Annotated in this window: 116 protein-coding genes, 2 tRNA genes and 1 pseudogene (2 of these 119 only partly in view); 35 read left to right on the forward strand and 84 right to left on the reverse strand. The window is 65.9% G+C overall.

Annotated features, from left to right (window positions below; all coding sequences use genetic code 11):
- The 8 genes from LZ585_RS12915 to LZ585_RS12945 form a co-directional block, all read right to left on the reverse strand.
- Positions 1–274, reverse strand: the 5' portion of a protein-coding gene (locus LZ585_RS12915; RefSeq protein ID WP_234853941.1) for a molybdenum cofactor biosynthesis protein MoaE. Its footprint begins 161 nt before the window's first position; only the first 274 of its 435 coding nucleotides appear in the window; its start codon is at positions 272–274; the stop codon falls past the left edge of the window.
- Between the two features lie 5 nt (positions 275–279).
- Positions 280–531, reverse strand: a complete 252-nt coding sequence (gene moaD / locus LZ585_RS12920; RefSeq protein WP_234853942.1) for a molybdopterin converting factor subunit 1 — start codon at positions 529–531, stop codon at positions 280–282.
- The gene (pgsA, locus tag LZ585_RS12925) at positions 521–1,153 is read right to left on the reverse strand and encodes a CDP-diacylglycerol--glycerol-3-phosphate 3-phosphatidyltransferase (protein ID WP_234853943.1); all 633 of its coding nucleotides are present in this window, start codon (positions 1,151–1,153) and stop codon (positions 521–523) included. The genes moaD and pgsA overlap by 11 nt, the downstream gene beginning before the upstream one ends.
- Before the next feature lie 69 nt (positions 1,154–1,222).
- Entirely contained in the window at positions 1,223–1,591 is a 369-nt protein-coding gene (locus tag LZ585_RS12930; protein ID WP_234853944.1) for a hypothetical protein, read from the reverse strand.
- Positions 1,592–1,836: 245 nt separating this feature from the next.
- Entirely contained in the window at positions 1,837–3,699 is a 1,863-nt protein-coding gene (gene uvrC, locus LZ585_RS12935; protein WP_234853945.1) for an excinuclease ABC subunit UvrC, read from the reverse strand.
- Between the two features lie 287 nt (positions 3,700–3,986).
- Positions 3,987–4,118: a hypothetical protein gene (locus LZ585_RS14870; RefSeq protein ID WP_256445626.1), complete on the reverse strand. Its 132-nt coding sequence runs from the start codon at positions 4,116–4,118 to the stop codon at positions 3,987–3,989.
- Positions 4,115–4,897 (reverse strand): S49 family peptidase, encoded by a 783-nt coding sequence (locus tag LZ585_RS12940; RefSeq protein ID WP_315857609.1) that lies wholly within the window; start codon positions 4,895–4,897, stop codon positions 4,115–4,117. The genes LZ585_RS14870 and LZ585_RS12940 overlap by 4 nt, the downstream gene beginning before the upstream one ends.
- Positions 4,898–4,963: 66 nt before the next feature.
- Positions 4,964–5,983 (reverse strand): LacI family DNA-binding transcriptional regulator, encoded by a 1,020-nt coding sequence (locus LZ585_RS12945; protein ID WP_234853946.1) that lies wholly within the window; start codon positions 5,981–5,983, stop codon positions 4,964–4,966.
- 98 nt (positions 5,984–6,081) lie between these two features.
- Between LZ585_RS12945 and LZ585_RS12950 the strand changes: the two genes are divergently transcribed.
- Positions 6,082–6,158, forward strand: a tRNA-Arg gene (locus tag LZ585_RS12950).
- Positions 6,159–6,162: 4 nt separating this feature from the next.
- On the opposite strand, the gene LZ585_RS12955 is transcribed toward LZ585_RS12950, so the two are convergent.
- The 3 genes from LZ585_RS12955 to LZ585_RS12965 form a co-directional block, all read right to left on the reverse strand.
- Entirely contained in the window at positions 6,163–9,135 is a 2,973-nt protein-coding gene (locus LZ585_RS12955; RefSeq protein WP_234853947.1) for a class I SAM-dependent DNA methyltransferase, read from the reverse strand.
- A gap of 58 nt (positions 9,136–9,193) precedes the next feature.
- Positions 9,194–9,592, reverse strand: coding sequence for a type IIL restriction-modification enzyme MmeI (locus LZ585_RS12960; RefSeq protein WP_234853948.1), 399 nt, complete (start codon positions 9,590–9,592; stop codon positions 9,194–9,196).
- A 63-nt stretch (positions 9,593–9,655) separates the two neighbouring features.
- Positions 9,656–9,739 (reverse strand) — tRNA-Tyr (locus LZ585_RS12965).
- Between the two features lie 123 nt (positions 9,740–9,862).
- Between LZ585_RS12965 and LZ585_RS12970 the strand changes: the two genes are divergently transcribed.
- The 3 genes from LZ585_RS12970 (at position 9,863) to LZ585_RS12980 (ending at position 11,808) form a co-directional block, all read left to right on the forward strand.
- Positions 9,863–10,666 carry a TrmH family RNA methyltransferase gene (locus LZ585_RS12970; protein WP_234853949.1) on the forward strand — a complete coding sequence of 268 codons (804 nt, stop codon included), beginning with the start codon at positions 9,863–9,865 and terminating at the stop codon, positions 10,664–10,666.
- A 94-nt stretch (positions 10,667–10,760) separates the two neighbouring features.
- The gene (locus LZ585_RS12975) at positions 10,761–11,165 is read left to right on the forward strand and encodes a YHS domain-containing (seleno)protein (protein ID WP_234853950.1); all 405 of its coding nucleotides are present in this window, start codon (positions 10,761–10,763) and stop codon (positions 11,163–11,165) included.
- Between the two features lie 211 nt (positions 11,166–11,376).
- On the forward strand, positions 11,377–11,808 hold the full coding sequence (locus LZ585_RS12980; protein WP_234853951.1) for a CoA-binding protein: 432 nt from the start codon (positions 11,377–11,379) through the stop codon (positions 11,806–11,808).
- A 43-nt stretch (positions 11,809–11,851) separates the two neighbouring features.
- Here the strand turns inward: LZ585_RS12980 and LZ585_RS12985 are convergent, their stop codons facing one another.
- The 6 genes from LZ585_RS12985 to LZ585_RS13010 all read right to left on the reverse strand — a co-directional run bounded on the left by LZ585_RS12985 (position 11,852) and on the right by LZ585_RS13010 (position 18,101).
- On the reverse strand, positions 11,852–13,948 hold the full coding sequence (locus LZ585_RS12985; RefSeq protein WP_234853952.1) for an OmpA family protein: 2,097 nt from the start codon (positions 13,946–13,948) through the stop codon (positions 11,852–11,854).
- 162 nt (positions 13,949–14,110) lie between these two features.
- Entirely contained in the window at positions 14,111–14,953 is an 843-nt protein-coding gene (locus LZ585_RS12990) for a ferredoxin--NADP reductase (protein ID WP_234853953.1), read from the reverse strand.
- A 48-nt stretch (positions 14,954–15,001) separates the two neighbouring features.
- Positions 15,002–15,388: a DUF934 domain-containing protein gene (locus LZ585_RS12995; protein ID WP_234853954.1), complete on the reverse strand. Its 387-nt coding sequence runs from the start codon at positions 15,386–15,388 to the stop codon at positions 15,002–15,004.
- Positions 15,385–16,116 (reverse strand): phosphoadenylyl-sulfate reductase, encoded by a 732-nt coding sequence (locus LZ585_RS13000; protein WP_234853955.1) that lies wholly within the window; start codon positions 16,114–16,116, stop codon positions 15,385–15,387. The genes LZ585_RS12995 and LZ585_RS13000 overlap by 4 nt, the downstream gene beginning before the upstream one ends.
- On the reverse strand, positions 16,109–17,767 hold the full coding sequence (locus tag LZ585_RS13005) for a nitrite/sulfite reductase (RefSeq protein WP_234853956.1): 1,659 nt from the start codon (positions 17,765–17,767) through the stop codon (positions 16,109–16,111). The genes LZ585_RS13000 and LZ585_RS13005 overlap by 8 nt, the downstream gene beginning before the upstream one ends.
- Positions 17,760–18,101 carry a DUF2849 domain-containing protein gene (locus tag LZ585_RS13010; RefSeq protein WP_234853957.1) on the reverse strand — a complete coding sequence of 114 codons (342 nt, stop codon included), beginning with the start codon at positions 18,099–18,101 and terminating at the stop codon, positions 17,760–17,762. Before LZ585_RS13010 ends, LZ585_RS13005 begins: the two co-directional genes overlap by 8 nt.
- A gap of 101 nt (positions 18,102–18,202) precedes the next feature.
- Between LZ585_RS13010 and LZ585_RS13015 the strand changes: the two genes are divergently transcribed.
- The 3 genes and pseudogenes from LZ585_RS13015 (at position 18,203) to LZ585_RS13025 (ending at position 20,079) form a co-directional block, all read left to right on the forward strand.
- The gene (locus tag LZ585_RS13015; protein WP_234853958.1) at positions 18,203–18,718 is read left to right on the forward strand and encodes an Lrp/AsnC family transcriptional regulator; all 516 of its coding nucleotides are present in this window, start codon (positions 18,203–18,205) and stop codon (positions 18,716–18,718) included.
- Positions 18,719–18,742: 24 nt separating this feature from the next.
- Complete coding sequence (gene arsC, locus LZ585_RS13020; protein WP_234853959.1) at positions 18,743–19,099, forward strand: arsenate reductase (glutaredoxin); 357 nt, start codon at positions 18,743–18,745, stop codon at positions 19,097–19,099.
- Positions 19,099–20,079: pseudogene (locus LZ585_RS13025) on the forward strand (hypothetical protein). The gene arsC and the pseudogene LZ585_RS13025 overlap by 1 nt, the downstream one beginning before the upstream one ends.
- Here LZ585_RS13025 and LZ585_RS13030 read toward each other — a convergent pair.
- Genes LZ585_RS13030 through ileS form a run of 4 tightly spaced genes read right to left on the reverse strand, consistent with a single transcriptional unit; the run spans position 20,076 to position 24,835 of the window.
- On the reverse strand, positions 20,076–20,489 hold the full coding sequence (locus LZ585_RS13030) for an OsmC family protein (RefSeq protein ID WP_234853960.1): 414 nt from the start codon (positions 20,487–20,489) through the stop codon (positions 20,076–20,078). The pseudogene LZ585_RS13025 and the gene LZ585_RS13030 sit on opposite strands and share 4 nt — an antisense overlap.
- Positions 20,490–20,548: 59 nt before the next feature.
- Positions 20,549–21,586: an L-glyceraldehyde 3-phosphate reductase gene (gene mgrA / locus LZ585_RS13035; protein ID WP_234853961.1), complete on the reverse strand. Its 1,038-nt coding sequence runs from the start codon at positions 21,584–21,586 to the stop codon at positions 20,549–20,551.
- Entirely contained in the window at positions 21,579–21,803 is a 225-nt protein-coding gene (locus LZ585_RS13040; RefSeq protein ID WP_234853962.1) for a DUF3253 domain-containing protein, read from the reverse strand. The genes mgrA and LZ585_RS13040 overlap by 8 nt, the downstream gene beginning before the upstream one ends.
- A gap of 50 nt (positions 21,804–21,853) precedes the next feature.
- Positions 21,854–24,835 (reverse strand): isoleucine--tRNA ligase, encoded by a 2,982-nt coding sequence (gene ileS / locus LZ585_RS13045; protein WP_234853963.1) that lies wholly within the window; start codon positions 24,833–24,835, stop codon positions 21,854–21,856.
- A 131-nt stretch (positions 24,836–24,966) separates the two neighbouring features.
- Here ileS and LZ585_RS13050 point away from each other — a divergent pair, with 131 nt between their 5' ends.
- Positions 24,967–25,791, forward strand: a complete 825-nt coding sequence (locus LZ585_RS13050; protein ID WP_234853964.1) for a DUF6635 family protein — start codon at positions 24,967–24,969, stop codon at positions 25,789–25,791.
- On the opposite strand, the gene queF is transcribed toward LZ585_RS13050, so the two are convergent.
- Positions 25,788–26,249 carry a preQ(1) synthase gene (queF, locus tag LZ585_RS13055; protein WP_234853965.1) on the reverse strand — a complete coding sequence of 154 codons (462 nt, stop codon included), beginning with the start codon at positions 26,247–26,249 and terminating at the stop codon, positions 25,788–25,790. The genes LZ585_RS13050 and queF overlap by 4 nt on opposite strands.
- A gap of 120 nt (positions 26,250–26,369) precedes the next feature.
- Here queF and LZ585_RS13060 point away from each other — a divergent pair, with 120 nt between their 5' ends.
- Entirely contained in the window at positions 26,370–26,771 is a 402-nt protein-coding gene (locus tag LZ585_RS13060; RefSeq protein ID WP_234853966.1) for a group III truncated hemoglobin, read from the forward strand.
- Here the strand turns inward: LZ585_RS13060 and LZ585_RS13065 are convergent.
- The 4 genes from LZ585_RS13065 to ispH form a co-directional block, all read right to left on the reverse strand.
- The gene (locus LZ585_RS13065) at positions 26,768–27,400 is read right to left on the reverse strand and encodes a trimeric intracellular cation channel family protein (protein WP_234853967.1); all 633 of its coding nucleotides are present in this window, start codon (positions 27,398–27,400) and stop codon (positions 26,768–26,770) included. The genes LZ585_RS13060 and LZ585_RS13065 overlap by 4 nt on opposite strands.
- On the reverse strand, positions 27,397–27,864 hold the full coding sequence (rnhA, locus tag LZ585_RS13070; protein ID WP_234853968.1) for a ribonuclease HI: 468 nt from the start codon (positions 27,862–27,864) through the stop codon (positions 27,397–27,399). Before rnhA ends, LZ585_RS13065 begins: the two co-directional genes overlap by 4 nt.
- On the reverse strand, positions 27,857–28,462 hold the full coding sequence (locus LZ585_RS13075; RefSeq protein WP_234853969.1) for a glutathione S-transferase family protein: 606 nt from the start codon (positions 28,460–28,462) through the stop codon (positions 27,857–27,859). The genes rnhA and LZ585_RS13075 overlap by 8 nt, the downstream gene beginning before the upstream one ends.
- A gap of 64 nt (positions 28,463–28,526) precedes the next feature.
- Positions 28,527–29,483 (reverse strand): 4-hydroxy-3-methylbut-2-enyl diphosphate reductase, encoded by a 957-nt coding sequence (gene ispH, locus LZ585_RS13080; RefSeq protein ID WP_234853970.1) that lies wholly within the window; start codon positions 29,481–29,483, stop codon positions 28,527–28,529.
- Between the two features lie 257 nt (positions 29,484–29,740).
- Here ispH and secG point away from each other — a divergent pair, with 257 nt between their 5' ends.
- Complete coding sequence (gene secG / locus LZ585_RS13085) at positions 29,741–30,217, forward strand: preprotein translocase subunit SecG (RefSeq protein WP_234853971.1); 477 nt, start codon at positions 29,741–29,743, stop codon at positions 30,215–30,217.
- Positions 30,218–30,371: 154 nt separating this feature from the next.
- Positions 30,372–32,015: a CTP synthase gene (locus LZ585_RS13090; RefSeq protein ID WP_234853972.1), complete on the forward strand. Its 1,644-nt coding sequence runs from the start codon at positions 30,372–30,374 to the stop codon at positions 32,013–32,015.
- Positions 32,016–32,087: 72 nt separating this feature from the next.
- Here the strand turns inward: LZ585_RS13090 and LZ585_RS13095 are convergent, their stop codons facing one another.
- Positions 32,088–32,639: a LabA-like NYN domain-containing protein gene (locus LZ585_RS13095; protein WP_234853973.1), complete on the reverse strand. Its 552-nt coding sequence runs from the start codon at positions 32,637–32,639 to the stop codon at positions 32,088–32,090.
- A 93-nt stretch (positions 32,640–32,732) separates the two neighbouring features.
- Here LZ585_RS13095 and folK point away from each other — a divergent pair, with 93 nt between their 5' ends.
- From folK to LZ585_RS13115, 4 genes are all read left to right on the forward strand, one after another.
- Positions 32,733–33,332 carry a 2-amino-4-hydroxy-6-hydroxymethyldihydropteridine diphosphokinase gene (gene folK, locus LZ585_RS13100; protein WP_234853974.1) on the forward strand — a complete coding sequence of 200 codons (600 nt, stop codon included), beginning with the start codon at positions 32,733–32,735 and terminating at the stop codon, positions 33,330–33,332.
- A gap of 71 nt (positions 33,333–33,403) precedes the next feature.
- Positions 33,404–33,757, forward strand: a complete 354-nt coding sequence (rpoZ, locus tag LZ585_RS13105; protein ID WP_234853975.1) for a DNA-directed RNA polymerase subunit omega — start codon at positions 33,404–33,406, stop codon at positions 33,755–33,757.
- Between the two features lie 30 nt (positions 33,758–33,787).
- A complete protein-coding gene (locus LZ585_RS13110) occupies positions 33,788–35,902 on the forward strand; it encodes a RelA/SpoT family protein (protein WP_234853976.1) in 2,115 nt (704 codons plus the stop codon).
- Positions 35,903–35,938: 36 nt separating this feature from the next.
- Complete coding sequence (locus LZ585_RS13115) at positions 35,939–36,577, forward strand: DUF2062 domain-containing protein (RefSeq protein WP_234853977.1); 639 nt, start codon at positions 35,939–35,941, stop codon at positions 36,575–36,577.
- 54 nt (positions 36,578–36,631) lie between these two features.
- Here the strand turns inward: LZ585_RS13115 and LZ585_RS13120 are convergent, their stop codons facing one another.
- Positions 36,632–37,987 (reverse strand): alpha,alpha-trehalose-phosphate synthase (UDP-forming), encoded by a 1,356-nt coding sequence (locus LZ585_RS13120; RefSeq protein ID WP_234853978.1) that lies wholly within the window; start codon positions 37,985–37,987, stop codon positions 36,632–36,634.
- Positions 37,987–38,733: a trehalose-phosphatase gene (gene otsB / locus LZ585_RS13125; protein ID WP_234853979.1), complete on the reverse strand. Its 747-nt coding sequence runs from the start codon at positions 38,731–38,733 to the stop codon at positions 37,987–37,989. Before otsB ends, LZ585_RS13120 begins: the two co-directional genes overlap by 1 nt.
- 144 nt (positions 38,734–38,877) lie before the next feature.
- On the opposite strand from otsB, the gene LZ585_RS13130 reads away from it, so the two are divergent.
- From LZ585_RS13130 to msrA, 3 genes are all read left to right on the forward strand, one after another.
- On the forward strand, positions 38,878–39,843 hold the full coding sequence (locus LZ585_RS13130) for an NAD(P)H-dependent flavin oxidoreductase (protein ID WP_234853980.1): 966 nt from the start codon (positions 38,878–38,880) through the stop codon (positions 39,841–39,843).
- Between the two features lie 62 nt (positions 39,844–39,905).
- On the forward strand, positions 39,906–40,352 hold the full coding sequence (msrB, locus tag LZ585_RS13135) for a peptide-methionine (R)-S-oxide reductase MsrB (protein WP_234853981.1): 447 nt from the start codon (positions 39,906–39,908) through the stop codon (positions 40,350–40,352).
- The gene (gene msrA, locus LZ585_RS13140) at positions 40,349–40,855 is read left to right on the forward strand and encodes a peptide-methionine (S)-S-oxide reductase MsrA (protein ID WP_234853982.1); all 507 of its coding nucleotides are present in this window, start codon (positions 40,349–40,351) and stop codon (positions 40,853–40,855) included. Before msrB ends, msrA begins: the two co-directional genes overlap by 4 nt.
- Before the next feature lie 8 nt (positions 40,856–40,863).
- Here the strand turns inward: msrA and LZ585_RS13145 are convergent, their stop codons facing one another.
- Positions 40,864–41,394, reverse strand: a complete 531-nt coding sequence (locus LZ585_RS13145) for a YqgE/AlgH family protein (protein ID WP_234855837.1) — start codon at positions 41,392–41,394, stop codon at positions 40,864–40,866.
- Between the two features lie 196 nt (positions 41,395–41,590).
- Here LZ585_RS13145 and LZ585_RS13150 point away from each other — a divergent pair, with 196 nt between their 5' ends.
- The gene (locus tag LZ585_RS13150; RefSeq protein ID WP_234853983.1) at positions 41,591–42,364 is read left to right on the forward strand and encodes a protein-disulfide reductase DsbD domain-containing protein; all 774 of its coding nucleotides are present in this window, start codon (positions 41,591–41,593) and stop codon (positions 42,362–42,364) included.
- Here LZ585_RS13150 and LZ585_RS13155 read toward each other — a convergent pair.
- The 3 genes from LZ585_RS13155 to LZ585_RS13165 all read right to left on the reverse strand — a co-directional run bounded on the left by LZ585_RS13155 (position 42,361) and on the right by LZ585_RS13165 (position 44,402).
- Positions 42,361–43,101 carry a uracil-DNA glycosylase gene (locus tag LZ585_RS13155; RefSeq protein ID WP_234855838.1) on the reverse strand — a complete coding sequence of 247 codons (741 nt, stop codon included), beginning with the start codon at positions 43,099–43,101 and terminating at the stop codon, positions 42,361–42,363. The two genes, LZ585_RS13150 and LZ585_RS13155, sit on opposite strands and share 4 nt — an antisense overlap.
- Positions 43,102–43,175: 74 nt before the next feature.
- Entirely contained in the window at positions 43,176–43,880 is a 705-nt protein-coding gene (locus LZ585_RS13160) for a response regulator (RefSeq protein WP_234853984.1), read from the reverse strand.
- Between the two features lie 9 nt (positions 43,881–43,889).
- The gene (locus LZ585_RS13165) at positions 43,890–44,402 is read right to left on the reverse strand and encodes a MarR family winged helix-turn-helix transcriptional regulator (protein ID WP_234853985.1); all 513 of its coding nucleotides are present in this window, start codon (positions 44,400–44,402) and stop codon (positions 43,890–43,892) included.
- A 155-nt stretch (positions 44,403–44,557) separates the two neighbouring features.
- On the opposite strand from LZ585_RS13165, the gene LZ585_RS13170 reads away from it, so the two are divergent.
- On the forward strand, positions 44,558–45,427 hold the full coding sequence (locus LZ585_RS13170) for a branched-chain amino acid aminotransferase (RefSeq protein ID WP_234853986.1): 870 nt from the start codon (positions 44,558–44,560) through the stop codon (positions 45,425–45,427).
- Positions 45,428–46,498: 1,071 nt separating this feature from the next.
- Here the strand turns inward: LZ585_RS13170 and LZ585_RS13175 are convergent.
- From LZ585_RS13175 to chvE (LZ585_RS13295), 25 genes are all read right to left on the reverse strand, one after another.
- Positions 46,499–46,687: a hypothetical protein gene (locus tag LZ585_RS13175; protein ID WP_234853987.1), complete on the reverse strand. Its 189-nt coding sequence runs from the start codon at positions 46,685–46,687 to the stop codon at positions 46,499–46,501.
- A 62-nt stretch (positions 46,688–46,749) separates the two neighbouring features.
- The gene (locus LZ585_RS13180) at positions 46,750–47,211 is read right to left on the reverse strand and encodes a PTS sugar transporter subunit IIA (RefSeq protein ID WP_234853988.1); all 462 of its coding nucleotides are present in this window, start codon (positions 47,209–47,211) and stop codon (positions 46,750–46,752) included.
- 76 nt (positions 47,212–47,287) lie between these two features.
- A complete protein-coding gene (hpf, locus tag LZ585_RS13185) occupies positions 47,288–47,863 on the reverse strand; it encodes a ribosome hibernation-promoting factor, HPF/YfiA family (RefSeq protein ID WP_234853989.1) in 576 nt (191 codons plus the stop codon).
- 179 nt (positions 47,864–48,042) lie between these two features.
- Positions 48,043–48,792 carry an LPS export ABC transporter ATP-binding protein gene (gene lptB / locus LZ585_RS13190; RefSeq protein WP_234853990.1) on the reverse strand — a complete coding sequence of 250 codons (750 nt, stop codon included), beginning with the start codon at positions 48,790–48,792 and terminating at the stop codon, positions 48,043–48,045.
- Entirely contained in the window at positions 48,792–49,268 is a 477-nt protein-coding gene (lptA, locus tag LZ585_RS13195) for a lipopolysaccharide transport periplasmic protein LptA (RefSeq protein WP_234853991.1), read from the reverse strand. The genes lptB and lptA overlap by 1 nt, the downstream gene beginning before the upstream one ends.
- 19 nt (positions 49,269–49,287) lie before the next feature.
- Positions 49,288–49,857 (reverse strand): hypothetical protein, encoded by a 570-nt coding sequence (locus tag LZ585_RS13200; RefSeq protein ID WP_234853992.1) that lies wholly within the window; start codon positions 49,855–49,857, stop codon positions 49,288–49,290.
- A gap of 3 nt (positions 49,858–49,860) precedes the next feature.
- Entirely contained in the window at positions 49,861–50,820 is a 960-nt protein-coding gene (locus tag LZ585_RS13205) for a KpsF/GutQ family sugar-phosphate isomerase (RefSeq protein WP_234853993.1), read from the reverse strand.
- A gap of 56 nt (positions 50,821–50,876) precedes the next feature.
- Positions 50,877–51,491 (reverse strand): ribonuclease D, encoded by a 615-nt coding sequence (locus tag LZ585_RS13210; protein ID WP_234853994.1) that lies wholly within the window; start codon positions 51,489–51,491, stop codon positions 50,877–50,879.
- Between the two features lie 135 nt (positions 51,492–51,626).
- Positions 51,627–52,283, reverse strand: a complete 657-nt coding sequence (locus tag LZ585_RS13215) for a hypothetical protein (protein WP_234853995.1) — start codon at positions 52,281–52,283, stop codon at positions 51,627–51,629.
- A gap of 97 nt (positions 52,284–52,380) precedes the next feature.
- On the reverse strand, positions 52,381–53,013 hold the full coding sequence (locus tag LZ585_RS13220; RefSeq protein WP_234853996.1) for a 2-dehydro-3-deoxy-6-phosphogalactonate aldolase: 633 nt from the start codon (positions 53,011–53,013) through the stop codon (positions 52,381–52,383).
- The gene (locus tag LZ585_RS13225; protein WP_234853997.1) at positions 53,010–53,888 is read right to left on the reverse strand and encodes a 2-dehydro-3-deoxygalactonokinase; all 879 of its coding nucleotides are present in this window, start codon (positions 53,886–53,888) and stop codon (positions 53,010–53,012) included. Before LZ585_RS13225 ends, LZ585_RS13220 begins: the two co-directional genes overlap by 4 nt.
- Positions 53,885–54,841, reverse strand: coding sequence for an aldose epimerase family protein (locus tag LZ585_RS13230; protein ID WP_234853998.1), 957 nt, complete (start codon positions 54,839–54,841; stop codon positions 53,885–53,887). The genes LZ585_RS13225 and LZ585_RS13230 overlap by 4 nt, the downstream gene beginning before the upstream one ends.
- Before the next feature lie 11 nt (positions 54,842–54,852).
- Positions 54,853–55,695 (reverse strand): SMP-30/gluconolactonase/LRE family protein, encoded by an 843-nt coding sequence (locus tag LZ585_RS13235; RefSeq protein WP_234853999.1) that lies wholly within the window; start codon positions 55,693–55,695, stop codon positions 54,853–54,855.
- Between the two features lie 9 nt (positions 55,696–55,704).
- Positions 55,705–56,676, reverse strand: coding sequence for a galactofuranose ABC transporter, permease protein YjfF (yjfF, locus tag LZ585_RS13240; protein ID WP_234854000.1), 972 nt, complete (start codon positions 56,674–56,676; stop codon positions 55,705–55,707).
- On the reverse strand, positions 56,673–57,686 hold the full coding sequence (locus tag LZ585_RS13245; RefSeq protein ID WP_234854001.1) for an ABC transporter permease: 1,014 nt from the start codon (positions 57,684–57,686) through the stop codon (positions 56,673–56,675). The genes yjfF and LZ585_RS13245 overlap by 4 nt, the downstream gene beginning before the upstream one ends.
- The gene (locus LZ585_RS13250; RefSeq protein ID WP_234854002.1) at positions 57,686–59,179 is read right to left on the reverse strand and encodes a sugar ABC transporter ATP-binding protein; all 1,494 of its coding nucleotides are present in this window, start codon (positions 59,177–59,179) and stop codon (positions 57,686–57,688) included. The genes LZ585_RS13245 and LZ585_RS13250 overlap by 1 nt, the downstream gene beginning before the upstream one ends.
- 58 nt (positions 59,180–59,237) lie before the next feature.
- Positions 59,238–60,197, reverse strand: a complete 960-nt coding sequence (gene ytfQ, locus LZ585_RS13255; protein WP_234854003.1) for a galactofuranose ABC transporter, galactofuranose-binding protein YtfQ — start codon at positions 60,195–60,197, stop codon at positions 59,238–59,240.
- 58 nt (positions 60,198–60,255) lie between these two features.
- Positions 60,256–61,770 carry an aldehyde dehydrogenase (NADP(+)) gene (locus LZ585_RS13260; RefSeq protein WP_234854004.1) on the reverse strand — a complete coding sequence of 505 codons (1,515 nt, stop codon included), beginning with the start codon at positions 61,768–61,770 and terminating at the stop codon, positions 60,256–60,258.
- A gap of 10 nt (positions 61,771–61,780) precedes the next feature.
- Entirely contained in the window at positions 61,781–62,692 is a 912-nt protein-coding gene (locus LZ585_RS13265) for a Gfo/Idh/MocA family protein (RefSeq protein WP_234854005.1), read from the reverse strand.
- Positions 62,692–64,434, reverse strand: a complete 1,743-nt coding sequence (gene araD / locus LZ585_RS13270) for an L-arabinonate dehydratase (protein WP_234854006.1) — start codon at positions 64,432–64,434, stop codon at positions 62,692–62,694. Before araD ends, LZ585_RS13265 begins: the two co-directional genes overlap by 1 nt.
- 8 nt (positions 64,435–64,442) lie before the next feature.
- A complete protein-coding gene (gene araD1, locus LZ585_RS13275) occupies positions 64,443–65,432 on the reverse strand; it encodes an AraD1 family protein (protein WP_234854007.1) in 990 nt (329 codons plus the stop codon).
- Positions 65,433–65,435: 3 nt separating this feature from the next.
- Positions 65,436–66,647, reverse strand: coding sequence for a multiple monosaccharide ABC transporter permease (mmsB, locus tag LZ585_RS13280; RefSeq protein ID WP_234854008.1), 1,212 nt, complete (start codon positions 66,645–66,647; stop codon positions 65,436–65,438).
- Positions 66,644–68,176 (reverse strand): multiple monosaccharide ABC transporter ATP-binding protein, encoded by a 1,533-nt coding sequence (mmsA, locus tag LZ585_RS13285; RefSeq protein WP_315857653.1) that lies wholly within the window; start codon positions 68,174–68,176, stop codon positions 66,644–66,646. The genes mmsB and mmsA overlap by 4 nt, the downstream gene beginning before the upstream one ends.
- Before the next feature lie 52 nt (positions 68,177–68,228).
- A complete protein-coding gene (gene chvE, locus LZ585_RS13290) occupies positions 68,229–69,290 on the reverse strand; it encodes a multiple monosaccharide ABC transporter substrate-binding protein (protein WP_315857610.1) in 1,062 nt (353 codons plus the stop codon).
- A 67-nt stretch (positions 69,291–69,357) separates the two neighbouring features.
- On the reverse strand, positions 69,358–70,413 hold the full coding sequence (chvE, locus tag LZ585_RS13295; RefSeq protein ID WP_306753929.1) for a multiple monosaccharide ABC transporter substrate-binding protein: 1,056 nt from the start codon (positions 70,411–70,413) through the stop codon (positions 69,358–69,360).
- A gap of 119 nt (positions 70,414–70,532) precedes the next feature.
- Between chvE (LZ585_RS13295) and LZ585_RS13300 the strand changes: the two genes are divergently transcribed.
- On the forward strand, positions 70,533–71,477 hold the full coding sequence (locus LZ585_RS13300; protein WP_234854010.1) for a LysR family transcriptional regulator: 945 nt from the start codon (positions 70,533–70,535) through the stop codon (positions 71,475–71,477).
- On the opposite strand, the gene LZ585_RS13305 is transcribed toward LZ585_RS13300, so the two are convergent.
- From LZ585_RS13305 to fliF, 11 genes are all read right to left on the reverse strand, one after another.
- Entirely contained in the window at positions 71,455–72,258 is an 804-nt protein-coding gene (locus LZ585_RS13305) for an ABC transporter permease (RefSeq protein WP_234854011.1), read from the reverse strand. The genes LZ585_RS13300 and LZ585_RS13305 overlap by 23 nt on opposite strands.
- Positions 72,255–73,136: an ABC transporter permease gene (locus tag LZ585_RS13310; protein ID WP_234854012.1), complete on the reverse strand. Its 882-nt coding sequence runs from the start codon at positions 73,134–73,136 to the stop codon at positions 72,255–72,257. The genes LZ585_RS13305 and LZ585_RS13310 overlap by 4 nt, the downstream gene beginning before the upstream one ends.
- Complete coding sequence (locus tag LZ585_RS13315; protein ID WP_234854013.1) at positions 73,129–74,193, reverse strand: ABC transporter ATP-binding protein; 1,065 nt, start codon at positions 74,191–74,193, stop codon at positions 73,129–73,131. Before LZ585_RS13315 ends, LZ585_RS13310 begins: the two co-directional genes overlap by 8 nt.
- A 55-nt stretch (positions 74,194–74,248) precedes the next feature.
- Entirely contained in the window at positions 74,249–75,373 is a 1,125-nt protein-coding gene (locus LZ585_RS13320; RefSeq protein ID WP_234854014.1) for an extracellular solute-binding protein, read from the reverse strand.
- 117 nt (positions 75,374–75,490) lie between these two features.
- Positions 75,491–76,036, reverse strand: coding sequence for a biotin transporter BioY (locus LZ585_RS13325; protein WP_234854015.1), 546 nt, complete (start codon positions 76,034–76,036; stop codon positions 75,491–75,493).
- 4 nt (positions 76,037–76,040) lie between these two features.
- Positions 76,041–76,661, reverse strand: a complete 621-nt coding sequence (locus LZ585_RS13330) for a CbiQ family ECF transporter T component (RefSeq protein ID WP_234854016.1) — start codon at positions 76,659–76,661, stop codon at positions 76,041–76,043.
- Positions 76,636–77,352: an energy-coupling factor ABC transporter ATP-binding protein gene (locus LZ585_RS13335; RefSeq protein WP_234854017.1), complete on the reverse strand. Its 717-nt coding sequence runs from the start codon at positions 77,350–77,352 to the stop codon at positions 76,636–76,638. Before LZ585_RS13335 ends, LZ585_RS13330 begins: the two co-directional genes overlap by 26 nt.
- A gap of 105 nt (positions 77,353–77,457) precedes the next feature.
- The gene (gene fliP / locus LZ585_RS13340; protein WP_234854018.1) at positions 77,458–78,177 is read right to left on the reverse strand and encodes a flagellar type III secretion system pore protein FliP; all 720 of its coding nucleotides are present in this window, start codon (positions 78,175–78,177) and stop codon (positions 77,458–77,460) included.
- On the reverse strand, positions 78,174–78,431 hold the full coding sequence (locus LZ585_RS13345) for a FliM/FliN family flagellar motor switch protein (RefSeq protein ID WP_234854019.1): 258 nt from the start codon (positions 78,429–78,431) through the stop codon (positions 78,174–78,176). The genes fliP and LZ585_RS13345 overlap by 4 nt, the downstream gene beginning before the upstream one ends.
- A complete protein-coding gene (locus LZ585_RS13350; RefSeq protein WP_234854020.1) occupies positions 78,419–79,009 on the reverse strand; it encodes a hypothetical protein in 591 nt (196 codons plus the stop codon). Before LZ585_RS13350 ends, LZ585_RS13345 begins: the two co-directional genes overlap by 13 nt.
- Positions 79,006–80,625, reverse strand: coding sequence for a flagellar basal-body MS-ring/collar protein FliF (gene fliF / locus LZ585_RS13355; protein ID WP_256445628.1), 1,620 nt, complete (start codon positions 80,623–80,625; stop codon positions 79,006–79,008). Before fliF ends, LZ585_RS13350 begins: the two co-directional genes overlap by 4 nt.
- A 65-nt stretch (positions 80,626–80,690) precedes the next feature.
- Here fliF and LZ585_RS13360 point away from each other — a divergent pair, with 65 nt between their 5' ends.
- Genes LZ585_RS13360 through LZ585_RS13400 form a run of 9 tightly spaced genes read left to right on the forward strand, consistent with a single transcriptional unit; the run spans position 80,691 to position 87,482 of the window.
- Positions 80,691–81,167 (forward strand): flagellar basal body-associated FliL family protein, encoded by a 477-nt coding sequence (locus tag LZ585_RS13360; protein ID WP_234854022.1) that lies wholly within the window; start codon positions 80,691–80,693, stop codon positions 81,165–81,167.
- Entirely contained in the window at positions 81,164–81,523 is a 360-nt protein-coding gene (locus tag LZ585_RS13365) for a hypothetical protein (protein WP_234854023.1), read from the forward strand. The genes LZ585_RS13360 and LZ585_RS13365 overlap by 4 nt, the downstream gene beginning before the upstream one ends.
- Entirely contained in the window at positions 81,516–82,058 is a 543-nt protein-coding gene (locus LZ585_RS13370; RefSeq protein WP_234854024.1) for a MotE family protein, read from the forward strand. Before LZ585_RS13365 ends, LZ585_RS13370 begins: the two co-directional genes overlap by 8 nt.
- Before the next feature lie 11 nt (positions 82,059–82,069).
- Positions 82,070–82,936, forward strand: a complete 867-nt coding sequence (gene motA, locus LZ585_RS13375) for a flagellar motor stator protein MotA (protein WP_234854025.1) — start codon at positions 82,070–82,072, stop codon at positions 82,934–82,936.
- Positions 82,933–83,214, forward strand: a complete 282-nt coding sequence (locus LZ585_RS13380) for a hypothetical protein (protein ID WP_234854026.1) — start codon at positions 82,933–82,935, stop codon at positions 83,212–83,214. The genes motA and LZ585_RS13380 overlap by 4 nt, the downstream gene beginning before the upstream one ends.
- Positions 83,211–85,304: a flagellar biosynthesis protein FlhA gene (locus tag LZ585_RS13385; protein ID WP_234854027.1), complete on the forward strand. Its 2,094-nt coding sequence runs from the start codon at positions 83,211–83,213 to the stop codon at positions 85,302–85,304. The genes LZ585_RS13380 and LZ585_RS13385 overlap by 4 nt, the downstream gene beginning before the upstream one ends.
- Positions 85,301–86,059 carry a flagellar biosynthetic protein FliR gene (locus LZ585_RS13390; RefSeq protein WP_234854028.1) on the forward strand — a complete coding sequence of 253 codons (759 nt, stop codon included), beginning with the start codon at positions 85,301–85,303 and terminating at the stop codon, positions 86,057–86,059. The genes LZ585_RS13385 and LZ585_RS13390 overlap by 4 nt, the downstream gene beginning before the upstream one ends.
- A complete protein-coding gene (flhB, locus tag LZ585_RS13395) occupies positions 86,056–87,117 on the forward strand; it encodes a flagellar type III secretion system protein FlhB (protein WP_234854029.1) in 1,062 nt (353 codons plus the stop codon). Before LZ585_RS13390 ends, flhB begins: the two co-directional genes overlap by 4 nt.
- Positions 87,114–87,482, forward strand: coding sequence for a hypothetical protein (locus LZ585_RS13400; protein ID WP_234854030.1), 369 nt, complete (start codon positions 87,114–87,116; stop codon positions 87,480–87,482). The genes flhB and LZ585_RS13400 overlap by 4 nt, the downstream gene beginning before the upstream one ends.
- Before the next feature lie 153 nt (positions 87,483–87,635).
- Here the strand turns inward: LZ585_RS13400 and LZ585_RS13405 are convergent, their stop codons facing one another.
- Positions 87,636–88,682 (reverse strand): endonuclease/exonuclease/phosphatase family protein, encoded by a 1,047-nt coding sequence (locus LZ585_RS13405; RefSeq protein ID WP_234854031.1) that lies wholly within the window; start codon positions 88,680–88,682, stop codon positions 87,636–87,638.
- Positions 88,683–88,724: 42 nt separating this feature from the next.
- On the reverse strand, positions 88,725–90,002 hold the full coding sequence (locus tag LZ585_RS13410) for a S8 family serine peptidase (protein ID WP_234854032.1): 1,278 nt from the start codon (positions 90,000–90,002) through the stop codon (positions 88,725–88,727).
- Between the two features lie 91 nt (positions 90,003–90,093).
- On the opposite strand from LZ585_RS13410, the gene LZ585_RS13415 reads away from it, so the two are divergent.
- The 4 genes from LZ585_RS13415 (at position 90,094) to LZ585_RS13430 (ending at position 94,036) form a co-directional block, all read left to right on the forward strand.
- The gene (locus LZ585_RS13415; RefSeq protein WP_234854033.1) at positions 90,094–90,585 is read left to right on the forward strand and encodes an RNA polymerase sigma factor; all 492 of its coding nucleotides are present in this window, start codon (positions 90,094–90,096) and stop codon (positions 90,583–90,585) included.
- Positions 90,586–90,630: 45 nt separating this feature from the next.
- Positions 90,631–91,332 (forward strand): anti-sigma factor family protein, encoded by a 702-nt coding sequence (locus tag LZ585_RS13420; protein WP_234854034.1) that lies wholly within the window; start codon positions 90,631–90,633, stop codon positions 91,330–91,332.
- A gap of 219 nt (positions 91,333–91,551) precedes the next feature.
- Positions 91,552–92,289, forward strand: a complete 738-nt coding sequence (locus tag LZ585_RS13425; RefSeq protein WP_234854035.1) for a calcium-binding protein — start codon at positions 91,552–91,554, stop codon at positions 92,287–92,289.
- Positions 92,290–92,452: 163 nt separating this feature from the next.
- On the forward strand, positions 92,453–94,036 hold the full coding sequence (locus LZ585_RS13430) for a glucan biosynthesis protein (RefSeq protein WP_234854036.1): 1,584 nt from the start codon (positions 92,453–92,455) through the stop codon (positions 94,034–94,036).
- Between the two features lie 54 nt (positions 94,037–94,090).
- Here LZ585_RS13430 and LZ585_RS13435 read toward each other — a convergent pair whose 3' ends face one another.
- From LZ585_RS13435 to LZ585_RS13445, 3 genes are all read right to left on the reverse strand, one after another.
- Positions 94,091–95,602 (reverse strand): malonate--CoA ligase, encoded by a 1,512-nt coding sequence (locus tag LZ585_RS13435; RefSeq protein WP_234854037.1) that lies wholly within the window; start codon positions 95,600–95,602, stop codon positions 94,091–94,093.
- A complete protein-coding gene (locus LZ585_RS13440) occupies positions 95,599–96,915 on the reverse strand; it encodes a malonyl-CoA decarboxylase (RefSeq protein ID WP_390625120.1) in 1,317 nt (438 codons plus the stop codon). Before LZ585_RS13440 ends, LZ585_RS13435 begins: the two co-directional genes overlap by 4 nt.
- An 83-nt stretch (positions 96,916–96,998) precedes the next feature.
- Positions 96,999–98,381 carry an SLC13 family permease gene (locus tag LZ585_RS13445; protein ID WP_234854039.1) on the reverse strand — a complete coding sequence of 461 codons (1,383 nt, stop codon included), beginning with the start codon at positions 98,379–98,381 and terminating at the stop codon, positions 96,999–97,001.
- A 139-nt stretch (positions 98,382–98,520) separates the two neighbouring features.
- Between LZ585_RS13445 and LZ585_RS13450 the strand changes: the two genes are divergently transcribed.
- Positions 98,521–99,210: a GntR family transcriptional regulator gene (locus LZ585_RS13450; protein ID WP_390625073.1), complete on the forward strand. Its 690-nt coding sequence runs from the start codon at positions 98,521–98,523 to the stop codon at positions 99,208–99,210.
- Positions 99,211–99,232: 22 nt separating this feature from the next.
- Here the strand turns inward: LZ585_RS13450 and LZ585_RS13455 are convergent, their stop codons facing one another.
- The 10 genes from LZ585_RS13455 to LZ585_RS13500 all read right to left on the reverse strand — a co-directional run.
- Positions 99,233–100,240 carry an AbrB family transcriptional regulator gene (locus LZ585_RS13455; RefSeq protein ID WP_234854040.1) on the reverse strand — a complete coding sequence of 336 codons (1,008 nt, stop codon included), beginning with the start codon at positions 100,238–100,240 and terminating at the stop codon, positions 99,233–99,235.
- A 53-nt stretch (positions 100,241–100,293) separates the two neighbouring features.
- Positions 100,294–101,589: an MFS transporter gene (locus LZ585_RS13460; RefSeq protein WP_234854041.1), complete on the reverse strand. Its 1,296-nt coding sequence runs from the start codon at positions 101,587–101,589 to the stop codon at positions 100,294–100,296.
- Between the two features lie 160 nt (positions 101,590–101,749).
- Positions 101,750–104,308 carry an HWE histidine kinase domain-containing protein gene (locus tag LZ585_RS13465; protein WP_234854042.1) on the reverse strand — a complete coding sequence of 853 codons (2,559 nt, stop codon included), beginning with the start codon at positions 104,306–104,308 and terminating at the stop codon, positions 101,750–101,752.
- Positions 104,305–104,832, reverse strand: coding sequence for a biliverdin-producing heme oxygenase (locus LZ585_RS13470; RefSeq protein WP_234854043.1), 528 nt, complete (start codon positions 104,830–104,832; stop codon positions 104,305–104,307). The genes LZ585_RS13465 and LZ585_RS13470 overlap by 4 nt, the downstream gene beginning before the upstream one ends.
- A gap of 110 nt (positions 104,833–104,942) precedes the next feature.
- Positions 104,943–105,854 carry a 2-hydroxyacid dehydrogenase gene (locus LZ585_RS13475; RefSeq protein ID WP_315857612.1) on the reverse strand — a complete coding sequence of 304 codons (912 nt, stop codon included), beginning with the start codon at positions 105,852–105,854 and terminating at the stop codon, positions 104,943–104,945.
- Positions 105,851–106,990, reverse strand: coding sequence for a rod shape-determining protein RodA (gene rodA, locus LZ585_RS13480; RefSeq protein ID WP_234854044.1), 1,140 nt, complete (start codon positions 106,988–106,990; stop codon positions 105,851–105,853). Before rodA ends, LZ585_RS13475 begins: the two co-directional genes overlap by 4 nt.
- Positions 106,991–106,995: 5 nt before the next feature.
- Complete coding sequence (gene mrdA / locus LZ585_RS13485) at positions 106,996–108,936, reverse strand: penicillin-binding protein 2 (protein WP_234854045.1); 1,941 nt, start codon at positions 108,934–108,936, stop codon at positions 106,996–106,998.
- Positions 108,933–109,463 (reverse strand): rod shape-determining protein MreD, encoded by a 531-nt coding sequence (locus LZ585_RS13490; RefSeq protein WP_234854046.1) that lies wholly within the window; start codon positions 109,461–109,463, stop codon positions 108,933–108,935. The genes mrdA and LZ585_RS13490 overlap by 4 nt, the downstream gene beginning before the upstream one ends.
- A complete protein-coding gene (gene mreC, locus LZ585_RS13495; protein ID WP_234854047.1) occupies positions 109,460–110,395 on the reverse strand; it encodes a rod shape-determining protein MreC in 936 nt (311 codons plus the stop codon). The genes LZ585_RS13490 and mreC overlap by 4 nt, the downstream gene beginning before the upstream one ends.
- A gap of 28 nt (positions 110,396–110,423) precedes the next feature.
- A protein-coding gene (locus LZ585_RS13500) for a rod shape-determining protein (RefSeq protein ID WP_234854048.1) crosses the window boundary here: on the reverse strand, positions 110,424–110,817 show its 3' end. It continues 641 nt past the right edge of the window; 394 of the gene's 1,035 nt are visible here — the last part of the coding sequence; its start codon lies beyond the right edge, outside the window; the stop codon is at positions 110,424–110,426.

Consider the following 110,817-nt stretch of genomic DNA (forward strand, 5'->3'; position numbering starts at 1 on the left):
TGGCGACCATCATGATCGGTTCCCCCACGGCGAGACGTCCATGGCGGTGGATGATGCGCCAGTCGGACAGGGCGAAACGGATGGCGGCTTCGCTGCCGTAATCGGACAGCGCGCGTTCGGTCATGCCGGGATAATGCTCGATCTCCAGCGCGGCCATGTTTCCGGTGTCGTCGCGCACCACCCCCGTGAAGGTGACAATGGCCCCCGCGCCCGCGCCAAAGCCCGCCAGTTCGGCGGCAAGGTCAAAGGGGGCGGTCTGGACGCGGGCCGACATCGGCCTCAGCCTCCGGTCATGGGCGGGAAGAACGCGACCTCTCGGGCACCCGCAAGGGGTGCGTCCAGGTCGGCAAGCTGCTGGTCCACGGCGCAGCGCACGGCGGCAAGATCGGCGAATGCGGCGGCGTGCCAGTCGTCGCGGGCAGCAAGCTCGGCGATCAGGTCGCGGACGGTGGCGGCGTCGGTTTCAATCCGTTCGCGGGGCTGGCCGATGCGTTCACGCAGCCAGGCGAAATACAGGACATCAAGCGTCATGGCCGGGTTCGCGCAGGTAAGGGCGCGCCTTGACGAAATAATCCCAGCCCGTCCAGGCCGTCAGGATCGCGGCGATCCAGATCAGCAGCAGCCCCACCTGCGTCGCCAGATCCGCCCAGGACGACGACCAGGGCAGGTTCGTTTCCCCTACGCGCGGCGGGCGGCCATGTTCGACATAGGCCAGCCCCGTGCCCAGGAACAGGACCGAGATGGCGACCATCTGCGTGGTGGTCTTCCATTTCGCCAGCTTTGTCACCTTCAGCAGGCGCGCGTTCGATCCCAGGAATTCGCGCAAGCCGGACACGAAGACCTCTCGGAACAGGATCAGGGTGGCGGGCAGGATCAGCCAGGGGTTCATGCCGGAATAGCCGGTGATGACCACGATGGCGATCACCACCATGGCCTTGTCGGCGATGGGATCCATGGCCGCGCCGAAGCGGCTTTCCTGCTGCCAGCTTCGCGCCAGATAGCCGTCGATCCAGTCGGTCACCGCCGCGATCATGAACAGCGCCAGGGCTGCCCAGTCGGCAAAGGGCCGGCTGAAATACAGAAACATCAGCGGCACGGCGGGCGCCGCGATCAGCCGAAGAAGGGTCAGGATATTGGGGACGGTCCAGCGCATAACGGGCAAGCTAGTCCGTGGCGCCGGACTTGGAAAGGGGCGGCGCACCGAAATGCGCCGCGCCAAAGGTCAGCCGAGCGCGCCTTCGATCAGCGCAAAGGCGCGGCTGGCAATGGTCAGGTGCACCGCCTTGATGCGCTGTTCGCCAAAACGGCGGGTGCGGTGTCCGATGATCCTGATGGGATCGCCGGGCATCGCGGCGGCGTCCGTCAGGCCGATCTGGGCGTTGCGGGCGCGGCTTGCCAGTTCCACCGTCCAGTTGCGGCCCTCGGCATCGCTGACGCACAGCACCGGATCGCTGCCGCTGCTGTAATTGTCGGTCACCGTGCCTGTCAGTTCCGTCAGATGGGGTTTGTATTCGTCCCCCCGTGCGGCCTTGGGCAGGCCGGCGGGCAGGAACCGGGGGGCAACGATGCCAGATGCGGGCAAATGAGTCATGATAGCCTCTTTCCCAGGTTGAGCGGGGCAACCATAACGTGATCCACGCCCAACCATGCGGTGCCATGATACCGCAAGACATTGCGCTGCAGGAGGCGGGATTCGCGTCGTCCTGAATGCCGCTGCAAGCCGTTGACCTAACGGCACTTTAGTCGCGGGCCTGATTTTTGCGGCGATTGTTGTTCCCTTTGGCTGCGACAATTTGGGACATCATTCCATTGGGACAGGGCGGAAACGGGCCGCTGTCAGCCCCGCGCGTTGAAATGGTCATGGACTTTTTGCGCCATGGCGGCCGAGATTCCCTCGACTGCTTGCAGATCGGCCAGGCCCGCGCGGCTGACCGCCTTGGCGCTGCCGAAATGCTGAAGCAAGGCGCGCTTGCGGGATGCGCCGATGCCTGCGATCTCGTCCAGGGGGTTGGCCATGACCGCCTTGGCGCGCTTGGCGCGATGGGTGCCGATGGCCCAACGATGCGCCTCGTCGCGCAGACGCTGGATGAAATACAGGACCGGGTCGTTCATGCGCAGGGCAAAGGGCGCCCGGCCGGGGCGGTGAAATTCCTCCTTGCCCTGGTCGCGGTCGATGCCCTTGGCGACGCCGACGACCGGAATATCCTCGACCCCCAGTTCGGCCAGGATGCCGTCCACGGCCGACACCTGCCCCGCGCCGCCGTCGATCAGCAGCAGGTCGGGCCAGGATTCGGTCTGGCGGTCGGGGTCTTCCTTCAGCAGGCGGACAAAGCGGCGGCCCAGCATTTCCTTCATCATGCCAAAGTCGTCGCCCGGAGTGATCTCGGTCCCCTTGATGTTGAACTTGCGGTACTGGCTTTTGATATAGCCTTCCGGCCCGGCCACGATCATGCCGCCCACGGCATTGGTGCCCATGATGTGGCTGTTGTCGTAAACCTCGATCCGGCGAGGGGCGGCGGGCAGGTCGAAGGCCTCGCCCACGCCGTCCAGCAGGCGCAGTTGGGTGGCGCTTTCGGACATACGGCGGGCCAGGCTTTCGCGGGCATTGCGCAGGGCGTTTTCCACAAGCTCGAACTTCTCGCCCCGCTGCGGGACGCCCACGACAATGCGGCGGTGGGCGCGTTCGGACAGCACCTGCTGCGTCAGGTCAGGCTCGTCCGGGACGTGCGACAGCAGGATCATCCGGGGCGGTGGCTTGTCGTCATAGAATTGCAGCAGGAAGGCCTGCATGACCTCGGCAGGGGATTCAACGCCGCCCAGCCGGGGATAGAAGTCGCGGTTGCCCCAGCTCTGGTTACCGCGGATGAAGAAGACCTGAACGCAGGCCTGGCCGCTTTCCATATGCAGGGCGACGATGTCGGCCTCGGCCACGCGCTTGGGGTTGATAGCCTGCACGGACTGGACGGCGGTCAGCGCCTTGATCCGGTCGCGCAGGGCAGCGGCCCGTTCGTATTCCATGTTCTCGGCCGCCTCGGCCATGTCGCGGGCCAGGTTCGCCTGGATCACGGTGGTCTTGCCCTGCAGGAAGCGTTCGGCATCCGACACCAGGGCGCCGTAATCATCGGCGCTGATCCGGCCCACGCAGGGCGCGCTGCACCGCTTGATCTGGAACAGCAGGCAGGGGCGGGTGCGCGATTCGAATGTCGCGTCGGTGCAGTTGCGCAGCAGGAAGACGCGCTGCAACTGCGTCAGCGTCCGGTTCACTGCCCCCGCGCTGGCAAAGGGGCCGTAATAGTCGCCCTTTTCCGACTTGGCCCCGCGATGCTTCTTGATCTGGGGATAAGCATGGGATTTCGCGACCAGGATGTTCGGGAAGGACTTGTCATCGCGCAACAGCACGTTGTAGCGCGGCTTGAGCTGCTTGATGAGGTTCTGTTCCAGCAGCAGCGCCTCGGTTTCGGTGCGCGTGGTCAGGAACATCATCGAACAGGTTTCGCGGATCATCCGCGCGATGCGCGCCGAATGGCCCGACGGCCGGGCATAGTTCGACACCCGCGCCCGCAGATCCCGCGCCTTGCCGACATACAGAACGCCGCCCTGGGCATCCAGCATCCGGTAGACGCCGGGGCTGCGGTCCAGTTGCCGCAGATAGTCCTGGATCAGCGCGTGGCCGGTCTTGGGAGTGGTGCCTTGTGTCATATTTGTCAGATAGGTGATTCCCGTCACGGGCTGCAAGTTCCGGGGTGTGATTACAAGGGCAAAGCTGTCCACCGCCATTGTGGATAACTCTGTGAGAGTCCTGTGAGGCAGGGCCGTCCTGACCAGCAATCGTTACAAAACGGTGACTTTGCCTTTATTTTGGGCAGATACTCAGACCATTGTTTTCATGGAGAAACTTAATCCTTCCCCTGCCAGTTGGCGAAACTTGCGCAGTTTCAGACCCTTGCTTAACGAATCTTACCTGCGCGGGGACAACCTGACGCGCCCTAGTCGCGCGGCCTGCGGCGGGACGGCGGGATGCCCAGGATCCGCCGGATGCCACGGCGGAAGGCCGGGCCGCGCAGCAGCGCCAAGGCGACCATCACCAGCAGGAAGATGATGACGATCCGAACGCTCATCCCCCGGCACCAAAGCGGGCGAATGCGGCGCGTTCCTGGGCTGCGTCCAGCACGGTGCCTGCCGACAGGCCCAGCCTGCGGAACAGCGACTGGCGCGGGGCATGGACGACAAAGCGTGTCTTGTCGCCGTAAAGCGCCTTCATCTGCGGCACCAGATGGCCGATGCCGTCCGCCAGCCCCAGATCGACCGATTGCCGGCCGGCCCAGAATTCGCCGGTGAACAGGTCGCGGTCCGTGGCCAGACGCTCGCCACGCCGCGCGGTCACGTGGTCCTTGAAGGCCTGGTGGATCGGCTCCAGCACGTTGTGCAGGCGTTCGACATCCTCGGGGCGTTCGGGGCGGAACGGGTCCAGCGTGGATTTCGACCGGCCAGCGGTATGCACGCGCCGCTCGATCCCCCATCGGGCAATCAGATCCTGGAACCCGAACCCGGCCGAGATCACGCCGATCGACCCCAGGATCGAGCTTTCGTCGGCCCAGATCCGGTCGCCCGCGCAGGCCAGCCAGTATCCGCCGGATGCCGCCACATCCTCGACAAAGGCATGGACGGGGGTCTTCGTCTCGTCCGCCAGTCGCCGGATCCGGGCGGCGATCAGCGACGACTGCACCGGCGATCCGCCGGGCGAGTTGATGGACAGCGCCACGGCCACCGGCTTGCCCTTGCGAAAGGCGCGCTCGATCACCGGGGCAAGGGCCGCGTCCGACAGCGAACCGCCGCGCCCGGCCATGCCGATGGCACCGTGCAGGCGGACCACCGACACCCGGGGGCCCTTGGTCATGAAACAGTCAAGATAGGGAATATGCATGACCGCAGATTTAATCATGCCCCGCGCCTGTCACAAGCGTCACGCATGGCGGATCGTATCGCCCGGCAGAAAGGTCGGCGTCAGCGCGACGATGCGATCCTCGGGGATGGTGTCCTTGCCCGCGACCAGCCGGGCCGCGCGCCGCCCGATATCGACCCGGCGCGCATCGGTCGTGGCCAGCCGCACCGGCAGCCCGTCCAGCAGATCGACGCCGTTGAACCCGGCAAGCCCGATCCGGCCCGGAATGTCATAGCCCTTGTCCAGGCAATGCAGCAGCCCCCCTGCCCCGATCATGTCGTTCGAGAAATACAGGAAATCCAGATCCGGCGCGCGGGTCAGGATGCGTTCGGTCAATTCACGCCCCTTCAGCAGCGACGATCCGCCCTGGTAATATTCGCGCGCTTCCAGCGTCACGCCCGCATCGGTCAGGCCTTCCTCGAATCCCGCCAGGCGTTTGCGGGCGCGGTGATCCTCGGGCATATGGGTGCCGACAAAGCCGATGCGGCGATAACCGGCGGTCAGGATCCGCGCGGCCATTTCCCGGCCCGCCCGGCGGTGGGAAATGCCGACGATGGTGTCGATGCCCTCGCCGTCCACGTCCATGATCTCCACCACGGGTATCCCGGAATTTTCCAGCATGGCGCGCGATGCCTTGCTGTGTTCCAGGCCCGCCAGGATCACGCCGGACGGGCGCCAGGACAGCATGTCATACAGCACCATCTCCTCGCGCGCGGGGGAATAGTTGGTGACGCCGATCACCGGTTGCAGGCCGGTGTCGTCCAGTTCCGCGGAAACCCCGCCCAGCACGTCGGGAAAGACCAGGTTCGACAGCGACGGGATCACCACGGCGACCAGGTTCACCCGCTGGCTGGCCAGGCCGCCCGCGATCTTGTTGGGGACATATCCCAGCGTCTTGGCGGCCGTCAGCACCTTTTCGCGAGTGGCCGCCGACACGTCGCCCCGGTTGCGCAGAACCCGGCTGACGGTCATCTCTGACACGCCCGATGCCTCGGATACATCGCGCAGGGTCAGGGGTCGGCGGGGTCTGGGGACGTTCATCGGGCACCGGAGGATCAGGTCTTTGCCCGATGTTAGCGCCCGTTCGACCCCGCGACAACCTTGCCAAATGCCGCGTCTGCGGTCACAAGGGCAAAGGCGGCCCCGTGGCTCAACTGGATAGAGCAGCCCCCTCCTAAGGGGCAGGTTACAGGTTCAAGTCCTGTCGGGGTCACCAACGCCTATATCGCGTAACGCCCCTGGCCCAGCGTCCTGGCCTGGCCAAGCGCTGCAAGGCTGTCCAGAAGCGGCTGGACGGTGGCGGCGCGGGCGCGCCTGAAGTGGCGGGCGACCTGGTCGGGGGTGGCATCGCCCAGGTCGGACAGGGCGGCACGGACGGCGGCGATCTGTTCGGGCAGGGTCTTGGGCCACAGCGCCTTGTCGGCGGTATCGGCCGCCGCGTCCATGTCCAGTTCGGATTGGCGGCCCTTGGGGGCGGCGGCCTGGCCCGCGGGGTTCTGGTATTCGGGGCGCAGCCAGCGGACATGGCCCGAGGCCTCCTCGGCCGCGCGGGCGCGGTTCAGATCGACCAGACGGTGCAGCACGTCGTCGTCGGACAGGTCCACGGGCCAGCCATAGGCGTCGGCCACGGCGGCGTCGATGCGGTCGTGGATGTCGCGCAGGATGCCCACAAGGCCCGCGTCATAGATCTCTTTGTCGCGGTCTTCGATGCGTTCGCCCGCGCGCAGCTTTTCCAGCACGTTATACATCCCGGTCAGGGTCAGCCGGAGATGCGCGGCCTGCTGCGCCTTCCGATTGGCGTCGAGTTCCTCGCCCAGGGCGCGGAGCCGGGTTTTCTGCGCCTCGGTCGGATCGGGGAAGGGGAAGGGGTCGAAGCAGCGAGACTTGTTATAGCGTGGGTCGTTGCCATACCCGAGCCGCCCTCCTGCGGCCAAGGCCCAGACGACATGGATGCGGCTGGAGAGGACAGAGAGCAGGGCGGCGTCGTCAGTGCCAATAACATTTATCGTTGCGTCAACAAGCGTAGGGCTTGAAACAAAAGAGAATATGCGGTGCTTTGCGGTGTAAACTGTCGCGATATATCGATTTAGCCCATCAACTGCATCTCGGACAGCAACAACGTTTTCGCCAAATTGCCACCAGCGTCTTCTGTAGCTTTCACGATTGTTCTGCTGCCTTTCTGGCTTGACGCGGTCTAGGACAACCTGGAATGCGGCAGGATAGCGTCCTCGCGCTTCTTGTTCTGAAAGATTGAAGAAATCTATCGCCCATAGCTGTCGTGAGTTTGATGTTAGATCGCGTCCATTAAGATAAGGTTTGAGGTGTTTGCGGTTTGCGATCGGGTCGCCGCTTTTCAATGATGCAGCTTCTGCTTTGGTTACTAAAAAGCCCTGCCCCATAAGCTGTGCGCCACGCCCTCCTATCATTCCATTCGCCTTCAGCGCCTTGGCCCCCGCCACATCCGCGCCGATCCGCAGGTTGGAAAAGATCTTCCCCACCTGACCGGACAGGACCACGTCGCGGCCCTCGGCCCGCTCATTGCCCTTCGCCTCGGATGCGACGGTGAACAGGCGGCCCGGCGCCGATCCCGCCTCGGCCACGGTCATGGCGATGCGCACTGCCGCCCCGTCGCCCGCATCGACCCAAGGGTGGTCGGGAATGGCGAAGGCCAGCGACAAGGGTTTCTTGGGGTCGTTCAGATGCGGTTCCAGCACTTGCCGGTTGAAGGTCTGGCGCAGGGAATTGGTGGTGATCAGCCCCAGCCGCCGGGTCTTGCCCCCGCGCAGGGCCAATGCTGCCTTGTCCCACCAGAACATCACGAAATCCGCGCTTTCGGGCATCCGGGGATAAGCGCGGCGCAGCGCCTCGGTATAGCCGTCGCCCAGGGCGTCGCGCATCCGGCTGGCCCCGATGAAGGGCGGGTTGCCGACGATGAAATCCGCCTGCGGCCATGTGGCGGGCCGGGGATTGGTGTAATCCATCACCGCCACCCGCGCCGCCGGATCGGGCACGGCCTCGCCCGTCACCGGATGGGTGATGGTCGTCGCCCCGTCCCACCGCGTCACCGGCGCCCCCGCCGTGTCCAGCCGGGCCTGGGTGCCGTCCCAGTCCAGCACGGCGTCGCGGTTTTCGATGTTGCGAAAGTCCTTGAGGATCGGGTCGGAATGGCTGGCGTTGCCATAGGTGCGGAAATGCCATTGCAGATAGCCGATCCACAGCACCAGCTCGGCCACGGCGGCAGCCCAGGGGTTCACCTCGATCCCCAGGAACTGGTGCGGATCGACGGTGTGGCCGGTCAGGGCCAGGGCACCTTGATCCTCGCCCAGGTCGCGCAGCAGGACGATCACCTCGCCTTCCAGGCGCTTCATCAGTTCCAGCGCGACATACAGGAAATTGCCCGACCCGCAGGCCGGATCCAGCACGGTGACGTTGCACAGCCGCTGGTGGTAATCGCGCACGGTCGCGCGGGCGTCCGCCAGCCTGTCCTGGCCGGCCAGCGTCAAGGCGGCGGCCTGGATGTCGCGCCATTCCGCGCGCAGGGGCTCGATCACCGTGGGATTCACCAGCCGCTCGACATAGGCGCGGGGCGTGTAATGCGCGCCCAGCTTGTGCCGCTGGCGCTTGTCCAGGGCGCGTTCCAGAAGGGTGCCGAAGATGGCGGGTTCGACCTCGCGCCAGTTGTGGGACGCGGCCTGGATCAGCAGGGACAACTGGATCTCGTTCAGGGGAAGCGCGGTCGCGTCCCGGAACAGCCCGCCGTTGAAGCGTTTCAGGTCGCAGGACAGCGCCGGGGAAAACCCGCCCGCATTCATCGTGGCCCACAGGCTTTGCAGCATGGGCGCCGCGTGTTCGGGATTGCCCCGCCGGTCGCCGAGCAGTTTCGAGAAGGCGCCGTCGGGGATCAGCTGCACATCCTCGGCGAACATGGTGAACAGGGCGCGCATCAGGAACCGGGCCACCGTGTCGGGCTGATGGCCCTCGGATTCGAAGGACCGGCCCAGTTCCGCCAGGTGCCCTGCCACCTTGCGCGTCACATCGGCGCTGACCCGCGCGGGATCCAGGCTGGCCGGATCGGTCCAGATCAGCCGCAGCCGGTCACGGGTCTTGTCGCAGCGCAGGTCGTCCAGCGTGATGCGATAACGGTTGCCATCGGGGAACTGGGTATAGCCCTGCCCTTGGCCGAAAATCCGCATGAACCTCGATCACGTGGCCCACGTCCACGATCAGCAGAAAGGGCGGCCAGCCGTCCTCTCACGCCACGGCACGGGCATAGCTGTCGGCCTGTCCACGGGCGCGCAGCATGCTGTCGTCCCAGCGGCGCGTCCCCCGCAGGCCGTGGCCCTGCCTTTGCGTGGGGGCATCGGGCAGCAGGGTCAACTGGTCGGCGGGGCTGGCGCCGGTGCCCTGCTTGCCCTCCATCACGAAAGAATGGCGGCGATACAGGTCGATGACACCCCGCGACTGCGTGCCGGTATGGATGAAGGTCACGGGCCGTTCGAAACGGAAATCGTCGCTTTGCCCGTCCGCCGTGGCGGGCTTGGGCGCATCGACGCCCAGAAGCTGCGTCAGCTCGATGGCGAATTGCTGGAAATTGGCGCGTTCGCTGCCGCCGGATTTTTGCCAGCGATGGATGAAATCGTCGATCTGCAATGCATGGCCCCCGCAATGCGGCCAGACAATCGCATGGGAACAATGGCGTCAAGATGGGGGGAATGGTGGGCGACCCTGGAATCGAACCAGGCGTGGGTCTCCCCGGCGGAGTTACAGTCCGCTGCCGCACCTTGCAGCACGTCGCCCGCCGAGCCAGTCGGCGTGGGGGGTCATTAGCGGGCGGGGCACGGGGCGTCAAGCGGATTTCCGGGCCTTGCGCAAGGGCCGCAGGACGCGCGATGAAGGGGGCCAGCCGAAAGGACCCTGCGCATGAGTGATCGACCGGGAAAGCCCAAGAAACCCACCTGGGTGATCGACAAGGAACGTGCCCGCCGCGCGGGGGCCGCGGAAACCGTGTGGCTGTTCGGCCTGCACGCGGTGCGCGACGCGCTTGCCAATCCCGCGCGCGAAAAGCTGCGGCTGGTGGTGACCCCCAACGCGGTGGACCGCCTGGGCGACCTGCACGGGATGGAACCCGAGATCACCGACCCCCGGGTCTTCGGCAAGGCCGTGCCCCTGGCCCCCGACAGCGTCCACCAGGGCGCCGCGTTGGAGGTGCGTCCGCTGAAATGGGGCGGCCTCAGCGACGTGGTGCTGCGCCAGGCGCCCGGCGAACGGCGGCCGCTGCTGGTGGCCCTGGACCGGGTGACCGATCCCCACAACATCGGCGCCATCCTGCGGTCGGCCGAGGTGTTCGGCGCCCGCGCCGTCATCGCCCCCGCCCGCCATTCCGCCCCCGAAACCGGCGCGCTTGCCAAGACCGCCTCGGGCGCGCTGGAACGCCAGCCTTATCTGCGCGTGCCCAACCTTGCCGAGGCGCTGTCGCAACTGAAGGGCATGGGCTTTATCCTGATCGGGCTGGACGGGACCGGCGATGCCCCCCTGCCCGACCTGCTGGAAGGCCTGCCAAGCCGCGCAATCTGCCTGGTCCTGGGGGCCGAAGGGCCGGGAATGCGCGATCTGACCATGAAAAGCTGCGATCACGTCGCGCGCATTCCCTTTGCGGCCGATTTCGGATCGCTGAACGTGTCGAACGCGGCGGCGGTGGCGCTCTATGCGGCCAGCATGGCCTAGGGATCACATCCCCGCGACAATCCGCGCGCCGGCGTTGAGAATCGCGGCGGGTGCTGCCAATGAGGCATCCTGCCGCCGGGAAATTGCCTGATCCATGAAAACGCTGCTTCTCTCGCTGATGCTGACCTTGGCACCTGCCCTGCCGGTCATGGCCCAGGACTGGGCCATCGACGGATTCGATGCGGTGGGCTTTCTGGAAAGCGGGCGGCCCATTCCGGGAAGGGGCGACATTTCGACGCTGTGGAAGGGCAAGGTCTGGCATTTCGCGACCGAGGAAAACCGCAACCGCTTCGAGGCCGATCCGCGCAGCTTCGCCCCGGCGTTTGGCGGGCTTTGCCCGGTTGCGCTGTCCGAAGGGCGACGGGTGGCCGGTGATCCGCACCACTTCGTCATTATCGAAAACCGCCTATATCTTGTGGGATCGAACAGGGCAGTCCGCAAGCTGCAGCAAGCGCCGCGCGAGGTTCTGTCCCGGGCCCGAGAGCGCTGGAAACCCTGACGCTTTTTTAGCGGATTTTCATCACGAAATTGCGACATCGCTGGAACTTTTGGGGGGTGTTGCCTATTTACACTGTGGAACATGACTTGGAACCGTCATGTTCAGATCACTGTCCCTCGTTCCGCGACTTGCGCCCGGCCAGCAATCTGGACCGGGCGCCTTTTATATGTAATGGTGCCTACAACTTTTGGACGAGGAGGGGAGACCCGTCATGGAAGTCGATTTCAAGGACGACGAAGATATTGCGCGGATTGTCCGCAGCATAAAAGTGATTGCGGTTGTAGGACTGTCGCCCAATGAGGCACGGCCCAGCTGGGGGGTGGCCCGTTTCCTGCAGGCGAACGGGTATCGTGTCATTCCCGTGAATCCCGGTCAGGCTGGCGGTATGATCTTGGGGGAAACGGTCTATGCCGGCCTGTCCGATATCCCGAAGTCGGCCCATGTGCAGATGGTGGACGTTTTCCGCAGATCCGAGGCCGTCGGCCCCATCGTAGACGAGGCCCTGGCCCATCTTCCCGACCTGAAGTCGATCTGGTTGCAACTGGGCATTCGCAACGATGCCGCAGCAGCACGGGCCGAGGCCAGGGGCATCACGGTCATTCAGGACCGATGCCCCAAGATCGAATTTCCCCGCCACCTTTAGGCGTCAGAAAAAAGGCTCCGGCAATGACCGGGGCCTTTCCTTATTATCGTGCCTGCGCCGTTTGCAGCAGATCGGTGATCCGCCGGACCGCAGCGCGGCGGTTTTCACGCACATCGCCTTCCTGGCGAACCTGCAGGAATTGTTCGCCATAGCCTTGCACGACAAGGTTCTCGGGCGGCACCTGGAAATACTCGGACAGTGCCAGGGCCACCGATTCCGCGCGGCGGTCGGACAGCGCCAGATTTGCCGCATCGGCGCCGACTGTATCGGTATGGCCTTCGATCAGGAACATCTCCTGCGGGTTCTGCGCAACAGCGTCCTGGATCACGCTGCCCAATGTCGACAGCTGCTTGGCCTGGTCAGGAGAGATCGCCGCCGATCCGGTGTCAAAGGTGATGGCGTCGATCGTGACCGGCGGGACCAGGGCGCGAACCTGGGGAATGGACCGCACCTGGCCAAGCGTGAAACGGCGGTCGACATTCACTTGCCGTTGCAAGGCTTCGCGCAAGGCCGCCTCGTCCTGGGACACGCCGGTGGCCGTGACCGGCGCGGGGGCCGGCAGGGTGGACAGATCGACGGGTTCGACCTCGGCCGTGTCGTCGATCAGGCGGGTCTGGGTGCCGTCGGGGGAAACTAGCGTGCGGCGCAGCACGCGCAGATCGGCATCGCGGATGGTCACGACGCGGCTGCCATCGGCGCGGGTCACGACGGTGCGCGACGATCCGTCATCGAAGTTCTCGGTCGCCACGGTGGATCCGGGCTGGCGCAGCAGGGCGACCTCGTCCTTGATCACCTCCTGGCTGCCGTCGGCGCGGGTCACCACGACCCGGTCGGGAGCACTCAGCGCGACCTGGCGGTTGTTGTTCAGATAGCTTCCGACCGCAACCGCGCCCAGGCCCAGCAGCAGGGCCTTGGCCAAGTCGTTGTTGTCGTCGTCATCCTCCTCGCGGGCGGCAGGCTGTTCCCCTTGCGGGGCCAGGGCGTCGCGCAGGCTGGTCGCAAAATCCTCGGACGAGGAGCGGCTGTTTTCCTCGGTGATCTCCTGTTCGACGATCTCGCCTTCCTGGTCGTCATCCAGGGCGGCGGCCGTAGAGCCACCGGTTTCCTCGGCGGCCTGCTGGGCGCCTTCAGTCGGGGCCGCATCCACTTCGGGCGCGGCCTCGGGTGCTGCCTTGGCAGGCTGGCCTGCCGCCTGCTCGCTGGGGGGGGATTCAGGTTCCGCCTGTTCGCGGGCCAAGGCGTCACGCAACGTATCCTCGTCGGGCGTGGCGGGTGCCGCATCCATCTCGGTCTCGGCTTGGGCGGGTTCATTCTCGGCCTCAGGCGCCGGCTGTTCGCCCTGCTGTTCAGCCTGGAGCGCCTCACCCAGTGGGTCGCCGCCTTCTGTCTGCGGGGCATCGGCATCTGCCGGGGCCGGTTCGGGACGGTCGGCTTGCTGTTCGCGGGCAGCGGCGGCCTCGGCTGGGCGTTCCTCGTCTTGCTGCCGGGCCGCATCGGCTGCGGCAGGGCGTTCCCCGCTCTGTTCGCGGGCAGCCTCGACCGGGCGTTCGGCCTGGCCCTCGGCCGTTGACTGCTCTTGCTCGGCCTGCCGTTCGGCACGGTCTTGCGCGCGCTGCGACTTGCCTTCCTGATCGGCAGGGCGTTCGGCCTGCACGGGCCGTTCTTCCTGTTGTTCACGTTCGGCCGGGGCCGGGCGTTCGGCGGATTCAGGCTGTTCCTGGGCCTCCTCCGGCTCGGCCTCTTGTGCGGCTTCCTGCGGCTCTGGCGCAGCGGCGGGTTCGGCAGCCTCTGCCGGTTTGGCCTGCGGCTCAGGCGCAGGTTCGGGGGCGTCCTTGACCGGGGCGGGCGCTTCTGGTTCGGCAGGCGCCTCGGTCGGCTCCGGGGCGGGCTGCGGTTCCTCTACCGGAGGTTCGGCTGCTTCGGGGGCAGGTTCCTCGACAGGGGCTTCGGCGGCGTCCGGCGCAGGCTCGGCAGGGGCTTCAGCCGCCGGTTCGGCTTGGGTTTCGGCAGGCTGTTCCTGGGCAGGCGGAACGGGCGGCTGTTCCCCCTCGGCCGGCGCGCCCTGGGCCTGGGCCATTGGCGGCACCAGCAGCGACAGGCAGGCCACGATGGCGGTGGTGTTGTGGATCATGCAGCGCATGGCAATTCCCTTCCCTGGAACGGATTCATCTGTTGAGGATCTAACCGGCGGATGAAGACACGGGTTCCAAACATCAGCGTGACCGCTGGGTGATCGGCGGAAAGAACCCATGAAAAAAGGCGCAGTCGATGCCGCGCCCTTTGTGCTGTTTTGGGATGTGATCTAGACGCCGTCGCCCACGAAGGCCTTTTCGACGACGAATTCCTTGGGATCCGAATTGGCCCCTTCGCGCAGGCCAAAGCCTTCCAGCACCGCCTTTACGTCGACGTTGAAGGCAAGGCTGCCGCAGACCATGGCGCGGTCGGTTTCCAGGCTGATCGGCGGCAGGCCCAGATCCGCGAACACCTTGCCCGAGGTCAGGTTGTCGGTGATCCGGCCCATCCGGGGCGAAGCCTCCCGCGTGGTGGTGGGGTAATAGATCAGCCGGCTGGCGAAATCCTCGCCGTAAATCTCGCCCAGCAGGGGATCGTGCTTCAGGTTTTCCACCAGTTCGCGGCCATAGGACAGTTCCTCCGCCGTGCGGCAGGTGTGCATCATCACGACCTGTTCGTACCGCTCGAAGGTCTCGGGGTCGCGCATCAGGCTGGCGAAAGGCGCGATGCCGGTGCCGGTCGCCAGGAACCACAGCCGCTTGCCGGGCAGCAGCGCGTCCAGCACCAGCGTGCCCACGGGCTTGGGGCGCAGGATGATCTCGTCCCCCGGCTTGATGTGCTGCAGCTTCGAGGTCAGCGGCCCGTCCGGCACCTTGATCGAATAGAATTCCAGTTCCTCGTCCCAGTTGGGGCTGGCGATGGAATAAGCGCGCAGCAACGGCTTGCCGTTGTCGCCCAGCAGCCCGATCATCACGAATTCGCCCGACCGGAATCGCAGGCTGGCGGGCCGCGTCACCCGGAACGAGAACAGGCTGTCCGTCCAATGCCTGACCGCCGTCACCGTCTGGGCGTCGGGAAGCGTCTTGGAAACGGTCTTGGGGGCAGCGTCGGCCACGGGAATGTCCAGGGTCATGGGAAGTCCTGCTTGTTCTAGTCGATGGGGCGGCGGGGCGAAACCCCTTCAGCCCGCCAGATGGGCGCGGTGGTCGAAGGCCTTCCAGTCGGTCCGGGCGATCCACTGGTCCTGCGGCTGGCGGGCGGCGATGTCGGGTGCCACCTCGACCTCGTCAAAGCCCACGCGGCGGGCCATGGCGTATTGATCCGCAATCAAGCGGCCCGAGGCGCGAAGGCGGCCCTTGAAGCCCAGTTCACGCAAACGGCGGGCCAGCGAAAAGCCGCGCCCATCGGTAAAGGACGGGAACTCGATGGCGATCAGGTCGCGGTCCAGATGCTGGGCCAGGTCGGCCAGCGGCGTATCGGGGGCAAGGGTTTCCTCGGCCTCGTCCACCAGGGGGTGAAAGCCGTCGTCGCGCGCGATCACGCGTTCGCTGTTCAACCGTTCGGTCATGCCGGAACCTTTCCGCGGACGATCTTGCCGCCAATGAAGTGGATGCCGCATTCGGACTTGTCGCTGCCCCGCCACCGCCCTGCGCGCGGATCCTCGCCCGGCTTCACGGGGGACGTGCAGGGCGCGCAGCCGATGGACGGATAGCCGCGGGCCACCAGCGGATGACGCGGCAGGTTGTTCTCGATCATGTATTCCTGGACATCTTCGCTGCGCCAATGGGCCAGCGGGTTGATGCGCAGGCGCAAGGGCTGCTCGGGTTCGAAGAATTCGAGTGCCGCGCGGTCGCTGTTCTGGAACCGCTTGCGGCCCGTGATCCAAGCGTCATAGCCCGACAGCGCGCCTTCCAGCGGCACGGTCTTGCGCAGATCGCAGCAAGCATTGGCGTCGAACTGGTGCAGCGTCCCGTCGGGATCCTGTCGCGCGACCTGCGCCGGATCGGCGCGTATCACCTGCACATTGGTCAGGCCCAGCCTGGCCGACACGTCGCGTTGGTATTCCAGCGTTTCGGGAAACAGCATCTGCGTGTCGATGAACAGCACCGGCAGGCCCGGCGCCACCCGGCTGACCATGTGCAGCAGCACCACCGATTCCGCCCCGAAGGACGACACAAGGGCCACCCGGCCCAGGTCCGGGTCGGATACGGCGCGGCGCAGAACCTCGGTCGCGGCATGGTGCCGGTATCGGTCGTTCAACCGCGCGGCGCGGCTGTCCAGGCTGTCATCAAGCATGGGCAGGCTCGGGATAGAGCGCGGCCTTGAACGGGGCCGGACCAAGCCGGCGATAGGCGTCGATAAAGCGTTCGGATGCGTCGGTGCGAAGGTCCAGATAAGCGCGCATCAGGCGGTCGATGGCCGGGACGACCTCCTCGATCGGGAAGCCCGCGCCGGCACGCTCGCCGAGGGCCGGGATGTCGTAACCATCGCCGCCCAGCGTGATCTGATAGTTTTCCACCCCTGCCCGGTCCAGCCCTAGGATGCCGATATGGCCCAGATGGTGATGCCCGCAGGCATTGATGCAGCCCGAGATGCGGATGTTCAGCTTGCCGATCTCGTCTTCCAGGCCATTGTCCTTGAAATGGGTGGCGATGTCCTGGGCGATGGGGATCGAGCGGGCGGTGGCCAGCGTGCAGTAGTCCATGCCCGGGCAGGCGATGATATCGCTGGTCAGACCGGCATTCGCCACCGCCAGCCCGGCCTTTTGCAAGGCGGAGTAAACGGCGGGCAGGTCCGATTTGTGGACATGGGGCAGCACGACGTTCTGGTCGTGGCTGATGCGCAGGTCGGCATGGCCATACTGTTCCGCCAGATCGGCCAGCAGGCGCATCTGGTCCGCACCGGCGTCGCCCGGCGTTTCGCCATGCGTTTTGAAGGTCACGATCACGCTGGCATAGCCGGGACTCTTGTGGGCATGCAGGTTGGTGTCCGTCCAGCTGCGAAAGGCGCCGTTCTTCGCACGCTCGGCCTCGTAACCCTCGGTTCCGGCATTGCGGAAAGCGGGGGCGGCAAAGCGGTCGCGGAAGATCGCCAGCGCCTCGCGGTCGGCGCCGTGGAAGTCGCGGCGGCGGTTCTGGAACTCCTCCTCGACCTCGGCCTTGAAGACATCCAGGCCGCGTTCGTGGACGGTGATCTTGATGCGGGCCTTGTACTTGTTGTCGCGGCGTCCCGACAGGTTGTAGGTCGCGATGATCGCCTCGATATAGGCCAGCAGGTCGGCCTCGGGCAGGAAGTCGCGGATCACCTTGCCCAGCATGGGCGTGCGGCCCAGACCGCCGCCGACCCAGACCTCGAAGCCCGTCTGGCCGTCCTTCTGGATCAGGCGCAGCCCGATGTCATGGGCCGCAACCAGGGCGCGGTCGCGCGCCGCGCCGGTAATGGCGATCTTGAACTTGCGCGGCAGGAACTGGAATTCCGCGTGGTCGGTGGACCAGCTGCGCAGCAGTTCCGCATAGGGGCGCGGGTCGATGTATTCGTCGGCGGCAGCCCCCGCAAAGGCATCGGTCGTGACGTTGCGGATCGTGTTGCCGCTGGTCTGGATGGCGTGCATCCCGACGGATGCCAGCTTGTCCAGCATATCGGGGATATCCACCAGCCGGGGCCAGTTGAACTGGATGTTCTGCCGCGTGGTCCAGTGGCCATAGCCCTTGTCATAGGTTTCGGCCAGATGGGCCAGCATCCGCATCTGGTCGGGGCAGATCGTGCCATAAGGAATGGCGATCCGCAGCATATAGGCGTGCAGTTGCAGGTAAACGCCGTTCATCAGGCGCAGGGGCCGGAATTCGTCTTCCGTCAGGCTGCCGTCCAGGCGACGTTCGACCTGGGCGCGGAACTGGGCCGCACGGTGGCGCACATAGTCGGTTTCGACGGGACGAACATCAAACATTGCTGGCCTCGGTCAGGTTGGCTTGCTTCAGGGTCTGGATGCCGTGGAAGTAATTCGACGGCCCGCGCTGCCGGAACGCTTCGCGGAAATGGGCGGGTTCGGGACCATTGGGGCCGCGCCGTGCCTCGACCAGATAGGGGCCGACGACGATGTTGGACTGGCCCACCGCCTTCAGCAGCGCCAGATCGGCGATGGCCTCGTCCTCGAAAAGGGTCGCGTGGGCGGGGTCGGCGGTCCAGCCATCCTCGCACATCCAGACGTTATGGCCTTCGCGCAAATCGTTTGCGGTGATAACGCCGGGTTTCGCGGCAGTCGGGGTGAAGGCTTTGCTCATGACACGGACCCTTTCCGATAGGTCCTAGCAATATAGAATTTTGTTCTGGATCTTTACGATAGGGTCGGGAAAATAAGGACATTCAATCCCGATGGTTCCCCATGTCAGAACAGCTTCCACAGATTGCCGGTGCCACCAAAACGAATTTCCGGCTGGACGAGGTGGATCGCAAAATCCTGTCCCTGCTGCAAGAGGATGCAAGCCTGTCGCTGGACCAGATCGCCGACCGCGTGGGCGCGTCCAAGACCCCCGTCTGGAACCGGATCCGCAAGCTGCGAGAGGCTGGCGTGATCCGCCGCCAGGTCGCGATCCTGGACCCCGAGGCCCTGGGGCTGGAGGCCTGCTTCTTCGTGCTGATCCGCACCAGCGAACACGACAAGACCTGGGCCGCGCGGTTCCTCAAGGCGCTTCGCGAACGCCCCGAGGTGATCGAGGCCCACCGGCTGGCGGGCGACATCGACTATATCCTGAAGGTGCAGGTCAGGAACGCGCGCGCCTATGACCGCTTCTACCAGTCGCTGATCGGCGAGGTGAAGATCCACAACGTCACCGCGCTGTTGTCGATGGAGGAGATCAAGGCGACCAGTGCGCTTCCCATCCCGGATGTTACGCGCTAGAGTTGTGCCACGTTTGGGGGCCGCATGTCCGACTATACCATCTGGCACAATCCGAAATGCTCGACCTCGCGCTTTGTGCTGCAAGCCTTGCAGGATGCCGGGGCGGATGTGACGGTGCGCGATTATCTGGCGCAGCCCCCTTCGACTGTCGAACTGCGCGCGGCCCTGGACCGGCTGGGCATGGCCCCCCGCGACCTGCTGCGGCGCAGGAACACGCCTTATGACGATCTGGGCCTGGGCGACCCGAAGCTGTCCGACGATGCGCTGATCCAGGCGATGTCGGATCACCCCGCGCTGATCGAACGCCCGGTGGTCTTCGGCCCGGCGGGCGCACGGCTGTGCCGGCCCAAGGAAACCGTCTTCGACCTGCTGGCACGCTGATGGCCGCGTCGAATCTGCTGATCGTGGCCCAGGCCGGTCGCCTGGAATTCCAGGCGATCATCTTCGCCGCCAGCCTGCGCCACGCTGCCCCCGATTTCACCGGCCGCCTGATCGTGGCGGAACCCCAGCCCGAAGGCGCATGGGCGGGCCATGATACACGGATCGGGGACGATACCCGCGCCCTGCTGGACAGCCTGGGGGCCGAGATCACGCCCTTTGCCGCCCGCCATCCCGGGGCTGCCTATCCTTACGGCAACAAGATCTAGGCCTTGTCGATCCTGCCCCCCGACAGCCCCTTTGTCTTTTTCGACAGCGACACGTTGATCACCGGCCCCCTGGATCAGGTGCCTTTCGGCAATCGCCCCGCAGCATCGATGCGCCGCGAGGGGACGTGGCCGGAACCGCCGCTGTATGGGCCCGGATATGCGGCGATCTGGAAGTCGCTTTATGACCGCTTTGGCCTGGACTTCGCGTCGTCCCTGGACCGGTCGCAGCCGGACGAGCATTGGGAACGCTATCTGTATTTCAACGCAGGCTGGTTCTGCGGTCCCGATCCTGCGGCCTTTTCCCAGCGATTCCTGGACTGGGCATTGTCCGTGCGCCGCGACCCACCCGATGAGCTGGCCTGCCAAAGCCTGAACCCCTGGCTGGACCAGGTGGTCTTGCCCTTGGTCATCCACAGCCTGGGCGGCGGGCGCCCCGGTGCTGAGTTGGCCAGGCTTGATGGCACCGTCAGCTGCCATTACCGCAACCTGCCGCTGCTTTACGCGCGCGAGTCCGACGCGGTGCTGGACGTGCTGGAAACCGCCACCGCGCCCAACCGCATCAAGAAGAGGCTGCGGGATTGGGAACCGGCCAAGAAGCTAATCTATCAGGGCAAGGGCCGCGACAAGGTGCGGCCGCTGTTCGCGGGCGGGCTGCCGTCCAAGGAAAAGCCGATCCGGCAGACGCTGAAAAAGAACGGCTGGTGGTGGGACTAGCCGCCCTGTGCTGCCGAAATTGAAACCGGGATGCCGCGCTGCAGGGAGCAGCCGACCATCGAACTGTTCCTGGCCTCGTCGATCAAGGGCTGCGGGTCCGATCCGTCATCCATGGCGCATTGCACCACCATCTCGGCCCCGGTGGCGATTGGCGGATCACCCTCCATCGTCAGATGCACCTTGACCGCTAGCGAGGCGACAGAGACCCCTCGCCTGTGCGCGATATAGCGCAGGTCGTTGCAGAAGCACCCGCCGATGGCCAAGGCCAGCAACTGCGCGCCGTTGAACCCCAGGCCCATGCCCCCCGCCTTGCCCTCGGGACGGTCGGCGATGATGCAATGGGTGCCGGCCCAGCCCACCGCGGCCTCGGTCCCCGGAACGTTCATCAGGCTGATGCTGACAACAGGCATGGCGGCCCCCTGCGGCTGATCCGGGACCAGCCTAGCACGGGACGGGCCGCCCTGTCGCCTTACCCCTCGCCCGCGTCCTCGGTCGATCCGCGCCAGATGTTCACATCGCCGCCTGCCGACAGATCGTCGATGCGGGACAGTTCTTCGGCGGTGAAATCCAGCCGATCCAGTGCGCCGACGCAATCCGTAACCTGGGACGGACGCGAGGCGCCGATCAGCGCACTGGTCACCCGACCGTCGCGCAGGGTCCAGGCCACCCCCATCTGCGCCAGGCTTTGCCCGCGTGCGGCCGCCAGGTCGTTCAACCCGTTCAGGCGCTGGATCATGTCATCCGTCAGCCAATCCTGCGCCAGCGACTTGCCCTGGGCCGCGCGGCTGTCGGCAGGGATGCCGTTCAGGTATTTGCCCGTCAGCATCCCCTGGGCCAGCGGCGTAAAGACGATGCTGCCCATGCCCGAATCATCCAGCGTGTCCAGCAACCTGTCACGCTCGATCCAGCGGTTCAGCAGGTTATAGCTGGGCTGGTGGATCAGGCAGGGCGTTCCCAGGTCACGCAGGATCGCCACTGCCTCGCGCGTGCGGGCGCTGTTATAGCTGCTGATGCCCACGTAAAGCGCGCGTCCCGACCGGACGATATGATCCAGCGCGCCCATGGTTTCCTCCAGGGGCGTGTCGGGATCGAAGCGGTGGGAATAGAAGATATCGACGTGATCCAGGCCCATCCGCTTCAGCGACTGGTCGCAGGATTGGACCAGGTATTTGCGGCTTCCGAATTCGCCATAAGGACCGGGCCACATCCGCCATCCGGCCTTGCTGCTGATGACCAGTTCGTCGCGAAGTCCGGCAAAATCGGTGCGCAGGATGTCCCCGAAGGCCTCCTCGGCGCTGCCGGGGGGCGGGCCATAGTTGTTGGCCAGGTCGAAATGGGTGATGCCCAGATCAAAGGCCGTGCGGCAGATGTCGCGCTTGGTCTGGTGGGGCGTGTCATGGCCGAAATTGTGCCACAGCCCCAGGCTGATCGCGGGCAGCAGCAGCCCGGACCGCCCGCAGCGGCGGTATTGCATCCGGTCGTAACGGTCGCTTGCAGGTTTATACATCGCGGTCCTCGGTTGATGGGGCGGGTCCAAGGCGGATCGGTCCCCGGACATCCGGCCCGGCGATCCGCGTTCCGCCCTGGGTGATGCTCAGCAAGCCCTGGTCCGCCAGCCGCAAGGCCTGATCCCGGATCGGCTGCATCAGCGGCCGCCAGTCGGCGGCCAAGTCGCGCGCGATTTTGCTGGGACAGCAGGTCGTGCCGGGATGCAGCCGTCCCACCTAGTCAAGAATGGCCCGCGCAAGATCCTCCCCGCGCGGGCCGGGATCGGTCATGCCAGCACGTCGTCGCAGCGGGCGCAGACCCCGGGATGGTCGTGCGTCCCCACATCGGGCAGGATCTTCCAGCATCGCTGGCACTTCTCGCCTTCCGCCAGTTCAAAGACCACGCCGATGCCGGGGGTCTCCGCCATGCGGAACGCCTCGGCCGGGGCCGGGTCCAGCGTCAGCGACAGATCCGAGGTGATGCAGACATCCGCGAAATCCATGGATTTGAGCGCGGCCAGCATATCCGCGTCCTCGACATGGACAACGGGCGCGGCCTCCAGGCTGGCGCCGATGGTCTTGTCGGTGCGCTTGACCTCCAAGGCGGCGGTGACAACGCGGCGGGCGCGGCGCACATGGTCCCATTTCGCGGCCAGAGGCTCGTTCAGCCAATCGGCGGGCGTGGCCGGGAAGTCGTGCAGATGCACGCTGTCGTCGTCAGAGGGGAAGCGCGACAGCCACACATCCTCGGTCGTGAAGGGCAGGATCGGGGCCAGCCAGGTCACAAGGCGGTGGAACACGGTGTCCAGCACCGTCCGCGCGGCGCGGCGGCGCGGGTCGCCGGGCGCATCGCAGTAAAGCGCGTCCTTGCGGATGTCGAAATAGAACGCCGACAGATCCACGGTGCAGAACTGGAACAGCGTCTGGAACACGCCCTGGAAGTCGAACTGGTCGTATCCCTTGCGCACTGCGTGATCCAGTTGCGCCAGCCGGTGCAGCACCCACTGCTCCAACTCCGGCATCTGGGCCGGGTCGATCTTTTCGGCATCGCTGAACCCGTCCAGCGCGCCCAGCAGGAAGCGCAGCGTGTTGCGCAAGCGGCGATAGCTGTCGGCGGTACCTTTCAGGATTTCCGGCCCGATCCGCTGGTCGGCGGTGTAATCGGCCTGCGCCACCCACAGGCGCAGGATATCGGCGCCGTATTGCTCGATCACCTTGGCCGGGACGATGGTGTTGCCCAGCGACTTGGACATCTTCATGCCCTTTTCGTCCAGGGTGAAGCCATGCGTCACCACGTTGCGATAGGGCGCGCGTCCCTTGGTCGCGCAGCCTTGCAGCAAGGACGACTGGAACCAGCCGCGATGCTGGTCGGTGCCTTCCAGATAGACGTCGGCGATCCCGTCTGGGGCGCCGTCGGCCCGGTCGCGCAGCACGAAGGCATGGGTGGATCCGCTGTCGAACCACACGTCCAGCACGTCGGTGACCTGATCGTAATCGTCCGGGTTCACGATGCCGTCCAGAACCTGGGCCTTGAAGCCGTCGCGATACCAGACATCGGCGCCGTCTGCCTCAAACGCCGCGATGATGCGGTCGTTGACCCGCTGGTCGCGCAGCAGGAAGTCATTGTCGGTGGGCTTGGTGCCGCGACGCACGAAACAGGTCAGCGGCACGCCCCAGGCCCGCTGGCGCGACAGCACCCAGTCGGGGCGGTTTTCCACCATGGAATGGATCCGGTTCCGCCCGGTCTGCGGCCACCATTTCACCAGCTTGTCGATGCTGGTCAGCGCCCGCGTGCGGATCGTGTCGCCGTGCTGGCCCATGCCGTCGGCCAGCGGCTTGTCGATAGCAGCGAACCATTGCGGCGTGTTGCGATAGATCAGCGGCGCCTTGGATCGCCAGCTATGAGGGTAGGAGTGCTTAATCTTGCCCTTGGCCAGCAGCGCGCCGGCATAGGCCAGCTGCTTGATGACGCTGACATTGGCAGGCCCGTCCTTGCCATCCGCGTCGATGATCGCCTGCCCGCCGAACAGCGGCAGGTCCTTGCGATAGCTGCCGTCGGGTTCGACGTTATAGGTCATCGGCAGCTTGAAGCGCAGGCCAAGCTGATAGTCGTCGTCGCCGTGGCTGGGCGCGGTATGGACAAAGCCCGTACCCGCGTCGTCGGTGACGTGATCGCCGGGCAGAAGGGGTACGTCATAGTCCCATTCGCCATCGCCACCGTCGACGCCGCGCAGGGGATGGGCAAGGGACAGGCCGGACAGTTCATCACTCGACACATCGCGCAGTCGCGCAAAATCCTCGACCTTCGCGGATTTCATGACGCTGTCTGCCAGCGCGTCCGCCAGAACCAAGGTCTCGCCCGCCTGAGCAGTCGCATTCTCGGCCACGGACCTGACTTCATAAAGGCCATAGGCAATCGCTGGGTTATAAGCGACTGCCCGGTTCTGCGGAATAGTCCAGGGCGTGGTGGTCCAGATCACCACCGATGAATGGATCAAATCTCCAAGTCCTGCCGGAATTTGCTCAATCGTTGAACGGTTGGGATCAGCAGTGCCAGAGACTCCATGGGTGAATACCTTAAACCGCACCCAGATCGTGTGGCTGGTGTGGTCCTTGTATTCGACCTCGGCCTCGGCCAGGGCGGTCTTTTCCACCGGCGACCACATCACGGGCTTGGACCCCTGATACAGCGCGCCGTTCATGACCAGCTTCATGAACTCGGCCGCGATCACCGCCTCGGCATGGAAATCCATCGTCAGATAGGGGTCGTCCCATTTTCCGGTAATGCCCAGGCGCTTGAATTCCTGCCGCTGGATGTCGATCCATTCGTCGGCAAAGCGGCGGCATTCCTGGCGGAACTCGACCACGTCCACGGCGTCCTTGTCACGGCCCTCGGCGCGATACTTCTCCTCGATCTTCCATTCGATCGGCAACCCGTGGCAGTCCCAGCCGGGGACATAGCGCGCGTCGCGGCCCATCATCTGGTGGCTGCGCACGATGATGTCCTTGATGGTCTTGTTCAGCGCGTGGCCGATATGCAGGTGGCCGTTGGCATAGGGCGGGCCATCATGCAGGATGAAGGGCGAGCGGCCTTCGGCGCGTTCGCGCAGGCGGTCATAGATGCCGATGCGTTCCCAGCGGGCCAGCCATTCGGGTTCGCGCTGCGGCAGGCCCGCGCGCATGGGAAACTCGGTCTGCGGCAGGAACACGGTGTCGCGGTAATCGGGGGCGTCGGCGGTGACGGGATCGGCAGAGGTATCGGCGGCCATCGGGGCTTCCTTGGTGCGGAGGGTTCGGACATACGGGCAACCCGGCGGCGCGAAACCTCACGCCGCCGGGTTGCTAATTCGGGGTCCGAACGCCAGAAATTCCATGCCGACCTCTATAGGAACCCGTCCGCGTGCCCGCAACCCTGACCGATGATGTGCTGCGCCGCCGCAAAGATGCGGTAACGCGCTTCGTGCGCGACCGATACGGGCCGCGCGGCAGCCTGCGCCTGCACCGCGCGGCGCTTGGCTGGGATCTGTTGCGTGCGCCGGTCAACGTGATGCTGTCGCCGGTCTTTCTGCTGACCCGGCTGCTGGCCTGGGCGCTGCCGCGCCTGGGGGCAAGACGCGCGGGCGCCTGGCTGGGCGCGCGGCGGGTTTTTTTGCCATCCGACATGGGCCGGGTGATCGCGGCAGACCTGATCCGCCTGGTGGCCGACCTGGACGCATCGGGCATTGGTCCCAACGCCCCGTCCCCCGCCGTCCGCCGCGAAGCCGCCGCCCTGGCCGAAACCCGCAATGCCGTGTCCGAGATCACCACCTCGATCATCGTGCTGGCAGGCGGCTGGCTGCTGTTCAGCCGCGCGACGCCGGGCGTGATCTCTCTGGCCGGTCCGCTGGCCGAGATCCGCGCCCATTCCACGGCAGTCCGCGATTTCCTGCTGGGCGACAGCCTTGGCAAAGCCTGGTACTGGGCCTTTCCCGTGGAACTGTCCCCGTGGGAGGTCCTGCTGACCGGCGTCGCCTTGGCCGTGGCGGGATCCCTGGTCACGACCTTTGCCGGACTGATCGCCGATCCGGTCCAGCTTTGGGCCGGCACGCATCGCCGCCGCATCTTGCGCCTGCTGGACCGGCTGGACCGCGCCCAGCCCGGACCGGGCCTGGAACGCGAACACTTGCTGGCGCGGGCGGGCGACCTGTCGGAAGCCATGCTGATGCTGTGGCGAAACCTTCGCTAACCGCGTCCGCGATAGCCCGCCACGCCCTGGTCGGGCAGCCACAGCCCCGCAGGCGCAGCACCCGTTTGCCAGAAGACGTCGATGGGCATCCCGCCGCGCGGATACCAGTAACCGCCGATGCGCAGCCATTGCGGTGCGATGGCATCCACCAGCCGCTTGCCGATACCGACGGTGCAATCCTCGTGAAAGGCGCCATGGTTGCGGAAGCTGCCCAGGAACAGCTTCAGCGACTTGGATTCCACCAGCCACTCGCCCGGCACATAATCGATCACCAGATGCGCGAAATCCGGCTGGCCGGTGATCGGGCACAGGCTGGTGAATTCGGGCTGGGTGAAGCGGACCGCGTAAACCTCGTCGGCCTGGGGGTTCGGGACGCGTTCCAGCACCGCCTGTCCGGGACTGGCGGGAAGGTCGGCTTTCGCGCCAAGCTGGGTCAGGGCGTCGGTGTAATGGGTCATGGGAAATCCTTCCGGGCTGGCGCGCGGGGATAGCAGCGGCCAACCCATGCGTCAAACCGCGCCCTTGCGTCGCGTCCCCCGCCGCGCCACATGAGGTCTGACCAAACGGACCTCTCTGCCATGATCCCGCCCCGCTTCGACGTCACCGCAGACCAGATCGACCAGGTCGTCGCCGTCTTCTATGGCGCCGTCCGCCGACACGAGGTGCTTGGCCCCGTCTTTGCAGGCCACATCGCCGACTGGCCCGGTCACGAGGCGAAGATTGCCGCCTTTTGGCGCAACGCGATCCTGTACGAACGCAGCTATGACGGCAATCCGATGCGTGTGCATATGCAGGCGGGGGATGTGCGGGCGGATCACTTTCCGATCTGGCTGGGGCTGTTCGATGAAACCTTGCGCCGCACCCTGCCCCCGGACGCCGCCCGTGCCTGGTCTGCCCTGGCGCACCGGATCGGTGCCGGATTGCGCATGGGGGTCGAGGATCTGCGGGAACGCCGGACGGGGGTTCCCATCCTGCGTTAACGCCGGGGCGGACGAGCGCGATAGGTCGGCAGGCTCCACCCCAAAAGCAGGCTGCCGGCGCGCAGGGCGATCACGACCAGGCCGCAAAAGATCAGCGCCACCGGTCGGGGCATTCCCACCCCGATCAGCGCCACGGCAACGACCGCGCCGCCAAAGGCCGCAGTCACATACAGTTCGCCCTGCTTCAGCACCATGGGCAGTTCGTTGCCCACCACATCGCGGATCAGCCCGCCGAAGGTGCCGGTCACGACACCCATGGCCACGACGACAATTGGGCTGACGCCCGCCGCCAGGGCCACGCCCGCGCCGGCGGGGACAGCCACCGCCAGGGCAAATGCGTCCAGCCAGACGATCAGGCTGTAGCGGCTTTCGAACAGATGCGCGGTGAAGAACACCAGCACCGCCGCGCCCGATGTCAGCAGGATAAGTTCGGGCTGCTGCACCCAGAACACCGCATCGCGGTTCAGGATCATGTCGCGCGTGGTGCCGCCGCCGATGCCGGTCAGGGTCGCAAAGAATATAAAGCCCACCAGATCCAGTTGCGCCCGGCTGGCGACCAGGGCGCCGGTCAGCGCAAAGACCAGCACCGCGGCATAATCCAGCAGCAGGATCAGGACGCCCGGCGTCACCCCACGGCCTTCCCGGGCTTGAAGGGCGCCATGCCGCCGCGTGCCAGTTCGTCGGCGCGTTCGTTTTCGGGATGGCCCGCATGACCCTTGATCCAGGCCCAGATCACGCTGTGGCGCCGCTGCGCGTCATCCAGGCGCTGCCACAACTCGACGTTCTTGACGGGCTTGCGGTCGGCGGTCTTCCAGCCGTTGCGCTTCCAGCCGTGGATCCACTGGGTCACGCCGTTCTTCACATAGGCGCTGTCGGTGGTGATGGTGATGGTGCTTGGCCGGGCCAGAACCTCGAGCGCGGAAATCGCCGCCATCAACTCCATCCGGTTGTTGGTGGTCAGCGCCTCGCCGCCCGCCAGTTCGCGTTCCTTGACAACGGTACCGCCGTCCATTGCGCGCATCAACACGCCCCAGCCACCCGGGCCGGGATTGCCGCTGCACGCGCCATCGGTCCAGGCGAAAAGCTCAGCCATCCAGCCCCGCATATCCCGGCAATGCCGCCACACGGGCAAGCCAGCGGTTGATCGCCGGAAACCGCGCCATGTCAAAGCCGCCGCGTTCGCCCGCCGTGTGGGTATAGGAATAAAGGCAGATATCGGCCAGGCTGACCCCGTCACCGACCAGCCAGTCTCGCGCGGCCAGCCGATCCTCCATCACCCCCAGCAAGGCGTGGCCGCTGTCCAGCAGCGCGGCCATCCGGTCGGGCGTGGCCTGCGCACGGCGATGGGGATAGGTCAGCAGCGCGGCGCGCACGGCGATCACGCCTTCATGCTGGTTTTGTTCCCAGAACATCCAGGACAGCATTTCCGCCCGCCCGAACGGGTCGGCAGGGACAAACCCCGTCCCCTCGCCCAGCCAGCACAGGATCGCATTCGATTCCGGCAGCAGCCGCCCGTCGTCCAGTTCCAGCACTGGCGATTTGCCAAAGGGCAGCCGCCCGGTTTCCCTGGCGTGGTCTAGGGCCCGGGTCTGGTATTCGACATCGACCGTCTCGACCGTCCGCCCCAACAGGGACAGCAGCAGCCGCACCTTGTAGCTGTTGCCCGAGGACGGCATGGAAAAAAGTCTCATCTGCTTTGCCTTGGCTGAAATATCCTCGGGGGGTCCGGGGGGCGAAGCGCCCCCGGCGCGTGCCTCAGGCGCTTTCGCGCAGCACCTTCGGCACCTTGAATTCGACGTTTTCCTGCGCCGTCTCGACGATTTCGACCGTCACGTCATAGCGGGCGCGGAAGGCGTCGATCACCTCGTTCACCAGCACCTCGGGGGCGCTTGCGCCGGCGGTGACGCCGACGGCCGCCGCGCCGTCGATGGCGCGCCAGTCGATCTGGTCCGCGCGCATCACCAGCTGCGCATAGGCGCAGCCCGCGGCCCGCCCGACCTCGACCAGGCGCTTCGAGTTCGACGAATTCGGCGCCCCGATCACCAGCAGCGCATCGATCTTGTGCGCGACCGCCTTGACCGCCGCCTGGCGGTTGGTGGTGGCATAGCAGATGTCTTCGCGGGCCGGACCCACGATAGCCGGGAACCGCGCCTGCAAGGCCGCCACGATTTCCGCCGTGTCATCGACCGACAGGGTCGTCTGGGTGATGAAGGCCAGCCGTTCGGGATCGCGGGGCACGATGGTCGCCACGTCGGCGACGGTTTCGACCAGGATCACCTCGCCAGGGGGCAGTTGGCCCATGGTGCCCAGCACCTCGGGATGACCCTCATGGCCGATCATCACCATCTGCAGTCCCTCGGCATGATGGCGCGCGGCCTCGTTATGGACCTTGGTCACCAGCGGGCAGGTCGCGTCCACGTGGATCATGTTGCGCCGCCGCGCCTCGGCAGGCACCGCCTTGGGCACGCCATGGGCGGAAAAGATCACCGGGCGGTCATCGGGAACGTCGTCCAGTTCCTCGACAAAGATCGCGCCCTGGTCGCGCAGCCCGTCCACGACGAACTTGTTGTGGACGATCTCGTGGCGGACATAAACGGGTGCGCCCCATTTCTGCAGCGCCAGTTCGACGATCTTGATGGCACGGTCCACGCCCGCGCAAAACCCGCGCGGCGCGACAAGATACAGCATCAGGGGCGGTTTCGCGTTTTCCATGGCCCCGAGGTAGCGCGGAAGGCCGCCCTCGTCCAGCGGCACGGGCGTCACAAAGCGGCAAGGACAAGGGCCAGCATTGTTCCTGACAGGAAAGAAGGCGCCGCGCCCCCGGGCGGCGCCCCATCTGCACCTCGCGGCCCCCTTTCCGACCTTGGATCCCGCGCGCCCGATCATCGGCGCGGGCATTGGACACTCCGCTTGCCATCATCCGCCCGGGTGACTAGATAGGCGCGTCCGAATGTGAAAGGCCGAAAGCCGTGGAAAACGTCGTCCTGACCATCCATCTGATCCTCGCGGTTCTGCTGACCGGGGTGGTGCTGCTGCAACGGTCCGAAGGCGGCGGGCTGGGCATGGGCGGCGGCGGTGGCGGCGTCATGACCGGGCGCCAGGCCGCGAATGCCCTGACCCGGCTGACCTGGATCTTCGGCATCGCGCTGTTCGTGACCTCGATCGCGCTGACCATCATCGCCGCGCGGCAGGTGTCCAACAGCTCGATCATGGACCAGCTGGGCGTGCCCGCAAGCCGTCAGGAATCCACGCTGCCGCAGGCGCCTGCTTATGTGCCGCCGCCCACGACCGGCACGGCGGGCGATCCGCTGACCCCGCCCGCGCCCGACGCCCCGGCGGCTGACGCCCCCGCGCCCGAGGCTGCGGCCCCCGCGGTCGAACCCGTGGCGCCTCCCGCAGCCGAGGCACCGACGCCCGCCGCACCGGCCCAAGCACCGGCGAACTGAACCACACAACAACTAGGGGCGGCATCTTTCTGCCCCCACATCAACTTGCGGTTCCTTGCGGCCACGGGGCGAATCGGCTATATCTCGGATCCCGTGATGCTGGCTGTCCGACGGTCCGCAGCCATTCGGAATTTGCGAAATCACGGGGGCCTTCATGGCGCGTTACATCTTCATCACCGGCGGCGTCGTGTCCTCGCTTGGCAAGGGCCTGGCTTCGGCGGCACTGGGCGCGTTGCTGCAGGCACGGGGCTTCACGGTCAGGCTGCGCAAGCTGGATCCTTATCTGAACGTCGATCCCGGCACCATGTCGCCCTTTGAACATGGCGAGGTGTTCGTCACTGACGACGGCGCGGAAACCGACCTGGACCTGGGCCATTACGAACGCTTCACCGGCGTTTCCGCGCGCCGCACCGACAGCATCAGCAGCGGCCGCGTTTATTCGAACGTGCTGGAAAAGGAACGGCGGGGCGAATACCTGGGCAAGACCATCCAGGTGATCCCCCACGTCACGAACGAGATCAAGGATTTCCTTGCCATCGGCGACGACGAGGTCGATTTCATGCTGTGCGAGATCGGCGGCACGGTGGGCGACATCGAGGGACTGCCCTTCTTCGAGGCGATCCGCCAGTTCACCCATGAACGCCCGCGCGGCCAATGCATCCTGATGCACCTGACCCTGCTGCCCTATCTTGCAGCATCGGGCGAGTTGAAGACCAAGCCCACGCAGCACAGCGTCAAGGAACTGCAATCCATCGGTCTGGCCCCGGATGTGCTGGTCTGCCGGTCCGAACACCCCATCCCGGAAAAGGAACGCGCCAAGATCGCCCTATTCTGCAACGTCCGCCCGGACGCCGTGATCCCCGCCTATGACCTGAAGACCATCTACGAGGCGCCGCTGGCCTATCACCGCGCGGGGTTGGACCGCGCCGTTCTGGACGCCTTTGCCATCAGCCCCGCCCCGCGTCCGGATCTCTCGAAATGGGAGGACGTGATGGACCGGCTGGAGAACGCCGAGGGCCAGGTGAACATCGCGGTCGTGGGAAAATACACCCAGCTAGAGGACGCCTACAAATCCATCTCCGAGGCGTTGACCCATGGCGGCATGGCCAATCGCGTGCGCGTGCGTGCCGACTGGGTGGACAGCGAAAAGCTGGAAGGCGAAGGCGCGCATCTGCTGGACGGATACCACGGCATCATCGTGCCCGGCGGCTTTGGCGAACGCGGGACCGAAGGGATGCTGGCCGCCGCCAAATACGCGCGCGAGAAGAAGGTGCCCTATCTGGGCATCTGTCTGGGAATGCAGATGGCGGTGATCGAGGCTGCCCGCAACCTGGCCGGAATGCCCGACGCGGGATCCGAGGAGTTCGACCACGAGGCGGGCAAGACCCGCTTCACGCCGGTCGTCTATCACCTCAAGGAATGGGTGCAGGGCAATTATACCGTGCAGCGCAAGGTGACGGACGACAAGGGCGGCACCATGCGGCTGGGTGCCTATACCGCCATCCTGGCCCCCGATTCGAGGATCAGCGAGGTTTACGGCGGTGCTGTCGAAATCGAGGACCGCCACCGCCACCGCTATGAAGTGGACGCGACCTACCGCGAGCAGCTGGAACAGGCGGGCCTGTGCTTTTCCGGTATGTCGCCCGACGGCAAGCTGCCCGAGGTGATCGAATATGCCGACCACCCCTGGTTCATCGGCGTGCAGTCCCATCCCGAGTTGAAGTCAAAGCCGTTCGAACCCGCGCCGCTGTTCGCAGGCTTCGTCCGGGCGGCGATGGAAGAAGGACGGTTGGTCTGAAGCAGGGCTTTGCCTTGCCAGACAATATCCTGACGATACCCGGCCTTTCAGGCAAAGGCCGGGCACAAGTTCTCAGCCCTCTGCCGGTTGCTGTTCGCGCGGCGGTCGCCCCACGATATCGCGCAGCGCATCCAGTTCGATGAAGTTGTCGGCCTGACGGCGCAGGTCGTCGGCGATCATCGGGGGCTGGCTGCGGATGGTGGACACGACCGACACGCGCACGCCTTGGCGCTGCAACGCCTCGATCAGGGGGCGGAAATCGCCGTCGCCGGAAAAGATCACCGCATGGTCCAGCCGGGGGGCAAGCTGCATGGCGTCGATGGTCAGTTCGATGTCCATGTTGCCCTTGATCTTACGCCGGCCCATGGTGTCGGTGTATTCCTTGGCAGGCTTTGTCACCACGCAGTAACCGTTGTAATGCAGCCAATCGACCAGCGGACGGATCGGGGAATAATCCTCTCCCTCCATCAGGGCGGTATAGTAATAAGCGCGCATCAGCTTGCCCCGACGGTCGAATTCCTGCCGCAACAGCTTGTAATCGATGTCAAATCCCAAGGCCTTGGCCGAGGCATAGAGATTGGCTCCGTCGATGAAGATCGCCAAGCGATCGTCCTTGTAAAACATTCCTGTTGCCTTCAATGAGACTGTTCGTTCAACACGCGGGCGATGCGTGCGCAATGGCCTCGCCACAGGTCTTCATAGAACGAACAGGTGCCTATGGAAAACTTGTCTTTCGGTATCGTTTCCCTGGGCGCGAACCTGCCGTCCGCCGCGGGCGACGCGGCCCGGACCCTTTGCGATGTCCTGGCGATCTTGCACGGTGAACCGGATATTTCAATAGCGGCGATCAGCCGCATCTGGCGCACGCCCGCCTTTCCGCCGGGATCGGGACCGGAATACGCCAATGCAGCCGCGGCGATCCGCACAAGCCTTGCCGCGCAGGATCTGCTGGACCGCCTGCATGGGATCGAGGCGCGCTTTGGGCGCGACCGCAGCTCCGGCCGCTGGTCTGCCCGGGTTCTGGACCTGGACCTGATCGCCCTTGACGACCTGATCCTGCCTGACACCGCGACCTTGCGCCACTGGATGGACCTGCCTTCGGACCGGCAGCGGGTCTTGGCACCCGACCGGCTGATCCTGCCCCATCCCCGGATGGGGGATCGCGGCTTTGTGCTGGCCCCCTTGTCCGAGATCGCACCCGGCTGGCGCCACCCCTTGACCGGAAAGCCGGTGTCGCGGATGCTAGCGGAACTTGGACCCGATGCCCTGGCGGGCATGACGCCGCTTGCACATGGCAGCGGCTTGGCCAATGCTTGACAATTCTGTTCATGGCGTTCAGAACCTCGGTTTCGCCCCGGATATCTGATTCGCAACTGCACAGGTGAGACATGGCCCGCGTAACGGTTGAAGACTGCGTTGACAAAGTCCCGAACCGCTTTGATCTGGTGATGCTGGCCTCGCATCGCGCCCGTGAAATCACCGCCGGCAGCCAGCCTACGGTTGACCGCGACAACGACAAGAACCCGGTCGTCGCCTTGCGCGAAATCGCCGAGGAAACGCAGCCGGTGGACGATCTGCGCGAGCGGATGATCGAATCGACCCAAACCCAGATCGAGGTCGATGAGCCGGAAGAAGACGCCATGGCCCTGCTGCTGGGTGCCGAGGTGGATCGCCCTCGTCCCGCCGACGAGGAATCCGAGGAACGGATGCTGCGCATGATGCTGGAAGCGAACCAGCGTTAAAGCCGGGAAAACAGGGGTCTTCGGCAAAGAATGATCGACGTCGAAGACCTTATCGCGCTTGTCCGCAACTATAACCCCCGCAGCAACGCCACACTGATCCGCGACGCCTATGAATACGGGATGCGGATGCATGAAGGGCAGTTCCGCCATTCCGGGGAACCCTATTTCACCCATCCCATTGCCGTCGCTGCCATCTTGACGGAAATGCGGCTGGACGACGCCACCATCGTAACCGCCCTTTTGCACGACACGGTCGAGGACACCCGGTCCACCAAGGAAGACCTTGTCACCACTTTCGGCCCCGAGATCGCCGATCTGGTCGATGGCGTCACCAAGCTGACCAATCTGGAACTGTCATCCGCCCAGTCCAAGCAGGCCGAGAATTTCCGCAAGCTGTTCATGGCCATGTCGCGCGATCTGCGCGTGATCCTGGTCAAGCTGGCCGACCGTCTGCACAATATGCGCACCATCCGGTCCATGCGCCCCGAAAAGCAGGTCAAGAAGGCGCGCGAAACGATGGACATCTTCGCGCCCCTGGCCGGGCGCATGGGGATGCAATGGATGCGCGAGGAACTGGAAGACCTTGCCTTCAAGGTCATCAACCCCGAGGCGCGCAATTCCATCATCCGCCGCTTTGTCAGCCTGCAAAGGGACAGCGGTGACATCATCGGCCAGATCACCGCCGACATCCGCGTCGTGCTGGAAAAGGAAGGGATCGAGGCCGATGTCTTTGGCCGCGCCAAGAAGCCCTTTTCGGTCTGGCGCAAGATGCAGGAAAAGCAGCTGGCCTTTTCGCGGCTGTCCGACATCTATGGCTTTCGGATCATTACCCGGTCGGACATGGACTGCTATCGCGCGCTTGGCGTGATCCACCAACGCTGGCGCGCCGTTCCGGGGCGGTTCAAGGATTACATCAGCCAGCCGAAATCGAACGGCTATCGGTCGATCCACACCACCGTGTCGGGCCGCGACGGCAAGCGGGTCGAGGTGCAGATCCGCACCCGCCAAATGCACGAGGTGGCCGAATCCGGCGTTGCGGCGCACTGGGCCTATCGCGACGGGACGCGCACCAAGAACCCCTTTGCCGTCGATCCCGCAGAATGGATCGACAGCCTGACAGACCGGTTCGAGGACGAGGACCACAACGAGTTCCTGGAAGCCGTCAAGCTGGAAATGTACCAGGACCAGGTGTTCTGCTTTTCGCCCAAGGGGGACGTGCTGCAACTGCCCAAGGGGGCGACGCCCATCGACTTTGCCTATGCGATCCATACGCGGCTGGGCAATTCCTGCGTCGGTGCCAAGGTGGACGGGATCCGCGTGCCCTTGTGGACGCGGCTGAAGAACGGCCAGTCGGTCGATATCATCTCGGCATCGGGCCAGCGCCCGCAATCGACCTGGCTGGACATCGTCGCCACCGGCCGGGCCAAATCCGCCATCCGCCGATCCTTGCGAGAGGAAGACCGCGACCGCTTCATCCGCCTGGGCCGCGAACTGGTGCGCGTCAGCTTCGAACACGTCGGGCGCAAGGTCACGGACAAGGCGCTGCGGACTGCGGCCAAGCAGATGGGCCTGGCGGACGGCGACGAATTGCTGGCGCGGATCGGCAGCGCGGAAAATTCGGCCAAGGAGGTGCTGCAGGTTCTGTACCCCGACCTAGCCGCCCACCAGGACGAGATCGACGGCACCCGCCCCTTTGCAGGGGTCGAGGCGGATGCCGATTTCAAGCGCGCGCCCTGCTGCCGCCCCTTGCCCGGTGAACGCATCGTCGGCATCACCTATCGCGGCAAGGGCGTGGTGATCCATGCCATCGACTGCCCCGTGCTTGCGGAATACGAGGATATGCCCGACCGCTGGGTCGACGTGCAGTGGCGCGCGGGCCGCCATCCGGCCGCCTATTCGACGCTGCTGTCCCTGACGATCCGCCACGACGCGGGCGTCCTGGGCCGCATCTGCGGGCTGATCGGCGCGCAGGGGGCCAATATCTCGAACCTTGAATTCAAGGACCGCAAGCCCGACTTCTATCGCATCGAGGTCGAGATCGAGTTGCGGGACCAGGAACATCTGCACAACCTTCTGACCGCGCTCGAGGCGGAAAGCGATGTCGCACAGGTTGCACGTATCCGCGATATAGCAAAGAAGCCGTGACACGGGCGTTGCCTGGGGCATAAGGAAGCACAAACCGTGTTCAAGCGCAGCAAGCCGCGCACATACGGACAACTGGCCAGCGAACTGGTCTATCCGCGCGGCGGCTTTCGCCGGTCCACTGCCTATCTTTGGCATCGTATCCGCCGGCTGCCCGACCAGCCCCACCGCATTGCGCGGGGCTTGGCGGCCGGGGTGTTCCTGTCCTTCACGCCCTTGCACGGCTTTCACTTCATCGTGGCCGCCCTGGTTTCCCTGGCGATCCGGGGGAATGTGCTGGCGGCTTTCGTAGGCACCTTCGCGGGAAATCCGCTGACCACGCCTTTCATCGCGCTTGCCGCGGTGGGATTGGGACGGACGCTGCTGGGCCTGCCGGGCGATATGTCGCCCCAGGTGATCTTTCGCGAATTCGCCCATGCCACGGCTGAAACCTGGCACAACATCATGTCTGTCGTAGGCCCCGGTCCAACCAGTTGGAGCGGGCTGTCGGAATTCTGGCACGAGATTTTCCTGCCCTATGCGGCAGGCGGCGCGGTGCTGGGCGGGATCGCGGCAGTGGTGACCTTTTATCTGACGGTCCCGATCGTGCGCCGTTATCACCGGCGCAAGTCGATGGCGATGGCCGCGCGGATCAACAGGGTGCATGGTGCCCTGGACAAGGCCCGCAAGAACGATTGACGCGGCATAAGGGAGTCAGCCCGAACCCCCCAAAGTATTTTGCCAAGGTGAATGTTACGCGCGGGCTTGGGAAAGCGCCTCCAGATAGGTGGCCGACCACCAGCCGACATCCTGTTCAACCACCCCGCGCAGCAAGGCCGCGTGGCGTTCGCGGCGTTCGTCCAGCGGCATGGTGATGGCTTGCTGCATGGCCTGGGCCAGTTCGCCGGGGTCATGCGGGTTGATGATCAGGGCATCCGTCATCGCCTCGGCCGCGCCGGCAAAGCGCGACAGGATTAGGACGCCCGGATCGGCGGGATCCTGGGCGGCGACATATTCCTTTGCCACCAGGTTCATCCCGTCGGCCAAGGGCGTCACCAGGCCGATCCGCGACTGGCGATAAAGGCCCGCAAGCTCGTTCCGGGGAATCGGGCGGTGGATGAAGCGGATCGGCGTCCAGTTGACGGTGGCGAACTGGCCGTTGACGCGGCCCGCCAGATGTTCCGTTTCCTCGCGGATCTGCTGATAGGCATCGACGGATTCCCGCGTCGGCGGCGCGATCTGTAGCAGCATCACCTTTTCTGTCAGCGAAGGGTCGTTTTCCAGCAGGTACTGGAACGCCCGGAACCTTTGCGGGATACCCTTGGAATAATCCAGCCGGTCCACCCCGATCATCGACAGCGACCCGGTCAAGGTGCGCATCCGGTCCTGCTCTCGGGCGGCCTGCGCTTCGGTGATGAAGGCCTTGGCGTCGATGCCGATGGGAAAGACGCCGGTGCGGATGCTGCGGCCCGCAATGCGGAATTCATTGTCCGACACCTGCTCGAACTCGGTCAGCGCCCGGGCACTTGCCGCCAGATGGTCCAGGTCGCGCTGCGCCTGAAAGCCTGCCAGGTCATAATGGGCCAGCCATTCGAACACTTCGTCCGGGTTGGGAAGGGTCGCGCAGTCGGTGGGCCCCGGAAAGGGGATGTGCAGGAAATGGCCGATCAGCCCCGTGAACCCTTGCTTGCGCAATTCCTGGGCCAAAGGAAACAGTTGGTAATCCTGCACCCAAATCCGGTCGTCGGACCGCAGATGCGGGACCAGCAGCCGGGCAATGCGTTCGTTCACGCGGCGATAGCCTTCCAGATATTCCGGCAGGATCCGCATCAGATCCGCACGCCCGTGGCAGACCGGCCACAAGACGGAATTGGAATAGCCCAGGTAGTATTCGTCGTGATCCTGCGGTGTCAGGTCAAAGGAGGCGCGCCCAAAAGGCGCGCCTTCGTGAAAGGTCAGGTCGTCGGAAGGCTCGTCTACTGTCTCGCCCGAGAAGCCGACCCACAGCCCGCCCGATGTGCGCAGTGCATCTTCCAGGGCCACCACAAGCCCGCCGGACGGATTGTCCCCCAGCGGAATGCGGTTCGATACGGCAACCAGACGCGGCATCAGCGCAGCCCTTTCAAGGCATCGTCCAGCCAATGGGCCAGCGCGGTCGGATCGGGCAGCCGATGACGGGCCACCGTATCGCCCGCGCCGATCTTGATGCCCTGACCGCCAAGCGCCTGCGCGCGGGCCATCGCCACCTCATCGGTCAGATCGTCGCCCGCATAGACCGGAACGCGGCCTGCAAAGGGGGCCATGCCCATCAGCCGGTCCAGGGCGCCGTCCTTGCCGGTGCCCGCCGGTCGCAGTTCCACCGCCATCTTGGCCGGCTGCAGCATCATGCCCGAATGGGATTCGGCCAGTCGGGCCGTCACATCCTCGACCACGGGGCGCAGGGCGGGATCGGCGCGGTAATGCAACGCGACGCCATGCGGCTTGTATTCGACCAGGATCGCGGGATGGGCTGCCACCGCGTCCGCAGCCGCTTGGTGCAGCGCGGCCAGGTCCAGCTCGACCTGATGGGTGGTTTCGATCAAATGCCCCGACAGCGACAGTTCCGCCCCGTGGCTGCCCGCAATGGCACCCGGAAAGTCGGGCAGATAGCCGCGCAGGTCGGCAACGTCGCGTCCCGACACCAAGGCCACTGCGCCGCCCAGGGCGCTGTGCAGGCGTGCCAGCCGCTGGGGAAGGCCGGGCGGGATTACCACCGCGTCCGGACGGGGGGCGATGTCAACCAGACAACCATCGAAATCCAGGAACAGGGCAGTCTCAGCGGTCAAGCTGGGGACGGACAGGGCAAGCGGCTGCATCGGCGCGCATTCTCCTTTGCAACGGGTGACACGATCCAACCCCCGGCCGTGCCATAAGGTTCACCATGGCGTGAGTTTTTCCGTCGCGTCAGGGTTGCCCGCTGCCAGCCGGCAAGCCATCGTGCCCGAAATTCGGAGGATTTCATGCTGCCCCCCATCCTGTCCAGCCTGCGCATTCCCGTCGTGGCCTCGCCCATGTTCATCGTCTCGGGACCGGATCTGGTGATCGCGCAATGCAAGGCGGGCATCGTCGGCAGCTTTCCCGCGCTGAACGCGCGCGAAAAGGATGGCGAACAGCCCTTGCTGGACGCCTGGCTGACCCGCATCGCCACGGAACTGGACCGCCACAACCAAGCCAATCCCGACCATCCCGCAGCGCCCTTTGCCGTGAACCAGATCGTCCATCGCAGCAATGCCCGGCTGGAACGCGACATCGAGATTTGCCATCGCCACAAGGTGCCGATCTGGATCACGTCCCTGGGCGCGCGGGTCGAGGTGAACCAGGCCGCCCATGATTGCGGCGGGATCGCGCTGCATGACGTGATCAACAACGTGTTTGCCAGAAAGGCCGTCGAAAAGGGCGCGGACGGGCTGATCGCGGTGGCGGCGGGTGCGGGCGGCCATGCGGGGCCGCAGTCGCCCTTTGCCCTGATCCAGGAAATCCGCGACTGGTTTGACGGACCGCTGCTGCTGTCGGGCGCCATCGCGACAGGGCGGGCGGTGCTGGCGGCCCAGGCCATGGGGGCGGATCTGGCCTATATCGGCAGCCCCTTCATCGCGACGACCGAGGCGAATGCGACCCCCGATTACAAGCAGATGATCGTGGACAGCGGCGCCATGGATATCGTCACCTCGTCGCTGTTCACGGGGGTGTCCGGGAATTACCTGGCACCATCGATCCGCGCGGCAGGAATGGATCCCGACGCCTTGGAAGGAGCCGATCCGTCGGCCATGAACTTTGGCGGCAACGCCTCCAAGGCCAAGGCTTGGAGCCAGGTCTGGGGATCGGGCCAGGGCATCGGGGCCGTGCGCGACATCGTGCCCGCCGCCACGCGCATCGACCGTCTGGCGGCCGAATATGCCGAAGCCCGCGCCGCAATCTGCGGCTGACCTTTGCGATCTGATCCCGGCGTCCCCATATGGGGACGACAAAGGACCAGCGGAGGACAAGCATGGCCTATCAGAAGACCCCCGATGCCGTGGCCCGGCTGACGCCCGAACAATACCGCGTCACCCAGGAAAACGGCACCGAGCGCGCCTTTACCGGCGAATACGACCACCATTTCGAACCCGGCCTTTATGTGGACATCGTTTCGGGCGAACCGCTGTTCGTGTCGTCCACGAAATACAATTCCGGATGCGGCTGGCCAGCCTTCACCAAGCCAATCGAGGGCAACGTGACCGAACACCGTGACGTTTCCTACGGAATGGTCCGCATCGAGGTCCGGTCGAAGCACGGCGACAGCCATCTGGGCCATGTCTTTCCAGACGGCCCACGCGAGGCCGGGGGCCTGCGGTACTGCATCAACTCCGCGTCCCTGCGGTTCGTCCCCAAGGACCGGATGGAGGCAGAGGGTTACGGACAATACCTGCCCCAGGTCGAGGAGGCAGGCCAATGACCGAACGCGCGGTTCTTGCAGGCGGCTGCTTCTGGGGGATGCAGGATCTGGTCCGGCGGCTGCCGGGCGTCATCACGACACGCGTGGGCTATACCGGCGGTGACATTCCCAACGCCACCTATCGCAACCACGGCAACCATGCCGAGGGGATCGAGATCGTCTTCGATCCCGGCATCATCACCTATCGCAAGCTGCTGGAGGTGTTCTTTCAGATCCACGATCCGACCACGCCGAACCGGCAGGGCAATGACATCGGTCCCAGCTATCGTTCGGCGATCTATTACACGGATGACGACCAAAAGCAGGTAGCCGAAGACACCATCGCGGATGTCAACGCGTCAGGCCTGTGGCCGGGCAGGGTCGTGACCGAGGTCGAGCCGGTGGGGGATTTCTGGGAAGCCGAACCCGAACACCAGGATTACCTGGAACGGTTCCCGAACGGCTATACCTGCCATTTCCCGCGCCCGAACTGGGTGCTGCCCCGCAGAAGCGCCGCCGAATAGGCGGTGCCTCAGGCCCGGCCCGCCGCAGCGGACAGCAGCGACGGGTCGATGCCCTGGGCGCGCAGGGCCGCCTGCCATTTGTCGGAATGAGCGGCGCTGAAGATCAGTTCATCGGCGCCGTCGCCCGTCAGCCAGCCGTTTTGCAGCATCTCGTCTTCAAGCTGTCCCGGACCCCACCCGGCATAGCCAAGCGCCAGCACCGCCGAATCCGGGCCTTGGCCATTTGCCAGATCCTCCAGAATGTCGCGGGTGGTGGTCATCGCCAGCGTCCGGCCGATGCGCAGCCGCCCTTCCGGGTCGTCGCCATGTTCGGGGACGTTGTGCAGCACGAAGCCGCGTCCCGGTTCCACCGGGCCGCCGAACCGCACCTCGATCCGCCGGGCCGAGGCGTCGGTAGAGATGCCAAGCTGTTCCAGAAGATCGCCAAAATCGATTTCGGGCAGCGGGCGGTTGAGGACCAGACCCATCGCACCCTCGTCGGTATGCGCGCAGATCAGAACGACCGACCGTTCAAAGCGCGGATCGGCCATGCCCGGCATGGCGATCAGGATCTTGCCGGTCAGGTTGGAATGGTCCGCGCTGCCAGAAGGGGTGCCGCCGGACTGGTTGCCGTGAATGTCGGGACTGCTCATCTGTTCTCCTTCCCTTCCAAAATCGGCTTTGGCGGGTCTTGTTGCAAGGCCTGCGCAGAATTGTGACTTCATCCGGGGCCCGCCAACCGCTACTGCTTGGGCCATGATCCGTTCTGCCTTGACCCTTTCCTGCCTGTGCCTGGCCGCATTGCCCCTGGCCGCCGAAAGCCCGGCCCCCGGCTTGACCAGCGTGCGCATCCTGCCGGGATGGACCCAGTCAGATGGAAGCCGCATCGGGGCCATCGAGTTCCGGCTGGACCCCGGCTGGAAGACCTATTGGCGCAATCCCGGCGACAGCGGGCTGCCCCCGGTCTTCGACTGGTCGAGATCGGGCAACCTGGGCGAACTGGTCCTGCACTGGCCTGCGCCCCAGGCCGTCCCGTCCGGCGAGGGCGTGGCGCTTGGCTATCACGACCGGCTGGTCCTGCCCTTTACCGCGCGTCCCGCCGATCCCGGCCAGGCCGTCGATCTGGCGGTCACCGTGGATTTCGGGCTGTGCAAGGATATCTGCGTTCCCGCCCATGTCGTTCTGAGAGGGGATGCGGCGACCGCCACCCCCGACCCCGTGATCCAGTCGGCCATGGACCGGGTGCCCCGGCCCGACCCCGGCCACCCCGCCTGCACGCTGGAACCGATCGACGACGGGATGCGCGTCACTGCCACCGTGCCCGGCCCTGTCGCCCTGGCGGCAATGGAACTGACAGATCCCGAAGTCTGGGCTTCAGGAACGGAATTGCGCACGGACGGGGGCGTCACGACGCTGACCGCCGATTTCGTCCCGCCCCAGGCCGCCCCTTTCGACCTGCCACGGAACCGGCTGGTGTTCACCTTGGTGAACGACGACGGCGCGGTCGAGATGCGGGGCTGCGCGGGCTAGTCCAGCCGCGCCGACAGCGACAACAGGTCGGCCCAGGCTTCCCGTTTGGCAGGGGGATTGCGCAACAGATAGGCCGGGTGGGTCATGGGCAGCGCGGGACGGCCGAACGCCTGGTCCCAGTGACCGCGCAGGCGCAGGATGCCGCGCCGGCCCAGGCCTGCGTCGCAGGCGATGTTGCCCATCAGCACGATCAGATCGGGCGCGGCCAGGTCGATATGGCGGCGCAGGAACGGCAGGCTGACGGCAATCTCGTCCGGGCGGGGGTCGCGGTTGCCGGGCGGACGCCAGGTCAGGACGTTGGTGATATAGATCGCCTTTTCCGCATCCGTCGCCTGGCGCGACAATCCGATGGCCCCGACCATCCGATCCAGCATCTGCCCCGCGCGACCGACAAAGGGACGGCCCTGACGGTCCTCCTCGTCTCCCGGCGCCTCGCCCAGAATCAGGACGCGGGCTGCCGGATTGCCGTCGGCAAAGCAGAAATTCCGCGCGCCTTTCTTCAGCTCGATCCCGTCAAAGCGTTCCTGCGCGGCAGCCAGGGCGTCCAGCGTGTCGCAAGCGGCCGCCAAAGCCTCGGCCTGGGACACGCGGGCCGGCAGGTCGTCATCCTCGGACGTGAGGGACAGGGCGGGCGCCAAAGGGGGGACCAAGGGGATCTGCGGCTGAACAGGCGCCGGTGGGGCCGCCAGGTCGAAGCGGTCTAGCGGGGCGTCCAGCATGGGTTCGTCCACGCCCATTTCCACCTGCCATTCCAGCAAGGCAAGCGCGGTTTCCCCGTCCAGTTCGGCCCCCTGCCAGATCACCCGGTCCACTAGTCCACCACCAGCATATAGCCGGTGCCGCGCACGGTTTGCAGGAATCGCGGTTCCTTGGGATCGGGTTCGATCTTGCGGCGCAACCGGGTGATCTGCACGTCGATGGCGCGTTCGGAATTCTCGGCCTCGTCGCCGGGGCCTCGGCCCAGGTCGTCGATCAGGTCGGCGCGGCTGACAGGTTCGCCCCGGCTGGCGGCAAGGCGCCGCAGCAGCGCCTGTTCCGTGCCGGTCAGGCGCAGGTGGCTTTCCCCTTGCCACAATTCGCCCTTGTCGATGTCGTATCGCAATGCCCCCAGGGTCAGGAATTTCGGCTGGTGCATCTCGGGCGCGGGGATGCGGCGCAGGATGGCGTTGATGCGCAGCAGCAGTTCCCGCGGCTCGAAGGGCTTGGGCAGGTAGTCGTCGGCGCCTACCTCCAGCCCGGTGATCCGGTCCTCGGTCTCGCCCCGCGCGGTCAGCAGCAGGATGGGCGTGGTCAGCCTTTCGCGCAAGCTGCGGGTCAGGGCAAATCCATCCTCGCCCGGCATCATCACGTCCAGCACGATCATGTCGAAGTCCAGCCCCGCCAGCAGCCGCCGGGCCTGCGCCGCGTCGCGCGCCAGCGTCACCAGAAACCCGTTCTTGCGCAGGAAACGCCCCAGCAGCGCACGAATGCGTTCGTCGTCGTCGACGATCAGCAGATGGGCATCAGACTGGCTCATGGCAGGCCTTTATTCGGGAAGATCCTTCATGGACTGATACTGCGCCCGCGTCTCGGGGTCCATCATCGCCTCCAACACCTGACGAAAGCCCGCCACTGCCTGCGGCCCGGCGGCACGATAGGCCTGGCGCATCCGCGCCCGCTGCGCCTCGGACAGGCGGCGTTCCAGGGCCGCGCCCTCGGCCGTCAGGTGCAGGTGGCGTTCGCGCCGGTCGCGCCGGCCCACGCGGCTTTCGACCAACCCATCCTCGATCAACGTGCGCAGGACGCGGTTCAGCGACTGTTTGGTCACCCCCAGCACCGCCAGCAGCGCGGTGACCGTCAGGCCCGGATCGCGGTGGATGAAGTGCAGCGCCCGGTGATGGGCGCGCCCGTAGTCCATTCCCGTCAGGATCAGGTCGGGATCGGCGGTAAAGGCCCGATAGGCAAAGAACATCGCCTCGATCCCGCGCCGGATCTGATCATCGGTCAGAAACAGCAGATCCTCGCCCATCAGGGTATGAACGCGAAGCGTCTCGACCATGGTCCATCCTTTCCCAATGCCGCACTGATAGGGCAGTCTTGTTGACTTTCCAAGATTCGATTGCTAGGCGTCAAGGGCTTCGCGCAACAAAAGGGCCGATCCCGGGCGGACCCGCGCAAGATCCGCAAAATCCCGGACTGATTTTGGAGAGAATAATGACGGGCGCATACGACGATCGCGACGGCAAGATCTGGATGGACGGCGAACTGGTCGATTGGCGCGACGCGAACGTACATATCCTGACCCATGCCCTGCATTATGCAAGCTCGGTCTTCGAGGGCGAACGCTGCTATGACGGCAAGATCTTCAAGGGCCACGAACATTCCCTGCGGCTGATCGAATCGGCCCGCCTGCTGGACATGGAATCGCCCTATTCAGCAGAGCAGATCGACGCCGCGAAAGAGGCCGTGCTGCAGGCCAACGGGCTGACCAACGCTTATGTCCGCGCGGTGATGTGGCGCGGGTCCGGCCCCGACATGGGCGTTTCGGCGGCGCGCAATCCGGTTCGCATGGCGGTCGCCGTCTGGGAATGGGGCAGCTATTACGGCGACGCCAAATGGCAGGGCGCCAAGCTGGACGTGGCCAAATGGAAGCGCCCGTCGCCCGAAACCATCCCCACCGCCGCGAAGGCCGCGGGCCTTTACATGATCTGCACCATGTCCAAGCACGCGGCCGAGGCAAAGGGCTGTTCGGATGCGCTGTTCATGGATTGGGAAGGCTATGTGGCCGAGGCGACCGGCGCCAACATCTTCTTCATCCGCGACGGAGAGGTCCATACCCCGCAGGCCGACCGCTTCCTGAACGGCATCACGCGCCAGACGATCATCCAGATGCTGAAGGACAACGGCACCACGGTCCACGAACGCCGCATCCGTCCCGAGGAACTGGAGGATTTCCAGGAATGCTTCCTGACCGGGACCGCTGCCGAGGTGACGCCGGTCGGTCAGATCGGCGACTGGCATTTCCAGGTCGGGCAGACGACGCGGCAGGTGGCCGAAGATTACGAGCGTCTGGTCAGGGCTTGAGGAAAAGGAAGGGGCTGCCCCGGTGGGGCGGCCCGTTTTCATGGCCGATAACAGGGGGAGTGAAGCGCATCACTTAAAATAACCAGTTCAAAAGATTAATATCATGGAAGAACCATGCCTCCATGGCATCGTGGCCAACATGGCGATCATCGATTTGGCGTTTCCATTTATAGAAAATTATAATTTTTATATTCCATGTTTTATCTGGAAAAAGTATTAATTAAATAATGTATCCCGTTTATGTGAATTGAAAACATATGTTGCTTTATTATATAACTTCCTTGCCGCGTTCTAGCGACCTAAATGGACCTTTTTGACCGCAAGAACTTCGGCAGCGTGGTCAACTGTAAACAGGAATTTACAATGGCTGGATTTCAGAAGCAATAAGCCCACATATCTTTGATCCAGCAAGCCAAGGCAACTTGGCGGATGATCGGCACCTGATCCAGGCTTGGCCTGTGGCAAACCGATCATTTGCATGCTGGCTGCCTACGTATTGTCGGACGCAAGTGTCCTTGACTGCGACATTGCGATCAAAGACCCGGCAATGGGCAACCAATAAAAGCCTTTGCAGCTTTGGAATGTCCGCAAGGCTTTTCTGAATAAGCACCATCACGCCGTCTGGCTTCGGCGTTGGCATTCCTAGTGCCATCTCATACCGCCGCCTTGGATGGACGGCCGGTGGCATAAAACCGCGTTTCCCCCCTGAACAATCGAGTGCGCGCAGCGCCTCGGATAACGGAGTTCGTCATGTCAAGATTGCTCATATGTGTCGCCACCGCATCCCTGCTTTCGATCACCGCCCAGGCAGTTTTTGCGCAAGACGCTCATGAAAGACCGGAAACTGAACCAGGAATCTCGAAGGCGGCCCAGGTCGAAGTCGAAGCTGGCCGTTTGCACAGTCCCTATGACCTTGCCAGCAGCGGCTTGTCCTCAAACGACTTGGTATCGGTTTCTAATTTCGCTTCTGCGGAACGGGTGATCGACGGTCCCAGTCGGGACGACTAGCGACAGGCGGCGTCCTGACCCAAGAAAAGGCCGCCCTTTTCCGGACGGCCCCGATTCTGGGCCTCAACCCGTCTGCCCGCGCTCGATCCGCGCGTATTCGACGACCTTGCGGTTTTCTTCGCTGCGGCTCTGCGGGCGGGATCGCAGCATTGCGATGGCGGGGTGGGTGCCCGATTCCCGTTCGTGGCGCGTAAATTCGCGCAGGCGGGCCACCCCCTTGGCCTGGGGCTGGTCAGTGATCGTCTTGGTCATTGTCGGCCTCCTTCCTTGGGTGGAAGCCTTGTATAGGACCGAATCGCCGCCGAGCCTAACCTTTATGCGGCCTTGACGCCTTGGGTAGCCAAAACAGCGTGCAGCGCCACCGGATCATCGTTGGCGCGCAGCTTGGCCCGCAGGTCTGTGTCGCGCAGGGTGCGGGACACCAAAGCAAGCGCCTTGAGGTGATCGACGCCGCTGGTTTCGGGGGCAAGCAGGCCAAAGATCAGATCGACCGGCTGGCGATCCACCGCGTCGAAATCCAGGGGCTTGTCCAGGCGCACGAACAGGCCCACGACCGCATCCAATCCATGCAGCCGCGCATGGGGCAGCGCCACACCCTGCCCCACGCCAGTTGGTCCCAAGCTTTCGCGTTCCTGCAGCGCGTCCAGAACCTCGGTCGCGTTCAGGCCGTATTCGGCATGGGCCAGGTCGGCCAATTCCTGGAACAGGCGCTTTTTCGACGTTACCTGTCCCAGCGACCGCACGGCGCCTGGTCTGAGGATTTCGGTCAACTGCATGGCTTGCGTCTTTCCCAAGGATCAAGCGCCCCCGCAAAGGCAGGGGCGCATCGGTTCAGGCGTTCCGCCGGCAGCCTCAGCTGTTGCCGCGCGGGTCGATCCAGCCCACATTGCCGTCGTCTCGGCGGTGGACCACATTGACGCCCCCGTGTTTTTCGTTGCGGAACACCAGAAGCGGCGTCCCCGACAGTTCCATCTGCATCACCGCATCGCCAACCGACAGGGTCGGGACACGGGTCTCCATCTCGGCGATGATGATCGGTTGCAGGCCACTGTCCTGCGCTTCCCACTCATCCTCGTCAGCGGCCAGCACATACGTCCCTGCCTGGCCGAATTCAACCGGCCCCGACCTGTCTTTGTGGTGATCCTTCAAACGGCGCTTGTAACGGCGAAGCTGCTTGTCCATCTTTTCGCGGCAGGCTTCGAATGCGGCATAGATCTCGGTCGCAGCGCCACGGGCGGTCACGTTCAGCCCGGTGGACAGGTGAACCACGGAATCGCACAGGAATTGGTGGGCATCTTTGGAAAATGTCACTGTGGCGTCAGTAGGACGCTGCGAATACTTGTCGATGGTTTCGCCCACTTGCGTCTTCACATGCGTGCTGAGTGCCTCGCCGATGTCGATCTGTTTTCCGCTGATGGTATAGCGCATCGTCTTTCCTCTCGGTTGCCCGTTCCCGTCTGCGCCGGCCCGTCTGCCGGCACAGGGCGGAAACGGGGGTGGCGGGATACGGTTCCTGCCGCACCCGCATGAATCAATCTGGTGACAGCGGATCGGTTCTGTCAACGGGGCGCACGTTCCCGTGAGATGATTTCGTGGGCGCCCCTTCCTCAGACCAGTTGGAAACCTTCGCCCAGATAGACTTCGCGCACCTTGGGATCGGCGACGATATCCGCGGTGCTGCCAGACATCAGCACGTGCCCGTCGTGCAGGATATAGGCGCGGTCCACGATGCCCAGCGTTTCGCGCACGTTGTGATCGGTGATCAGCACGCCAATGCCGCGCGATTTCAGGTCGTGGACCAGCCCGCGAATCTCACCCACGGCAATGGGATCGACACCCGCGAAGGGTTCGTCCAGCAGCAGGAAACTGGGGTCCGAGGCCAGGCAGCGCGCAATTTCAGCCCGCCGCCGCTCGCCCCCCGAAAGCGCCATCGCGGGCGCAGCGCGCAGATGCTCGATGGAGAAATCGCCCAGCAGTTCCTCCAGCCGGTCGCGGCGGTGGCGGGGATCCTCGTGCACGACTTCCAGAACGGCCATGATATTCTGTTCGACCGACAGCCCGCGAAAGATCGACATTTCCTGCGGCAGATAGCCGATGCCCATTCGCGCGCGGCGAAACATCGGCAGGCGCGTGGCGTCGCGCCCGTCGATCAGCACCTGTCCCGCATCGGGCGGCACCAACCCCGCGATGCAATAAAAGCAGGTGGTCTTGCCCGATCCGTTCGGACCCAGCAGGGCCACGACCTCTCCGCGTGCCAGATCGACTGACACGTCGCGGATCACCGGACGGTTGCGATAAGACTTGCGTAACCCCCGGACCCGCAGCCCGTCGCCCGTTCGCCCCGCCGCACCCCGCATCAGTTGCCGCCTGGTTGCAGGACGGACCGCACCCGGCCCTGGACCTGCGCCGTGCCCGATTCCAGGTTCACCTGCATGGTGTTGCCGGTCAGCACGTTCTGCCCCTGGGTCAGCACCACATCGCCGGTCAGCGTGACATTGCCCGATTCCACGTCATAGGTCGCGGCCTGGGCCTCGGCCGCGTCTTGGCCCGACACCAGCGTCACGTTGCCCTTGGCATCCAGCGACCGGATGCGGCTTTGCCCGCCCTCGGCATAGATCACGGTCACGCTGTCGGCGGATAGGCGCATCTCTCCCTGCCCGATCACGACATTGCCGGTGAATACCGCACTGCCGTCGGCCTGGTTGACCGACAGGTTGTCCGCCGCAACCTCGACCGGGGCAGAGATGTCGGCGCGGATGCCCCCAAAGGCGACATTCTGCGCCGCCGCGGGGGCGGCCGCAAGGATCAGGGCTGTCAGCAGGGGGCGCAGCATGGCTTGTCCTTCTGGTGGGTCAGGGCCGGTATATCAGACGGACATCGCCCGAGAAATTCAAGATCGAAGCGTCCTGACCTTCGCCCGGCGCAAGATCCATCCGCTGGGCGGTCAAGGTGCCAAAGGGGGCCTGCGCCTGCACGCCATCCCGCGCGGCAATGCGGGACCGGTCGGTCGCGGCCTCGACACTGTCCGCATCCAGCGTCCACCCCGAGGATGTCGTCATCCGCACCCCGCCGTCCAGCCGGATCGCACCATCCGACAGCCCGGCCCGGGGCGCGGTCAGGTCGGCGCGCAAGCCGTCGGGCCGGTGCCAGTCCAGCCGCAGGTCGCGGGCGCTGCCGCCGCCGTCAGAGGGCGCGGCCTCGGTCGCGCGCAGGGTCAGTTGGGCGCCGTCCGGTGTCACGCCCGCATATTCCGGGGCCACCAGGCGCGGGTCGCGGGCCATCGCCTCGGCATCCACATCGGCATAGGGGATCTGCGATTCGCCGTCGCTCCCGCGCGAAAACAGAAACAGCGTGGACAGCATCGCCAAGGCCAGCAACGGCAGCAGCACGCGCAGCCAGCGGACGGTGCGTGTCCGGTTCATGGGTCAAACGATCCCGGCGCGAAGGCAGTCGTGGATATGCAGGATCCCTTGCGGCATCCCGTCCGCCACCGCGAACAGGCAGGTGATCTTGCGGTCCTGCATCTGCGCCAGGGCGGATTCGGCCAGGGCGTCGGGCGCGATCACGCGTGGGTTCGGGGTCATGACTTCGGACGCGCGGTGGTCCAGCAGTCCCTGCATATGACGACGCAAATCGCCGTCGGTGATGATGCCGGCCAGATGCCCCGCCCCATCGGTGACGCCGGTCACGCCGTATCCCTTCTGGCTGATCACCAGCAGCGCGTCCGACATTGGCGCATCGGCGGGAACCAGGGGCATATCGCGGTGCATCAGGTCGCCCACCTTGGCAAGCCGGGCGCCCAGCTTGCCGCCGGGGTGGAAGGTGCGGAAATGTTCGGGCGTGAATTGCCTGTGTTCCATCAGGGCAACCGCTAGGGCATCGCCAAGCGCCAAGGTCATGGTGGTCGAGGTGGTAGGCACGATGCCGCTGCCGCACGCCTCGGGCGCGGCGGGCAGCACCAGGGCCACGTCCGCCTGCCGCAGCAGCGTCGATTCGGCGCGCGAGGCGACGCCGATCAGCGGAATCTTGAACCGGCGGGTATGGGCGATCAGGTCGGCCAGTTCCGGTGTCTCGCCGCTGTTGGACAGAACCAGGGCCACATCGGCCCGCGTGACCATGCCCAGGTCGCCATGGCTTGCCTCGGCCGGATGAACGAATTGCGCGGGCGTTCCGGTAGAGGCAAACGTCGCCGCGATCTTGCGCCCGACATGACCCGACTTGCCCATGCCGGACACGATGACGCGGCCCTGCGCGCCCAGGATCAGATCGACGGCGCGGGCGAAATCGCCGTTAAGCCCCTCGGCCAGGACGGCCAGTCCCTGCGCCTCGGTCAGGATCACCCGCCGCGCCGTGTCCAGATAATCCGTCAACCTGCCTGCTTTCATCTTGGTGCAAATATCCTCGGGCACTCCGGGGTCGAAGCGCCCCGGCCTTGCCGCACTTAATGCCGGAAGATGTCGTTTTCATCCCCCCAGCCCAACAGATCCAGATGGGCGCGGGCGGGCAGGAAATCGAAGCAGGCCTGCGCCAGGCCCATGCGGTTTTCCCGCCGCAGCCGTTCTTCCAACGCTTCCTTCAGCTTGTGCAGGTGCAAGACATCCGATGCGGCATATTCCAGTTGCGCGTCCGTCAGGTCGGGGGCGCCCCAGTCGCTGGTCTGCTGCTGCTTGCTGACATCGACATTCACCAATTCGCTGAGCAAGTATTTCAGCCCGTGCCGGTCGGTAAAGGTCCGCACCAGCTTTGAGGCGATCTTGGTGCACCAGACCGGCGCGGTCACCACGCCAAAGGCGTTTTCCAAGGCGGCAATGTCGAAACGCCCGAAATGGAACAGCTTCAGGACCTTCGGATCGGTCAGCATCCGGCACAGGTTCGGCGCCTCGGTCTGACCGCGTTCGATCTGGACCAGATGCGCATCGCCGTCGCCCAGGGAAAGCTGCACCAGGCACAGCCGGTCGCGCCGGGGATCCAGGCCCATGGCTTCCGTGTCGATGGCGACGACCGGGCCAAGGGTCAGGTCGTCGGGAAGATCGTTCGGGTAAAGATGTATGCTCATCGCGTCGTCCATCCGGGGCCAGGCTGTGATGGCGCCTCTCTCACCAGAAAGCGGCGCGGCATTCCAGTCTTATTCGCCCGGATGGGCGATGAACCGGCAAGGCAGCCGGGGACGCCGCCCCCGGCCACCCTTTCATCAGGATGACTGGGCCGCCTGCACGGCCTTCATGCAGGCATCCTCGTCGCCCGCTGCAAGCGCGTCGCGTGCGGCCTGGATATGCGCGTCACGGGTCGAGGCATCACCAGCGGCGCCGGTCGCCTGTTCGGCGGCAGTGGGCTGGCCTTCCTGCTGTGCCTGGGCGTCGGCGCCCGACATGGCAACACCGGCCTGCTGACCGGAGGCGTCTTCCAGCGGCACATGGGATCCGTCCTTGGCGATCCCCTCGCTGCCCGACGCTGCGGCAGTGTCCGTTGAGGCAGTGCCTGTCGCAGAGGTGCCCGTCGCAGCAGTATCAGTCGCGGCGGTGCCCGAAGCAGCGGTGTCCGTCGCCATTGTGCCTGTTGCGGCAGTATCCGTCGCGGCGGTGCCGCTGGCCGGGGTGTCCGTCGGTGCTGCGCTGTTCATGCCCGCTGCTTCCGCCGTGTCTGCGGCATCGGCGGCTGCACCATCCGTTCCTGCAGCCGCATCGGACGCGCCTTCCAGCGGCGCAAGCGATCCATCCTTGGCGATCCCTTCGGATGCCGATGCGCCTTCGGTCAGGCTTGCCAGCTCGGCGGCGCAATCGGCCTGTGCGGCAACGGTCGTCATCGCCAGCAAGGCAGCGCCGACAACCCCTGTGTAAATGGGCTTCATCTGTTTCTCCCGGATTGTATGACACGCCTTCCCCTGCGGCGCTTGGCTTGAAACGCGCGCGCCCCGGCAATGTTCCCGGCCGGGTCCGGCAGTTAACTTAAGTCAGGTCGCCCAAGGCCTGCCATGCGGCCATGAAATCCTGCGCCCGCCGGCCGGTGGCCGCCGCATCCTGACCTGGCTTGTAAAGCGCCGATCCCAGTCCAAACCCGTTCGCCCCCGCCCGGACATAGCCCGCCATGGTTGACGGGTCGATGCCGCCCACCGGCAACAGCCGGGTTTCGCGCGGCAGCACCGCGCGCATGGCCCGGACAGCGGCAGGGGGAATCATTTCCGCCGGGAACAGCTTGAGCGCGGCCGCTCCTGCTTCGAGGGCGGCAAAGGCTTCGCTGACGGTGCCGACACCGGGGCAATAGGCCAGGGACAGGCGCCGCGCCTCGGCCGCGACACGAGGGTCGAAGTTCGGGGCGATGATGATCCGCCCGCCCGCATCGGCGACCCGGCCCACCTGATCCTGGGTCAGCACCGTGCCCGCGCCGACGATCGCATCCGGGGCCACCGTGACCATGCGTCTGATGCTGTCCAGAGGGTCGGGCGAATTCAGCGGCACCTCAAGGATCGTGAAACCCGCGCCGGTCAGGGCGGCGGCGGTATCCGCGGCGTCGGCAGGCTTCAGCCCGCGCAGGATCGCGATCAGCGGGTTCGCGGCAAAGGCGGTGTCAAGGTCGGTCATGTCAGTCCCCCCATCCGGGCGATTTCCCACAGTCCCCGCCGCGCCATGCCCGGCGGGGCGATCCTTGCTGCAAGACCCATCATCTGGAAGGCCATCTGGTAACGCGCAGCCAGATCGCCGCGCCCGATGATCGTGACCGGGCCGCCTGCTTCCCGCGTTCCTTGCGCGACCTCGTCCCCGATCAGCAGGCCCGACAGATAGTCGGCGATGTCATCCGGGGCCAGCCGGTCCATCAGCGCCAGCGTCCGGGCCGCGAAGATGCGGCCCAGCAGTGCGCCGTCCTGCCGCCCAGCCTGGACTCCGCGCCGAAAGGCATCCTCGCTGCCCGTGCCGGGCTGGATCAGGCGGCCCAGGATGGTGTGATCGCGCAGGGCGGCAAAGACCTCTCCGGTCATCACGGTGCGGAAGGCCACCAGCCTGCCGCCTTGCGCCCAGGCCCATTTGCTGTGCGTGCCGGGCAGGACGAACAGGCCGTCGCCCCCTCCGCCCGCCAGATGGCCGATGATCTCGGTTTCCTCGCCGCGCATCACGTCGGGGGCGGGACCGTCGGGGTCGCTGACCGCGCCGGTCACGAAGTGGACGTCCTCGTGCAGGGTCAGGTTCGCGGCCAGGGCCGCAGCATCAAGGGGCAGCGGCAGATAGGGCGTCTCGACCCAACCGTTGCGGCTGGTGATCATCCCCGACGCGATGACCGGAGCTGTTCCCAGCCAACTGCCGATCCGGTCCTGCACGGCCTGGCGGAACCCGCCTGGCAAACCGGCCGCGGCAAGAATGCCCGGACCGTCGCCCACGCTGTCCAGCACCTCGCCACCCGCGCCCATCCGCCAGGCGCGGAACGAGGTGGTGCCCCAGTCGATGCCGATCAGCGCCGTCATCGGCTGAACCGGTAGGCCGCGTGGTGGCGATAAACCTGGCCGGGCCGCAGGATCGCATCCGGATAGTCGGGGCGGTTCGGCGCGTCGGGCCAGCCCTGCGTTTCCAGGGCGACGCCCGCGAAACGGTCATAGCTGCGGCCGTCCAGCCCCGGAAGCCCGCCGAAATGCACACCGTCATAGACCTGCAATCCCGGCTGGTCCGTCTCGATCTGCATCCGGATGCCGCTTTGCCCGGTCAGGTCCGCCACCACGCGCGGCGCGGCGGGACCCTTGGACAGGCAGAAGTTGTGGTCGTATTCCCCCGGCACGATCTCTCGGGCCTGCCGGAAATCGAAGCGCGTGCCCTGGACGGGCGCTGTGCCCGGCAGCGGGATCAGGTCGTCGTCGACGGGCAGATAGCGGTCTGCCGCGACGCGCAGCCGGTGGTTGCGCACATCGCCCCCGCCGTCGAGGTTGAAGTAGCCGTGATGCGCCAGGTTGCAGGGCGTGGCGGCGTCGGTTTCGGCGCTCAGATCGAAGATCAGCGCGCCGTCCCGCAGGGCGATGTTCGCGCGGATGGTCATGGTGCCGGGAAAGCCCATGTCCCCATCGGGCAGCACCAGGGACAGGGTGGCGCTGTCGTCGCGCGCATCCTCGACCGTCCACAGGTGCCAGAACGTGCCGCGCGACCCGCCATGCAGCGTGTGGCGATCCTTGAAGTTCGGATCGGTGCGGTGTTCCCGGCCGTCCAGCATGAACCGCGCCCCGCCGATGCGGTTGGCAAAGCGGCCCACGATGGCGCCCATGTAAAGCCCGTCCCCCAGGTAATCCGCCGGATCGGGACAGCCCAGGACCAGCGGATGGTCCACGCCGTCCATCCGCAGATCCTGCACGGTCGCACCCAGCGTCAGCAACTGCGCGGTCAGCCCGCCGCCGCGCAGCGTCAGCCGGTCCACGCGGCGTCCGTCAGGCAAGGTCCATACCGTCACAGGATCACCCGGGGTTCGGGCAACCCGGCCAAGCCGCTGTCCAGCAGCCAGGTCGTGCCCTGCGCCTCGTCTGGATTGTCGATCCCGTCCAGGGCGGTCGTGACCAACAATTGCGTCAGGTCAGGCCCGCCAAAGGCCGGGCAGGAGGAATGCTGGCCGCCGACCTTCCATTCATGGGTCCGCTGGCTGTCGGCATCGAACCGCATGACCGCCCCCTGCCCCCAGATCGCGCAGCAGAACCCGCCGCTGGCGTCGATCACCGCGCCGTCGGGGGACCAGCCCGCAGCGGACAGATCCAGGTAAACCTGACGCTCGCCCACCGGCCAGCCGTCCGTATCCAGCCCCTGCCGCCAGACGATGCCACGATCCGTGTCAGAATAATGCACCGTCCCCCCATCGGGCGAAAAGCAGATCGAGTTCGGGATGGTGATGGGATCCAGCAGCTTGCGGACCTCCCCCCGGTGATACCGATAGATGGCGCCCAAGCCAGGCTCGCCGTTCCGACCCATGGTGCTGAACCAGAACCCGCCCTGCCGGTCGGCGCGGCCGTCGTTGGACCGGGTGGCGGCGTTGTCAGCCTCGACCGCGGCCACATCGGCCAGCGATCCATCGGCCAGTGTCAGGATCGCCAGCCCGGTCTCGGTCGCGACCAGCAGCCGGTCGCGGTCGATCCATCCCGCCGCCGAGGCCATGCGGTCGAAGCGCCACTCCAAGGGCTGGCCGCCGTCCTGCGACAACAGCCGCTTGCCCAGGATGTCGAACCAGAAGAACTGCCGGCGCTCGGGGTGCCAGAACGCCCCCTCGCCCAGTTGGCATTGGCGGTTGTCGTGGATCATCATGTCCCCCTTCTATGCTGCCCGGGAAAGCCGCATCTGCGACAGTTTCAGCAGGCCCTTTTGCAGCAGGATGAAGGCCAGCAACAGGATGCCGATGACGATCTTGGTCCACCAGGACGACAGGCTGCCGTCAAAGACGATATAGGTCTGGATCAGCCCCATGGTCAGCACGCCCACGAAGGTGCCGAACATATAGCCCGCGCCCCCCGTCAGCAGCGTGCCGCCGATCACCACGGCGGCGATGGCCGTCAGTTCCGTCCCCACCGTCGCCAGCGAATAGCCCGACCCGGTGTAGATGGAAAAGACGATCCCCGACAGCCCCGCCATCGCGCCCGAAAAGGCATAGACCAGCACCGTCGTGCGGCCCTGTCGCACGCCCATCAGCCGGGCCGCGGCCTCGCCCCCGCCCAGGGCATAGACGGATGCGCCGAAGCGGGTCTTGTGGGCGACGATCATGCCAAGCACGAAGGTCAGGACCATCAGCACCCCGATCAGCGTCAGCCGCCCCTTGCCCGGCATCAGCCAATAGGCCCCTTGCAGCGCCTGATAGAAGGGATGCTGGATGGGGACGGAATCGATGGACAGGATATAGGCCGCGCCCCGCGCCAGGAACATTCCCGCCAGCGTGACGATGAAGGCGGGCATCGCCAGACGGTCGATCAGGAATCCCATGCCCGCCCCAAAGGCGGTGGTCAGCACCAGCAGCAGTGCAAAGACCGCCAGCGGGTGCAGCCCCGTGTCGCGCAGCATCACGGCGATGAACACCCCCGAGAACGCGATCACCGACCCCACCGACAGGTCGATGCCCCCCGACAGGATCACCAGCGTCATGCCGACCGCGACGATGCCCAGATAGGCGTTGTCGGTCAAAAGGTTGCCCACCACCCGTGTGGACAGGATGTTCGGGAATTCCAGCCAGAAGACCGCATAGGCCAGCAGGAAGATGCCGATGGTGACATAAAGCGGCAGCGCGCGGATGTTCATGTGGGCCTCTGCAACTGGGCTTCGCGTTGCGCGCGGTGGCTGTCGCGCCACAACCGCCATTCGGCGCTGATGCGCGGCGATTGCAGGATCAGGATCACCAGCACCAGCCCGGCCTTGATGATCAGGTTGTATTCCGACGGAAAGCCGATCAGGCGGATGCCGATGCTGATCGTGGTGATGATCAGCGCCCCGATCACCGACGCCGCAATGGAAAACCGCCCGCCCAGCAAGGAATTGCCGCCGATCACGACGGCCAGGATCGCGTCCAGTTCCAGCCAAAGGCCCGCGTTGTTGGCATCCGCTCCGCGGATGTCGGCGGTCACGATCAGCCCCGCCAGGGCGGCGCACAGGCCGGACCCCACATAGACCGCGATCAGCAGCACGGTGGCGTTGACGCCTGCCAGCGTGCTGGCGCGGCGATTGATGCCGATGGCTTCCACCAGCAGGCCAAGCGCGGTGCGGCGCATCAGCAGGGCGGCGGCAATGGCGGTGGCGATCCAGATCCAGGTGGGCACGGCCAGCCCCCCCACCGCGCCCGACCCGATCCAGGCAAAGCCGGGATCGGTGAAGGTGAGGATCCGACCCTCGGTGATCAGTTGCGCCACGCCGCGCCCCATGGTCATCAGGATCAGCGTGGCCACAAAGGGCTGGATGCCGACAATGGCCACAAGCGCGCCGTTCCACAGTCCCGCAAGCGCACCCGCGCCAAGCGCCAGGATCAGCGCGGCGGGCAGGCCCCAGCCCGCCGCCACGGCCGCGGCGGCGACCGCGCCGCAGATCGCCATGATCGTGCCCACCGACAGGTCGATGCCGCGCGTGGCGATGACCAGCGTCATGCCCACCGCAAGCAGCGCCACGGGCGCGGATCGCTTCAGCACGTCGATGACAGGACCGACCAGCCGGCCGTCGTTCATGGCGATATTCAGGAAGGCCGGATAAAAGGCCGTCACCACAGCGACCAGAGCGGCAAGCGCGATCAGTTGCGGGGCAAGGCGCTTCAGGATTTCCATCACGCGGCCCTCTCGGTGGCGGCGATGGCCCCCATGATACGGTTCGGCGCGATCTGGTCCCCCGTCAGTTGGGCGACATGGCGGCGGTCGCGCAGCACGATCACGCGGTCGGAGACGGCGATCAGTTCGTCGATCTCGCTGCTGATCACCAGCAGCGACATGCCCTGCTCCACCAACTCGTGGATCAGCCGCACGATTTCCGCGTGCGCGCCCACGTCAATGCCGCGCGTCGGCTCGTCCAGGATCAGGAAGCGCGGGTTCATCGCCAGCCAGCGGGCCAGCACGACCTTTTGCTGGTTTCCCCCCGACAGGTCGCCGACGCGCTTGTCCCGGCCCGCCGTGCGGATGTCCAGCCGCTTGATGTAATCGTCGGCCAGGCGATTCTGGTCGGTGCGGGGAATGGGCCGCACCCAGCCGCGACGGGCCTGGAGGCCCAGGATGATGTTCTCGCGCACCGAGAGATCGGCCACGATGCCGTCGGTCTTGCGTTCCTCGGGGACGAAGCCGAAGCCTGCCGCGATGGCGCTGCGCGGGCTGCGCAGGTCCAGCGGACCCTGCTGATCGCGCGCTTCGCCGGAATGGGCGTTGCGCAGGCCGAACAGCAGTTCGGCGGATTCGGTTCGCCCCGACCCCAACAGGCCGGCAAGGCCCACGACCTCGCCCTGCCCAACAGCCAGGTCGAACGGCTCGACGGTGCCGCGGCGGCCGATGCCGCGAAAATCCAGCATCGGCGGACGGGGACCGCGCGACAACGACTGATGGCTCGTCGCGGCTTCCAGTTCCCGGCCCAGCATATGTTCGATCAGGCGGACGCGGTCCAGGCTGGCGGTGTCGGCCGTCACGATCTTGCGCCCGTTGCGCAGCACCGTCACCCGGTCGGTCAGGTCGAACACCTGATCCAGGAAATGCGACACGAAGACGATGCCAAGGCCCCGTTCGCGCAAGGACCGCACCACGTCAAAGACCATCCGCACCTCGGCCGCGTCCAGCGATGCGGTCGGCTCGTCCAGGATCAGCACCTTGCCCGACAGCGCCACCGCGCGAGCGATGGCGATGATCTGCTGGATGGCCACGGAATAGGTGCCAAGGTCGCGGTCCACGTCCAGCGACAGCCCGTATTCGGCCAGCATCGCCCGTGCCTCGGCCCGCATTGCGCGGGTGTTTATCAACCCGAACCGGCGCGGCTCGCGCCCGAAGATCAGGTTCTGCGCCACCGTCAGGTTCGGCAGCAGGTTGACCTCTTGATAGACCGTGCCGATGCCCAGTTCCTGCGCATGGGCCGTGGAACGCGGATCGATGGGCGCATCGTCCAGCCTGATGGTGCCTTCGTCGCGGCGATAGGCACCGGTGAGGCACTTGATCAGCGTGGATTTTCCCGCGCCGTTTTCGCCCAGCAGGGCGTGAACCTCGCCTGCGCGCAGGTCGAAATCGACCGCGTCAAGCGCGCGCGTTCCCGGAAATGTCTTGGTCAGAGACCGGATGGACAGCAGCATGACGCCTTCCCCTTCGTCATGGATGCCGGGCCGCTTGCGCGCGGCCCGGCAAGGGCGGTCAATAGCCCAGGCCCTTGCGGCGCTCGTATTCGCCCGCCGGATCGTCAGCTTGCGTGAACAGCTTGGATTCCGTCTGGATGAACTTCGGCGGCATGGTGCCGTCCTTCCAGTAGGCCGCAAGCGCGTCAAAGGCAGGGCCGGCCATGTTGGGCGTCAGTTCCACCGTGGCATTCGCCTCTCCGTCGGCCATGGCCTTGAAGATGTCGGGCACGGCGTCAATGGAGACGACCAGGATGTCGCTGCCCGGCTTCAACCCGGCCTCCTTGATGGCCTGGATCGCGCCCACCGCCATGTCGTCGTTATGGGCATAAAGCGCGCAGATGTCCTTGCCGCCGTTTTCGGCCTGGATGAAGCTTTCCATCACCTCCTTGCCCAGGGCGCGCGTGAAATCGCCGGTCTGGCTGCGCACGATGGTCAGGTTGGCATGATCCTTGATCGCGTTCTCGAAGCCGGTCTTGCGGTCGATGGCGGGGCTGGATCCGGTCGTGCCCTGCAATTCGACGATGCGGCATTCGCGGTCGCCGACCTCATTGGCCAGCCACTCGCCCGCGACCTCGCCTTCATGGACCAGGTTCGACCCGACCGAGGTCAGGTACAGGTCATCGGCGCTGTCAACCTGCCGGTCCAGCAGGACGACGGGGATCTCAGCTTCCTTGGCTTCCTGCAGGACCGAATCCCAGCCGGTCGCCACGACCGGAGCCAGCAGGATCGCGTCCACGCCTTGCGCGACGAAGGACCGGATCGCGGCGATCTGGTTTTCCTGCTTTTGCTGCGCATCCGAGAATTGCAGCTGGATGCCGCGTTCTTCGGCCTGCTGCTTGGTCAGCGTGGTTTCCGCCGCACGCCAGCCCGATTCCGATCCGATCTGCGAAAAGCCGACCGTCTCGCCCTCGGCAAGGGCGCCGGTGGCGGTCACGGCCACAAGCGCGGCGGTGCCGAGCAGGGTCTTGATGGTCATTGATATTCCTCCCTTTATTTTAACTGCGCCGGCCCCCGCCGGACGAATGGTGCGGGGCCTAAAGGCCCCGCAAATCCTCGGGCAACAGGGCCTCGGGGATGTTCTGATAGCTGACCGGACGCAGGAAACGGCGGATCGCCATGGTCCCCACGCTGGTCGCGCCGAAATTGGTCGATGCCGGATAGGGACCGCCGTGAACCATGGCGTCCGCGACCTCGACCCCGGTTGGCCAGCCGTTCGCCAGGATCCGGCCTGCCTTGCGTTCCAGGACCGGCATCAGGCGACGCGCCATGTCCATGTCGCCGTCGTCCAGATGCAGTGTCGCGGTCAGTTGCCCTTCCATGGCCTCGGCCACGTCCAGCATCTGATCCTCGCCCGAAACGGTGACGATCACGCCCAGGGGGCCGAAGACCTCCTCGGCCAGGGTATGGTCGTGCAGGAACTCCTCGGCCGAGGTCTTGTAGATCGAGGGCAGCGCGTTGCGGCCCTCGGCCTGTGCCTCGAAGATGGGGGTGGCCACGCCCGCGGCGCGGTTGGCGCCGGTGCGATAGGCTTCGGCGATGCCGTCCGACAGCATGACCTGCGGCCCGACCTTGGACAGCGCGTCGCCTGCCGCCTTGGCGAAGGCATCGGCCAGCACGCCCTTGGGCATCACGATCAGGCCGGGATTGGTGCAGAACTGCCCCGCGCCCATGGTCAGGCTGCCCGACCAGCCCTCGGCCAGCTTGGCGCCGCGTGCAGCAAGCGCGTGGGGTAGGACGAAGCCCGGGTTGATGCTGCCCAGTTCGCCGAAGAAGGGGATCGGCTCGTGGCGGGCGGCGCAGAGGTCGAACAGCGCCCGGCCGCCGCGCAGGCTGCCGGTGAAGCCCACGGCCTTGATCAGCGGGTGCTGCACAAGCGCGGCACCAACCGCATGGCTGTCGCCGTGGATGAAGCTGAAGACGCCCGCGGGCATTCCGGTGGACTGGATGGCGGCATGGATCGCCTCGGCCACGATCTCTCCGGTGCCGGGATGGGCGGGGTGGCCCTTGACGACGACCGGGCAGCCTGCGGCAAGCGCAGATGCGGTGTCGCCCCCGGCGGTCGAGAAGGCCAGCGGGAAGTTCGAGGCGCCGAATACCGCGACCGGGCCGATGGGCCGCTGCATCAGCCGCAGGTCGGGACGCGGCAGGGGCTGGCGGTCGGGCAGCGCCGTGTCAACGCGGCGGTCCAGGTAATCGCCCTTGCGGATATGGTCCGCGAACAGCCGCAACTGGCCCGTGGTGCGCCCGCGTTCGCCTTGCAGCCGCGCCTCGGGCAGGCCAGTTTCCGCCGTGCCGATGGCGGTGATCGCCTCGGCCCGCGCCTCGATCCCGTCGGCAATGGCTTCGAGGAACCGTGCCCGGTCTTCGCGGCTGGTGGCGGCATAGGCGGCAAAGGCATCCTCGGCGGCCTCGCAGGCGCGGTTGACCAGATCGACCGTGCCGGTGCTGAAGTCATGCGCCGTGCCATGAGCGGGCGAGGACTGGAACGTCCCCTCGCCCGTCAGCCATTCGCCTGCGATCAGATGTTTGCCGTGGGGGGTGAAGGTCATTGCTGTATCCTCAGAAATTGAAGTCCGCGGCGATGTTGCGCCGCCCGAGGGTGAAGGCATCGGCCACAAGCACCATGGGTGCAAGGTCCGTGTCGGATTTTCCTGCGGCAACCAGCTTTGCCATCTGTGCATAGAGCGCGGGATATTCGCCCATGATGTCATCGGCGCCCTGGATGTGCCGCCCATCGACCTCCAGCCGGTTTCCGCCCATCCGCAGGGCAAGCTGCCCGGCGTCTGTCTCAAATTCCATGTCCCAGGTTTGCGGGCCTTCCTGGCGGAAATCGAAATCAGCGCTGATCCCCTGGCTGAATGTCAGGCGCGCGGCGATGGGGGCCTGCCGGTTGGCCGGGAAATCCAGGTCGGCGGACAGCAGGCGCAGGGGCTGGGGCAGGATTTCCGTCAGGATCGACAGGGCGTTGATGCCGGGATCAAAGACGCCCATGCCGCCGGGCTCGAAAATCCAGTCCTGGCCGGGATGCCATTTGCGCACATCTTCGCGCCAGGTGATGCGGCCCCCTCCGATCGTTTTCCCGGCAAGCCAGTCACGCCCTGCGGCCACGGCCATCGCCATGCGCGAATGCCAGGTGGCAAAGATCGTGACGCCCTGCCGGTCTGCCAGATCGCATAGCGCATGAACCTCGGCCAGGGTGGCGCCGGGGGGCTTTTCCAGCATCAGGTGACGGCCCGCGCGCAGCACGGCCTGGGCCGCCTCGAAGCGCGGCACGGGGGGCAGGCACAGGCTGACGACCGGAATGTCGGGGCGCGCGTCCAGCATGGCACCGATGTCGGCAAAGGCCTCGACACCCTCGACCGTGCCACGGCGGCTGACGGTGGCGGCCAGTTCCCAGTCCGGGCTGGCGTTCAGCGCAGGGACGTGCTGGTCCAGGGCGATCTTTCCGATGCCGACAAGCGCGATCTTCATCAGTGGCTGTCCTTCCCGACCGCATTGCCCCGGCAGCCTTTCAGAAAGTCCAGATCCGCGCCGGTATCCGCCCCTTCGACATGGGCTTGGTGCAGCCAGGCATAGCCGCTGGCCGGCAGGTCATGGCTGGGGCGCCACGCGGCAAGGCGCGCGGCCAGTTCCTCGTCCGGGATATCCAGGTGCAGGCGGCGGTTCGGCACGTCCAGTTCGATCATGTCGCCGTCGCGGACCACGGCCAGGGGGCCGCCCGCCGCAGCCTCGGGACTGGTGTGCAGGACCACGGTGCCATAGGCCGTACCCGACATGCGCGCGTCGGAAATGCGCACCATGTCGGTGATGCCCTTGCGCAGCACCTTGGGCGGCAGGCCCATGTTGCCCACCTCGGCCATGCCGGGATAGCCCTTGGGACCGCAGTTCTTCATCACCATCACGCAGGTTTCGTCGATATCCAGCGCCTCGTCCTCGATCCGGGCCTTGTAGTCGTCGATGTCATCGAACACGACCGCGCGGCCGCGATGGACCAGAAGATGCGGACTGGCGGCGGAGGGCTTGAGCACCGCGCCCTTGGGCGCGAGGTTGCCGCGAAGCACCGCGATGCCGCCCTGGGCCATCAGCGGGCGGTCGGCGGGCAGGATCACATCCTCGTTCCAGTTGACGACATCCTTGACCTCGTCCCAGATCGAGGCACCGCTGACGGTCAGGGCATCCTTGTGCAGCAGCCCGGATTCGCCCAGGCGCTTCAGCACCACCGGCAGGCCGCCGGCATAGAAGAACTCCTCCATCAGGTATTGGCCGGACGGCATCAGGTTCACGATGGTCGCCACGTCGCGGCCGCAGCGGTCCCAGTCGTCCAGCGTCACATCGACGCCCACTCGGCCCGCCATGGCCAGCAAGTGGATGACGGCATTGGTGGATCCGCCAATGGCGCCGTTGGTGCGGATGGCGTTTTCGAAGGCTTGGCGGGTCAGGATGTCGCTGGGCTTCAGGTCGTCCTTGACCATCTGCACGATCCGGCGGCCCGAAAGCTGCGCCATGACGCGGCGGCGCGAATCCACCGCCGGGATTGCGGCATTGCCCGACAGTGCCATGCCAAGCGCCTCGGCCATGGATGCCATCGTCGAGGCCGTGCCCATGGTGTTGCAGGTGCCCGAGGATCGGGACATCGACGCCTCGGCCTCCAGGAACTCCTCTTGCGTCATCTCACCGGCCTTCACGGCTTCCGAGAACTTCCACAGATGCGTGCCGGACCCAACCCGTTCGCCCCGGAAATAGCCGTTCAGCATCGGCCCGCCGGTGACGACAATGGACGGGATGTCGCAGGACGCGGCCCCCATCAGCAGCGACGGCGTGGTCTTGTCGCAGCCCACCAGCAGGACCGCGCCGTCCATGGGCTGGCCGCGGATGGTTTCCTCGACCGCCAATGCGGCAAGGTTGCGGAACATCATCGCCGTCGGGCGGAAGGTGTTTTCCGATGCCGAAAAGACCGGCACCTCGACCGGAAAGCCGCCAGCTTCCCAGACGCCCGCCTTCACCTTTTCGGCCAGTTCGCGCAGATGGCCGTTGCAAGGCGTCAGGTCGGCCCAGGTGTTCAGGATGCCGATCACGGGGCGCCCGTCGAACAGGTCATGGGGCCAGCCCTGGTTCTTCATCCACCCGCGATGATAGATCGTGTCGCGCGAGGTGCCGCCATACCAATGCTGGGAACGAAGCTGGCGGGGCCAGGGGGCGGGTGTAAAGGTCATTTTCGGCCTCAAAGTGTGGCGACGGCGATGGGGGTCTCGCCGGTCTGCTGCTGGTCCAGCGGGTTCGAGAGGGGCAGCCCGAAGGCCGGGCATTCAATCTGGAAGACATCGCCCGCCTGCGCCTTGACGCCATCGGCAAAGGACAGCGTGGCGGTGCCGAAGAAATGCACGTGCACGTCGCCGGGCTGGCGAAAAAGTGCGTATTTGAAATGATGATGTTCCAGGTTCGCAAGGCTGTGGCTCATGTTCGCCTCGCCTGACAGAAACGGCTTTTCCCAGATCGCGCGGCCGTCCCGCAGGATGCGGCTGGTGCCTTCGACGTGCTGGGGCAGGTCGCCCAGCAGCATCTCGGGGCCATAGCTTGCCGGGCGCAGCTTGGAATGGGCCAGCCACAGGTAATTGCCGCGTTCGGTCACATGATCGGAAAATTCGTTCGCAAGCGCAAAGCCCAGGCGAAAGGGCGTGCCGTCCGGGCCGATCAGGTAAAGGCCCGCGACTTCCGGCTCCTCTCCCGCGTCCAGGGCAAAGCCGGGCGAGACAAGGGCCGCGCCGGGCACGACCGCGTTCACGCCATTGCCCTTGTAGAACCATTCGGGCTGCACGCCGGCCGCCCCGCCTTGCGGCTTGCCGCCTTCCAGGCCCATGCGGAACATCTTCATGCTGTCGGTCAGGGATTCCGCATCCGATTTCGCGTGCATGGAATTGCGCGTCGCCGCGCTGCCCAGATGCGTCAGCCCGGTGCCGGTCAGGTGCAGATGCGCCGTGTCGTCGTGATCCAGCGGCAGCAGCACCCGGCCGTCAGCCAGGGCGGCTGCCAGATCGACGGCCTCGCCCTGACCCCGCGCCAGAACCTCGACTTCCAATCCCCGGCCTGCGGCAATGGCGGCCCAGGCCAGATCGCGGGTGGAAGTGGCACCCGGCACGATCCACGCGCGGTCGTCCGTCCGTGCGGCGACAGCCCGGTCGCCGCCGGGGCTTTTCAGTTGCGACAGAAACATGGCTCAGCCTTGCTTGTTCTTGTTGTAAACGTCGAAGATCACGGCGGCTAAAAGCACCAGCCCCTTGATCACCTGCTGATAGTCGATGCCGATGCCCATGATCGACATCCCGTTGTTCATCACGCCCATGATCAGCGCGCCGACCACGACGCCGATGATGCGCCCCGACCCGCCCGTCATCGACGCCCCGCCGATGAACACCGCCGCGATCACGTCCAGTTCGAAGCCCACGCCCGCCTTGGGGGTGGCGCTGTTCAGGCGCGCCGTGACGATCATCCCGGCCAGGGACGCCAGCACGCCCATGTTGACGAAGGTGAAGAAGACCAGCCGTTCGGTCTTGATGCCCGACAGCTTCGCCGCCTTCTCGTTCCCGCCCAGGGCATAGATGCGCCGCCCGGTGGTCGTGCTTTCGGTGAAGAAGGCATACAGAACGATCAGCACCGACATGATCAGCAGCACATTGGGCAGGCCCCGGAAGCTGGCAAGCTTCCAGCCCACGAACAGCAGCGCGATCACCACGACTGCGTTGCGCGCCCAGAAAAAGCCCGCAGGTTCGGGCGCGATACCGAATTCGGCTTCGCGCGCCCGGCCCCGGACACCCGCCCAGACGATGGCGGCGGCGGCAAGGCCCACCAGGACCAGCGCCGTGAAGTTGGGCTTGTCCGGGCCGAACAGGTCGGGAATGAAGCCGGTGGACAGCGACTGGAAGGACCGCTCGAACGGGCCGATGTTCTGGCCGCCCAGCAGCCACAAGGTCAGGCCGCGAAACACCAGCATCCCCGCCAGCGTCACGATGAAGGACGGGATGCGCCAATAGGCGATCCAGTATCCCTGGGCCGCTCCGATCAGGCCGCCCACGACCAGCACCATGGGGATCACCATCAGCACCGGCAACTGCATCTTGACCAGCAGCATGGACGCCACCGCCCCGGTGAAGGCCGCCACCGACCCCACCGACAGGTCGATATGACCCGCCACGATCACCAGCAGCATCCCAAGCGCCATGATGATGACATAGGAGTTCTGCAGGAACAGGTTGGTGATGTTCTGCGCGGACAGGAAATCGACGCCCTGGGTCGCGCGCACCATGATGAAGAAGAACAGGACAATGGCCACCAGGGCCAGCATCATCCCGTTTTCGCGCAGGTGGCTGCCCAGATGGGCGCCGATGCCTGTCTTTGCCCTTGCGGGTTTGTCCGTCTCGGCAGTGCTCATGCGGCCTCCCCCTTCATTCCGTCTTGCAGGATCAGGGCCATGATCCGTTCCTGGCTGGCCTCGGCCTGGGCCAGTTCACCGGCGATCCGGCCCTCGTTCATCACATAAATGCGGTCGCACATGCCCAGAAGCTCGGGCATTTCCGAACTGATCATGACGACGCCGTGGCCCTGGGCCGCAAGCTCGTTCATGATGTTGTAGATTTCGAACTTGGCGCCCACGTCGATGCCGCGCGTGGGTTCGTCCAGGATCAGCACTTTGGGATCGGTGAACAGCCACTTGGACAGCACCACCTTCTGCTGGTTGCCGCCCGACAGGTTCACAACCCGCTGGAAGACGCTGGGCGTGCGGATGTTCATCGCCTTGCGGTATTTCTCGGCCACCTGCTGTTCGCGCCCGCGCGACAGGACCGCCCCCTTGGAGATACCTTCCAGGTTCGCCAGGGATATGTTGCGCAGGATCGGCTCGTCCAGGATCAGGCCCAGGGCCTTGCGATCCTCGGTCACATAGGCCAGGCCCGCGTCGATGGCTTTCGACACCGTTGACAGATCGGGCTTGGCACCTGCCAGCGTCACCTCGCCCTTGATGTCGCGGCCATAGCTGCGGCCGAACAGGCTCATGGCGAATTCCGTGCGCCCCGATCCCATCAGTCCTGCGATGCCCACGATCTCGCCCTTGCGCACCGACATGGACACGTCGCGGATCACCTGGCGAGGCTGGTCGGGATGCATGACGGACCAGTTGCGCACCTCCATCAGCATTTCGCCGATCTTCGGCGTGCGGTCAGGATAACGGTGGGCCATGTCGCGCCCCACCATGTCGCGGATGATGCGGTCCTCGTTGATCTCGCTGCGGTCGAGCGTAGAGACCGTCGATCCGTCGCGGATCACCGTCACGCGGTCGGCGACGCGGCGGATTTCGTTCAGCTTGTGGCTGATGAGGATCTGGGTGACACCCTGCGCCTTCAGTTCCAGCATCAGGTCCAGCAGCTTCTGGCTGTCGTTTTCCTGCAACGCGGCGGTCGGTTCGTCCAGGATCAGCAGGCGCACGTTCTTGGCAAGCGCCTTGGCGATTTCCACCAGCTGCTGCTTGCCGACGCCCAGCTTTTCGACCTTGGTGGTCGGCGCCTCGGTCAGGCCGACCTTGCGCAGCAGTTCCCCGGTCTTCTGATAGGCCAGCGGCCAGTTGATCACGCCGCCGGTCGCGACCTCGTTGCCCAGAAACAGGTTCTCAGCCACCGACAGCAGCGGCACCAGGGCCAGTTCCTGGTGGATGATGACGATGCCCGCGTGTTCGCTGTCGCGGATGTCGCGAAACCGCGTGGGCTTGCCGTCATACAGGATCTCGCCGTCATAGCTGCCATGGGGATAAACACCCGACAGCACCTTCATCAGCGTCGATTTTCCCGCGCCGTTTTCGCCGCAGATGGCGTGGATCTCGCCTTCGCGCACGGACAGGTTCACATTGCTCAGCGCCTTGACGCCGGGAAACGTCTTGGTGATGTCCTGCATCTCAAGGATGGCCGTCATCATGTTGCTCCCATCGTGGAGCGGTCCCGGCGCGAGCCGGGACCGCCGGGGCTTATTTCAACTGGTCTTCGGTGTAATAGCCCGAATCGACCAGAACCTCTTTCCAGTTCGCCGCCGTGACCGCGACAGGCTCCAGCAGGAAGGACGGCACGACCTTGACGCCATTGTCATAGGTCTCGGTGTCGTTCACCTCGGGTTCCTTGCCTTCCAGCATGGCGTTGGCCATGCCGACCGTGACCTTGGCAAGCTCGCGCGTATCCTTGAAGACCGTCGAATACTGTTCGCCGTCGATGATTGCCTTGATGCCGGGGATCTCCGCGTCCTGGCCGGTGATGATCGGCATCTTCGTGTCGCCCGAGCCGTAGCCCACGCCCTTGACGGACGAGATGATCCCGCGCGCCAGCCCGTCATTTGCCGACAGCACGCCATGAACCTCCTTGTCGCCGTAATTTGCGGACAGGATGTTGTCCATCCGCGACTGCGCCGTGGCCGCGTCCCAACGCAGCGTGCCGACCTTGTCGAGACCCATCTGCCCCGAGGGAATGACGACATCTCCGCTGTCGATCAGCGGCTGCAGCACGCTCATGGCGCCGTCATAGAAGAAATAGGCGTTGTTGTCGTCCGGGCTGCCGCCGAACAGCTCGACGTTCCAGGGCTTCTGGTCCGGGAAACGCTCTTTCAGGCCTTCCACGAGAGAGGTGCCCTGCTGGACACCGACCTTGAAGTTGTCGAATGTGGCGTAATAATCGACATTCGGCGTGTCGCGGATCAGCCGGTCATAGGCGATGACCTTGATGTCCGCCGCCTTGGCGCTTTCCAACGCGTTCGACAGCGTGGTGCCGTCCAGTGCCGCGATGACCAGCACCTTCGAGCCCGTGGTGATCATGTTCTCGATCTGGCTCAACTGCGCCGGGATGTCGTCATTGGCGTATTGGAGGTCGGTCTGATACCCGGCCTCCTGAAACTGCTTGACCATGTTCTCACCGTCCGCAACCCAGCGCGCGGTGATCTTTTCGGGCATCGAGATGCCCACCTTTTCGTCGGCCGCCACCGCAGCCAGCGGGACCGCCAGCGCCATCGCGGCAACGGTCAGCATCTGTCTCAGCTTCGTCATTCGCATCCCCTCCCAAGGTGCCGGTGACCGGGGGGCGGAACCCTTTGGCCCGCGCGCCCCGCAAGCATCACTTCAACTGGTCTTCGGTGTAATAGCCGGACCCGACCAGCACGTCCTTCCAGTTGTCCTTTGTCACCGGCAGAGGCTCCAGCAGATAGGACGGGACGACCTTGACGCCGTTGTCATAGGTTTCGGTGTCGTTGATCTGCGGCTCGGTCCCCTTCAGGACGGCGTCCACCATGCCCACCGTGACCTTGGCCAGCTCGCGGGTGTCCTTGAAAATGGTCGAATACTGCTCGCCTGCCTCGATGGATTTCACCGACTGCACCTCGGCGTCCTGGCCGGTGACGATGGGCATCTGCATATCGCCCGACCCATAGCCCACGCCCTTGAGCGAGGACAGGATGCCGATGGACAGCCCGTCATAGGGCGACAGCACGCCATGAACCTGCTTGTCGCCATAGTTCGAGGACAGGAGGTTATCCATCCGCGACTGCGCGACCGCCGGATCCCAGCGCAGCGTGCCCACGGTTTCCATGCCCGTCTGGCCCGACCCGATCACGATGGACCCGTCGTCGATCAGCGGCTGCAACACCGACATCGCGCCGTCATAGAAGAAGAAGGCGTTGTTGTCGTCGGGGCTGCCGCCGAACAGTTCGACATTCCAGGGCTTCACGTCGGGGAAGCGTTCCTTCAGGCCATCGACCAGCGTGGTCGCCTGCTGGACGCCCACCTTGAAGTTGTCAAAGGTCGCGTAATAGTCCACGTGTTCCGACCCGCGGATCAGCCGGTCATAGGCGATGACCTTGATGTCGGCGGCGGCGGCGTTTTCCAGCGCGTTCGACAGGGTGGTGCCGTCGATGGCCGCGATCACCAGAACGTTCACGCCCTTGGTGATCATGTTCTCGACCTGGGCCAACTGGTTCGGGATGTCATCCTCGGCATATTGCAGATCGGTGTCATAGCCCGCTTCCTGCAACTGCTTGACCATGTTGTTGCCGTCGTCGATCCAGCGGGCCGAGGATTTCGTCGGCATGGCGATGCCGATGGTTTCGGCCATGGCGCCGGTGGCAAGCCAAGATACCCCGATCGCCAGCGCGACCGCAGCGGTTCTGAACTTCATCTGTATCCTCCCTTGCGCGGCATCGTTGGCTGCGCATCCTCCATAGGTCAGAAAGTTCTAGCGCAGGTCTGTCATAACGGTAAAATGAGAAAACAGCACATCCACATAGCTGAATTGATATGTCATTCCACGCGTTGAAGCCTGCGCAATTGCGCCTGATCCATGAAATCGCCCTGCACAGCCAGTTGCAGATGGCCGCGGAATCGCTGGCCATGACCCAGCCCGCCGCATCCCGGATGCTGGCCGAGGCCGAACGCCGGATCGGCGCGCCCTTGTTCATCCGCCAGCCCAAGGGGATGGAGCCGACCGAGATCGGCACCACCGTGCTGCGCCGCGCCCGCGTTATCCTGCGCGAAATGGCCAGCATCGAGGCCGACGTGCGCGCCCTGCGGGGCGGTTATGCCGGGTCGGTGCGGGTGGGGGCGGTGACGGGACCGGCGGTCAGCTATCTTGTCCGCGCGATCCGCCAGATCAAGGAAGAAAGCCCTGGCGCCGATATCACCGTGGACGTGATGCCGTCGCGCGATCTGCTGATGCAGCTTGGCGCGGGGGAAATGGATTTCGTCCTAGGCCGGATCCTGCCGGAATTCGACAGCGACAGCTTCAACATCCTGCCGATGTCGGATGAAAAGGTGGCATTGATGGCGCGGGCCGATCATCCCCTGGCCCGTGCGCGGCTGGTCACGCTGACCGAACTGGTGGGACAGGAATGGATCATGCAGCAGCGCGGTTCCCCGATCCGGGAAGCGACCTTAGCGGCCTTCGCCAGCGTCGGGCTGTCGGAACCCGACAACATCGTCAACAGCCCCTCGCTTTTGCTGACCATCGCCTATCTGGCGCAGACGGATGCGATCACGCCCGCCTCGCAAGAGGTCGCGGAACTGCTGATCCAGCCGCCGGTCAAGGCCGGGTTCACGATCATACCGACGCCCCAGCCGATCCGGGTGTCGCCCTATTTCCTGCTGGATCTCAAGCGCCGTCCCTTGTCGCCCCTGGCCAAGCGGTTGCGCGATGCGGTGGCGCAGATGTCGCGCAGCCCGATCAGGAACGCGGCCGGGCTGTGACCTGCCTGCGCCGCGCAATTTCCCAGGCGACGGCACCGATGATCGTGACGGCGATGATGATCAGCGCCAGGGCATTGACGGCGGGGGTCAGGCCGGTGCGGACCTTTGTGGCGATGAACACGGTCAGGGGCGTTTCAAAGCCGCGCACGAACAGGGTGGTGTTGTAGTTTTCCACCGATTGCAGGATTGCCAGCCCGCCCGACGCCAGCAGCGCAGGTCGCAGGAAGGGCAGCAGCACCCGGCGGAACACCATCACCCGCGAGGCCCCCAGGCCCAGGGCTGCTTCTTCCTGCGTGCGGTCAAAGCGTTGCAGGCGCGCCATCACCATCAGCATGACATAGCAGATGATGAAGGTCGTCTGCGCCACCACGATCAGGGCGATGCCGCCGCCCACGCCCACCTGCCGCCACAGGATCAGGGTGGAAATCCCGATCACCACCCCCGGCGTCAGCAGGGGCGACACCATCACCGCATAGGCCACGCTGCGCGCCCGCGAGTGCAGCGTGGTCAGCACAAGCGCCGCCGCCGTCCCCACCGGCAACGCCACGGCCACCACCAGCACCGCCACGATGGCCGATGTCCACAACGCCCTCCACATCGCGGCATCGGCCCACATCGCGGAAAACCAGTCCAGCGTCGTGCCCTGCCAAGGGATCACCGTGGGAAAGCGGCTTTCGTTGAAGGCCGCAACGCCCATGATGACCAGCGGCGCGAACAGGTAAAGCACGAAGGCCAGCAGATACAGGACGAACAGCCCGCGAAAGATCCGGTCCGCCGTCATTTCGCCACATCCGTCAGATTGACACGGAACAGCCGCAGCGTGACCAGAACGACCGCCAGGCACAGGACCAGCAGCGTCAGCGCATAGGCCGCGCCCCGGTTCCAGTCGCCGCCCTCGAAGAACCAGTTGTAGATGATCTCGGTGAACCAGCGGCTGCCGGGGCTGCCCAGCAGCGCGGGCGCGACATAGGATCCGGCCGCCAGCATGAAGGTGAAGACGCAGCCCGTGGCGATCCCCGCCTTGGCATGGGGAATGACCACGCGGCGATGGGTCCGCACCGTCGAGGCGCCCAGATCCCGCGCGGCCTCCAGTTGCGATTTGTCCAATGATTCTACGGCGTTATATATCGGCAGCAGCATGAACAGGATATAGGCGTAAACCATCCCCGCCAGCACGCCGCCGTTCCCCTGCCAGCGGATGGGCGCGTCGATCAGCCCGATCCCCTGCAAGACCGCGTTCAGCGGCCCGCGATAGGCCAGCAGGATGAACCAGGCCAGCGTCCGCAACACCTCGTTGATGAAGAACGGGATGATGACCAGCATCAGTGCGATGGACAATTGCCCCACGGTGGCGCGCTGCGCCATCCAGAAGGCCACCGGATAGCAGACGACCAACGTCACCAGGGCCACCAGGGCACTGGCCCAGATGGTCTTGAAGAAGATGGCGCGATGCACGCCCTCGTTGGCGAGGTACAGGAAATTGTCCAGCGACCGGACATCCTGCGGCCCGCCTTGCTGCGCAGGCGGCAGGTTCGGGCGCAAGGCATAGTCGATCATCATCAGGTTCGGCGCCAGCACCATCGCCGCCAGCCAGATCATCACCAGCGACAGGAAGATCGTCGCCAGACCCCCGCCGAAGCGCGCGTAAAGATCACGCATCGGCCAGGACCACGGCGTGTTCCGGGGCGAATGAAAAGCTGGCATCGGTCCCCGGCGCGGGCGCGTCCCCCAGCCGCGTGGACGGCACCGCCGCCGTTAAGGCCGCGCCATCGGAAAACTGGCCGTGGACAAGGGCAAAGGCGCCCTCGAAATCCATGCGGCCTACCCGGGCGCGCAATGTGTTGGCGCCGGCGCCGGGGATCAGCGCCTCGGGCCGGACATAAAGGGTTGCGGCCTGGCCGATGGCAAGGCCCCGGTCAGCCCGCCCGTGCAGCGGACCCAAGGCGGTATCGACACGCGCCATGCCCTCGCCAATGGCGCTGACCCGGCCCGCGATGGCGTTGGTTTCCCCCACGAAGCGGGCGACAAAGGGCGTGGCCGGGTTGTCGTAAAGCTGGCGCGGGGTGGCGACCTGTTGCAGCAAACCGTTGCTCATCACCGCCACACGGTCGGACATGGCCAGCGCCTCGGACTGGTCATGGGTGATATAGATGAAGGTGACGCCCGTGCGTTTCTGCAAGCTGCGCAGTTCCGCCCGCATATGCTGGCGCAGCTTCAAATCCAGGGCGGACAGCGGTTCATCCAGCAGCAGCACGCCCGGTTCAACCGCCAGCGCGCGGGCAATGGCGACACGCTGACGCTGCCCGCCCGACAATTCGCCCGGCATCCGGTCGCCGTATCCCTCCAGCGCGATCAGGCGCAGCAACTCGTCGGCGCACTTGCGGCGTTCAGCCTTGCCGACACCGCGCGCCTCCAACCCGAAGGCGATGTTTTCCCAGACCGGCATCAGCGGAAACAGCGCCAGGGACTGGAAGATCATCGCGGTCGGCCGCTGGTTGGGTCCAAGGCCCCGCATATCGCGCCCGCCGATCAGCACGCGCCCTTCGGTGGGTTCCAGGAATCCGGCGATCATGCGCAGGATGGTGGTCTTGCCGCAGCCCGACGGCCCCAGGATCGAAAAGAACTCGCCCGCCTGAACCTGGAAGGACACGTCGCTGACTGCGCGCGTTGACCCGAAAGTCATCCCGATCCCGTCAAGCTCTACCGAATGCGACATCCATCCCCCGATTTGCTGGTTGGGGACAGGGGCAACCCCCTGTCCCGATCTTTCGTCACGCCGACAGGAAGCGGTCCTGGTATTCGTTGCGCTTTGTCACATACCAGCTTTCCTGGATCGGCCACCACCACAGCTTGTCCAGCGCATCGCCGGGATAAGCGGCGGCGAAGAAGGCCTTGGCCTGATCCGACAACAGATCGGCGGATCCCACGGCGGTCGAGTTGATCGAGGTCGCGTTGGTGTACATCGCCCCCGCCTCGGGTGTCAGGAACCAGTTGATGAAGGCATAGGCCGCATCCAGGTTCGCAGCGCCCGCAGGGATCGACAGCCCCTCCATCCAGGCCAGCGCGCCTTCCTTGGGCGCGACAAAGCCCACCGGCATCCCTTCCTTGGCCAGGGCGGCGGCCGTCGAGTCCCAGGTCTGGCCAATGGCCGCGCCGTTCACGCGGAAGGCGCCCTGGGCTTCGTTCTCGTTGTTCCAGAACTGGATGATGTTGCCCTTGCGCGCGACCGCCTCGGCCAGGATCACGTCAAAGATCTCGGTCTGCGCTTCGGGTGTCTTGAAGGCGTCCAGCAACGGGCGGGGCAGCTTGCCCTCGGCCTCCAGCCAAAGGCCCAGGCCCACCAGGGCCGAATGGGCGCGCACGGTGGCCTTGCCCGCCGCAGCCTCTCCCCAGATGTCGCCATAGGAGGCGCTGCCGTATTCCAGCGGCATCTGGTCGCGGTCGAAGGCCACCGCCTCGGTCCCCCAGTCGGTGGGCACCTGATAGCGCTTGCCGTCCACGACCGCGCCCAGGTTGGTCGAGTTTTCCCAAGCCGAGGGCAGAACCTTTGCGACCTCGATCCTTGATTCGTCCAGCGGCTGGACCAGGCCATACTCGACATAGTTCGGCACCCGGTCCACGGTCGGCCAGATCAGATCGAAGCCTCCGCCATTGTTGGCGCGCAATTGGTTCAGCAGTTCGTCATTGGTGCCATAGCCCGTATAGTTCGGCTTGATTCCGGTTGCCTTTTCAAAGGCGCCCAGGATCTCGTCGTTCAGATAGCCTGCCCAGGCAAAGATGTTCAGCGTGCCCGCGCCTTGCGCCAGTCCCGGCCGCGCGATCCACGGCGCGGCCAGCGTCAGTCCCGCGGTTGCAGCCGCGCCCTTCAAAAGCCCGCGGCGATCAAGTCTGCTCATGTGTGGTCCCCCGATATGGCAGCCCCCCGGGGCGCCGGTCAATCGCCGCAAAGCATAGCCCTGCCGCGTGACAGGTCAAAGACTTGTATGATCTTGCACAAAAAAATCCGCGCGGCCCTATTGACGCGACAACAGGCTGGCAGGGCGCGACCGAGCCAGTCCCTGGGTGATCAACCCGGCCAGCACTGCCTTGATCATGTCGCCCGGAACAAAGGCCGTGACCAAGGCCGCGCATTCCGCCAAGGTCTTGCCCAGGGTGATCGACATTCCCACGATGCCAAAGGCATACATCACCACGATCCCCCCGATGACCGACGCAATGGCGACCGTCACCGCCAGCGGTGCGCCGCGCCAGCGTTCGACGATCAGCCCGGTCACGAAGGCCGCGACCGGCCAGCCCAGGAAGAACCCGGATGTCGGCGCGACGAAGGCCCCCAGCCCCCCGCGCCCGCCCGCCAGCAGCGGCAGGCCCAGCGCCACTAGCGCCATGAACAACAGCACGGCCAACGCGCCGCGTTTCGCGCCCAGGATCGCACCAGCCAGCATGACCCCCATGCTTTGCGCCGTGATCGGCACGCCAAAGGCGAGCGTCAGGCTGGGAATCAGCCCCAAGGCTGCGATCAGCGCGGCGAACAGCGCGATCCGGGTCATGTTGCGTTCCATTGTTTCAGCCCCTCCCCGGGCCTGTATCGGGCAGAATCCCGCCCCGCGCGCGCAAAGCTTCGGCGACATGATCGGCGTCGTCCAGCGCCAAGGCGGCCATCGGCATCACGATGCGCCAGCCCGGCTTTCTGCGCGACCGCGCACGCCAGGACATCGCCAGCCTTTGGCCGTTTTCCACCAGCATGGGGGTAAAGCGCAACACCATGGCAATGGCCAGTTCCACTGCACGGGTGGACAGGCCAAGGCGGCGCAAGGGCGTCAGCAGCCAGGTCAAAACGGCGATCATATCGGTCAAACGCGTGGTCATGGTCACGAAATTCGCCAGCGCCAGCGCGGCCAGCAGGCGCAGGGCGATGGCAAGGCCCGCCTGGACCTGCCCGGTTGCGCCATGCCACACGGCGATCAGCAGCAGAAACGGCCACAGCATCCGCAGATGGCGCGCGCCCTGTGCGGCAAAACCCGTGCCACCTGTCAGATACAGGATCACAACCGCCAGCATGGCCAGGGCCAGCCCCGCAGCGTCCAGCAGGAACAGGGCCATGGTCAGGCCGGACAGCGCCAGCAGCTTGACCCCCGCCGGGATGCGATGCGCCCAGGTTCTAGCCGGCGAGGTGAGAGAGATCATCAAGGGCCCCCCATTCCACCATCCGGCCTTCGAAGGCGGGAAGCACAGTCGCGGGCGGGCCATCGGCAACCAGGCGGCCTTCTTCCAGCCACAGGATACGGTCAAAGCCGCGCACCTGGGCGGGATCATGCGTGACCATCACCACCTGCGCGGCGATCCCGTCCAGATAGCGCATCAGTTGCAGCCGCGTCGGGATATCCAAGCCCGAGAACGGCTCGTCCATGACGATCACACGGGGCTGCATCGCCAACACCGACATCAGGCACAACAATTGCTTTTGCCCCTGCGACAAGCTGTGGGTGGCGGCATCGGCCCAATGTGCCTTGCCAAAACGCTCTAGCATGGCCTGTGCGGCAGCTTCGGCCTGACGTTGGGGCAGGCCTTGCTGGGCCAGGCCAAAAGCAAGTTCCTCGATCACGGTTGGAAAGATGATCTGGTGATCTGGATTCTGGAAAATGATTCCGACGGTTTTCAGTGCAGTCCGGCGATCCTGCGCCATGTCGATGCCGCCGATCCGGGCGGTTCCCGCATCCGGCGTAATCAGCCCGGCAATCACGCGCGCCAGCGTGGTCTTGCCCGAGCCGTTGCGCCCGACGATACCCACCCGCGCCTCGGTCACGCAGGCCGAGATGCCACTCAGGACAGGGCACCCGGCCAGGGTCACGCCGATGTCGCGCAGATCCACGCTCATCGCCCGCCGGTCCCCGGCCGTCCGTTGGTTCCTGCCGCCATGCCCAGCCCTTCGCCGCCTTGGCCTGCATCTGCCCCACAACGGCCCCGTCCCGCAAGACGCGCGTCACTGATAGCTGCGCACCAAGGCCCCCGCGATCATCGACCAGCCGTCCACGGCCACGAAAAAGGCCAGCTTGAAGGGCAAGGACACCACGACGGGCGGCACCATCATCATGCCCATCGACATCAGCACGGCCGATACCACCAGGTCGATGATCAGGAAGGGAAGCGCGATCAGAAAGCCGATTTCGAAAGCCCGCTGGATTTCGGACAGCATGAAGGACGGGATCAGCACCGACAACTGGGTGCTGCGGTCGCCGGAGCCGGGCGCGATCTCGGCCAGGCCCGCCAGGGTGTCGGGGTCGGTGCGGGCCGCCATGAAGTCCTGGAATGGCACGATTCCGCGCCGGATCGCCTCGCCCAGGGTGATGGTCCCGTCCTGCAGGGGCGCGCCCGCGACGGACCACGCCTCGCGCAGGACCGGGTCCATGATGAACCAGGTCAGGAACATCGCCAGGCTGACGATCAGCATATTGGGGGGCGAGGATTGCAGCCCGATCGACTGGCGCAGGATCGACAGCACGGTGACGATGAAGGGAAAGCAGGTCACGGTGATGGCGATGGCAGGCGCCAGCGACAGCGCCGTCAGTGCACCCACCAGCAGCACGGCGTTCTGGCCCAGGCCCTGCCCCACCTGCTCGGCGATCTGGCCCAGTTGATCCTGCGCCAGGACTGCCGTGGGCAGGACCACCAGCCCCGCCGCCAAAGCCGCGCGATGGATCATGCCGCGCCGGGGCCGGGCAGGATGCGCACGCACAGCCGATCCTCGGCGGTGGCGTCCGCCGTCAACTCGCCCCGCGCGATGACCTTGTCGCCCACGCAGATCTCGACGCCTTCGTCGATGGACTGATCCAGCAGCAGGATATCGTCGGGCCGCAGCGAGGAAAGCTGCGCGACGGTCTGGCGCGTGCGGCCCAACCGCACCGTCACCTCGACCTTGATGGCGTCGGTGTCGATCAGGTGGTTCAATGCGTCCATGATGTTTCGTCTCCCTCCGGTTTGGCCTCGTTGATTTCGGTCAGCAGCGCGCGGATGTCGCCCGCCAGGCGCGCCGGTTCCAGTTCGATCCGGCCGCCTTGCAGCGACAGGGAAATGCGGTCGGATTCGGTCGCGGTGACCTCGATCCCCGCCAGCCTGCAATCGGCCAGGCAGCGATCCACCATCGCGCGCAGCGACGGCCCGCAGGCGATGCTGGCGCGCAAGGGGGGGGCGGCTCGGGACAAGCGCAGCAATTCCTCGGTCAGCGCCTCTTCCAGGCGGCGCGACTGTGCGGCAGGGGCCAGGCAATCAAGGATCTGTGTCAGGATCGGGGCCAGGGCCTCGACCGCCTCGCGGCGCAGGTCGGCCCGGCGCGCCTCGTCATCGGCAAGCGCCCGGGCCAGGCGATCCAGGCCGGCGTTCAGGGTGCGGGCCTGTTCGTCGCCGTGGCGGGCCATGCCTTCGGCCAGCCCATCTGCAAAGGCCTGGTCCAGCGCCTCGCGGCTGAAGGTCAGGGCAGCGCCCTGCGCCGCCACCGCCGCGCTAAAGGATTCGAGTTTAAGTACCGCAAGGGTCACAGCGCATTCTCCTTGTTGTCGATCCAGCCGGTCAGGATCTTGACGCTTTCGTCATGGCGTTCCTTCATCATGCTGCGCAGCCGGGCGACCGGATCGACCGGGGGCAGCGCCAGTTGCTCGGGCGCGCGCGGCGGCGCGGGCGGAACCATGGGCTCCGGCATGACCTCGACCGTGGGCAGGATGGTGCCGGTCAGGGCGGGCGCGTCCAGCGCCGGGCGGCTGTTGTCCAGGGCGGGCCGGGCGCGGCCCTTCAGGACCGGGCGCAGCACCAGGAACACCAGCGCCAGGGCGAACAGCCCGATCAGCAGGATGCGCGCCAGCCCGTTCAGTTCCAGCCGGTCCATCCAGCCCGGCGCGGCAGAGGTGCCATCCTGTCCCAGGCCCGCAAAGGGCAGCGACTTGACGGTGATCTGGTCGCCCCGCGCCTCGTCAAAGCCCACGGCGGATGCCACCAGCTCGCGCAGCACGTCGAGTTCGCCCTCGCTGCGCGGCACCATCTGCACCTCGCCCCCGGCATTTTCCTCGGGAACGCCATTGACCAGCACCGCGACCGTCATGCGCCGGGTCGATCCCGGCTGGCGCGACACCTCGCGGGTCACGCGGGTCACTTCGTAATTGGCCTGCTGGCGGGTTTCCTGGCGGTTCGCCTCGGACTTGTCACCCTGGGCCTGGTCGCCATCGGGCAGGTTCGAGGCCGCCGTGACCGCGCCCGTTCCGGTCGAGTTGCTCTGGTCGGTGGTTTCCTCGGTCACCTGGGAAATCAGCGCGCGGCTGTCGGGGTCGAAGCGCTGTTCGGTCAGCATCTCGGTTTCCGTGACCACGTCCAGGTTCAACTCGACAATGGCGTTGCCGATGCCGACATGAGGCTCCAGGATGCGTTGGACGTTGCGCTTCATCTCGGCCGCGCGGTCCGCGCCTGCCTCATCCTCTCCGGCGGCGACGATGCCATGCTGGGCGTCGATGACCGTGACCGATTCGGGCGTCATGCCCGGCACACCCGACGAGATCAGGTATTTCAGCGCCGCCGCCTGCTCGCGGCTGACCCCCTCGCCGTTGGTGGCGATGGTGACGGACGCGCTGCCCTGGCCGTCGCGGCGGTATCCGCGCCCGCTCTCGATGGCCAGGTGGACCCGCGCGGTCTTCACATTGGGCAGGGCCAGGATCGTCCGGGCCAATTCGCCTTCCTTGGCGCGCCAATAGGCGGCGTCGAACATCTGCGACGTGGTGCCGAAACCAGACATCCCGTCCAGCAGCTCGTAGCCCGCGCCCCCCGCAGCGGGCAGGCCCTGGGCTGCCAGATCCATGCGCAGCTTGTCGCGGCTGGCGGCATCGACCCAGATCGAATCGCCACGCACCTCGTAGGGCACGCCCGAACGCTCGATCCCGGCCACGACCTCGCCCGCCTGGGCGGCATCAAGGCCGCCGTAAAGCAGGCTCATCGAGGGCCGGTTCGCCACCCAGGCAAAGCCCGCGATGGCCAGGAATGTCGTCAGAAACGCCGCCACCAGGATGGCTTTCTGTTGTGAGCTTCGCTCTGTCCAATAGTCCTGCAATTTTTGCAAAACCGGCCCTTTCGAATCAGCGTCAGGTTCCTCGTGTCCCGGTGTTGATGACATGGGCGTCGTTAAGATTTGGTTAGTCGCAGGGTGCTAATTCCGTCTTGTCACGACGGAGAATCACCATGACCGATGCGACCGCGAATCTGGCAGCCGACCCACCTGCCAAGGCATCCGGCAAGAAAAAGCTGATCCCGATCCTGGCCGCCCTGGCCTTCGCGGGGGGCGGCTTTGCCTCGACCTATCTGGGGTTGTGGTCGCCCGCTGCGATCATGGCCTCCAAGGAGGAAGCCCCCAAGGCACCGGCGGTGGTGTTCGTGACGGTTCCCACCGTCGACCTGATCATCCCCGGCGGATCGGGACAAAGCCTGGTTCTCGCGGCCAGCCTGGAAACCAACAGCGCCCATCAGGCCGAGGTCGCGCATCTGATGCCGCGCGTGTCCGACGCCTTCACCAGCTTCCTGTCGGGCATCGACCCCGCCGCCTATGACAAGCGCGGCGTCCTGGAGATCATCCGGGCCGAGCTGCTGGCGCGCACCCGCTATGTCCTGGGCGAGGACGCCATCAAGGATCTGCTGATCACGGAGTTTCGCTTCAAATGACACTGGACCATGTCTTTCAGGCCGCCCTGCTGGCCGCATCCCTGGGCCTCGGCGCCTTTTGCCTGATCCTGTCGCGCCGCCTGCGCAGGCTCAACAACCTGGAAACCGGCCTGGGCGGCGCCATCGCCATCATGGCGTCCGAAGTGGACCGCCTGGACCGCGCGATCCGCGAGGCCAAGGACGAAGCCACGGCGGCAGGCCGGGCGCTGTCGGCGGAAATCGCATCCGCGCGCAAGGAACGCGCGTTGTGGGATCTGCGCCAGAAGATCACCCAGGCCCAGGCGCCTGCCGCCCAGCCCGCGCCCGTCATCCCCATGCGCCGGTTGCGCAAGCGGGTGGTTAACGGCGATGCGTAAATCGATCCTGACCGCGCTTACGCTGGCCTTTGCCGTCCCTGCCGGGGCCGCGATCTGGCAGGCTGGGGATGTGTCGCGCTTTTTCGCGGCCTCCGCCAGTTCCGGCGACCTGCTGCAAGGCTGCACCGACGTGCCAGAAGCCGTGGCGCTTGCGACCGAACTGCGCGACCGCGCGCTGCGGATCGAACGCTACATGGAGGCGATGGACACCCGCAAGGCCGAGATCGCCACCGCCGAGGCCGCGCTGCGTGCCCGCGCCACCGAACTGCGCCAGCAGAAATCCGGCATCCAGTCGCGCCGCGACGGCGCGTCCCAAGCCGTGCGTGCGGATATCGACCGCCTAGTCGCCGTATACGACCAGATGAAGCCGGCCGAGGCCGCGGCAGTGCTGACCAACCTGCCCCCCGATTTCGCCGCCGAGATCCTGATGCGCGTCCAGCCGGAAACCGGCGCCCGCATCATCGCGGCGGTCGAGCCGCGCCAGGCTGCCCTGCTGACCGCCCAGATGGGCGCCCGCAGCGTCCAGAACGACTGAAGGAGAAAGCCATGTTCGGCATCGTCGGAATCGTCGTTACCTTCGCCATGGTCTTTGGCGGCTATATCCTGGCCGGGGGCAAGATGGGGGTGATCACGCACTCGCTGCCCTTCGAGATGATGATGATCGGCGGCGCGGCCATCGGATCCTATCTGCTGTCCAACGACGGCCATACGCTGAAACACACGCCCGGCGGCATCATCCAGGCCTTCAAGGGATCGAAATGGAAGGAATCCGACCATCAGGACGTGCTGTGCCTGATGTTCCAGTTGCTCAAGATCGCGCGCGAAAACCCCGTGGCCCTGGAGCAGCATATCGAGAACCCGACCGAATCGCCCATCTTCACGGCCTATCCCCGGCTTCTGGCCGATCACGAGGTCGTCTCGCTGATCGCGGACACGCTGCGGTCGGCCAGCCTGAACTATGACGATCCCTATCAGGTCGAGGATATGCTGTCGCGCCGCCTGGCAGGCCTGCGCGAGGACGCGATGCACGTGCCGCACGCGCTGCAAACCATGGCCGACGCCCTGCCCGCGCTTGGGATCGTCGCAGCCGTCTTGGGGGTCATCAAGACCATGAGCGCGATCGACCAGCCGCCCGCCGTGCTGGGCGGCATGATCGGCGGCGCCCTGGTCGGCACCTTCCTGGGGGTGTTCTTGGCCTATGGTTTCGTGGCGCCCCTGGCAGGCAGGCTGGGCGGCGTCATCAAGCAGGATCTGGCCTTCTTCGACGTGATCAAGTCGGTGCTGATCGCGGGCCTGCACCAGCACGCCACCACCCTGTGCGTCGAGGTCGGGCGCCAGACCGTGCCCGATCATGTCCGCCCCAGCTTTAACACGCTGGAAGCCGCGTTGCGCGACCTGAAGAAGGCCGCATGATGATCGGAGCGATGGTGATGGCGATCGCGCTGTCGGGCAGCGCCCCGGCCGATCCAGCCCTGTTGCCCGATGCCGCCGCCCTGGCGGACGAGGCGACGGGCTGGCTGCTGGACGGGGAATCCCTGCCCCCGGACTATCGCGCCCGGCTGATGCGGATGCCGCCCGAGGCGCGCCTTCAGGCCCTGGTCTTCCTGCGCCGGGCAGGGCTTCTGACCAGCGATCCCTGGGCGCTGTCCGACATTCTGGATCCCGCCCCGACAAAGGCAGGTGCCGAATGACCGCCGTTCTGCGCGCCAATCGCCTGAAATCCTTCGACACCTCGGTCCTTGTGACCGGGTGCCTGGTGCTGATCGTCATCTCGATGGTGATCCCGCTGCCGCCCGCGATCCTGGATTTCGGCTTTGCCTTGTCGATCGCGGCGGCGGTGCTGATCCTGGTCATGGCCTCCTTGGTGGAACGGCCCACCGATTTCCAGGCCTTTCCGATGCTGCTTCTGGTGACGCTGGTGATTCGGCTGTCTCTGAACGTGTCCTCCACCCGGCTGATCCTAACCCAAGGCCATACCGGCACGGAGGCGGCCGGCCATATCATCAACGGCTTTGCCAGCTTTGTGGCAGGCGGGTCGCTGATGGTCGGACTGACGGTGTTTGCCGTGATCTCCATCGTGAACTTCATGGTCATCACCAAGGGTTCCGGCCGCATGGCCGAGGTCGCGGCGCGCTTTGCCCTGGATTCGCTGCCCGGAAAGCAGATGGCCATCGACGCGGACCTGAATGCCGGCGCCATTGACCACCAGGAGGCCAAGGCCCGCCGCCAGCACGACCAGCAGGAGATCAACTTCTTCGGCTCGCTGGACGGCGCCTCTAAATTCGTCAAGGGCGATGCGGTGGCGGGCATCGTCATCACCCTGGTCAACCTGCTGGTGGGCCTGGGGATCGGCATCCTGTCGCATGGAATGCCGGTGGGCGAGGCAATGGCCACCTATTCCCACCTGACCATCGGCGACGGGCTGGTGGGCCAGATCCCTGCCGTCATCACCTCGATGGCGGCGGCGCTGCTGTTGTCGCGGGGGGGTGCCAACGACACGACCGCGCGGCTGCTTTCCAGCGAGTTGATCCGCGGCTGGCAACCCGTTTCGGTTGTCGCGGCCGCGATGGTGCTGATGTCCTTTGTGCCGGGAATGCCGCGGCTGCTGTTTTTGGCATTCGCCGGGGCCATGGCCTATTGCGGCTGGCGGCTGCACCGCAAAGCCGTCCTGGCCTCGACAGCCCTGCCCGACCTGCCGCCAGAAACCTCTGCCCCGCGCCCCGCCGCCCGGATCGGCGACGTGCTGGACACCGACGAGATCAGCGTGGAGATCGGCACCGATCTGGTGCTGATCGCGCTTGACCAGGCGCGGGGTCTGGGCAGCCGGATCACCAACCTGCGCATCCACATCGCCCGCGCCTATGGCCTGATCCTGCCTGACGTGCGCATCACCGACACCGACGACCTGTATCCCGGCGACTACCAGATACGCATTCATGGCGTCGTGCGCGGGCGCGGCAGCCTGCGGCCCGGCGCGATCCTGGCGCTTGGTCCCGACCACGTCCTGCAGGGTCTGCAGGGCGATGCGGTGCGCGAACCCGTTTACCTCAGCCCCGCCCGCTGGATCGACCGCGACGCCCAGGACGATGCCGCAACGCAAGGAGCCACGGTCGTTACGCCCATGGAGGTTCTGTCCACCCACCTGATGGAGGTCGTCAAGGCCAACCTGTCGTCCCTGCTGACCCTGGGCGCCATGCAGCGCCAGATCGAGGAGTTGAAGACCCTGTCGGACAGCGCGCGGGCCGAACGCAACCGGCGCTATTTCGACGGCATGATCCCCGACAAGGTTTCGCCCGAAACGCTGCTGGCGGTGCTGCGTGCGCTGCTGGATGAAAAGGTCTCGATCCGCAACCTGCCGCTGATCGTCGATGCGATGGCAGAATTCCGAGGCATCGATTCGGTCGAGATGATCTATGAACTGGTCCGCAAGCGGCTGCGCGGCCAGATCACCCAGCAATACAGCGATCCGGCGGGCGGCGTTTCCGCCCTGCAACTGCATCCCGCATGGGAGGCCGAGTTCGTCCGCGCCGACACCGAGACAGGCCGCGCGGGCGGCGGCGCCATGACCCCCGCCTTGTCGCGCAAGCTGCTGGAGGCCGCACGCCGCGCCATGGCCACCGTCGAGCCCGCGCTGCAGACCGTGCTGGTCGCGCCCGATCACCGGCGGCGGATGCTGCGCGCGGTTCTGGGATCGAACGGCATCGCCCTGCCCGTCCTGGGGCTTGAGGAGATCGATCCCGGCGCCGAACTGCGACTGGTCGGCACCATTGAGGTCGAATGATGTGGGACGGGCTTTCCCAGGTGCTGCCGGGCTTTGGCTGGACATGGGTGCTGGTCTATCTTCGCGTCCAGGCCCTGGTCCTGGTCCTGCCGGGACTGGGCGAACGGGTGGTCCCGGTCCGCGTGCGCGCGGCCGCCGCCCTGGCCGTCACGCCGATGCTGGCGGGACTGGTGCCGCCCGCCCTGCCGCCCGCCGATACCCTGTCCACCCTGGGCCAGGCCGCGGGCGAAACGCTGATCGGGCTGGCGGCCGGAATGGGATTGCGGCTGCTGGCGCTGTCGCTGGACATCGCGACCTCTGCCATTGCGGCCACGGCGTCGCTGTCGCAACTGGTGGGCGGCCAGAACGAGGCCGCGCCCCATCCCATCGGCAACCTGGTCCACCTGGCCGGGCTTGCGGTGCTGATGGCCCTGGGCCTGCCGATCCTTTTGGTGCAGCTGATGGCCGACAGTCTGGCGATCTGGCCGCCCGGGGGCTGGCCCGATGCCGATGGCCTGGCGGCCGAGGCGATCCGGCTTGTCGCCCGCGGCTTCTGGATCGCGATGCTGCTGGCCGCGCCCTTCACCCTGGGCGGATTCATGTTCCAGGCGCTGTCGGGCGTCATCAACCGGGTCATGCCTGCCCTGCCGGTGATCTTCATCGGATCGCCTGCGGCAATCATGCTGGCCCTGGCGGCCCTTGCCATGCTGGCGCCGGTGCTGATCGCGCTGTGGGCCGATGCGATCCTGGGCCATGTGCTGCCGGGGGCGCCATGAGCGAGGAAAACGACGACAAGCCCTTCGAGGCATCCGACCAGAAGCTGCGCAAGGCGCGCGAAAAAGGCGACATTCCCCGGTCGGCAGAACTGAATGTTGCGGCGATGTATCTGGGTGTCTGGTTGGCCTTCGCGGTCGGCGGGGGCTTTGCGGTCAAGGCCTGGCTGTCGATGTCCATGCGCGCCCTGGGATCCGAGGGTTGGGCGCCCGGTGCCGCCGGGACCGTGGCCGTTGCGCTTGGCCAATACGCGGGCTGGGCGGTGCTGGCGCTTGCCGCCGTGCCGTCGCTTGTGATGATCGTGGCTCTGATCGGGGCGCGCGGGCTGGTCTTCGCGCCCGGAAAGCTGGCATTCGACATGAACCGCATCAACCCGATGAAGACGGCGTCGCAGAAGTTCGGCAAGTCGGGGCTGGTCAATTTCGCGATCTCGCTGGGCAAGGTGGCGTTTGTCTGCGCGGGCGGGTGGTTCCTGTTCCGCGCGCTTCTGGGCCATCTGATGGCAAGCCCGCTGGCGGGGGATCGCTGGATCGCCGATCTGGGCGTGCTGCTGGGACGGGTGCTGGCCCTGGCGCTTGCGATCTCGGTCCTGTTTGCGGGGCTGGACATGGGTTGGCAATCATTCGACCACCGCCGCAAGAACCGCATGACCCGCAAGGAGATGGAGGACGAATACAAGGATTCCGAAGGCGATCCGCATTTCAAGGCCGCCCGCCGCCAGCGTGCCGTCGAGATTGCCACCAAGCAGATGCTGGCCGATGTCGCGCGTGCCGACGTGGTGATCGTGAACCCCACCCATTACGCCGTGGCCCTGGAATGGAAACGCGGCAGCGGGCGGGCGCCGGTCTGCCTCGCCAAGGGCACGGACGAGGTCGCGGCCCGGATCCGCGAACGCGCGCGCGACAACAAGGTGCCGGTCTTTTCGGACCCGCCCTGCGCCCGCGCGATCCACGCCACGGTCGAGGTGGGCCAGGAAATCCGCCGCGAACAGTTCGCCGCCGTTGCGGCCGCGATCCGGTTTGCCGAAAAGATGCGCGAAAAGGCGAGGGCCGGGTGGTGAAGAACAGCGACAAGCTGGTGCAACTGGAACGCATCGCCCGGATCAAGGCGGAACGCGAACTGAAACGCTTCGCGGCCTTCGGCCTGCATATGACGCAGGCCCAGAACCACGCGGGGGCCATGCGCACCGCGCTTGACCAAAGCTATCGCAGCACTGCCCCCTTGTCCGTAGCCGAGGCGCGCATCGCCAATGCCCAGGCCGGCCGCAGCGCCCGCGAACTGCACCAGGCCGAGGCCGAGGTCGCGCGGATGCTGCCGCGTTTCGACGCCGCCCGCCGCGACGCCGCCCGCGAATTCGGCCGGGCCGAGGTGCTGCTGACCCTGTCGGCGGCCCGCCGCGCAGAGGAGAAGGGGCCGGGGTACTGAACCTTGGGCGCTGCAGAGATGGCGAAATCCGCCCTGCGGAACGCGCCATGCAAAGGGCGCGGCGCAACCCCTTGAGGCATCAACGAGAGAGAACCCGCCTTGCGGGCAATATGGCGGCGCAGGGGGATTTCACCCTGCCCTTTTTCGCCAGCCTCAAGGCTCGGCGCGTTCCGCCGCCGGCCCCCATTTGATATCTACCCAGACCAGCCGATGATTCGACGCGGCCTCAACTGCCGGGGCCAGCGGATCGTCCGGCGCCGGCCAGATCACGCCGCTGTCCGTGACACGCAGCGCCTTGGCAGGCCAGATATAGTCCACGCGCAGGTTGCCCGGCCCGCCGGGATCATAGACCGCCGTATCCAGGGCCGGATCCCCCTTCTGCCCCGCATTGGCCCCGGTCTGGTCGGGCTGGAAAGCCCCCTTTGGCCGGGAATCACGGGCCTGGTCCAACAGCGCGGTCATTGCCTGCGCACGGCCATCGCCATCGGCCAGATCCAGGTTGGGATTGCCCAGCAGGACAAAAGGCGCATCCGGCAGGTGGTGCAGCCAGAAGGCGGCCTCGTCATGGTTGCGGCGGCCGTTCAGATCCTCAGGACCATCGAAGACGGGCGGGGTGGCCGACCAGGCCAGCAGGTGCAGCGGACCCGCATCGGTCAGGACCGGCACGTCCCAATGGGCGGTGGACGACAGGCGCCGGCTTTCGGGCGCCGAGGGCGGCATCAGGTTGCCCGGCAGGTCGCGCCACAGGGCCGCCGAATGGTCCGTGACCGGTCCCAAGGGCAGCCGCGACAGGACCGCCATGGCATTCTGGCCGCTAAACTGACCAAAGCCCTGCGCATCATCCGCCCCGCCGGTCCGCCCGTCGCCGTCCAGATCCAGCCCGGTCGGCATTCCGCTGTTCGGGCGGGCGGCAAAGCGGTGCGGCATCGGGTGGCCCGCCTGGTCCAACACCTCGGCAAAGGCGGACAATGCTAGCCCGTCGTGGTCCCAGTCGATCCCGGTCAGCAGGATCGCATCGGGTGCCGCCTCCGCAATCACCCGGGCTGCGGCCAGAACCTGCGGATCGGCCCGGCGGATATCGCGCAGCAGCAACCCCGGTCCCTTGCGGGTCAGACCGGGATCATAGGTGGCGATACGCAGATCCTGGGCCGCCGCAGGACCGGCAAGGCAAAGGCATATCACCCAGACAAAACGTCCCATGCGGCAGGTGTCGCATGACCCGCACGCCCTGCCAAGCCCCCCTCAGCAGGGCGGCGGGGCCGCGATCAGGCCGGCGCCGAAGATGGCGTCCCGCCCGTCCGGTCCCAGATCGCGCGCCGCATCGCGCAGCCTGTCGCGCAGATCCGCAGCCGTCATCGACGGGTCGCGCTGCCAGATCAGCGCCGCCGCCGCCGTCACGAAGGGCGCGGCAAAGGAGGTGCCGGTCTTGGTCCGCGCCCCGCTGATCGACGCCGCCGTCCAGACATTCACCCCCGGCGCGGCCAGGTCGATGTGTTCGCCCCGGTTCGCGCGGCGATAAACCTGGCCCCGCCGATCGACCGCCGTGACGGCCAGCACCGGATCATAGGCCGCCGGATATGCAGGCGCGGCCCGGGGACCGCCATTGCCCGCCGCCGCGATCATCAGGATATCTTCCGCTGCCATCTGCGCAATCTGCCGGGCCAGCGCGGCATTCGGCGGCCCGGCCAGCGACAGGTTGACGATCCGCACGTCCTGGGCTGTCAGGTAATCCAGAGCCTCGATCAGGGCAAAGGCGTCGGCGCGCTGATCCTGGGCGACCTTCTGAAAGGCATCGACCGCGATCAGTTCGGCCCCCGGAACCAGGCCGGGGCTGCGGCTGTCCCCGTCGCCCACCAGAAGCGCGGCCACGGCGGTGCCGTGCAGCAGGTCGGATGGCGGCGCTTGGGTGTCGATGCGGTGGACATGAATTTTCGCGTCCGACAAGGCCGCGTGACCGGCGTTCAGCCCGGTATCGACCATGCCGATGCGCGGCAAGGCGGCGCAGCCCGACAGCCCTGCGGGCCAGCCGATCATGTAGCGGGCCAGGCAATCGGCGGTGTCGCAGCGCGTGCCCGCACCCGCCTGTTCGCTGCGATAGAAATGGTTGAAATCGGCACTTGCCCCGGTGGCCAGATCGCGCACCCTGTCGCGGGCCTGATCCATGGGCAGGGAGGCGGGCTTCAACAACCGCGCCAGGCTGTCGCCGCCTGACAGGACGCGGCTTTGCAGCAGCGCAAAGCCCTCGGCCTGCAAGGCGGCAAGGTCGGCATCGGACAGGCCACGGGCCAGAACCTCGTTCTCCGCGCGCGTGGGCAAGGGCGCGGGGGCCGCCGGGGCGGGACGGGCGCGGCGGACGACCCGGTCGTCGTCATCGTCGTCATCGTCATCATCGTCGTCATCGTCATCGCCGTCGTCGTCCGCCAGGGCCGTGGCGATCAGCGACCAGCCATCGGACTGGACCTGCGGCTGGCTGATCAGGGTCAGCAGCACCAGGGCAAGAAACAGCATCAGGTTCGGCATGGTCGGTCCCCTTGGACAGTTCGTTTCTGGACATCGACGCGACAGACCCGCAAATATTCCCCCGGAACGCGTAAAATCCAAGAGGGGTGGCATGGACGCAGCTTTCGGCGAGGCCCTGATCCGGCTTTTGCCCAATCTTCGCCGCTATGCCATGTCGCTGGCCCGGCGTGCCGATCTGGCTGACGATCTGGTCCAGACCACGGTGGAACGCGCAATCCGGGCGTCCGCCAGCTATGACCCGGCGGCGCGGCTGGAACCCTGGCTGTTCCGCATCACCCGCAACGCCTTTATCGACGTGACGCGACGCCAGCGCACTCAGGGGGTCGAGGTCGACGTCTTCGATATTCCCGAGGCCCTGCCCGATGACAACGATCGCGCCATCGAGGCACGCCTGATGCTGCGCGCCACCCAGGATGCCATGAAGTCCCTGCCCCCCGAGCAGGCCGAGATCCTGCACCTGATCTGCATCGAGGAACTGAGCTATGCCGAAGCCGCCGCCGTTCTGGACATTCCCAAGGGCACGGTGATGAGCCGCCTGTCCCGCGCCCGGCTGGCGCTGTCGGACAGGCTGGGAATAAGATGACAGGCCACGCGTATTTCAACGATACCTGTTCAAAAGGATCAGGCCGTGCAGATTGACGACGAAACCTTGATGGCCCTGGCCGACGGAGAGTTGGGCCAGGCCGAGGCCGCCCGCATTTCCGCAGCCATCGCCGACGACCCCGAGGCCCAGGCCCGGCTGCGGCTGTTCAGCGAATCGCGGGCACGGCTGAAGGCCTTGTCCTCGGCTGCCCCGGCGGTGCCTTCCGACAAGGATCTGATCGCCCGCATTCGCGCGGCGGGCAGCGCGGCCCAGGCCCAGGCCACGGTCACCCCGACTGCGCCCCCCGGGCCTGCCAATACCAACCGCGCGCCCTGGGCGGCGCTTGCTGCGGCGATGGCCCTGGCCGTGGTGGGGCTTGGCTGGTGGCAGATGGGGGGCGCACCCTCGGACCTGCCGCAGGCAGAGGTCGCGGCACTGGACAGCCTACCCTCGGGTCAGGGGATAGAGCTTGGCGATGGGCGCGACCTGACGATGATCGCATCTTATCGCACGCCGGATGGTGCCTTCTGCCGGGAATACGAAACCGCGCAGGATGCAAGCCTGACGGTCAGCGTCGCTTGCCGCGCCGGCGATGGCTGGCAACGCCAGTTCGCCAGCGACATGACGGGCCTGGATGGCTATGTCCCCGCATCCGGCGACATCGCGGCCCTGGATGAATGGCTGTCCAGGACCGGCGCGGGCGATCCCTTGACCCCGGAAGACGAGGAGGCGGCCTTGGCAGAATAACGCGTCGGCCGACCTATCGCGTCGCAAAGGCCCCCAAGGGGGTCTTTTTGCTATTCCGCCCAAAAATTTTCACGCCGCCGGGAATAGTCACGGCCCTGTCTCGTAAACGCTGCATCAGGCGGTTACGCGGGGTGCAGCCCGCCCCGCCTGACGGGACGCGGCTGCCACGGGCGAGCAGCGCGGCCCTTTCCCCTTACCGCCCTTGCAGGAGAAACTGACATGGCGACCTATCGCGGAAACGACGGCGACAACCGATACAATGGCACGACCCTGGCCGACCTGATCTTTGGCCGGTCGGGCGACGACACCCTGTCGGGCGGGGGCGGAAACGACACCATCGACGGCGGCGAAGGCAATGACCAGATCCGGGGTGGATCAGGCAACAATGTCCTTTGGGGCGGATCGGGCAACGATATTATCTGGGCCGACGGGGGCAGCGACCGTATCAATGCCGGCGAAGGCAACGACACCGTCCGCGCGGGCGGCGGCAATAACGCGGTTACCCTGGGCGAGGGCAATGACAACGCTGTCACCGAGGGCGGGCGCGACACGATCGACGGGGGCGAAGGCAACGACCGCATGACGTCGGGCGCGGGCAACGACATCCTGCGCGGCGGCGAAGGCGACGACGTGCTGCTGGGCCAGGCGGGCAATGACAGGCTGATCGGCGGCGAGGGCAACGACGTGCTGAACGGCGGGGCCGGCAACGACGTGATGGCCGGGGGTGAAGGGGCCGACCGCTTTGTCTTCAACGGCGGCACCGACCGGATCACCGATTTCGAGAACGGCGACGACGACATCGACGTTTCCTATTTTGCCCGCTTCGACAGCTTCGCCAGCATCCGTTCGGCCGCCAGCCAAGACGGAGCGGATGTCGTGATCCGCGCAGGCGCCAACACCCTGGTGATCGAGGATACGCGCCTGAATCAACTGGACGGCGACGACTTCATCTGGTGACCCCATGGCCGGGCCGCGGCCTGCGGCCTGGCCAAACGGGCGCCATTGCCTTGGCGTGCCTGCCCGATACGATGGCAAGGGACCGCCGACCTTCGCGCCCGGACTTGCATTTGCGCCAGAAGCAAACATTTGTTGCCGCGCAAATGCCAGCCACCGGGTTTTCATGTCCAGCGACCGTTTCCACCGCCGCCACCTGCTGCAAGCCGCCCTGGGCGGCGGGGCGTTCTTTCTGTTGCCGCATCTGGCACGGGCGCAGGACGCGGCGGGGGAAAGCCAGCCATTTTCCTTTGACCGGCTTCGGGACATGGCGCGCGACCTGGCTGCGAAACCCCATGCCCCCGAGGAGATCGCCGATCCCGAAATCCTGGACCAGGTGGATTACGACCGGCACAATCAGGTGCGTTTCCGTTCCGACCGCAGCCTGTGGCAGGGGCAAGGCGATGTCTCGCCGGTGCAGGCCTTTTTCCCGGGCAGGTATTTCCGCAATCCTGTCCGGATCTTCGCGGTCAAGGATGGCATGGCGACCGAGGTGCCGTTTTCGCTGGACCTGTTCGACATCCCCGAAGGCCATCCGGCCCGCCAGTTGACCCGCACCAAGGGCTTCGCTGGCTTTCGGGTGCAGGACGCAGACACGAAGATCGACTGGATGGCCTTTCTGGGCGCGTCCTATTGGCGCACGTCGGGCTATAGCGGGCAGTTCGGCCTGTCCGCGCGCGGCCTTGCCATCGACACCGCAATCCCGGACGGCCCCGAGGAGTTTCCGCTGTTCACCCATTTCTGGCTGGAACCGGCGGAAAACGGCGACCTGACCGCCTTTGCGCTGCTGGACAGCCCCAGCGCGACCGGCGCCTATCGCATCGAATCGCGGCGCGGCAAGGGCGTGGCGCAGGACATCACCGCCACGGTGTTCCTGCGCGACGCGGTGGAACGGCTGGGGATCGCGCCCCTGACTTCGATGTTCTGGTTCGGCAAGAACACGCCCCATGTGGCCCCCGACTGGCGCCCCGAGGTGCATGATTCCGACGGGCTGGAAATCCTGGCCGCCAGCGGCGAACGGATCTGGCGACCGCTGAACAACCCGCCGGGAACCATGGTGAACAGCTTTGCCGCCCCATCGGTCATGGGGTTCGGGCTGATGCAGCGGGAACGGGATTTCGCGCAATATCAGGATGACGGGGTTTTCTATGACCGGCGCGCAAGCGCCTGGATCACGCCGCAGGGCGATTGGGGCAACGGCTTGGTGGTGCTGACCGAATTGCGCACGGATGACGAAATTCACGACAATATCGTGGCCTTCTGGCAGCCTTCCGGCGCCACGGCAGCGGGCCAGAGCCACGATTTCGCCTATCGCCTGGAATGGGTCCGCGACAACCCTGCTGTCAGCCCCATTGCCCATTTCACCGCCACCCGCATCGGCGCGGGCGGGGTGCCGGGCCAGCCCCGGCCCAAGGGGGTGGTCAAGATCGTCTGCGATTTTGCCGGGCCGAACCTTCAGGGGCTGACCCGTCAGGACGGGCTGTCCGTCGCCGTATCGACGGCACAGGCCCGGGTGTCGAACACCGCCGTCTATCCCGTGGTGGGCGCGGATTACTGGCGGGCGCTGTTCGACCTGTCCTTTGATGACAAGGGCGATGCGCCGATCGACCTGCGCGCCTATGTCGATCACGGCGGCACGGCCATGACGGAAACGCTGATCCTGCAACTGTTCCCGTCGCAGCTTCGCGCGCTTCTGGCCCGCACGCCGTAGGGTGCCTGATGTCACGCACCTTTGGCGTCAGAGCGGTGCGTGCAAGCACGCACCCTACGCATAAAGGCTGGCGTATCGGTCGCGCAGCAGGTTCTTTTGCACCTTGCCCATGGTGTTGCGCGGCAGTTCGTCCACGAACAGCACACGCTTGGGCTGCTTGAATTTCGCCAGCCGCCCCTCAAGCGACGCCAGGACATCCTCCTCGGACAGGGCATTGGCCGTGGCAGGCACAACAACCGCCGTCACGGCCTCGCCGAAATCGCGATGCGGCAGGCCGATCACGGCGGATTCCGTCACGCCGGGCAGCGCGTCGATTTCCGTCTCGATCTCCTTGGGATAGACGTTGTAGCCGCCGGTGATGATCAGATCCTTGCCGCGCCCGACGATGTGCAGATAGCCGCGTTCATCGAATTTCCCCAGGTCGCCGGTGATGAAAAAGCCGTTGTCGCGCAACTCGGCAGCGGTCTTTTCCGGCATTTGCCAATATCCCTTGAAGACATTGCGGCCGCGCACCTCGATCATGCCGATCTGGCCCTGCGGCAGGTCCGCGCCGGTGTCGGGATCGGACACGATGATCTCGACCCCGGGCAGGGGCATTCCCACGGTGCCCGCGATCCGGTCGCCCTCATAAGGGTTGGACGCGTTCATGTTCGTCTCGGTCATCCCGTATCGTTCCAGGATCGCGTGGCCCGTGCGCGCCTGCCATTCGCGATGCGTTTCCGCCAGCAACGGCGCACTGCCGGAAATGAACAGGCGCATCCGCGCGGTTGCGTTGCGGTCCAGCCGGTCGTCCTGCAACAGCCGGACATAGAAAGTGGGCACGCCCATCAGCACCGTCGCACGGTCCATCAGTTGGATGATCCGGTCGGGGTCGAACTTGGGCAGGAAGATCATCGAGGCGCCGGAAAACAGCGTCACGTTGGTCGCCACGAACAGCCCGTGCGTGTGAAAGATCGGCAAGGCATGGATCAGCACGTCATTGGCGGTATAGCGCCAGGCATCCCGCAGCGCCTGGGTGTTCGACACCAGGTTGCCATGGGTCAGCATCGCGCCCTTGCTGCGCCCGGTGGTCCCCGAGGTATAGAGAAGCGCCGCCAGATCATCGGCATCGCGCGGGACGGTCGCGAAATCGGGCAAGGCCCCGGCGGCGGCATCTGTCAGACTGCCCTGCCCGTCCGCGTCCAGCGTGACGATCCGCGCGCCCGCGCGCGCCGCCGCGTCAGTCAGCGCATCGGCCCGGGCGGGATCGCAGACAAAGACCGCGGGCGTCGCGTCGCCGATGAAATAGTCGATCTCGGCGGGCGTATAGCCCGTGTTCAGCGGCAGGAAGACCGCGCCCGCGCGCACGGTGGCCAGATAAAGGATGATCGCCTCGACCGACTTTTCCACCTGCGCGGCCACCCGGTCGCCCGGCGCGACGCCCAGGGACACAAGCGCATTGGCCATGCGCCCCGCACGCGCCACCAGATCGGCATAGCTGATCCGCTCGCCCTTGGCGGTCTCGATCGCGGTGGCGCGGGCGTCCGTGACGCCGGTTTCAAGGATGTGGAACAGGTTGGCGTTCATGGCTTTTCCTTCGTGGTGGCACGCGCGGGCAAATGGCGGCGGACTGCATCCGACGCGGCGATTTCCGTGCGTTCGGCAAATGCCTCGTGATTGGCCTCGATCCGGTCGGGGTCGTACAGGTAGTTGACCATCAGCCCGTGCGATTGCTTCAAGCCGTTGGCCGACACGTCGCCCCCGAAATTCAGCCGTTCCAGGCAGGCGCCGTTGCCCAGGTGAAATCGTGCGACGGGATCGACGGCACGGCCCTTGGCGTCGCGGGCGCGCAGGAAATAGATCGCGGCCGCGGCCAGCAACGGTTCGCGCAGCACCTGCGCGGCATCGTGGTCCACGTGCCAGCCCGGCTGGTCCAGGGGTTTCAGGGCGGCGCGCAAATCGTCGTCCAGCAGGTCGCCCTCCGCCCGCGCCTTTTCCAGCCAGGCGGCAAAGCCCGGCACCGGCGACAGGGTGACAAAGGTGCGGATGTCGGGCAGTTCGGCCTTCAGCTCCTCGACCACCTGCTTGATCAGGAAATTGCCAAAGGACACCCCTGCCAGTCCCCGCTGCGTGTTCGAGATGGAATAGAATACCGCCGTGCTGGCCTGGTCCGCGTCGATGGGCTTTCGGTCCAGATCCAGCAGCGGCGCTACGGTGTCGGGAATGTCGCGGGTCAGCGCGACCTCGACGAAGATCAGCGGCTCGTCCACCAGCTGCGGGTGGAAGAATCCGTAACAGCGCCGGTCGGTCGGTTGCAGGCGATTGCGCAGGTCGTCCCAGTTCTGGATCGCGTGGACGGCCTCGTATCGGATGATCTTTTCCAGGATCGCGGCAGGGGTGTTCCAGTCGATATGGCGCAGCGACAGAAAGCCCCGGTTGAACCATGACGCGAACAGATGCGCGAAATCGCTGTCCACCCGGCGCAGACCGGGGCTGTCCTTCAGATGGCGCAGCAGTTCCTCTCGCATCCGCACAAGGGCCGCCGTGCCGCCGGGGGCCAGGTTCAGGCGGCGGAACAGTTCCTGGCGGCGGGGTTCGGCGGCATCGTGCAGCGCCTCGATGGCCTCGACGGATCGGTTGTCGCGCAGCGCCTCGACAGCTTTGCGGACGGCATCGGGATCGGGACCGAAGTGGTCCGCCAGGGCCGTCAGGAACTCCAGCCGTTTCGCTTCGTCCGCGTCCTGGAAGGCCGTGACCAGGGCGCGGGCCAGGGCCACGCCCGACGCCTCGCCCCGCCGGGACAGCAGCAGCTCGCCCATCTCGGGCAGGCCAGGCGGGGTGGTGACGCGGCCCGCGGGGTCGCGCCAGCGCAGAAGGGCGCGGCCTCGGTCGGTCAGCATGTCGAACAGATCGCCGAAGCGGTTCGTGCGGGGGGTCTGCGCGGTCCGTGTCACGGCGCTCTCCTTGGGAAAGGCCGCCGGGATCAGCCCGGCAGCACGACGAAGATCAGCCACAGCACCACCGGTGCCACGACGGTGACGATGGCGCCATAGCTGAGCAGCTTGCGGAAGAAGGCCTGCCGGTCCGTGCCATGCGCGTTGGCCAGGACCAGGGCGCCGTTGGTGGAAAACGGACTGACATCGACGATGGTGGACGCGACCGCCATCCCGGCGATGAAGCCGATGGCGCCGACGCCGCTTTCGCCTTGCAAGAAAGGCACGGCCAGCGGGATCAGCGACCCCAGCACCGCCGTGGACGACGCGAAGGCCGACACCACCGCGCCGATGAAGAACAGCATCAAGGCCGCCAGCAGGGGCGAGGCCATGCCGGCCACGCTGTCGCCCACGAAGTCGATGGTGCCCATGGCCTGCAGCACCGCGACATAGGTGGACACGCCGGTGATCAGCATGATTTCCGGCCAGGCGACCTGCGCCATGGCGCGTTTCTGCATGGTCGGGTTCCACAACGCCAGCGCAAGGCCGATGGTTAGCGCGACAAAGCCGATATCCAGGTTGAAGGCCAGAACCAGCACCGCCAGCAGCGCCAGACCCGCCAGGGTGAAGATCTGATAAGGCGTGCCGTCGGGCTGGTTGCCTTCCGCGACCTCGGCCACCAGGCGGTTGGAATCGCCGCCCGCTTCCTCGCCGATGCGGCGGCTCAGCGCCTCGGCCTCGCTGTCGCCAAAGATCTGGGGACCGGTGGCTGCCCGGGCGATTTCGATATGCGGAACCCGCACGGTTTCCACGGCGCCGGACCGCGCGGTCATCAACTGCCGCCCGCCCAGGACCATGAACAGGATCGCCGCCACCGCCGCGTTGACAAAGAAGCTGGCGGCAAAGGTCGTCAGCGCCGACAAGGGCAGACCCGCTTCCTGCACGACGCCGTTGGTGATGCCGCCATAGATGCTGATGGGCGAAAATCCCCCGGCCTGCGCGCCATGCACCACCATCAAGCCCATCAGCAGCGGGCTGATGTGATAGCGGAAGGCAAAGCCCAGGGCGATGGGCGCCACAATGGCGACCGCGCCGGGGCTGACCGCGCCCACCGCCGTCAGCAGCGCCGAAATCCCGAACATGATCCAGGGGATCGCGCCGATCCGGCCCTTGACCGCACGCACGGCCATGCGCACCAGCCAGTCGATCGTGCCGTTGTTCTGCGCCAGGGCGAACAGCCAGGTGATGCCGACCAGGGTCAGGAACAGCCCGCCCGGAAAGCCGGCGATGGTATCCTTGGTGGTCTGCGCGGCCAGCAGCGTGCCGACCAGAAAGGCGCCGACAAAGGCCAGGACGCCCATGTTGATCGGCCAGATGGTCGCAATCACGAACATCAGCACCAGCGCATAGATGGAAATCAGATGTGGTGTCATGCGGCGTTTCCCCTTTTCCTGCATGATCTGCGTCGGGGATCCGCCTCCACACGAATCCTCCTCCCGCAGGTTTTATACGCCAGACACGATCTGTTGTATATAACAAGATTGCTGATGGATGTTTCATTGCTGCTTGGCTATGCTGTGGGCAGCGACGGGAGAAACGGCATTGGCCAGTGTTCCGACCACCTTGCGGATCAGGCGCGCGCTTGAGGACGCCATTGTCCAGGGCCGATACCTTCCCGGCACGCGTCTGGACCCCGAGGCATTGGAACAGGAATTCGACTGTTCACGCACCCCCATCCGCGAGGCGTTCCAGCAGCTTGAAGCCTCTGGTCTGGTCCGCGTCATGCCCAAGCGCGGGACATTCGTCAGCCAATGGACGCCTGCGGAACTGGCCGAACGCTTCGAGGTCATGGCCGAGGTCGAGGCAAGCTGCGGCCGTCTGGCCGCCCGCCGCATCAACGACGCGGAACTGGACGCCTTCCGGCAGGTCCATGACGACTGCCGCCGCCTGGCCGAGGCAGGCGAGATCGAGGCCTATTACGCCCGCAATTCGGATTTCCACCACTGCATCTACCGCGCCACCCACAATGCCTTTCTGATGCAGGAAGCCGCGCGCCTGCACGCCATGCTGCAACCCTATCGCCGGATGCAGTTGCAGGTCCGCAATCGCATGGGCCGGTCGTTCGCGGAACATGACGCCATTGTCGCGGCGATCGGCAAGGGCGATGGCGATGGCGCGGCACGGGCGCTGCGCGATCATGTGATCGTGCAGGGGGACCGGTTCCACGATCTGATCGCGGTGCTGCGGCAAACGCTGGCCTGAGGGGGCGGGGTATCCGCTGGGGTCAGCCGCGCCCGCGGCGGCGGAGCAGCCTGAACAGGATCGGCGCGCCGGTCAGCACCAGGATCACCCGCGTGATGTGATGAACCACCACAAAGCTGAGGTCGGCACCCGCGATCAGCGCCAGCATCGACATCTCGGCCTGGCCGCCGGGCATGAAGGCCAGAAAGCCCTCGACCGGGGGCGCAAGGCCGGTCAGGGTCACGAATTCCGTCACCGCGCCCGCGATCACCGCCAGGATCAGCACAAAGACCGCGCCGCCCGCGACGGTTTCGCGCAGTTCGCGCAGCGTGACGCCGACGTAGCTTACGCCGATGCCCATCCCGATCAGGAATTGGGCGGCCAGCAGCGCCTCTTGCGGGGGACGCATATGCAACACGCCCGCCAGCGACAGGACGGCGGCGGCGATCAGCGGGCCCAGGATCGCCGCGCCGAACAGGCCTGCGCGTTCCGCCGCCTTCCAGCCCAGCAGGGCGGCGGCAACCATGACCGCCAGTTCGCGCCACGGGATGTCGGCGGCGGGCTGGCCCACCGGATGCGTCAGTTCGACCCCATAGATGCCCACCAGCACCAGCGGCCCGACGATCATGATGACCAGCAGCCGCGTGACATGGACCAGCGACACCTGGCGGATATTGGCCCCCGCCTCGGCCCCGAAGATGGTCATGTCGGCGGCCCCGCCGGGCATGGCGGCATAAAAGGCCGTGACTAGGTCAAAGCCGCAAAAACGGCGAAAGAACGGCACCCCGACCAGACCGATAGCCGCGACATAAAAGGGGATGATCGCCACCGACGCCAGCATCGTGGGCAGTTCGGCCACAAGTGCGGGTGTGACTGATGCGCCGATGGCCACGCCCAGCACCGACCGCGCCGCAACCGTGGCCTGGCCCGGCCCTGCCAGCCGCACGCCCGCCAGGGCTGCCACCAGCGATGCGATCATCGGCCCGAACAGGAACGGCAGCGGCAGGTGCAGCAGCCAGAACAGCACGACGCCGATCACTCCGATCAGCACCGTGAACGCCTGCCGCCTGCGCAAGCCGCTCTGGCTTCCTGCCGCGCCCGGCTTCAAACCTCGTCGCGTCCCGAGGCCAGGATGCAGGCCAGCGTGATCACCGATGCCGCCAGCATGTAATAGCCGACATGGGACAACCCATAGGTTTGCTGCAACCAGGTCGCGGCATAGGGTGCCAGCGAGGCCCCGAAGATCCCCGCGAAGTTGAATGTGATCGACGCCCCGGTATAGCGCACCCGCGTCGGAAAGGGCGCGGCCAAGGCGGCGCCGATCACGCCATAAGTCAGGCCCATCAGGAACATGCCGACCGTAACAAAGGCATAAAGCCCGCCCTGCCCCCCGCCCATCAGCGGTGCAAGGAAAAAGGAAAAGCCGCCGATCAGGATGGTGACCACCACCAGAAACGGACGCCGCCCTGTCGCATCGGCGATCTTGCCCGCCAGCGGGATCGCCAGCCCGAAGATGACCGAGCCATAGATCTGCATCAGCAGGGCGTCCATGAAGGCGATCTGCCGGACCTTGACGTTATAGGACAAAAGCCAGGCTGAGCAGATATAGAACAGAACGAATGTCACAAGCGCCACGAATGTGCCCAGGAACAGGCTGCGCTTGTGGTTGCGGAACAGTTCCACCACGGGAACGGATACGCGTTGGTCGCGCTTGACAGCCTCGGCGAATTCCGGCGTCTCGGTGATCGACAGGCGCACCCACAGGCCCAGGACGATCAGGATGATCGAGGCCAGGAAAGGCAGCCGCCAGCCCCAGGCCAGCAGGTCTTCCTGGGACATGAAATGCAAAAGCACCCAGAAAAAGCCCGAGGACAGGAACAGCCCGACCGGCGCCCCAAGCTGCGGAAACATCCCATACCAGCTTCGCTTGCCTTCGGGCGCGTTCTCGGTCGCCAGCAGCACGGCCCCGCCCCATTCGCCGCCAAGGCCGAAGCCCTGCCCGAACCGGCACAGCGCCAACAGCGCGGGCGCGGCAACGCCGATCTGGGCATAGGTCGGCAGCAGGCCGATGATGACGGTGGAAATTCCCATGGTCAGCAACGCCGCGACCAGCGTGGCCTTGCGCCCGATCCGGTCGCCGAAATGGCCAAAGACGATCGCGCCGAAAGGCCGGGCGAAGAAGGCGATGGAAAAGGTGGCAAAGGATGCCAGCAGCGCCGTTGTCGCATCGCTGGCCGGGAAGAACAGCGTCGGAAAGACCAGCACGGCGGCCGTCGCATAGACGTAGAAGTCAAAGAACTCGATGGTCGTGCCGATCAGGCTGGCCAGCAGCACCCGCGCCGGGGAATTGACAGGGGCAGCACGCGCAACATGGGATGCGGGGATTGTCTGATCAGTCATGGTTCGTCGATCCGCTTGTTCAGGAACGGCGTGGCATCGCGGAAGATGCCCGCCAAAAACCCTGCGCTATCGCAAAGACTGCGGAAAGAGAATGCGAGGCAGCCCGATAATTGCGCGCGCATGGCGGGTTTGCGTTCAGGGATTGCCCGCCCGCCGGGGGTCAGTGGGCCTGCGCTTCGGCCTCGGCCAGTTTCCGCAGGATGTCGCCGATCTGATAGGGTTTGCTGACAATGGGGGTGTTGGCAAAGCGGTCGGGCAGGCCGATGTCGCTGCCATAACCGGTGGCAAAGACAAAGGGGATGGCGCGGGCGCGCAGGGCCTCGGCCACGGGCAGGGAATTCTCGTCCGCCAGGTTCACGTCTAGGACGGCCAGTTCGGGCGGATCGGCCTTGATCAGGGCCAGGCCGGCAGCGACCGTGGCCGCGCGTCCGGTGACCTGCAGGCCGTTGTCCTGCAATTCCGCCTCGAGCGACATGGCGATCAGGGTTTGATCCTCGACCAGCAGCACGCGCCGCCCGGACAAGGGACCGACAGCCGCAACGACCGGCGCCTGGGGCCGCGCACGGGCAGCAGGGCCCGGATCGGCAAGACGCACGAAATCGGCGGGCAGCGTGAAAACGGCGGCGATCCCCTGCGGGCGATAGTCGATATGGGCCTTGCCTCCCAGGTCGAAGGGCAGCGATTGTTCGATCAGCGCGGTGCCAAAGCCCGACCGCTGCGGGGGCGTCAGCCCTTCCAGGCCATCCTCGGTCCAGCGGATACGGCAATGACCGTCGCCGTCGAGGGACCAGTCCACCGACAGATGACCGCCCGGCCGCGACAAGGCACCGTATTTCGCGGCATTGGTCGCCATCTCGTGCAGGATCAGCGCCATGACCGAAAAGGCCCGCCCGTCCAGGGCAACCGCCGGTCCGTCCAGCCGGATCGGCTTGCCATCGCCCGCATAGGGACCAAGTTCCGCCCCCAGCAGGTCGGCCAGCAAGCCGCCCTGGTCGTCGCGGACCACCTGGTCATGGGCAAAGGCCAGGGCCTGGATGCGCCCGCGCAGGGCATCGGCGTAATCGCCCAGAACCTCGTCGTCCTTGGGCTTGCGGCTGACCAGCGACTGAATGATCGCCAGGATGTTCTTGACCCGGTGGTTCAGTTCCTGGTTCAGCACGCGCTGCCGGACGGCGGCGCGGGTGCGTTCGTCGGCCAGAACCTCATTGTTGAACAACAGCACCTCAACCACGGCGATGCGCAGCGCCTCGGCAAAGCGGCGGTCGGCCTCGGACCAGGGGTGGCTCTTGCCGCGGACGGTTTCCTTCCAGATCGCGAAACTCTTGCGCGGGGTCAGGCGGTCGCCGAACTGGCCGGTGGCATAGATCTTGTTCGGATCGCCCGCCCAGTCCAGCGTCTGCACGGCTTCCTTGCGGAAGTAGAACAGGAAATCGCGCGGCCGCTTCGACAAGGGCACGATCATCACCCCGGCGACATCCAACGGACCTGCATCGGACAGCAGGTCGGCCAGGCAGTCGGTATGAAACACCTGTGCCTCGGACAAGCCTTCGGCCAGGGCCAGGATCGGCGCGGCCTGGGCGGCGTCCGGGGCATGGCCCAAGGCGGTCCAGCAGCCGTCGAACCACATGGCGATGCCCTCGGCCGGGATCAGTTCCGCCAGGTTGGGCATCCGACTTTGCAGGGCCTGGCCCGCATCCTCGTTCCGGGTGACATTGACCAGCAGGTCGTCCAGTGCCCGGCGCGCGGCCAGTTCGGCGTCGCGCGCCTGCTTGCGGGTCAGTGCGTCCAGGTGCATCGAAAAGAACTCGCCCACCATTTCCGCCGCCGCGCGGTCGGCCATGGTCAGCACCTTGGGCGAGTAATGATGGCAGGCGATCAGCCCCCACAAGGCGCCGTCGATGATGATCGACACCGACATGGACGCGGCCACGCCCATGTTGCGCAGGTATTCGCAATGGATGGGCGAAACGCTGCGCAGATGGGCATAGGACAAATCCAGCGGTTCGGCCTGCGGTCCCTGGGCCAGGATCGGCACCGGCACAAAGGACGCGTCGCCAATCACCCGGATGGGATTGCGCAGATACAGGGCACGGGCCTGCTGGGGAATGTCGCCCGCCGGGAAATACTGGCCGCGAAAGCTTTCCTGTTCGTCCAGCTTGGCCTCGGCCACGACCTTGCCCGCACCGTCCTCGCCCAGTTGATAGACCATCACCCGGTCGTATCCCAGTTGCGCCTGCATCAGCATCGCCGCCTGGGCGATCAGCCGTTCGGTATCCTCGGTGCGGCGCAACCGTTCGATCACCGTGCGCGACAGGCTGATGATCGTCCCCAGCCGGTCCGAGGCAGGCTCGAACTCGATGATGGTCTGGCCCCGGAAGCGGTGAATGGTCACGTCCAGCACCTGTTCGTTCAGCAGGACGCCAAAAACCAGGGCCGGGCGCGGGTTCTGGCCCGACATCGCCAGGGCGTTGAGCAGCCTGTGCGCGTGATCGGCTCCGATCACCTCGGTCAGGGACTGGCCCAGGGGATCGGCCGGCAGGTTCAGCATCATCGCCGCATTGGCGGAACGGTAAACCACCCGGCGCGCGGCATTGTCGCAGGCCAGAAGGCAGCCATGGGGTTGGATGCTGCCGGGAATGTGGATCGGCTCGCGGTCGCAATTGGTCAGGTCGATAGGCTTGCCGACCAGGGATGCGTCAAAGGCGGCGTTCTCGTTCATGCAAGCGCCTTCACGTCATAAGCCCGCAGCGCAAGCCCAAAGACATCGCGCGCGGCGGATGCAGCCTGGGCCACGGGAAGGTCGGCCCCTTCCAGCCAGGCCAGGAACTGCCGCCAGCGCTGCGGCGATGCCGTCTGCGCCGCCAGGTGGCGGGCGCCGTGATCCGCCGTGAACCCCTGATCCACCGCGCGCCGCGCCAGCAGCCGCGCGCCCAGGGCCGATCCCTCCAGCACATAGCAGGCGGCGGCCTGAGCGGCGGGGCTTGCAAGGGAAGGGGGTGCGGGAACGTCGGGGCGCGGTTGGTCCAGATCCGCCAGATCCTGCGCGATCAGGGGGGCAAGCCGCTGCACCTGCCAGCCCTGATCGGCCAGAACGGGTTCGATGGCCGCGCGAAAGGCGTAGCTGCCCGACAGAAAGGCGCAATAGTCCGCAGGTTCGTCGAAAACGCCGATCGCCTCGTCCAGGCGGTCATGCAGATCACGCGTTTCGATCATCAGAACGCGGCGGAGGGAGCCGTCTGTCATGAGGAAGCCGGGTTGCAGGTTCATATGGCCCAGACATAGCGGTCCTTGCAGAAATGCTGCAATAGGCAAATCCAGACAGGGGGTTAACGAAAGTTAACTGGCCGGGAAGCCTAGTAACCCCGCTGCCGGTCCACAAGATGCAGGACCGGCCGGCCTGCCATGGCGCGGCGCAGATTTTCGACCGCGACGGGGGCGGCGGTTTCCACGCGGGTTTCGGCGGCGATATGGGGGGTGACGGTCACGCGGGGATGGGACCAGAAGGGATGGCGGGGGGCCAGCGGCTCGGCGCGGAACACATCCAGCACCGCATGGCCCAGATGGCCCTTGTCCAAGGCCGCCAGCAGCGCGTCGTCATCCAGCACCGTGCCGCGTCCGGGATTGATCAGCCAGGCATCCTTGGGCAGCAGGGCAAGCTGGCCGGCATCCAGCAGGCCGCGGGTGTGCGGTGTATCGGGCAAAAGGGTGATCAGGATCTCGGCCTGCGACAAGGCCTGATCCAGGCCGTCGGAACGGAAGACCCGCACCCCCGGCACCGCGCGGCCCGAGGCGCTGAACCCAGCCAGCCGAAAGCCGATGCCGCCCAGCATCGCCGCCACGCTGCGGCCAAGCTCTCCCATCCCCAGGATGGTCACCTGACGGGCATCGGCCAGGGGCGGGGTCAGGTCGTTGCGCCAAACGCCATCCTGGGCATAGGCGTCCATGCGAAGATGCGCGCGCATCGCCCAGCCGGTGCAATACTCCGCCATGCCCCGCGCCAGCCCGGGATCGACCATCCTTGCCAGGGGCTGGGTCAGCGTGGGGTTTGTCACGATGCGTTCGACCCCGGCCCACAGGCTTTGCACCAGACGCGCGTTCACGAAGGGCGACAAATCGCCGACCGGACCACCCGGCGCAAAGATGATCGCATCGATGCTGGCGGGATCGGCCTCGCGCACCAGGTCCATCTCGGGGGCAAGCCGGGTCAGGACGGTCGCCCAGTCGGGCCACAGCGAATCGGGGGCGGCGAACAGGACGCGCATCATCGCGGCCTGTGAACATGGGCGGCCTGAACCAGCCCGAAGCCCAGCATCAGGATCATCAAGGATGTCCCGCCATAGCTGACCAGCGGCAAGGGCGATCCCTTGGCGGGCAGCATCCCCATCACGGTCGCCATGTTGATCGCGAAATACAGAAAGAACGTTCCGCTGATGCCCACGGTGATCAGGGCCGCGAAACGATCGCGGTTGGTCAGCGCGGAATACAGGCAAAAGCCGATGATCAGGGTGTAGAGGCCCAACAGGGACATGGCCCCTACGAAGCCGAATTCCTCGGCCAGGACGGTGAAGATGAAATCGGTGTGCTTTTCGGGCAGGAAGTTCAGCCGCGATTGCGTGCCCTGCATGAAGCCCCGCCCCGACCAGCCGCCCGATCCCAGGGCGATCTGGCTTTGGATGATGTTGTATCCCGCGCCCAAAGGGTCGGCGGTCGGGTCCAGAAAGGTGTCGATGCGCCGGAACTGATAATCCTTGAGCAACTGCCAGTCCGTGCCGCGGCTTTTCAGCACGGTCACCACCAGCCCCACGGCGGCAGCGATCACGGCGGCGAAATACCACAAGGACACGCCTGCCGCGAACATCAGGATGCCGCCGCCTGCCACCAGCATGATCGAGGTGCCCAGGTCGGGCTGGATCAGCACCAGCGCCGTCGGGGCCAGGATCAGGACCACCGGGATCAGCACCCACAAGGGCCGTGAAACCCGGTGGGGGGCCAGCCAGTCGTAATAGGCCGCCAGCAGCAGCACGAGCGAGATCTTCATCAGCTCGGACGGTTGCAGGCGGATCGGGCCGATGTCAATCCAGCGTTGCGCGCCCATGCCGATTTCGCCCACCAGTTCCACCGCGACCAGAAGCAGGAAGCAGCAGACATAGGCGGGGATGGAAATGCCGCGCCAGAACCACATCGGCACAAAGGCCAGGGCGATCATGATCACCATGCCTGCGGCAAAGCGATACATCTGCGGCTCGGCCCAGGTGTCCACCCTGCCCCCGGCGACCGAAACCAGCATCAGGAACCCGATCGAGGCCACGGCGGCGATCAGGAAGACCAGCGGCCAGTTCAGATACAGGATCTTGCGGATGCCGGTCGGTGTCTGGGCGACGGAATAGTCAAGATAGGACATGACGATCAGGCCCGCGTCAGCCGGGGCGCATCCGGCGTGAACAGGTGCATGGCGTTGTGGCGTTCTTCCATCGCATCGCGCTGATCGCCGGGCACGGCGTCCAGCGGCGGCAACCCGTCCGCCAGGGCGAACAGCATGATGTCGCGCGCGACCGGCGCGGCCACCGCCGATCCGCCGCCGCCATGTTCGACAACCACCGACGCCGCATAGCGCGGCGCGTCGAACGGCGCGTAACAGACGAACAGCGCGTGGTCGCGCCGATTCCAAGGCAGTTGGTCGTTCGACACCACCCCGCGCGCGCGTTCGGCGGCAGTGATGTTGCGAACCTGGCTGGTGCCGGTCTTGCCCGCCATGCGCCAGTCCTCGCGGGTGATGCGCATCCGCCGGGCGGTGCCGCTTTCGGAATTCATCACCGCGTCCATTCCCATCCGCGCGATGCGCAGGAACCCCGGATCCAACCCCAGGTCCGGAAAATCGGGGACCGGCTGCGCCACCCCGTCGATAGCGCGCACCAGCCGGGGCCGAACCTCGCGCCCTGTCGCGATGCGCGCGGTCATCACCGCCAGTTGCAGCGGCGAGGCCAGGACATAGCCCTGGCCGATCGAGGCGTTCAGGCTGTCGCCCACCTGCCAGGTCTGGCCATATCGCGCCTGTTTCCAGGCCCGGTCCGGCGCGATGCCTTCGGCCACGGCGGACATGGGCAAATCGTGGCGCTGGCCCAGCCCCAGCCTGCGGGCCATGGCGGCGATCCGGTCGATGCCGACCTTTTGGGCCAGTTCGTAATAATAAACGTCGCAACTGTGCGACAGGCTGGTCACCGCATCGACGCTGCCATGACCGCCCCGGCGCCAGCAATGAAAGCGCCGCCCGCCGACCTCGGTATGGCCGGGGCAGTAAAAGCGCGTTCCGGCATTGATCACGCCCGATTCTAGCCCTGCCAGCAGCGTGACCATCTTGAAGGTCGATCCCGGCGGATAAACGCCCTGCACCGTCTTGTCGGCTAGGGGACGGTGGTCGTGGTTCATCAGCGCCTTGTAATCGGGCGACGAGATTCCCCGCACGAACTTGTTGGGATCGAAACTGGGCGACGAACAGATCGTCAGGATGTCACCCGTCTGCACGTCGATCACGACGGCAGCCGCGCTTTCCTGCCCCAAGCGTTGGGCGGCATAATTCTGCAACCGCGCGTCCAGGGACATCTGGACGGTGGCGCCCTGATCGCCCTCCTGGCGCGACAGCTGGCGCATCTCGCGGCCGGCGCTGTTCACCTCGACCCGGCGCTGACCGGCTTTGCCGCGCAGGTGATCCTCCAGCCGGGCCTCGAAGCCGACCTTGCCCAACTGGAACTCGGGCAGCATCAGGACGGGATCGGGGTCTTCGATCTTGGACAGGTCGTAATCGGACACAGGCCCGACATAGCCCAGTACATGGGCCATGTCGCCCGCGCGGGGATAAACGCGCGACAGGCCCGATTCCGGTGTGATTCCGGCCAGAGAAGGCGCGTTGACGGCGATGGAACCGAACTGCTCCCAGGTCAGCCGGTCCGCCAGGACGATGGGCGTGACCGCGCTGCGCTTGGAAAATTCTTCCAGAAGCTCGGCCATGCGGTCGTCGCTGATGGGGATCAGCCGGGCCAGCCGGCGCAGGACGGGTTCCACATCGCCGCCTGCTTCCTCTCGGGTCAGGGTGACACGGTAATTCTGCTCGTTGCCCGCGATGACGATGCCGTTGCGGTCATGGATCAGGCCGCGCGCGGGCACCAGCAGGCGGATCTTGATGGAATTGCCGTCGGCCAGCATCCGGTATTGCTCGGCCTGCTCGACCTGCATCGAGCGCAGCTTCAAGGCCAGCGTCGTCACCACGCCCAGCTGGATGCCCCCCAGCAACAGCCCCCGGCGGCCGATGCCCCCACCTGTTTCGCCCGTCTGGCGCGGCGTTCTGGTCATCGGGCGAACCTCATCTGCTCGGCCAAGGCGGGTGTGGTGCGGCGCAGCCCGAACACGATCCGCGCGGCCAGGACGACCAGCGGATAGGCGGCGACCGTGGCAATGAAATGCAGGATCACCTGACCCAGGGCCGGAACCGGCATCATGAACAGCACCTGTATGATACGATAAGCCAGCATCATCATGCCCATCAGGATGGCTGTGCGCAGCCATTCAACCATGAATGGCGCATCGCGCCAACGGGCTTCACGCAAGCGTGCAGCCTCGGATCCGGCCAAGACGATGGCGGCCCAAAGGCCAAGGGGCTGGAACAGGATGATGCCCTGGAGGACAAAGACCAGGGCGATCACCGGTGCGGCCAACTGGTCGGGGCGGCGCAGCACCCAGGCCAGCACAAGGCACAGTTCCAGATCCGCGCCCGGCCAGCGGGTCGCCCCCGCCGACAAGGGCAGCAGCCGCAGGAACAGCAGCACCGCCATGGCCGCGCAGAACAGGACCGTGCCGATCAGCATCTGCCGGTTCATCATTCGGTGCCCGTCGCCAAAGGATCCGAGGCCACCGCCGCCTCGACCGGCGAGGCGGGCATCTGCGGGCCGATCAGGCCCCGGTCGCCGGGCGCGATCACCGCGCCGCTGTCGACCACGGTTTCAGCCGGATGGGACCGCAGCACGCGCAGGAATTCCAGCCGTCCGTAATCGGCGGCCAGCCGCAGCCGGATCCGCCCGTCGCTGCCCTGGACCGCCTGCCCTGCCAGCAGCCCCGGCGGGAACACGCCCCCGTCGCCCGAGGTGACGACCCGGTCGCCGGGGCGCACATTGTCCGGCATCTCGATGAAATCCAGGAACGGCAACGGCGTGTTGTCCCCGGTCAGCAGCGCCTTTTCACCCGAAGGCTGGACAGATACCGGAATGCGCGACGACGGGTCGGTCAGCAGCACCACGCGGCTGGTCCGCTTGCCCACGCCGGAAATCCGGCCAACCAGCCCCAGCCCGTCCATCGTGGCCCAGCCTTCGACGATGCCGTCATCCGTGCCCACGTTCAGCAGGACCGACTGCCGAAAGGCCGACCCGCTGTCCACCATCACCCTGCCCGTGACACTGGTCAGGGCCGGGTCGATGCGGACATTGTTCAGCGCCATCAGCTTGGAATTTTCCTGTTCCAGCTGGACGGCGGCTTCCTTCCAGGCCTGCATCTTCTGCAATTCGCGGCGCAGTTCCTGGTTCTGTTCATAGATCCGGGCATAGGACTGGAACCCGCCGATCATCTGGCTGGCTTTCGTCACGGGGGCCATGGCCCAGCCGAAACCCGGCACCACCCGGTCGACGATGGCGATGCGCATCGCCTCGGCCCGGGGACTGTCGATGCGCCAGAACAGGAACAGCGCGACCAGCACAAGGGTCATCAGCGCGATCAGCACGCGCCGCACCGGTGTGGTGAAGTCTGGACCCTTGCGTGCCATTCAGGCGACCCCTGCCCGGCCGCGCCGCTCAGCTGTCGTAGTCGATGACGTGGCGCAGCTGCTTTTCGTATTCAAGCGCCTTGCCGGTGCCAAGCGCCACGCAGTTCATCGGCTGGTCGGCCAAGGTGATCGACAGGCCGGTCTGCTCGCGCAGCGCCAGATCCAGATCGCCCAGCATCGCCCCGCCGCCGGTCAGGATCACGCCGCGGTCCACGATGTCGGCGGCAAGGTCCGGAGGCGTCGCTTCCAGGGCGACCATCACGGCCTCGCAGATGGCCTGCATGGGTTCGGCCAGGGCCTCGGCGACCATGGCCTGGCTGATCTCGATTTCCTTGGGAATGCCGTTCAGCAGGTCGCGGCCGCGCACCATGATGGTGGCGCCGCGCCCGTCGTCGGGCATCCGCGCCGTGCCAATGCTGGTC

Source organism: Paracoccus everestensis, from assembly GCF_021491915.1.
Classification (GTDB): Bacteria; Pseudomonadota; Alphaproteobacteria; order Rhodobacterales; family Rhodobacteraceae; genus Paracoccus; species Paracoccus everestensis.

Coding starts and splice junctions, on each gene's coding strand:
- moaD (WP_234853942.1), bottom strand. CDS start 531: ATGACGCTTGATGTCCTGTATTTCGCCTGGCTGCGTGAACGCATCGGC.
- pgsA (WP_234853943.1), bottom strand. CDS start 1,153: ATGCGCTGGACCGTCCCCAATATCCTGACCCTTCTTCGGCTGATCGCG.
- LZ585_RS12930 (WP_234853944.1), bottom strand. CDS start 1,591: ATGACTCATTTGCCCGCATCTGGCATCGTTGCCCCCCGGTTCCTGCCC.
- uvrC (WP_234853945.1), bottom strand. CDS start 3,699: ATGACACAAGGCACCACTCCCAAGACCGGCCACGCGCTGATCCAGGAC.
- LZ585_RS14870 (WP_256445626.1), bottom strand. CDS start 4,118: ATGAGCGTTCGGATCGTCATCATCTTCCTGCTGGTGATGGTCGCCTTG.
- LZ585_RS12940 (WP_315857609.1), bottom strand. CDS start 4,897: ATGACCAAGGGCCCCCGGGTGTCGGTGGTCCGCCTGCACGGTGCCATC.
- LZ585_RS12945 (WP_234853946.1), bottom strand. CDS start 5,983: ATGAACGTCCCCAGACCCCGCCGACCCCTGACCCTGCGCGATGTATCC.
- LZ585_RS12955 (WP_234853947.1), bottom strand. CDS start 9,135: ATGCGGATTTTCGGCCAAGGGCAGGGCTATACCCAGTTCCCCGATGGC.
- LZ585_RS12970 (WP_234853949.1), top strand. CDS start 9,863: ATGAGTGATCGACCGGGAAAGCCCAAGAAACCCACCTGGGTGATCGAC.
- LZ585_RS12975 (WP_234853950.1), top strand. CDS start 10,761: ATGAAAACGCTGCTTCTCTCGCTGATGCTGACCTTGGCACCTGCCCTG.
- LZ585_RS12980 (WP_234853951.1), top strand. CDS start 11,377: ATGGAAGTCGATTTCAAGGACGACGAAGATATTGCGCGGATTGTCCGC.
- LZ585_RS12985 (WP_234853952.1), bottom strand. CDS start 13,948: ATGCGCTGCATGATCCACAACACCACCGCCATCGTGGCCTGCCTGTCG.
- LZ585_RS12990 (WP_234853953.1), bottom strand. CDS start 14,953: ATGACCCTGGACATTCCCGTGGCCGACGCTGCCCCCAAGACCGTTTCC.
- LZ585_RS12995 (WP_234853954.1), bottom strand. CDS start 15,388: ATGACCGAACGGTTGAACAGCGAACGCGTGATCGCGCGCGACGACGGC.
- LZ585_RS13000 (WP_234853955.1), bottom strand. CDS start 16,116: ATGCTTGATGACAGCCTGGACAGCCGCGCCGCGCGGTTGAACGACCGA.
- LZ585_RS13005 (WP_234853956.1), bottom strand. CDS start 17,767: ATGTTTGATGTTCGTCCCGTCGAAACCGACTATGTGCGCCACCGTGCG.
- LZ585_RS13010 (WP_234853957.1), bottom strand. CDS start 18,101: ATGAGCAAAGCCTTCACCCCGACTGCCGCGAAACCCGGCGTTATCACC.
- LZ585_RS13015 (WP_234853958.1), top strand. CDS start 18,203: ATGTCAGAACAGCTTCCACAGATTGCCGGTGCCACCAAAACGAATTTC.
- arsC (WP_234853959.1), top strand. CDS start 18,743: ATGTCCGACTATACCATCTGGCACAATCCGAAATGCTCGACCTCGCGC.
- LZ585_RS13030 (WP_234853960.1), bottom strand. CDS start 20,489: ATGCCTGTTGTCAGCATCAGCCTGATGAACGTTCCGGGGACCGAGGCC.
- mgrA (WP_234853961.1), bottom strand. CDS start 21,586: ATGTATAAACCTGCAAGCGACCGTTACGACCGGATGCAATACCGCCGC.
- ileS (WP_234853963.1), bottom strand. CDS start 24,835: ATGGCCGCCGATACCTCTGCCGATCCCGTCACCGCCGACGCCCCCGAT.
- queF (WP_234853965.1), bottom strand. CDS start 26,249: ATGACCCATTACACCGACGCCCTGACCCAGCTTGGCGCGAAAGCCGAC.
- LZ585_RS13060 (WP_234853966.1), top strand. CDS start 26,370: ATGATCCCGCCCCGCTTCGACGTCACCGCAGACCAGATCGACCAGGTC.
- rnhA (WP_234853968.1), bottom strand. CDS start 27,864: ATGGCTGAGCTTTTCGCCTGGACCGATGGCGCGTGCAGCGGCAATCCC.
- LZ585_RS13075 (WP_234853969.1), bottom strand. CDS start 28,462: ATGAGACTTTTTTCCATGCCGTCCTCGGGCAACAGCTACAAGGTGCGG.
- ispH (WP_234853970.1), bottom strand. CDS start 29,483: ATGGAAAACGCGAAACCGCCCCTGATGCTGTATCTTGTCGCGCCGCGC.
- LZ585_RS13090 (WP_234853972.1), top strand. CDS start 30,372: ATGGCGCGTTACATCTTCATCACCGGCGGCGTCGTGTCCTCGCTTGGC.
- LZ585_RS13095 (WP_234853973.1), bottom strand. CDS start 32,639: ATGTTTTACAAGGACGATCGCTTGGCGATCTTCATCGACGGAGCCAAT.
- folK (WP_234853974.1), top strand. CDS start 32,733: ATGGAAAACTTGTCTTTCGGTATCGTTTCCCTGGGCGCGAACCTGCCG.
- rpoZ (WP_234853975.1), top strand. CDS start 33,404: ATGGCCCGCGTAACGGTTGAAGACTGCGTTGACAAAGTCCCGAACCGC.
- LZ585_RS13110 (WP_234853976.1), top strand. CDS start 33,788: ATGATCGACGTCGAAGACCTTATCGCGCTTGTCCGCAACTATAACCCC.
- LZ585_RS13120 (WP_234853978.1), bottom strand. CDS start 37,987: ATGCCGCGTCTGGTTGCCGTATCGAACCGCATTCCGCTGGGGGACAAT.
- otsB (WP_234853979.1), bottom strand. CDS start 38,733: ATGCAGCCGCTTGCCCTGTCCGTCCCCAGCTTGACCGCTGAGACTGCC.
- LZ585_RS13130 (WP_234853980.1), top strand. CDS start 38,878: ATGCTGCCCCCCATCCTGTCCAGCCTGCGCATTCCCGTCGTGGCCTCG.
- msrB (WP_234853981.1), top strand. CDS start 39,906: ATGGCCTATCAGAAGACCCCCGATGCCGTGGCCCGGCTGACGCCCGAA.
- msrA (WP_234853982.1), top strand. CDS start 40,349: ATGACCGAACGCGCGGTTCTTGCAGGCGGCTGCTTCTGGGGGATGCAG.
- LZ585_RS13145 (WP_234855837.1), bottom strand. CDS start 41,394: ATGCCGGGCATGGCCGATCCGCGCTTTGAACGGTCGGTCGTTCTGATC.
- LZ585_RS13150 (WP_234853983.1), top strand. CDS start 41,591: ATGATCCGTTCTGCCTTGACCCTTTCCTGCCTGTGCCTGGCCGCATTG.
- LZ585_RS13155 (WP_234855838.1), bottom strand. CDS start 43,101: ATGGGCGTGGACGAACCCATGCTGGACGCCCCGCTAGACCGCTTCGAC.
- LZ585_RS13160 (WP_234853984.1), bottom strand. CDS start 43,880: ATGAGCCAGTCTGATGCCCATCTGCTGATCGTCGACGACGACGAACGC.
- LZ585_RS13165 (WP_234853985.1), bottom strand. CDS start 44,402: ATGGTCGAGACGCTTCGCGTTCATACCCTGATGGGCGAGGATCTGCTG.
- LZ585_RS13170 (WP_234853986.1), top strand. CDS start 44,558: ATGACGGGCGCATACGACGATCGCGACGGCAAGATCTGGATGGACGGC.
- LZ585_RS13175 (WP_234853987.1), bottom strand. CDS start 46,687: ATGACCAAGACGATCACTGACCAGCCCCAGGCCAAGGGGGTGGCCCGC.
- LZ585_RS13180 (WP_234853988.1), bottom strand. CDS start 47,211: ATGCAGTTGACCGAAATCCTCAGACCAGGCGCCGTGCGGTCGCTGGGA.
- hpf (WP_234853989.1), bottom strand. CDS start 47,863: ATGCGCTATACCATCAGCGGAAAACAGATCGACATCGGCGAGGCACTC.
- lptB (WP_234853990.1), bottom strand. CDS start 48,792: ATGCGGGGTGCGGCGGGGCGAACGGGCGACGGGCTGCGGGTCCGGGGG.
- lptA (WP_234853991.1), bottom strand. CDS start 49,268: ATGCTGCGCCCCCTGCTGACAGCCCTGATCCTTGCGGCCGCCCCCGCG.
- LZ585_RS13200 (WP_234853992.1), bottom strand. CDS start 49,857: ATGAACCGGACACGCACCGTCCGCTGGCTGCGCGTGCTGCTGCCGTTG.
- LZ585_RS13205 (WP_234853993.1), bottom strand. CDS start 50,820: ATGAAAGCAGGCAGGTTGACGGATTATCTGGACACGGCGCGGCGGGTG.
- LZ585_RS13210 (WP_234853994.1), bottom strand. CDS start 51,491: ATGAGCATACATCTTTACCCGAACGATCTTCCCGACGACCTGACCCTT.
- LZ585_RS13215 (WP_234853995.1), bottom strand. CDS start 52,283: ATGAAGCCCATTTACACAGGGGTTGTCGGCGCTGCCTTGCTGGCGATG.
- LZ585_RS13220 (WP_234853996.1), bottom strand. CDS start 53,013: ATGACCGACCTTGACACCGCCTTTGCCGCGAACCCGCTGATCGCGATC.
- LZ585_RS13225 (WP_234853997.1), bottom strand. CDS start 53,888: ATGACGGCGCTGATCGGCATCGACTGGGGCACCACCTCGTTCCGCGCC.
- LZ585_RS13235 (WP_234853999.1), bottom strand. CDS start 55,695: ATGATGATCCACGACAACCGCCAATGCCAACTGGGCGAGGGGGCGTTC.
- yjfF (WP_234854000.1), bottom strand. CDS start 56,676: ATGAACATCCGCGCGCTGCCGCTTTATGTCACCATCGGCATCTTCCTG.
- LZ585_RS13245 (WP_234854001.1), bottom strand. CDS start 57,686: ATGGAAATCCTGAAGCGCCTTGCCCCGCAACTGATCGCGCTTGCCGCT.
- LZ585_RS13250 (WP_234854002.1), bottom strand. CDS start 59,179: ATGCTGCTGTCCATCCGGTCTCTGACCAAGACATTTCCGGGAACGCGC.
- ytfQ (WP_234854003.1), bottom strand. CDS start 60,197: ATGACCATCAAGACCCTGCTCGGCACCGCCGCGCTTGTGGCCGTGACC.
- LZ585_RS13260 (WP_234854004.1), bottom strand. CDS start 61,770: ATGACCTTCACCCCCCACGGCAAACATCTGATCGCAGGCGAATGGCTG.
- LZ585_RS13265 (WP_234854005.1), bottom strand. CDS start 62,692: ATGAAGATCGCGCTTGTCGGCATCGGAAAGATCGCCCTGGACCAGCAC.
- araD (WP_234854006.1), bottom strand. CDS start 64,434: ATGACCTTTACACCCGCCCCCTGGCCCCGCCAGCTTCGTTCCCAGCAT.
- araD1 (WP_234854007.1), bottom strand. CDS start 65,432: ATGTTTCTGTCGCAACTGAAAAGCCCCGGCGGCGACCGGGCTGTCGCC.
- mmsB (WP_234854008.1), bottom strand. CDS start 66,647: ATGAGCACTGCCGAGACGGACAAACCCGCAAGGGCAAAGACAGGCATC.
- mmsA (WP_315857653.1), bottom strand. CDS start 68,176: ATGACGGCCATCCTTGAGATGCAGGACATCACCAAGACGTTTCCCGGC.
- chvE (WP_315857610.1), bottom strand. CDS start 69,290: ATGACGAAGCTGAGACAGATGCTGACCGTTGCCGCGATGGCGCTGGCG.
- chvE (WP_306753929.1), bottom strand. CDS start 70,413: ATGAAGTTCAGAACCGCTGCGGTCGCGCTGGCGATCGGGGTATCTTGG.
- LZ585_RS13300 (WP_234854010.1), top strand. CDS start 70,533: ATGTCATTCCACGCGTTGAAGCCTGCGCAATTGCGCCTGATCCATGAA.
- LZ585_RS13305 (WP_234854011.1), bottom strand. CDS start 72,258: ATGACGGCGGACCGGATCTTTCGCGGGCTGTTCGTCCTGTATCTGCTG.
- LZ585_RS13310 (WP_234854012.1), bottom strand. CDS start 73,136: ATGCGTGATCTTTACGCGCGCTTCGGCGGGGGTCTGGCGACGATCTTC.
- LZ585_RS13315 (WP_234854013.1), bottom strand. CDS start 74,193: ATGTCGCATTCGGTAGAGCTTGACGGGATCGGGATGACTTTCGGGTCA.
- LZ585_RS13320 (WP_234854014.1), bottom strand. CDS start 75,373: ATGAGCAGACTTGATCGCCGCGGGCTTTTGAAGGGCGCGGCTGCAACC.
- LZ585_RS13325 (WP_234854015.1), bottom strand. CDS start 76,036: ATGGAACGCAACATGACCCGGATCGCGCTGTTCGCCGCGCTGATCGCA.
- LZ585_RS13330 (WP_234854016.1), bottom strand. CDS start 76,661: ATGATCTCTCTCACCTCGCCGGCTAGAACCTGGGCGCATCGCATCCCG.
- LZ585_RS13335 (WP_234854017.1), bottom strand. CDS start 77,352: ATGAGCGTGGATCTGCGCGACATCGGCGTGACCCTGGCCGGGTGCCCT.
- fliP (WP_234854018.1), bottom strand. CDS start 78,177: ATGATCCATCGCGCGGCTTTGGCGGCGGGGCTGGTGGTCCTGCCCACG.
- LZ585_RS13345 (WP_234854019.1), bottom strand. CDS start 78,431: ATGGACGCATTGAACCACCTGATCGACACCGACGCCATCAAGGTCGAG.
- fliF (WP_256445628.1), bottom strand. CDS start 80,625: ATGTCATCAACACCGGGACACGAGGAACCTGACGCTGATTCGAAAGGG.
- LZ585_RS13360 (WP_234854022.1), top strand. CDS start 80,691: ATGACCGATGCGACCGCGAATCTGGCAGCCGACCCACCTGCCAAGGCA.
- LZ585_RS13365 (WP_234854023.1), top strand. CDS start 81,164: ATGACACTGGACCATGTCTTTCAGGCCGCCCTGCTGGCCGCATCCCTG.
- LZ585_RS13370 (WP_234854024.1), top strand. CDS start 81,516: ATGCGTAAATCGATCCTGACCGCGCTTACGCTGGCCTTTGCCGTCCCT.
- motA (WP_234854025.1), top strand. CDS start 82,070: ATGTTCGGCATCGTCGGAATCGTCGTTACCTTCGCCATGGTCTTTGGC.
- LZ585_RS13380 (WP_234854026.1), top strand. CDS start 82,933: ATGATGATCGGAGCGATGGTGATGGCGATCGCGCTGTCGGGCAGCGCC.
- LZ585_RS13385 (WP_234854027.1), top strand. CDS start 83,211: ATGACCGCCGTTCTGCGCGCCAATCGCCTGAAATCCTTCGACACCTCG.
- LZ585_RS13390 (WP_234854028.1), top strand. CDS start 85,301: ATGATGTGGGACGGGCTTTCCCAGGTGCTGCCGGGCTTTGGCTGGACA.
- flhB (WP_234854029.1), top strand. CDS start 86,056: ATGAGCGAGGAAAACGACGACAAGCCCTTCGAGGCATCCGACCAGAAG.
- LZ585_RS13405 (WP_234854031.1), bottom strand. CDS start 88,682: ATGGGACGTTTTGTCTGGGTGATATGCCTTTGCCTTGCCGGTCCTGCG.
- LZ585_RS13410 (WP_234854032.1), bottom strand. CDS start 90,002: ATGCCGAACCTGATGCTGTTTCTTGCCCTGGTGCTGCTGACCCTGATC.
- LZ585_RS13415 (WP_234854033.1), top strand. CDS start 90,094: ATGGACGCAGCTTTCGGCGAGGCCCTGATCCGGCTTTTGCCCAATCTT.
- LZ585_RS13425 (WP_234854035.1), top strand. CDS start 91,552: ATGGCGACCTATCGCGGAAACGACGGCGACAACCGATACAATGGCACG.
- LZ585_RS13430 (WP_234854036.1), top strand. CDS start 92,453: ATGTCCAGCGACCGTTTCCACCGCCGCCACCTGCTGCAAGCCGCCCTG.
- LZ585_RS13435 (WP_234854037.1), bottom strand. CDS start 95,602: ATGAACGCCAACCTGTTCCACATCCTTGAAACCGGCGTCACGGACGCC.
- LZ585_RS13440 (WP_390625120.1), bottom strand. CDS start 96,915: ATGCTGACCGACCGAGGCCGCGCCCTTCTGCGCTGGCGCGACCCCGCG.
- LZ585_RS13445 (WP_234854039.1), bottom strand. CDS start 98,381: ATGACACCACATCTGATTTCCATCTATGCGCTGGTGCTGATGTTCGTG.
- LZ585_RS13450 (WP_390625073.1), top strand. CDS start 98,521: ATGCTGTGGGCAGCGACGGGAGAAACGGCATTGGCCAGTGTTCCGACC.
- LZ585_RS13460 (WP_234854041.1), bottom strand. CDS start 101,589: ATGACTGATCAGACAATCCCCGCATCCCATGTTGCGCGTGCTGCCCCT.
- LZ585_RS13465 (WP_234854042.1), bottom strand. CDS start 104,308: ATGAACGAGAACGCCGCCTTTGACGCATCCCTGGTCGGCAAGCCTATC.
- LZ585_RS13470 (WP_234854043.1), bottom strand. CDS start 104,832: ATGACAGACGGCTCCCTCCGCCGCGTTCTGATGATCGAAACGCGTGAT.
- LZ585_RS13475 (WP_315857612.1), bottom strand. CDS start 105,854: ATGATGCGCGTCCTGTTCGCCGCCCCCGATTCGCTGTGGCCCGACTGG.
- rodA (WP_234854044.1), bottom strand. CDS start 106,990: ATGTCCTATCTTGACTATTCCGTCGCCCAGACACCGACCGGCATCCGC.
- mrdA (WP_234854045.1), bottom strand. CDS start 108,936: ATGACCAGAACGCCGCGCCAGACGGGCGAAACAGGTGGGGGCATCGGC.
- LZ585_RS13490 (WP_234854046.1), bottom strand. CDS start 109,463: ATGATGAACCGGCAGATGCTGATCGGCACGGTCCTGTTCTGCGCGGCC.
- mreC (WP_234854047.1), bottom strand. CDS start 110,395: ATGGCACGCAAGGGTCCAGACTTCACCACACCGGTGCGGCGCGTGCTG.